The organism is Actinophytocola sp., assembly GCF_009379765.1.
GTDB lineage: Bacteria > Actinomycetota > Actinomycetes > Mycobacteriales > Pseudonocardiaceae > Actinophytocola.
The window spans coordinates 1-82,969 of record NZ_WHTD01000011.1; the positions used below are offsets into that span (position 1 = coordinate 1).

Annotated in this window: 78 protein-coding genes and 5 pseudogenes; 34 read left to right on the forward strand and 49 right to left on the reverse strand. The window is 71.5% G+C overall.

From position 1 onward, the window contains the following. From GEV28_RS04990 to GEV28_RS05010, 5 genes and pseudogenes are all read right to left on the reverse strand, one after another. Nucleotides 1-429 (reverse strand): annotated as a pseudogene (locus tag GEV28_RS04990) (hypothetical protein); the annotation flags it as partial. Between the two features lie 130 nt (nt 430-559). Beyond that, nucleotides 560-1,498 carry a Ppx/GppA phosphatase family protein gene (locus GEV28_RS04995; protein WP_291409051.1) on the reverse strand — a complete coding sequence of 313 codons (939 nt, stop codon included), beginning with the start codon at nt 1,496-1,498 and terminating at the stop codon, nt 560-562. A 44-nt stretch (nt 1,499-1,542) separates the two neighbouring features. Continuing rightward, nucleotides 1,543-2,229, reverse strand: a complete 687-nt coding sequence (locus GEV28_RS05000) for a response regulator transcription factor (RefSeq protein WP_291409053.1) — start codon at nt 2,227-2,229, stop codon at nt 1,543-1,545. Continuing rightward, complete coding sequence (locus GEV28_RS05005; RefSeq protein ID WP_291409055.1) at nt 2,226-3,392, reverse strand: ATP-binding protein; 1,167 nt, start codon at nt 3,390-3,392, stop codon at nt 2,226-2,228. The genes GEV28_RS05000 and GEV28_RS05005 overlap by 4 nt, the downstream gene beginning before the upstream one ends. Nucleotides 3,393-3,498: 106 nt before the next feature. Next, entirely contained in the window at nt 3,499-4,404 is a 906-nt protein-coding gene (locus GEV28_RS05010) for an oxidoreductase (RefSeq protein WP_291409056.1), read from the reverse strand. 94 nt (nt 4,405-4,498) lie between these two features. Here GEV28_RS05010 and GEV28_RS05015 point away from each other — a divergent pair, with 94 nt between their 5' ends. Continuing rightward, on the forward strand, nt 4,499-5,152 hold the full coding sequence (locus GEV28_RS05015; protein ID WP_291409058.1) for a DNA-binding response regulator: 654 nt from the start codon (nt 4,499-4,501) through the stop codon (nt 5,150-5,152). 168 nt (nt 5,153-5,320) lie between these two features. On the opposite strand, the gene GEV28_RS05020 is transcribed toward GEV28_RS05015, so the two are convergent. The 5 genes from GEV28_RS05020 to GEV28_RS05040 all read right to left on the reverse strand — a co-directional run bounded on the left by GEV28_RS05020 (nt 5,321) and on the right by GEV28_RS05040 (nt 10,625). Continuing rightward, nucleotides 5,321-6,094 (reverse strand): phosphoglyceromutase, encoded by a 774-nt coding sequence (locus tag GEV28_RS05020; protein WP_291409060.1) that lies wholly within the window; start codon nt 6,092-6,094, stop codon nt 5,321-5,323. Nucleotides 6,095-6,488: 394 nt separating this feature from the next. Beyond that, nucleotides 6,489-6,962, reverse strand: coding sequence for a YbjN domain-containing protein (locus GEV28_RS05025; protein WP_291409180.1), 474 nt, complete (start codon nt 6,960-6,962; stop codon nt 6,489-6,491). A 349-nt stretch (nt 6,963-7,311) separates the two neighbouring features. Continuing rightward, nucleotides 7,312-8,634 carry a D-inositol-3-phosphate glycosyltransferase gene (gene mshA, locus GEV28_RS05030; protein WP_291409062.1) on the reverse strand — a complete coding sequence of 441 codons (1,323 nt, stop codon included), beginning with the start codon at nt 8,632-8,634 and terminating at the stop codon, nt 7,312-7,314. Between the two features lie 12 nt (nt 8,635-8,646). Then, a complete protein-coding gene (locus GEV28_RS05035) occupies nt 8,647-9,381 on the reverse strand; it encodes an alpha/beta hydrolase (protein WP_291409183.1) in 735 nt (244 codons plus the stop codon). 74 nt (nt 9,382-9,455) lie between these two features. Then, nucleotides 9,456-10,625 (reverse strand): Ig-like domain-containing protein, encoded by a 1,170-nt coding sequence (locus tag GEV28_RS05040; protein ID WP_291409064.1) that lies wholly within the window; start codon nt 10,623-10,625, stop codon nt 9,456-9,458. 149 nt (nt 10,626-10,774) lie between these two features. On the opposite strand from GEV28_RS05040, the pseudogene GEV28_RS05045 reads away from it, so the two are divergent. Continuing rightward, nucleotides 10,775-11,511: pseudogene (locus GEV28_RS05045) on the forward strand (SDR family oxidoreductase). A gap of 160 nt (nt 11,512-11,671) precedes the next feature. Here the strand turns inward: GEV28_RS05045 and GEV28_RS05050 are convergent. Then, nucleotides 11,672-12,772 (reverse strand): UDP-N-acetylmuramate dehydrogenase, encoded by a 1,101-nt coding sequence (locus GEV28_RS05050; protein WP_291409066.1) that lies wholly within the window; start codon nt 12,770-12,772, stop codon nt 11,672-11,674. A gap of 25 nt (nt 12,773-12,797) precedes the next feature. Here GEV28_RS05050 and GEV28_RS05055 point away from each other — a divergent pair, with 25 nt between their 5' ends. Together GEV28_RS05055 and GEV28_RS05060 are read left to right on the forward strand one after the other, a co-directional pair. Then, nucleotides 12,798-13,298, forward strand: a complete 501-nt coding sequence (locus tag GEV28_RS05055; protein WP_291409068.1) for a DUF2505 domain-containing protein — start codon at nt 12,798-12,800, stop codon at nt 13,296-13,298. Beyond that, complete coding sequence (locus tag GEV28_RS05060) at nt 13,277-14,086, forward strand: class I SAM-dependent methyltransferase (RefSeq protein WP_291409070.1); 810 nt, start codon at nt 13,277-13,279, stop codon at nt 14,084-14,086. The genes GEV28_RS05055 and GEV28_RS05060 overlap by 22 nt, the downstream gene beginning before the upstream one ends. On the opposite strand, the pseudogene GEV28_RS05065 reads toward GEV28_RS05060, so the two are convergent. Next, nucleotides 14,087-14,958: pseudogene (locus GEV28_RS05065) on the reverse strand (ADP-ribosylglycohydrolase family protein). Nucleotides 14,959-15,062: 104 nt separating this feature from the next. Here GEV28_RS05065 and GEV28_RS05070 point away from each other — a divergent pair. The 7 genes from GEV28_RS05070 to GEV28_RS05100 all read left to right on the forward strand — a co-directional run bounded on the left by GEV28_RS05070 (nt 15,063) and on the right by GEV28_RS05100 (nt 20,518). Then, complete coding sequence (locus tag GEV28_RS05070) at nt 15,063-15,824, forward strand: MerR family transcriptional regulator (RefSeq protein WP_291409072.1); 762 nt, start codon at nt 15,063-15,065, stop codon at nt 15,822-15,824. Nucleotides 15,825-15,920: 96 nt separating this feature from the next. Then, the gene (locus GEV28_RS05075) at nt 15,921-16,667 is read left to right on the forward strand and encodes a maleylpyruvate isomerase N-terminal domain-containing protein (RefSeq protein ID WP_291409074.1); all 747 of its coding nucleotides are present in this window, start codon (nt 15,921-15,923) and stop codon (nt 16,665-16,667) included. Next, nucleotides 16,664-17,530 (forward strand): formyltetrahydrofolate deformylase, encoded by an 867-nt coding sequence (gene purU / locus GEV28_RS05080; RefSeq protein WP_291409075.1) that lies wholly within the window; start codon nt 16,664-16,666, stop codon nt 17,528-17,530. The genes GEV28_RS05075 and purU overlap by 4 nt, the downstream gene beginning before the upstream one ends. A 163-nt stretch (nt 17,531-17,693) precedes the next feature. Beyond that, nucleotides 17,694-18,629, forward strand: coding sequence for a 2-oxoglutarate and iron-dependent oxygenase domain-containing protein (locus GEV28_RS05085; protein WP_291409077.1), 936 nt, complete (start codon nt 17,694-17,696; stop codon nt 18,627-18,629). A 275-nt stretch (nt 18,630-18,904) separates the two neighbouring features. Beyond that, a complete protein-coding gene (locus GEV28_RS05090; RefSeq protein ID WP_291409079.1) occupies nt 18,905-19,054 on the forward strand; it encodes a hypothetical protein in 150 nt (49 codons plus the stop codon). 181 nt (nt 19,055-19,235) lie between these two features. Continuing rightward, complete coding sequence (locus GEV28_RS05095; RefSeq protein ID WP_291409081.1) at nt 19,236-19,994, forward strand: NucA/NucB deoxyribonuclease domain-containing protein; 759 nt, start codon at nt 19,236-19,238, stop codon at nt 19,992-19,994. Beyond that, nucleotides 19,991-20,518, forward strand: a complete 528-nt coding sequence (locus GEV28_RS05100; protein WP_291409083.1) for a hypothetical protein — start codon at nt 19,991-19,993, stop codon at nt 20,516-20,518. Before GEV28_RS05095 ends, GEV28_RS05100 begins: the two co-directional genes overlap by 4 nt. A gap of 540 nt (nt 20,519-21,058) precedes the next feature. Here GEV28_RS05100 and GEV28_RS05105 read toward each other — a convergent pair. The 6 genes from GEV28_RS05105 to GEV28_RS05130 form a co-directional block, all read right to left on the reverse strand. Then, nucleotides 21,059-21,613 (reverse strand): YbaK/EbsC family protein, encoded by a 555-nt coding sequence (locus GEV28_RS05105; protein WP_291409085.1) that lies wholly within the window; start codon nt 21,611-21,613, stop codon nt 21,059-21,061. Nucleotides 21,614-21,797: 184 nt separating this feature from the next. Further along, the gene (locus GEV28_RS05110; RefSeq protein WP_291409087.1) at nt 21,798-22,091 is read right to left on the reverse strand and encodes a DUF2516 family protein; all 294 of its coding nucleotides are present in this window, start codon (nt 22,089-22,091) and stop codon (nt 21,798-21,800) included. A 115-nt stretch (nt 22,092-22,206) separates the two neighbouring features. After that, nucleotides 22,207-22,848: a hypothetical protein gene (locus tag GEV28_RS05115; RefSeq protein ID WP_291409185.1), complete on the reverse strand. Its 642-nt coding sequence runs from the start codon at nt 22,846-22,848 to the stop codon at nt 22,207-22,209. A gap of 32 nt (nt 22,849-22,880) precedes the next feature. Next, on the reverse strand, nt 22,881-23,366 hold the full coding sequence (locus GEV28_RS05120; RefSeq protein ID WP_291409089.1) for a helix-turn-helix transcriptional regulator: 486 nt from the start codon (nt 23,364-23,366) through the stop codon (nt 22,881-22,883). An 89-nt stretch (nt 23,367-23,455) separates the two neighbouring features. Further along, the gene (locus tag GEV28_RS05125) at nt 23,456-24,085 is read right to left on the reverse strand and encodes an AAA family ATPase (protein WP_291409187.1); all 630 of its coding nucleotides are present in this window, start codon (nt 24,083-24,085) and stop codon (nt 23,456-23,458) included. 31 nt (nt 24,086-24,116) lie between these two features. After that, a complete protein-coding gene (locus GEV28_RS05130; RefSeq protein ID WP_291409091.1) occupies nt 24,117-24,494 on the reverse strand; it encodes a zf-TFIIB domain-containing protein in 378 nt (125 codons plus the stop codon). A 79-nt stretch (nt 24,495-24,573) separates the two neighbouring features. On the opposite strand from GEV28_RS05130, the gene GEV28_RS05135 reads away from it, so the two are divergent. Genes GEV28_RS05135 through GEV28_RS05145 form a run of 3 tightly spaced genes read left to right on the forward strand, consistent with a single transcriptional unit; the run spans nt 24,574 to nt 26,877 of the window. Then, nucleotides 24,574-26,433 carry a helix-turn-helix domain-containing protein gene (locus tag GEV28_RS05135; RefSeq protein WP_291409093.1) on the forward strand — a complete coding sequence of 620 codons (1,860 nt, stop codon included), beginning with the start codon at nt 24,574-24,576 and terminating at the stop codon, nt 26,431-26,433. A gap of 10 nt (nt 26,434-26,443) precedes the next feature. After that, on the forward strand, nt 26,444-26,761 hold the full coding sequence (locus GEV28_RS05140) for a hypothetical protein (RefSeq protein ID WP_291409095.1): 318 nt from the start codon (nt 26,444-26,446) through the stop codon (nt 26,759-26,761). After that, nucleotides 26,728-26,877: a hypothetical protein gene (locus tag GEV28_RS05145; protein ID WP_291409097.1), complete on the forward strand. Its 150-nt coding sequence runs from the start codon at nt 26,728-26,730 to the stop codon at nt 26,875-26,877. The genes GEV28_RS05140 and GEV28_RS05145 overlap by 34 nt, the downstream gene beginning before the upstream one ends. On the opposite strand, the gene GEV28_RS05150 is transcribed toward GEV28_RS05145, so the two are convergent. Together GEV28_RS05150 and GEV28_RS05155 are read right to left on the reverse strand one after the other, a co-directional pair. Further along, on the reverse strand, nt 26,874-27,179 hold the full coding sequence (locus GEV28_RS05150; RefSeq protein WP_291409099.1) for an antibiotic biosynthesis monooxygenase: 306 nt from the start codon (nt 27,177-27,179) through the stop codon (nt 26,874-26,876). The genes GEV28_RS05145 and GEV28_RS05150 overlap by 4 nt on opposite strands. A 12-nt stretch (nt 27,180-27,191) precedes the next feature. Further along, entirely contained in the window at nt 27,192-28,358 is a 1,167-nt protein-coding gene (locus tag GEV28_RS05155) for a tannase/feruloyl esterase family alpha/beta hydrolase (RefSeq protein WP_291409189.1), read from the reverse strand. A 311-nt stretch (nt 28,359-28,669) separates the two neighbouring features. Between GEV28_RS05155 and GEV28_RS05160 the strand changes: the two genes are divergently transcribed. Further along, complete coding sequence (locus tag GEV28_RS05160) at nt 28,670-29,632, forward strand: PHB depolymerase family esterase (protein ID WP_291409101.1); 963 nt, start codon at nt 28,670-28,672, stop codon at nt 29,630-29,632. A 48-nt stretch (nt 29,633-29,680) separates the two neighbouring features. Here GEV28_RS05160 and GEV28_RS05165 read toward each other — a convergent pair whose 3' ends face one another. From GEV28_RS05165 to GEV28_RS05175, 3 genes are all read right to left on the reverse strand, one after another. After that, on the reverse strand, nt 29,681-31,993 hold the full coding sequence (locus tag GEV28_RS05165) for an FtsX-like permease family protein (RefSeq protein WP_291409103.1): 2,313 nt from the start codon (nt 31,991-31,993) through the stop codon (nt 29,681-29,683). Between the two features lie 100 nt (nt 31,994-32,093). Next, a complete protein-coding gene (locus tag GEV28_RS05170) occupies nt 32,094-32,771 on the reverse strand; it encodes an ABC transporter ATP-binding protein (protein ID WP_291409105.1) in 678 nt (225 codons plus the stop codon). Then, nucleotides 32,764-33,291 carry a PadR family transcriptional regulator gene (locus tag GEV28_RS05175; RefSeq protein ID WP_291409108.1) on the reverse strand — a complete coding sequence of 176 codons (528 nt, stop codon included), beginning with the start codon at nt 33,289-33,291 and terminating at the stop codon, nt 32,764-32,766. The genes GEV28_RS05170 and GEV28_RS05175 overlap by 8 nt, the downstream gene beginning before the upstream one ends. A gap of 95 nt (nt 33,292-33,386) precedes the next feature. Between GEV28_RS05175 and GEV28_RS05180 the strand changes: the two genes are divergently transcribed. Further along, nucleotides 33,387-33,845: a CGNR zinc finger domain-containing protein gene (locus GEV28_RS05180; RefSeq protein WP_291409110.1), complete on the forward strand. Its 459-nt coding sequence runs from the start codon at nt 33,387-33,389 to the stop codon at nt 33,843-33,845. Between the two features lie 27 nt (nt 33,846-33,872). Here the strand turns inward: GEV28_RS05180 and GEV28_RS05185 are convergent, their stop codons facing one another. The 3 genes and pseudogenes from GEV28_RS05185 to GEV28_RS42150 form a co-directional block, all read right to left on the reverse strand. After that, nucleotides 33,873-34,067 (reverse strand): DUF397 domain-containing protein, encoded by a 195-nt coding sequence (locus tag GEV28_RS05185; RefSeq protein ID WP_291409111.1) that lies wholly within the window; start codon nt 34,065-34,067, stop codon nt 33,873-33,875. Then, nucleotides 34,064-34,714, reverse strand: coding sequence for a DUF5753 domain-containing protein (locus GEV28_RS05190; protein ID WP_291409113.1), 651 nt, complete (start codon nt 34,712-34,714; stop codon nt 34,064-34,066). The genes GEV28_RS05185 and GEV28_RS05190 overlap by 4 nt, the downstream gene beginning before the upstream one ends. Before the next feature lie 30 nt (nt 34,715-34,744). After that, nucleotides 34,745-34,990: pseudogene (locus tag GEV28_RS42150) on the reverse strand (helix-turn-helix domain-containing protein); the annotation flags it as partial. Nucleotides 34,991-35,445: 455 nt separating this feature from the next. Between GEV28_RS42150 and GEV28_RS05195 the strand changes: the two are divergent. After that, nucleotides 35,446-36,078 carry a hypothetical protein gene (locus GEV28_RS05195; RefSeq protein ID WP_291409115.1) on the forward strand — a complete coding sequence of 211 codons (633 nt, stop codon included), beginning with the start codon at nt 35,446-35,448 and terminating at the stop codon, nt 36,076-36,078. A 66-nt stretch (nt 36,079-36,144) separates the two neighbouring features. Here GEV28_RS05195 and dnaE read toward each other — a convergent pair. Together dnaE and GEV28_RS05205 are read right to left on the reverse strand one after the other, a co-directional pair. Next, nucleotides 36,145-39,722: pseudogene (gene dnaE, locus GEV28_RS05200) on the reverse strand (DNA polymerase III subunit alpha). A 154-nt stretch (nt 39,723-39,876) separates the two neighbouring features. Then, a complete protein-coding gene (locus tag GEV28_RS05205) occupies nt 39,877-41,085 on the reverse strand; it encodes a DUF445 domain-containing protein (protein ID WP_291409191.1) in 1,209 nt (402 codons plus the stop codon). Nucleotides 41,086-41,189: 104 nt separating this feature from the next. Between GEV28_RS05205 and GEV28_RS05210 the strand changes: the two genes are divergently transcribed. After that, complete coding sequence (locus GEV28_RS05210; RefSeq protein ID WP_291409117.1) at nt 41,190-42,365, forward strand: pyridoxal phosphate-dependent aminotransferase; 1,176 nt, start codon at nt 41,190-41,192, stop codon at nt 42,363-42,365. A 149-nt stretch (nt 42,366-42,514) separates the two neighbouring features. Here GEV28_RS05210 and GEV28_RS42155 read toward each other — a convergent pair whose 3' ends face one another. The 4 genes from GEV28_RS42155 to GEV28_RS05230 form a co-directional block, all read right to left on the reverse strand. Beyond that, the gene (locus GEV28_RS42155; RefSeq protein ID WP_367115035.1) at nt 42,515-42,883 is read right to left on the reverse strand and encodes a CHAT domain-containing protein; all 369 of its coding nucleotides are present in this window, start codon (nt 42,881-42,883) and stop codon (nt 42,515-42,517) included. Nucleotides 42,884-44,909: 2,026 nt separating this feature from the next. Further along, entirely contained in the window at nt 44,910-45,335 is a 426-nt protein-coding gene (locus GEV28_RS05220; RefSeq protein WP_291409121.1) for a hypothetical protein, read from the reverse strand. After that, nucleotides 45,332-45,889 carry a sigma-70 family RNA polymerase sigma factor gene (locus GEV28_RS05225; RefSeq protein ID WP_291409123.1) on the reverse strand — a complete coding sequence of 186 codons (558 nt, stop codon included), beginning with the start codon at nt 45,887-45,889 and terminating at the stop codon, nt 45,332-45,334. The genes GEV28_RS05220 and GEV28_RS05225 overlap by 4 nt, the downstream gene beginning before the upstream one ends. A 78-nt stretch (nt 45,890-45,967) precedes the next feature. Then, nucleotides 45,968-47,044 carry a S8/S53 family peptidase gene (locus tag GEV28_RS05230; RefSeq protein ID WP_291409193.1) on the reverse strand — a complete coding sequence of 359 codons (1,077 nt, stop codon included), beginning with the start codon at nt 47,042-47,044 and terminating at the stop codon, nt 45,968-45,970. Nucleotides 47,045-47,306: 262 nt separating this feature from the next. Here GEV28_RS05230 and GEV28_RS05235 point away from each other — a divergent pair, with 262 nt between their 5' ends. Beyond that, a complete protein-coding gene (locus GEV28_RS05235; RefSeq protein WP_291409125.1) occupies nt 47,307-48,359 on the forward strand; it encodes a hypothetical protein in 1,053 nt (350 codons plus the stop codon). Between the two features lie 557 nt (nt 48,360-48,916). Here the strand turns inward: GEV28_RS05235 and GEV28_RS05240 are convergent. Beyond that, the gene (locus GEV28_RS05240) at nt 48,917-50,293 is read right to left on the reverse strand and encodes a PLP-dependent aminotransferase family protein (protein ID WP_367115033.1); all 1,377 of its coding nucleotides are present in this window, start codon (nt 50,291-50,293) and stop codon (nt 48,917-48,919) included. A gap of 115 nt (nt 50,294-50,408) precedes the next feature. On the opposite strand from GEV28_RS05240, the gene GEV28_RS05245 reads away from it, so the two are divergent. Beyond that, nucleotides 50,409-51,038, forward strand: a complete 630-nt coding sequence (locus GEV28_RS05245) for a hypothetical protein (protein ID WP_291409129.1) — start codon at nt 50,409-50,411, stop codon at nt 51,036-51,038. Beyond that, nucleotides 51,035-51,439, forward strand: coding sequence for a DUF5655 domain-containing protein (locus GEV28_RS05250; RefSeq protein ID WP_291409131.1), 405 nt, complete (start codon nt 51,035-51,037; stop codon nt 51,437-51,439). The genes GEV28_RS05245 and GEV28_RS05250 overlap by 4 nt, the downstream gene beginning before the upstream one ends. Here the strand turns inward: GEV28_RS05250 and GEV28_RS05255 are convergent. Continuing rightward, nucleotides 51,400-51,600 (reverse strand): Clp protease N-terminal domain-containing protein, encoded by a 201-nt coding sequence (locus GEV28_RS05255; RefSeq protein WP_291409133.1) that lies wholly within the window; start codon nt 51,598-51,600, stop codon nt 51,400-51,402. The genes GEV28_RS05250 and GEV28_RS05255 overlap by 40 nt on opposite strands. A gap of 1 nt (nt 51,601) precedes the next feature. After that, on the reverse strand, nt 51,602-51,811 hold the full coding sequence (locus GEV28_RS05260) for a helix-turn-helix domain-containing protein (RefSeq protein WP_291409134.1): 210 nt from the start codon (nt 51,809-51,811) through the stop codon (nt 51,602-51,604). A 98-nt stretch (nt 51,812-51,909) separates the two neighbouring features. Here GEV28_RS05260 and GEV28_RS05265 point away from each other — a divergent pair, with 98 nt between their 5' ends. Next, nucleotides 51,910-52,731, forward strand: a complete 822-nt coding sequence (locus GEV28_RS05265) for a hypothetical protein (protein WP_291409136.1) — start codon at nt 51,910-51,912, stop codon at nt 52,729-52,731. A 165-nt stretch (nt 52,732-52,896) separates the two neighbouring features. Here the strand turns inward: GEV28_RS05265 and GEV28_RS05270 are convergent, their stop codons facing one another. Continuing rightward, nucleotides 52,897-54,201, reverse strand: a complete 1,305-nt coding sequence (locus tag GEV28_RS05270; RefSeq protein WP_291409138.1) for a UDP-glucose/GDP-mannose dehydrogenase family protein — start codon at nt 54,199-54,201, stop codon at nt 52,897-52,899. A 343-nt stretch (nt 54,202-54,544) separates the two neighbouring features. Here GEV28_RS05270 and GEV28_RS05275 point away from each other — a divergent pair, with 343 nt between their 5' ends. The 11 genes from GEV28_RS05275 (at nt 54,545) to GEV28_RS05325 (ending at nt 71,767) form a co-directional block, all read left to right on the forward strand. Further along, nucleotides 54,545-55,873: a nucleotide sugar dehydrogenase gene (locus GEV28_RS05275; RefSeq protein ID WP_291409140.1), complete on the forward strand. Its 1,329-nt coding sequence runs from the start codon at nt 54,545-54,547 to the stop codon at nt 55,871-55,873. Next, nucleotides 55,863-57,059 (forward strand): glycosyltransferase family 4 protein, encoded by a 1,197-nt coding sequence (locus GEV28_RS05280; protein ID WP_291409142.1) that lies wholly within the window; start codon nt 55,863-55,865, stop codon nt 57,057-57,059. The genes GEV28_RS05275 and GEV28_RS05280 overlap by 11 nt, the downstream gene beginning before the upstream one ends. Nucleotides 57,060-57,224: 165 nt before the next feature. Beyond that, nucleotides 57,225-58,577, forward strand: a complete 1,353-nt coding sequence (locus tag GEV28_RS05285; protein WP_291409144.1) for an exopolysaccharide biosynthesis protein — start codon at nt 57,225-57,227, stop codon at nt 58,575-58,577. Then, nucleotides 58,574-60,448 carry a Wzz/FepE/Etk N-terminal domain-containing protein gene (locus tag GEV28_RS05290; RefSeq protein ID WP_291409146.1) on the forward strand — a complete coding sequence of 625 codons (1,875 nt, stop codon included), beginning with the start codon at nt 58,574-58,576 and terminating at the stop codon, nt 60,446-60,448. The genes GEV28_RS05285 and GEV28_RS05290 overlap by 4 nt, the downstream gene beginning before the upstream one ends. Before the next feature lie 19 nt (nt 60,449-60,467). Further along, the gene (asnB, locus tag GEV28_RS05295; protein WP_291409148.1) at nt 60,468-62,405 is read left to right on the forward strand and encodes an asparagine synthase (glutamine-hydrolyzing); all 1,938 of its coding nucleotides are present in this window, start codon (nt 60,468-60,470) and stop codon (nt 62,403-62,405) included. An 87-nt stretch (nt 62,406-62,492) separates the two neighbouring features. Beyond that, nucleotides 62,493-64,706: a bi-domain-containing oxidoreductase gene (locus GEV28_RS05300; RefSeq protein ID WP_291409150.1), complete on the forward strand. Its 2,214-nt coding sequence runs from the start codon at nt 62,493-62,495 to the stop codon at nt 64,704-64,706. Beyond that, the gene (locus GEV28_RS05305; RefSeq protein ID WP_291409195.1) at nt 64,706-66,649 is read left to right on the forward strand and encodes an alginate lyase family protein; all 1,944 of its coding nucleotides are present in this window, start codon (nt 64,706-64,708) and stop codon (nt 66,647-66,649) included. The genes GEV28_RS05300 and GEV28_RS05305 overlap by 1 nt, the downstream gene beginning before the upstream one ends. Nucleotides 66,650-66,669: 20 nt before the next feature. Continuing rightward, complete coding sequence (locus GEV28_RS05310; RefSeq protein WP_291409152.1) at nt 66,670-68,202, forward strand: right-handed parallel beta-helix repeat-containing protein; 1,533 nt, start codon at nt 66,670-66,672, stop codon at nt 68,200-68,202. A 1-nt stretch (nt 68,203) separates the two neighbouring features. Further along, the gene (locus GEV28_RS05315) at nt 68,204-69,445 is read left to right on the forward strand and encodes an O-antigen ligase domain-containing protein (RefSeq protein ID WP_291409197.1); all 1,242 of its coding nucleotides are present in this window, start codon (nt 68,204-68,206) and stop codon (nt 69,443-69,445) included. A gap of 11 nt (nt 69,446-69,456) precedes the next feature. Further along, nucleotides 69,457-70,662 carry a glycosyltransferase gene (locus GEV28_RS05320; protein ID WP_291409199.1) on the forward strand — a complete coding sequence of 402 codons (1,206 nt, stop codon included), beginning with the start codon at nt 69,457-69,459 and terminating at the stop codon, nt 70,660-70,662. Continuing rightward, nucleotides 70,640-71,767 (forward strand): nucleotidyltransferase family protein, encoded by a 1,128-nt coding sequence (locus tag GEV28_RS05325; protein ID WP_291409155.1) that lies wholly within the window; start codon nt 70,640-70,642, stop codon nt 71,765-71,767. Before GEV28_RS05320 ends, GEV28_RS05325 begins: the two co-directional genes overlap by 23 nt. Before the next feature lie 284 nt (nt 71,768-72,051). Here the strand turns inward: GEV28_RS05325 and GEV28_RS05330 are convergent, their stop codons facing one another. From GEV28_RS05330 to GEV28_RS05360, 7 genes are all read right to left on the reverse strand, one after another. Continuing rightward, the gene (locus GEV28_RS05330; protein ID WP_291409157.1) at nt 72,052-72,177 is read right to left on the reverse strand and encodes a hypothetical protein; all 126 of its coding nucleotides are present in this window, start codon (nt 72,175-72,177) and stop codon (nt 72,052-72,054) included. A 238-nt stretch (nt 72,178-72,415) separates the two neighbouring features. Further along, on the reverse strand, nt 72,416-73,072 hold the full coding sequence (gene tmk, locus GEV28_RS05335; protein WP_291409200.1) for a dTMP kinase: 657 nt from the start codon (nt 73,070-73,072) through the stop codon (nt 72,416-72,418). Next, the gene (locus GEV28_RS05340; protein WP_291409159.1) at nt 73,053-73,628 is read right to left on the reverse strand and encodes a PolC-type DNA polymerase III; all 576 of its coding nucleotides are present in this window, start codon (nt 73,626-73,628) and stop codon (nt 73,053-73,055) included. The genes tmk and GEV28_RS05340 overlap by 20 nt, the downstream gene beginning before the upstream one ends. Continuing rightward, nucleotides 73,625-73,954 (reverse strand): hypothetical protein, encoded by a 330-nt coding sequence (locus GEV28_RS05345; RefSeq protein ID WP_291409161.1) that lies wholly within the window; start codon nt 73,952-73,954, stop codon nt 73,625-73,627. The genes GEV28_RS05340 and GEV28_RS05345 overlap by 4 nt, the downstream gene beginning before the upstream one ends. Before the next feature lie 312 nt (nt 73,955-74,266). Next, nucleotides 74,267-75,190, reverse strand: a complete 924-nt coding sequence (locus tag GEV28_RS05350; protein ID WP_291409202.1) for a hypothetical protein — start codon at nt 75,188-75,190, stop codon at nt 74,267-74,269. After that, on the reverse strand, nt 75,190-75,615 hold the full coding sequence (locus GEV28_RS05355) for a lasso peptide biosynthesis B2 protein (RefSeq protein ID WP_291409163.1): 426 nt from the start codon (nt 75,613-75,615) through the stop codon (nt 75,190-75,192). The genes GEV28_RS05350 and GEV28_RS05355 overlap by 1 nt, the downstream gene beginning before the upstream one ends. Nucleotides 75,616-75,626: 11 nt before the next feature. After that, a complete protein-coding gene (locus GEV28_RS05360) occupies nt 75,627-75,878 on the reverse strand; it encodes a PqqD family protein (RefSeq protein WP_291409165.1) in 252 nt (83 codons plus the stop codon). A gap of 137 nt (nt 75,879-76,015) precedes the next feature. Here GEV28_RS05360 and GEV28_RS05365 point away from each other — a divergent pair, with 137 nt between their 5' ends. Then, a complete protein-coding gene (locus GEV28_RS05365) occupies nt 76,016-76,684 on the forward strand; it encodes a phosphatase PAP2 family protein (RefSeq protein ID WP_291409167.1) in 669 nt (222 codons plus the stop codon). A 52-nt stretch (nt 76,685-76,736) separates the two neighbouring features. On the opposite strand, the gene GEV28_RS05370 is transcribed toward GEV28_RS05365, so the two are convergent. The 6 genes from GEV28_RS05370 to GEV28_RS05395 all read right to left on the reverse strand — a co-directional run. After that, a complete protein-coding gene (locus tag GEV28_RS05370) occupies nt 76,737-78,041 on the reverse strand; it encodes a glutamate-1-semialdehyde 2,1-aminomutase (protein ID WP_291409169.1) in 1,305 nt (434 codons plus the stop codon). A gap of 3 nt (nt 78,042-78,044) precedes the next feature. Beyond that, on the reverse strand, nt 78,045-78,602 hold the full coding sequence (locus GEV28_RS05375) for a dTDP-4-dehydrorhamnose 3,5-epimerase family protein (protein WP_291409171.1): 558 nt from the start codon (nt 78,600-78,602) through the stop codon (nt 78,045-78,047). Beyond that, complete coding sequence (locus tag GEV28_RS05380) at nt 78,599-79,792, reverse strand: polysaccharide pyruvyl transferase family protein (RefSeq protein ID WP_291409173.1); 1,194 nt, start codon at nt 79,790-79,792, stop codon at nt 78,599-78,601. Before GEV28_RS05380 ends, GEV28_RS05375 begins: the two co-directional genes overlap by 4 nt. After that, on the reverse strand, nt 79,789-80,994 hold the full coding sequence (locus GEV28_RS05385) for a polysaccharide pyruvyl transferase family protein (protein WP_291409175.1): 1,206 nt from the start codon (nt 80,992-80,994) through the stop codon (nt 79,789-79,791). The genes GEV28_RS05380 and GEV28_RS05385 overlap by 4 nt, the downstream gene beginning before the upstream one ends. After that, entirely contained in the window at nt 80,991-81,935 is a 945-nt protein-coding gene (locus GEV28_RS05390) for a glycosyltransferase family 2 protein (protein WP_291409177.1), read from the reverse strand. Before GEV28_RS05390 ends, GEV28_RS05385 begins: the two co-directional genes overlap by 4 nt. Next, a partial coding sequence (locus GEV28_RS05395; RefSeq protein ID WP_291409179.1) for a hypothetical protein occupies nt 81,932-82,969 on the reverse strand: 1,038 nt, incomplete at its 5' end. The genes GEV28_RS05395 and GEV28_RS05390, both read right to left, overlap by 4 nt.

Sequence of the window (82,969 nt, forward strand, 5' to 3'; positions counted from 1 at the left end):
CATCGACGGCGGCCCCACCGGCGGCGGCCCGCCCTGCCCGCCCGGCGGCGGGCCTACCGGGAGCCCTGGCTGAGGGCCGGACTGGCCGGACCGCGGTCCTGGCGGGGGCATCGGCGGACGCTGCTGCGTCGGCTGCCGCGGCGGGGGCGGTGGCTGCCGGCGGCGCGGCGGCGGCTCGACCGGGCGGTTGAAGTCGGTGCCGCGGCGGTGCGAGGTGCGGGTGGGCGGCGGCATGTCGTCGCGGATGACCGGCAGCTCGCCGCTCTCCGCGTTGACCCTGTCGATGATGGCCTGAGCGCCGGTGTCCTCGACCTCGTCGGCACGTCGTCGGCGACGGCGCGGTGCACGCTCTCCCGTGTCCGCGCCGTACTTGGCGAGCAACTCAGCGACCGTGCGCTGAGTCGGCTCAGGTCCGCCTTCGTGACTCATTGACTCCACCGTGCCCGGCATTGGCCAAATCGTCCAGCGCCGGTGCGCTCCTCACGCGACCCGCGGGCACGGGCCACCGATCGAACAGCTGACATTATGGATGCTCCCCCGGCGCGGCCTTCGCCAAGCATCACGAATCCTCACCATTGGTCTGGTCCAACCGCCGCAGGATGACCCCTTCGCGCAGCGCCCAGGGGCAGATCTCCAGCTCCGGCAGGGCCAACGCGCGCATCGTGGCCTGCGCCACGAGAGCCCCCGCGACCAGCTGATGTGCCCGGTTCGCGCTGACTCCCTCCAGCTCGCCGAGGTCGGCCGCGGACATCCGCGAGATGAACGCGATGACCTGGCGCAGCCCCGGCTCGGTGAGCACCCGGCGTACCCGAGGACCGGCCGAGGAGGGTGCCGCGCCGGTCAGCCTGGCGAGCGAGCGGAACGTCTTCGAGGTGGCGACCACGCGGTCCGGCTCACCCTGCTTGGCGATCTTCTTCGCGACCGAGGACAGCTCGCCGGCGAGCCACTCCGCGATCTTGGCGACCTCCGCGCGGCTCGGCGGGTCGCTGGTGAACCGCTCGCGGGTGAGCCGGCCGGCGCCCAGCGGCACCGACTTCGCGTAGTCGGGTTCCTCGTCGACGCCCATCGCGATCTCGAGCGAGCCGCCGCCGATGTCGAGCACCAGGAGCTTGCCCACCGACCAGCCGTACCAGCGGCGGGCGGCGAGGAAGGTGAGCCGGGCCTCGTTGGCGCCGGTGAGCACCTGGAGCTGCACCCCGGTCTCCTCGGCGACGCGGTGCAGCACCCCGGCGGCGTTGCTCGCGTCGCGGACAGCCGAGGTGGCGAACGCCATCAGGTCCTCGCAGTCGAGCTTGTGCGCGGCCTTCCTGGCCTCCGCGACGGCGTGCACGAGGTCGTCTGCGCCCTCCTCGGAGAGCTCGCCGTCCGGGGTGATCCGCTCCGCGAGGCGCAGCAGGGTCTTCTCCGACCTGGCCGGCATCGGGTGCGCGCCACGATGCGCATCCACGACAAGCAGGTGGACGGTGTTGGAACCGACGTCTAACACCCCTAGGCGCACGGGGGGCTAGGTTACCGGTCGGTCGCGATTCGGGAAGGCTTTCCTCACGATTCGAACTTGTACCCCAGCCCACGCACGGTCACCAGGTGGCGGGGCGATGCCGGGTCCGGTTCGATCTTGGACCGCAGCCGCTTGACGTGCACGTCCAGGGTCTTGGTGTCGCCGACGTAGTCCGCGCCCCACACCCGGTCGATCAGCTGGCCGCGGGTGAGTACCCGGCCGACGTTGCGCAGGAGGTACTCGAGCAGGTCGAACTCCTTGAGCGGCAACGGGATCTCGCCGCCGTCGACGGTCACCACGTGCCGCTCGACGTCCATCCGCACCGGGCCCGCGGCCAGGACCTGCGGCAACAGCTCGCCGGCGCCGGCCTCGCCGCCGCGCCGCAGCACCGCGCGCACCCGGGCGATCAGCTCCCGCGCGGAGTACGGCTTCGTGACGTAGTCGTCGGCCCCGATCTCCAGGCCGACGACCTTGTCGATCTCGCTGTCCCTGGCCGTCACCATGATCACCGGGACGGTGGAGCGCTGGCGCAGCGCCTTGCACACGTCGGTGCCGCTCATCCCGGGCAGCATCAGGTCGAGCAGGACGATGTCGGCGCCGTTGCGGTCGAACTCCTCGAGCGCCTGCTGGCCGGTGCTCGCGACTGCGGCGGTGAACCCCTCCTTGCGCAGTAGGAACGCGAGCGGGTCGGCGAAGGACTCCTCGTCCTCGACGATCAGCACCCTGGTCACGGCAGTCCTCCGGTGGCGTCGACGTGGTTGGAGCCGTTGCTGGAACCGTGGTGTGCGGGGATGCGCAACGTGAACGTGGAGCCGGTGCCCGGCCGGCTCCAGAGCTTGACCTCGCCGCCGTGGTTGGCGGCGACGTGCTTGACGATCGCGAGGCCGAGCCCGGTGCCGCCGGTGGCCCGCGAGCGCGCCTTGTCCAGCCGGTAGAACCGCTCGAACACGCGCTGCTGCTCGTCGTCGGGGATGCCGATGCCGCGGTCGGTGACCGCGATCTCGACGTACCCGCCGACCTGGCGCCTGCTGATCGACACGGGACTGCCGGGCGGGGAGTAGGACACGGCGTTCTCCAGGAGGTTCGCGAGCGCGGTGACCAGCAAGGTCCGGTCGCCCTCGACGAGCAGGCAGCTGTCCGGGTCGGTGGCGATGCCGATGCCGGTGGACTCGCTCGCGAGCTGCGCGCGGCCGAGCGCGTCGCGCACGACGGCGTCGACCTCGACGGCGTTCAGCTCGGGCAGCCGCTCGGCGCCTTGCAGCCGGGACAGCGCGATCAGCTCGGTCACCAGCGTGCCCAGCCGGGTGGCCTCGCGGAGGATCTTCCCGGTGAACCGGCGGACCGCGGTGGGGTCGTCGGCGGCGTCCAGGACGGCCTCGGCGAGCAGGGCCATCGCGCCGACCGGGGTCTTGAGCTCGTGGCTGACGTTGGCCACGAAGTCGCGCCTGGTGGCCTCGAGGCGGACCGCCTCGGACTCGTCGGCCGCGTCGACCGCGAGGTAGCCGTCGCCGAGCGGCCGGATCTCGCCGCGCACGGCTTCCGGGCCGCGGCCGAACTGGATCCCCCGCTCCTCGGGGGTCAGCTCGATCTCGACCGGCTCGCCCGTCTCGAGGACCAGCTCCGCGGCCCTCTTGGTCCTGGCGTCCACCCGCCGGTTGCGCACCACGCCGAGCTCGACCGCGCGGGCGTTGTACTGCACGGTGTCGCCGAACTCGTTGAGGATCACGATCGCGTTGTGCGAGGACCGCACGAGCCGCTGGACGAGTACCGAGATGCTCGGGCCGGCCGGCGACTCGGTCGGCGGCCGGCTACGAGCCCTGGCGATCCCGAAGCCGGCCGCGAGGCCGACCAGCAGGGCACCGGCTGTCGGGAGGATCCAGACCAAGTCGGTCACGCGCGAATCGTAAGCAGGTCAGGCGTGGTACGGACCAGTCCGCGCCGCCCGGAGTGACGGTCGCGACATCACATGAGATGTTGTTCTTTCCGTCGTCAGCCCTTGTTCACCCGATCGTGTCCAACCGGGCCAGTTCATCGGCGGTGAGTCGCAACGAGCCCGCGGCGACGTTCTCCACCAGGTGATCCGGGTTGCCGGTGCCCGGGATCGCGAGCATGTTCGGGCCCTTGTGCAGCGTCCAGGCCAGCCGGATCTGCGCCGGAGTCACGTCGTGGGCCTTGGCGACCGCCTCGACGGCAGTGCCGACCGCGCTGTCCGCCGCGGTCGGCTCCGCGCCGCTCGCGATCGCGAAGAACGGCACGAACGCCACGCCGTGCTCGGCGCAGAGGGCGATGAGCGCGTCGTCCTCGCGGGCGGTGGTCAGCGAGTACTGGTTCTGCACGCTCACGACGGGTGCGATGGCCAGCGCCTCGGTGAGGTGCTCGGGGCCGACGTTGGAGATGCCGAGGTGGCGGATCAGGCCCGCCTCGCGCAGCTCGGCGAGCGCGCCGAACCGCTCGGCGATCGAGCCGGTGCCGCGGTCGAGCATCTCGCCGATCCGCAGGTTCACGACGTGTAGGTGGTCGCGGCCGAGCTGGCGCAGGTTCTCCTCGATCTGGCCACGCAGCTGGTCGGGCCGGGCCGGCGGCAGCCACTCCCCGGACGGGCCGCGACCGGGGCCGACCTTGGTGGTGATCACGAGGTCGTCCGGGTACGGCGCGAGCGCGGTGTTGATCAGCTCGTTGGCCGACCGGGTCGCGGAGAAGTAGAACGCGGCGGTGTCGATGTGGTTCACGCCGAGCTCGACGGCGCGGCGCAGCACGGTGATCGCGGTGTCCCGGTCGCCGGGCGAGCCGTCGGCCCTGGACAAGAGCCGCATGGCTCCGAAGCCGAGCCGGTTGACGGTGCGGTCGCCGAGCCGCCAGGTCCCCGAGGCGGCCGCCGTGATGTCCGTGCTGGTGTCTGTGGTCATGTCTCCAGCCTTGTGCCGCCGCGTTCCGGCCGCTCGCTTTGGCAACTTGTTGCCGATCCGGGCGGTGGGGTTGCGCCGGGGACAGACTTGAGGCATGGAAACCGGCCAGGTCGCGATCGTGCGCGGCGAAGAGGAGCTGTTCGAGCGGACCGCGCACCTGTTCGCGGCCGCCGGCGAGGTCGTGTGCGCGGCCAACGACCTGCACACCTGGGCCGCCACCCGGCCGAGACCCGAGATCGCCACGGGTGTCGCGGCACACCACCGGGCCGGCGTCCGGGTGCGCAAGCTGTACCGGCCGGGCGTGTTGCTCGACCCGTCGTCGGCGCAGCACCTGGCCGAGATCAAGCGGGCGGGCGCGGACATCCGGATCACCCCGGAGGACGTCAACGAGACGATCATCCTCGACCGCCGGGTCGCGATCCTCGCGGGCGACCTGGCGGACGGGCGGCGGTCCTACAGCGTGGTCAGCCAGCCCGAGGTGGTCCAGGGCGTCTCGTCGCTCTTCGAGGCCGCGTGGCGGAGCTCGGTCGAGCTGGCCGTCTACGACGCGCAGCTGGCCGAGCTGCGGTCGCTGGCGCCTCGGGTGCTGGAGCTCCTGGCGTCGGGCGGCAAGGACGAGACGGCCGCCAGGTCGTTGGGGCTCGGGGTGCGGACCTACCGGCGCCGGGTGGCCGAGCTGATGGCCGCGCTGGGCGCGGAGTCCCGGTTCCAGGCCGGCGTCCGCGCCCGAGAGCTGGGCCTGGTCTAGCCAGGGCCTGTCCTGTGGATCATCGGGCACGGCTTGACGTGGCTTGGCCCAAGCCTCGCGCCGACCAACGCAAGCTCAGGGGACCGTGACGGCACCCAACCACCAACCACCCGAGATCCGCACCGACCGCCGGCACGCAACCAACACTTTAAATTCCGGGGAGGCGGACTAGCGGCCCTGGTTGGCCACGGCGGCGGCGGCCTTCTCGGCGGCCTCCGGGTCGAGGTAGGTGCCGCCCGGGTCGAGCGGCTGCAGGTCCTCGGACAGGTCGTAGCGCAGCGGGATCCCGGTCGGGATGTTCAGGCCCGCGATGGCGTCGTCGGAGACGCGGTCGAGGTACTTCACCAACGCGCGCAGCGAGTTGCCGTGCGCGGCGACCAGCACGGTCCGGCCGGCGCGCAGGTCCAGCACGATCGACGCGTCCCAGTACGGCAGCATCCGGTCGACGACGTCCTTGAGGCACTCGGTCAGCACGTTCTGCGCGCCCACCGAGACGTAGCGAACATCACGGTCCTGGCTGAACTCGCTGCCCGGCTCGATCGGCGGCGGCGGGGTCGCGTACGACCGGCGCCAGGTCATGAACTGCTCCTCGCCGTACTCCGCCAGGGTCTGCTTCTTGTTCTTGCCCTGCAACGCACCGTAGTGGCGCTCGTTGAGCCGCCAGTCCCGGCGCACGTCGATCCAGTGCCGGTCGGCGACGTCGAGCGTGATGTTCGCCGTGGCGATCGCGCGGCGCAGCAGCGAGGTGTGCACGACGTCGGGGAGCAGGCCGTTGTCGACCAGCAGCTCGCCGCCGCGGCGGGCCTCGGCCTCGCCCTTCTCCGACAGGCCGACGTCGACCCAGCCGGTGAACAGGTTCTCCGCGTTCCACATGCTCTCGCCGTGGCGGAGCAGGATGAGGGTTCCGATCGCCGAGCCGTTCGGGTGCATCGATCCAGCCATGCCCCGAAGCGTGCCAGATCCCACCGGCCCTTGTCTCATCACCCGTTTGGGGGACAACAGAGGGTCCAAACCACGGTTAGTTGACTTTTCAGATTGCTTCGTGACCAAATAGTTACCTACGGAGGGTTATTATCCCCGCCAGTGGTAACCGGTGGCCTTGTGTAACCGCCCGACTTCTGACAGGTTGACACCGCCCTACCGGATCAGCTCCCACGCACTCCCTGATCCGAGAGGGCAGCAGTGCGGCTCGTCTCCCCTGCCGAGCCGCACCCCGCCCGGAAACCCAGGGTGCCCCCCGCCTAAGGGCTCCGACGCGGCGGGAACCCACGCGGGGCGGCTCGAGATCGCGACTCCCCCCTCGCTCGAGCCGCCCCGCGAGCCCCGCCTCATTCCGCTACTCGCGGGGGCTCGGCGTGAGCAGGTGCTCGAACGCCTTCAGGTTCGCGAGCGACTCGCCGCGCAACACCCGCCAGTGGTACTCGCGCCGGATCGAGGACGCGAAGCCGATCTCCAGCAACGTGTTGAAGTCGCCGTCCGCGGCCTCCACGACTTGCCCGAGGATCCGGTCCAGCTCGTCGGCGGTCACCGCGTCGAGACCCGCCCGGCCGACCAGGTAGATGTCGCCGACCTGGTCGATCGTGTAGTGCACCCCGTACAGCTTCGCGTTGCGCCGCAACAGGAAGCGGTAGACCGCTTCGTGTGCTTCGTCCGGTCTGCGGCAGACGAACGCCTCCACCACCAGCGCGTGCCGGCCGACCTGCAGCCAGCAGTTGGTCTGCAGCTTCTTGGTGCCCGGCAGCGTGACGAAGAACCGCCCGGCCGACGGGTGGTCGTAGGTCAGCTCGCGCTCGTCGAGGGCGTCGGTGATGACCTTGTCGATCGCGCTGTCGGAGTCGCTCACACCGTGACACCTGCCTCGCTCCGCTCGGCGTGGACGGCATTCGCACGAAGCAAAGTGGTCGGGTTGGTCAATCTGCTCATGCCGTGACACCTGCCTCGCTCCGCTCGGCGTGGACGGCATTCGCACGAAGCAAAGTGGTCGGGTTGGTCAGTCTGCTCATGCCGTGACACCTGCCTCGCTCCGCTCGGCGTGGACGGCATTCGCACGAAGCAAGGTGGTCGGGTTGGTCAGTCTGCTCATGCCGTGACACCTGCCTCGCTCCGCTCGGCGTGGACGGCATTCGCACGAAGCAACGTGGTTGCGCTGGTCGGTCGGCTCATACCGCCACCCCGGTCTCGAACACGGCCCGGCGGAACGCGGCCCCGGCCGCGACGTACCCGGCCACCAGCGCGTCCGTGGTGCGGTCCCAGGAGAACTCGTTGGCGTGCGCCACCGCGCCGGTCGCGAGCCGCTCGCGCACCTCGGGGTACAGCGCGACCCGGCACAGCGCCTCGGCCCAGGTGCCCGGGTCGTGGCCGCGCACGAGAAAACCGGACGACCGGTCGGCTACTGCCACCGGCAGCCCGCCGACCGCGGCCGCGACCACCGGCGTGCCGCACGCCTGGGCCTCCAACGCGACCAGGCCGAATGACTCGTTGTGACTGGGCACCGCGACGACGTCGGCCGCGCGGTACACGTCGACCAGCGCGGCACCCCGGCGCGGCGGCAGGAACCGCACCACGTCCGCGATGCCGAGGGAGGCGGCCAGCTCGTGCAGCGAGGTCGGCGCGTCCAGCCCGGTGCCGGACGGGCCGCCTGCCACCACGACGGTGAGCCGCTCGCGCGGCACGGCGCCGCGGGCCAGCAGCTCCGCGGCCGCGCGGAGCAACACGTCCGGTGCCTTGAGCGGCTGGATCCGGCCGACGAACGCCAGCACGACGGCGTCCGGGCGGATGCCGAGCGCGGCGCGGGCCGCGGCCCGGTCGCCGGGGCGGAAGAGGTCGAGGTCGACACCCGGCGCGACGGTGTTGACCTTGTCCGGCGCGGCGTCGTAGAGGTCGCCGAGCTGGCCGGCCTCGACCGCGGTGTTGGCGATCAGCTGGTCGGCCTGGTCGACGACCTGCTGCTCGCCGATCTCCCGGGTACGCGGCTCCGGGGTGTCCCCGTCCGCGAGCGCGGCGTTCTTGACCTTGGCCAGCGTGTGCGCGGAGTGCACGAGCGGCACGCCCCAGCGGTCCCTGGCGAGCCAGCCGACCTGGCCGGACAGCCAGTAGTGCGAGTGCACGAGGTCGTAGTGGCCCGGCTCGTGGCGCGCCTCGGCCCGCAGCACGCCCGCGGTGAACGCGCACAGCTGCGCGGGCAGCTCGTCCTTGCCGAGGCCCTCGAACGGGCCCGCGTGCACGTGCCGGACGAGCACGCCCGGGGCGAGCTCGGCCACCGGCGGCAGGTCGGAGGACGTGGCTCTGGTGAACACCTCGACGGCGATGCCGCGGCGGGCCATCCGGGTGGCGGTCTGGGTGATGTAGACGTTCATGCCGCCCGCGTCGCCGGTGCCCGGCTGCTCGAGCGGCGAGGTGTGCACGGAGAGCACGGCGACCCGCTTCGGCGGCCGGTGCAGCTGAATGACGGCGCCCTCGTTGGCGCTGGTAGCTACCCGCACATCCACTCCCGACTAGTGGCTGGTGGTCGACCCCGCGAACGCACGCAGGATCGCGTTGAACTCCTCGACCTCTTCCGCGAACGGCATGTGCCCCACATCTGGTAGCCAACGCAGGGACGCACCGGGAATCTTCCCCGCCGCGTACTCGGCGACCCGCGGGCTGATCACCAGGTCCCGCTCGCCGTGCACGACCAGTGCCGGCACGGACACCGCGGCCAGCACCTCCGCGCTGCCGATACTTCGCCGGAACAGCGCCCTACGCACGGCGGGCGGTACCCGCAGCATGTCGGCGAGCCGTCGCTGGACCTCCGGACCGGACGCGGGCGCCACGGTCATCCGTGTGACCAAGGTCACGAGCGCGGGGACCGCGACCGCCGGATCCTCGGACAGCGCGGGCCGCATGATGCCGTCCCAGGCCGGGCCGACCTCGCCGCCGGGGTGGTCGCCGATCTCGGTGAGCGCCCCGACGAGCACGAGCCCCGTGACGTTCTTCGGCCCACGTTCTCGCAGGTAGTCGGTGATGACCAGGCCGCCGTAGGACCAGCCGACGAGTACCGCGGGCCCGGTGTGCTCGAGCACCGCGGCGATGTCGCCCGCCCAGGTCGCGGGCTCGTCGTAGCCGGCCGCCGGGGTGTCGGACTCGCCGTGCCCGCGCAGGTCGAGCGCCACGAGCCGGTGGTGGGCGGCGAGCTCGAGCTGGTTCGCCCAGGCGGCACTGCTCGCGGCCCAACCGTGGACCAGCACCATGGGCGGCCCGCTCCCCACCTCGCGGACGGCCAGCCGCGTGCCGCCGGCACCGGTCAGGTACCGCAGCGCTGGGGTCACAACGCGGACATCGTCTGCCACTGGCCCCACGGGATCAGCCAGTCGTACACGTCCGACGTGGTCGGGAACTTGGCCTTCGAGCCGGTGATCTCGACCGGGTCGCCGACCAGCGCGCTGTCGAAGTACTTCTTGGCGTCCGACTCGTACAGGTTCACGCAGCCGTGCGAGCTGTTGGTGTTGCCGATGTTGGCGTGGTTCTCCTCGTTCTCGTGGATGAACTCGCCGTGGTTGGAGATGCGAACGGCCCACTTCTTCTTGACGTTGGTGTAGCCGTAGCGCGGGTTGGAGAAGTCGCCGACCGGCTCCTTCGACATCACGATCACGGTGCCGTTGGGAGTGTTCAGGTTGGGGTCGGCGTCCCTGCCGTTGCTGGACGGGAAGCTCGCGTAGAGCGCGCCGTCGCGGTAGACGTTCATCTTGTGGTCCGGCGTGTTGATCTTGACGACCTGGTTGCGGCCCACGGTGAACTCGGTGCTCAGGTCGGACTTGCCGTACGCGCCGTCGCCGTAGCCGAGGCCGTAGAGCTTCGCGGTGACCTTGACCTGGACGTTGGCCGGCCAGTACTCCTTGGGCCGCCAGTCGACCTGGCCGTCGTTGAGCCAGCCCCAGGCGCCTTCGACGGGCTGGGAGGTCTCGACCTTGAGCGCCTTCTCGACCGCCGCGCGGTCGGTGGGGCCGCCCTCGGGGAACTTGATGCTGATCGGCATCGCGACGCCGACCGTGGCGCTGTCGCCGGGGTTGACCGTGGCGCGCGGGGTCGAGGCGGGGGCGAGCGTGGTGAAGCTGCCCTCGTGCGTGGACTCCTCGCCGTCCTCGTTCTTGGCGGTGGCCGAGTACTTGTAGGTCTTGCCGTAGCCGAGAACCTCGGCGCTGCTCCAGCTGAGCTTGTCGGCGGCGACCTTGCCGGTGACCGGTTTGCCCTCGGAGTTGGTCACGGTGGCGGCGGTGAGCTCGCCACCGGCCACGGTGATCTTGACCGGGTCGAGGACGGAGACGTCCTTGGCGCCGTCGGCGGGCGCGAAGGTGATCTTCGCGGCCAGGGACTCCTGCGCCTTCGGCCCCTTGCCGAAGGAACCACCGCCGTCGCCGGAGTCGGAGCACGCCGCGAGGAGCACGAGGCTCGCGAGCAGGGCGACGACCGAGCCGAACAACCGCTGTGATCTCACCGATCTCACCGTGACTAACCTCCGCCTGAGTCTGGCCCTCGTGATGTGAGGACGCCCGGGAGCGGGACGAGGTGCGCGTAGAAGAGTGTGACAGTCGTCATACTCGCCATCGCACGCGGCCGGATACCCCCGGGGGAAGGATCTTTAACCTGAACAACCGCGGTACGGCGACCATTACCGGAGCGAGCTCGGGAATCGGCGCGGCCACCGCGCGTCAACTGGCCGCCGAGGGCTTCGAGGTCGTGCTGGGTGCACGCCGGACGGACCGCCTTTCCGCTCTCGCCGAGGAGATCGGCGGCGTTGCCCTTCCACTGGATGTGACATCCCCCTCGTCGGTGGACTCCTTCGTCGCCTCGGTCCCGACCTGCCGGGTGCTGGTCAACAGCGCGGGCGGCGCGCGCGGGCTCGACCCGATCGCCACCGCGGACGAGGACCACTGGCGCTGGATGTGGGAGACGAACGTCCTCGGCACCCTACGCGTGACGAAGGCCCTGCTGCCCCGGCTGGTCGCGTCCGGCGACGGCCACGTGGTGACCGTCACGTCGATCGCGGGGTGGAGGTCTACGACGGCGGCGGCGGGTACGCGAGCGCGAAACACGCCCAATCCGCCCTGCACAGGACATTGCGGGGCGAACACCTCGGCCGGCCCATCCGGTTCACGGAGATCCTTCCGGGCATGGTGGACACGGAGCTCTCGCTGGCCCGCTTCGACGGCGACGCCTCGCGGGCCGGCGGCGTGTACACGGGCCTGACCCCGCTCACCGCGGACGACGTCGCCGAGACGATCACCTTCGCGGTGACCCGGCCGGCCAACGTCAACATCGACCAGATCGTGCTCAAGCCCCGCGCCCAGGCCTCCGCGACCCGCGCCCACCGGGAGAGCTAATGTCCCGCGCCGGGAGTCTGTTGCGTGAGTCGGCGAGTCCAGGTTTCTGCTGGCAAGGCGCCGGTTCGTCCTCGTACCGGGTTGTACTCGGGCGGACCGGCAACGCCGCCAGCAGGAAGCTGGGCCGGCGAATCACGTGACGAACTCCCGGCGGGGGACACTAGAGCTCGCAGCCCACCAGCACCGGCTCCGGGTGCAGGTCCACGCCGAACGCCGCTCGGACGCCGTCGCGGACCTCGCGGGCCAGCGAGACCAGGTCGTCGGTCGTGGCCTCGCCGCGGTTGGTCAGCGCGAGGGTGTGCTTGCCCGACAGCATGACCCGACCGCCGGGGCCGGCGTAGCCCTTCGCGAAGCCGGCGCGCTCGATGAGCCACGCGGCCGACAGCTTGGACGCGCCGACGCCCGCCGGGTACTGCGGCACGGGCACGTCCGCGCCCAGGCGCGCCGCGATCCGGGACAGCACCCCGCAGAGATCACGCTTGAGCACGATCGGGTTCGTGAAGAACGAGCCGACGCTCCACGTGTCGTGGTCGGCCTCGTCGAGCACCATCCCCTTGCCGCGCCGCAGCTCCAGCACCGCCTGCCGGGCGGCCTCCACCGGGACCTGGCGGCCCTGGCGGACACCCAGGACGCGGGCCAGCTCGGTGTAGCGGACCGGCGCGGACTCGCCGCCGTCGGCGAGCTCGAAGCGGACCCGCAGCACCACCGCCCGCTCGGTGCCCTTCAGCACGCTCGTGCGGTAGCCGAGGCCCAGCTCGTCGGCGCCGAGGGTGCGCACCTCGCCCGCGGCGCGGTCCAGCAGGTCGACCGAGATCAGCAGCTGGGCGACCTCGACGCCGTACGCGCCGACGTTCTGCACCGGCGTCGCGCCCACCGAGCCCGGGATGCCCGACAGGCACTCGAGCCCGCCGAGGCCGGCCTCGACGGTCCGGCAGACGACGGCGTCCCAGTCCTCGCCGGCCTCGACGGTCAGCGCGACCCGGCCGTCGCCGAGGGAGTCGATCTTGCTGCCGTGGTTGGCGACCCGCACGACCGTGCCGTCGAAGCCCTCGTCGGCGATCACCAGGTTGGACCCGCCGCCGAGCACCAGCACCGGCTCACCTCTGCAGTCCGCCGCTCTCACCGCGGCGGCCACGTCCTCGGCGGTTCGGGCGGCCACGAACCGGGCGGCGGGGCCGCCGAGCCGCAGCGTGGTGTACCCGGACAGGGGGACCGCGGAACGGGCCACGACCCCGTCCGCACCGAGGGGGAGGCTGGTCATGGGCTCCAACGGTAACCTCCGTCGCATGGCAAGCAGCCTGGAGCACCGGTCCACCTACCCCGCACCGGCCACAGTGGTCTACTCGACCCTGGTTGACGAGGCGTTCCTCACCGAACGCCTCCGGGCCGTCGGCGGCAAGGGCGCGTCGCTGCTCGATCACTCGCTCGACGGCTCCCGGGCCACGTTCCGCATGCGGCAGGGCGTCGACGCCTCCCGGCTGCCCGGCGCCGTGCGGTCGATCCTGAACGGCGATCTCGTGGTCGAGCGGCACGAGCGCTGGGAGTCCGCGGGCGAGTCCTACGCGGGGACCAGCCGGGTGACGATCTCGGGCGTGCCGGGCGAGATCCACGGCCGGTCACGCATCGCCGCGACCGGGACCGGCTCGGCGCTGGTGGTCACCGCGCAGGTGGCGGTGAACATCCCGCTGATCGGCGGCAAGCTGGAGAAGGTCGTCGCCGAGCAGGTCGGCAAGCTGCTGGCCACCGAGGCCGAGTTCGCCGAGAAGTGGCTGGCCGAGCACGCCTGACCGGTGGCCCGCTGGGGTCGCCGACGAGAGGCACGACGAACCCGAACCGGCTGCGCCGGGTGGACCGGTGGACGGTCGGCTCGCGCCTGGTCCGCACCGCCTTGCGGGACGCGACCGACCCGCTCGTCGCCGACCTCGGGTACGGCGCGTCGCCGGTGACCGCGGTCGAGCTGGCTTCCCGGCTCGCGTCGGTCCGGCCGGACGTCCGGGTGCTGGGCCTGGAGCTGGATCCGGAGCGCGTCTCGGCCGCCTCGCCCGCCGCCGATCCGCCGCGGTTGGACTTCCGCCGCGGCGGGTTCGAGCTGGCCGGCACCCGGCCGGTGCTGGTGCGGGCGTTCAACGTGCTGCGCCAGTACACCGAGGCCGAGGTCGCCGCGGCCTGGCGGACCATGCTCGACCGGCTCGCGCCGCGCGGGCTGCTGGTCGAGGGCACGTGCGACGAGCTGGGCCGGCGGTGCTGCTGGGTGACCCTGTCGGCGACCGGGCCGCTGCTGTTCACCCTGGCCTGCCGCCCGGCGGACCTGGACCGGCCGTCCGACCTGGCGGAGCGGCTGCCGAAGTCGCTGATCCACCGCAACGTGCCCGGCGAGCCGGTGCACGCGCTGTTCGAGGCGCTGGACCGCTGCTGGGCGACGGCCGCCCCGTTCACGACGTTCGGCCCGAGGGCGCGCTGGGTGGAGGCGGCGCGCCTGCTGGCCGCCGACGGCTGGCCGGTGCGCGACGACCGCAAGCGCTGGCGCCTCGGCGAGCTGACCATGGACTGGACCGCCGTCACCCCCGCCGGCTGATCAGCGGGGCGGGAGCACCCAGGACGGGAGCGGCTCGCACGCCTCGCGCCATTCCTTCGGGATTCCCGCCGAACCGACCCGGCCGGCCACGATCCCGCCGACGATCGCGCACACCGTGTCCACGTCCTCGGCCACCGGCGCGGCCGTCCACACCGCCTCGGGATAGTCGTCCAGGTGGCGGACCACGAGCCACAGCGCCAGCGGCACCGTGTCCGGGGCGCTGACCTCCCGGCCGTTGCCGAGCGCCGCCGCGGCGTCCGCCGGGTCGGCGTCCGGGATCGTCGTCGCGAGGCAGATGCCGTCGTGGACCTTGCCGGGCGGGGTGTGCGCCAGGACGGCGTCGAACAGCTCGCCCGCCGGTGCGCCGCTCGCCGCGAGCGCCGCCGCGGCCGCCGTGGCGATCGCGCCGGCCACGCCTTCCGGGTGGGTGTGCGTCACCCGCGCGGCCACGGCCGCCTCGCGGGCCGCCGTCGCCGGGTCGCCGGCGAACCAGGCACCGAGCGGCGCGATCCGCATTGCACCGCCGTTGCCCCAGGAGCCCGCGCCGCCGAAGGTCTCCGTCGCGAGCACCCGCAGCGACACGCCGCGGCGGCCGGTCTCGCGCATCATCGCGTCGACGCCCGGGCCGTAGCCCCGGCCACGTCGTAGTGGGCGACGAAGCTCGCGGCGAGCGCGTCGGCGTCGATGCGGCCGCGGCCGGCGAGGACGTGCAGCACCGAGCAGGCCATCTCGGTGTCGTCGGTCCACCGCCACGGCGCCGCGGGCAGCCTGCGCCCTGTCGCGCGCGCCGGCAGCGCGAGCTGGTCGCCGAGTGCGTCACCGACCGCGGTGCCCAGGAGGCTCGCCCGCGCCCGGCGGAGTCTGTCGCTCATGGTCGTGGTTGTTACCACATTCGGTTTGACCTTGACGTTACGTCAACTTCTATCGTGGGGGTTCTCCGGCCGGAAGGACCGGCCAGGAACACGGGAGAACGGTCATGGCGTGGTCGATCGCGCAGGTCGCGCGGATGTCCAAGGTGACGTCCCGGACGCTGCGGCACTACGACGAGATCGGCCTGCTGCCGCCGGCGCGGGTCGGCGCGAACGGGTACCGCTACTACGAGCAGGAGCAGCTGCTGCGGCTCCAGCAGATCCTCGTCATGCGTGAGCTGGGGGTCGGTCTGGACGCGATCCGCGAGATCGTGCACCAGGGCCGGGACCGCATCGAGGTGCTGAGGCTGCACCGGAAGTGGCTGCTCGCCGAGCGCGACCGGTTCGGGCGGCTGGCCGACACCGTGTCCCGGACGATCGAGGAGCTGAAAGGAGGTGACAACGTGAATGCCAAGTCGATGGACCACTGGTTCGAAGGCTTCGACCAGGCCAAGCAGGGCGAGCTCCAGCAGGAGGCCCGGGAGCGCTGGGGTGCCGAGCACGTGGACGCCGCCAACGCGAAGGTCGGGGGCGACTCGCGGCAGTGGCGCCAGGAGCAGGCCGCGCGGTGGAAGGCCCAGCTCGGCGCGCTGGTCGAGCTGATCGACGCGGGCACCGACCCGACCGACGCGCCGGTGCAGGACGTGATCGCCGGCCACTACCGGTGGATCAGCGGGATGTGGACGCCGAACCGCGAGTCCTACTCGGGTCTGGGCGACCTGTACGCCGACGACCCGAGGTTCCGGGCGAACTTCGACAGGACGGACCCCCGGCTGGCGGAGTTCCTGCGCGCGGCCATGGCCGAGTACGCGCGGACCCGGCTCGACTAGCCGCCCGGTCGGGAGAGCCGCGGATCTCCCGGCCGGCGGCGGCGGTTCCCCGTCGATGGGGCTGGGGATGGCCGCGGGCGCACTATCCTTGCTCGCGTGGACTTCGCGAGCTATCTCCGGCAGGTGGAGCGCCAGGCGGGCGCGCTGCGGGCGGCGGTGGTCGCCGCGGGGCCCGACGCGACCGTGCCGACGTGTCCCGAGTGGACTGTTCGGGCCCTCGTCCGGCACATCGCGAGGGTGCACGACTGGGCCCTCCAGGCCCTGCGCGCCGACCCGGCCGGCGAACGTCCGGAGCGGGCGCGGCCGCCGGAGGACTGGGCGGACCTGCTCGCCTGGTGGGACCACCGGGTCGCCACTCTGCTCGACACGCTCAAGTCCGGCGGTCCCGATGCCCCTGCCTGGGTGTTCCACTCCGGCACCGCTTCCACGGCCGCCTTCTGGGCCCGCCGGCAGGCGCACGAGACCGCCATCCACCGCCTCGACGCCGAACACGCCCGCGCCGGCTCGGACGGCGCGGCCGCGGTTCCGTCGCTGGTCTTCGAGCCCGAGCTCGCCGCCGACGGGATCGACGAGCTGCTCGTCCTGATGATCCCCCGCAAGCTCGCGCGCGAGCGGCCGGACGTCGAGGGCACCGTCCTCTTCCACGCCGCCGACGCGGGCCGCGCCTGGACCGTTCGGCTCGAACCAGGCCGGGTTCCCCAGGTCACCGCGTCGGCGGAGGTCGAGTCGGACGCCTCCGTGGTCGGCACCGCGGACGCGGTCTACCGCGCCGCCTGGCGCCGGCCCAGCACCGCCGTCACCACCGGCGACCGGACCCTCGTCGACGCCCTCCGCACGCCATGAGCCGCCGCTACGTGATCACCTTCGGGTGCCCGGACCGCATCGGCATCGTCGCCAGGATCGCGACGTTCCTGGCCGACCTCGGCGGCCTGATCGTCGAGGCCGCATACCACACCGACCAGGACACGGGCTGGTTCTTCACCCGCCAGGAGATCAGCGCCGACACCGTGCCGGTCGACATCGACGAGCTGCGCCGACGGTTCGGCGCGGTGGCCGGCCAGCTCGCCGAACGCAGCGACTGGCACATCATGGACACCGCCGAGCGCCGCCGCGTCGTGATCCTGGTGTCGAAGGAAGGCCACTGCCTCTACGACATCCTCGGCCGCGTCGCGTCCGGCGAGCTGGACATCGACGTGCCCGCGGTGATCGGCAACCACCCGGACCTCGCGTCGATCACCGAGGCGCACGGCATCCCGTTCCACCACGTGCCGTTCCCCGCGGGCGACCCGGACGGCAAGTCGGCGGCGTTCGCGCGGCTGATCGGGCTGGTCGAGGAGAGCGACCCGCACGCGATCGTGCTGGCCCGGTTCATGCAGATCGTGCCGGCGGAGGTGTGCGCCGCGTGGGCCGGTCGCGCGATCAACATCCACCACAGCTTCCTGCCGTCGTTCGTCGGCGCGAAGCCCTACCACCAGGCGCACCGCCGGGGCGTGAAGCTGATCGGCGCGACCTGCCACTACGTCACCGCCGAGCTCGACGCGGGCCCGATCATCGACCAGGACGTGATCCGGGTGGGGCACGCCGACTCGATCACCGACATGGTCCGCCGCGGCCGCGACATCGAGAAGGTCGTCCTCGCACGGAGCCTGCGCTGGCACCTGGAGAACCGGGTTCTCGTGCGCGGCAACAAGACCGTGGTCTTCTAGTGTCCCGCGCCGGAAGTTCATCACTTGTCTCGCCGGCCCAGCTTCCCGCTGGCGGCGTTGCCGGTCCGCCCGAGTACAACCCGGTACGAGGACGAACCGGCGCCTTGCCAGCAGAAACCTGGATCCGCCGAGATAAGCAACAGACTTCCGGCGCGGGACACTAGTGCTGCCGGTCATCGACGTCTCCGACCCGACCGCCGCGGCCGGCGAGATCGAGCGGGCCTGCCGGGACACCGGGTTCTTCTATGTCACCGGCCACGGCGTGCCCGCGTCGCTGCGCAGCCGGCTCGACGCGGAGAGCCGGGCGTTCTTCGCGCTGCCGGAGCAGGAGAAGCTCGAGATCGAGATGTCCCGGGGCGGCCGCGCGTGGCGCGGGTACTTCCCGGTGGGCGCCGAGCTGACCTCCGGCGAGCCGGACCTCAAGGAGGGCCTGTACTTCGGCACCGAGCTGCCGCCGTCGCCACTGCCGCTGCACGGACCGAACCTGTTCCCCAGCCAGGTTCCCGGGCTACGGGAGACCGTCCTGTCCTATGTGGAGGCATTGACCGCGGTGGGACAGCGGGTGCTGTGCGGCATCGCGGTGAGCCTCGGCCTGGCGCGGGACTACTTCGCGGCCGGCTACACCGCGACGCCGACGGTGCTGTTCCGGATCTTCCACTACCCGCCCGCGCCGTCGGGAGACCCGGGCTGGGGCGTCGGCGAGCACACCGACTACGGCCTGCTCACCCTGCTGGCCCAGGACGACAACGGCGGGCTGCAGGTGCACACGCCCGGCGGGTGGGTCGACGCGCCGCCGCTGCCGGACACCTTCGTCTGCAACATCGGCGACATGCTGGAACGGCTGACCGGCGGCTGGTATCGCTCGACGCCGCACCGGGTGCGGAACACCAGTGGCCGCAACAGGTTGTCGTTCCCGTTCTTCCTCGACCCCGACTTCGCCGCGGAGGTGCCGCCACTGCCGGACCGCGCGGCGACCGGTGCCGGCGGCCGGCGACGCTGGGACGGGGCGAGCCCGCTGGCGTTCACCGGGACCTACGGCGACTACCTCACCGCGAAGGTGGCGAAGGTTTTCCCCCAGCTGCGCGACGAGGTGGGGTAGGGGCTGTTTCCGGCTTGGGCTGTGGTCCGGGCTTGGGCTGCGGCCCCCGGGCACGACCTCCGGTGTGAACGCTACCGGCCGCAGCCTCGCGACGGCCACCGAGCGGTTCACCGCCGACCAACGGGCGCTCGACGCTGCCCGCTCCGCGTTCGGCCGAGCCCTGTCTACCCGGGTCTACTGGCAGCACCTCGAGGCGGGCACCGACCCCGGTGACTACGGCCCCGGCGAGTTGATCCCTCCCCGGTCCAGCGAGGACACCCTCACCGGCCCCGGCCGTGGCCGTGGCCGACCACGACGGCCACGCCACGCGTGCGGTCGCCGGAGTCGAGCACGCATTCCGCACGCGGTTCGGCGCCGACCCCTACACCGAGCAACCCGAACTGCAGGAGGAGCAGGAGCAAGCTGCCGAGCAGCGCCAGACCTAATCCTGGGACCGGCCATAGTCCCGATGTGATCCAATGAACCCGATCACGGCATCAGACCATTGTGGACACCATTTCTGTCCACAATGGTCTGATCACGAATCAGAGTAGTTTGCCAGAAACGCGAAATCGTCCACCTACCCCCCAAAGCCGGAGCCCGGTGCCCCGTCACACCGGTGGGTAGGTGCTGCGGCTGTCGCCGGCTCCAGGTCTGGGCGGCTCCGACCTGCACCAATACCGGCATCCGTGTTCGGCGGTGGCGCTCACCCTGTTGGCGGTAGTCACAGTGCGTGATAGACCGCAAGATCGGCTGGTGGCAACGAAAACCAAGAGTGGCGGTCTGCTGCTTGTCGCGGTGGCTGTCGTCGCCTTCGTCGCGATCCCGGAACTACGGGCCAAGATCACCAATCTGTTCAGCAGCGTGACCGGCGGAACCGAACTGGTGGGTGAAGGTGCGACACAGTTCATGGTCGCCGCCTCCGCTGCGTCGGAGGTGCACAAGTGCACCCCGCCGAAGGGTCTGGCCGACCAGGAATGCGACGACCTCAAGTTCGTGATCATCGACGCGGCGAAGATGCCGTTCATCGCGCGGAACATCTCAACGGCGTGGGGATCGGGCAAGCCCGGTGTGCTGACCAAGGACTCGACGAGGACGGCCGCTAACCGGAAGGTGGTGTGCCTGCCCAACTTCCCCAAGCCGCATGGCGGGCAGTGCGATGAGTTCCCGTTCGCCTCTACCCGGCAGGGTGGGAGCGGCGCTCAGGAACACGAGGTCCCGCCACGGGAAAACCAGTGTCAGGGTGGCACCTTGGAGCGCCGGTACACTCTGGGCGGGATCAAGGACGGTGACGACTACCTGGTCGTCATCACACATCCCAGCAAGATCGCGCAAGGCCCGTATCAGGGCGTTGACATAGCGGTGGATCAGGGTTGGTGCGGATGATGGGCGAGCCGAGTCTCACCGTGGCCATGGAAGTGGAGATCGATCATGGCCAGGTGTACATCTACTCGGAGTCACCCTACGAAAAGGATCCTGAGAGTGACGCGGTGCTGCGTGCGTTGGACGATGCCTGGAAATCCCGACGGTTCGTCGGTGTCGCGGACGGTCTGATCGATCTCGTGACCCCGGTTCAGTGGAATTTCCACGCGCCCATGAGGATCGAGGTCTGGTCGGCACAGCCACCGTCCGATGAGGACAACTGGGATCACGTGGTCGATGTCGACTTCGACGTCAGCAACAATCAAGTGATCTTCCAAGGCTCCGGCGGACTGATGCCCGTCCGGTGTGGCGAGCCGGTGCCGTCCGGGGCCTACCGCGCCAGGGTAGCCGGTCGTGGATATACGGAGGTATCCAGCGGCGCTGAGGGCCTGGACTCCTACCGGCTGCAGCTGTGGCCCCGGGAGGCTCGCTCCGCGCCCGCACTGCGCAGAGCGTGGCCCGGGTTCCAGGCCAAGGCATGGACTTAGCCGACCGGCCCTGACCGGGCAACGGCATCACAGGGGGCCGCCGGCCCGGTACACACCCGTAGCTCCCGACCAACAGCCCACGGCCTGCTCACCCTGCTGGCCAAGGACGACAACGGCGGTTTCGGGCGTGTTGGCCTACATGCCCACCTGCGTCCCTGCGCGTCGTTCGTGCAGGTAATCGGGGGGAAGGGCAGGGAGCACCAGGGAGAACTCCCCGGCATCGCTGCCGCCTCCCCATCTGGCTCCCCGTGCCGAACGGATGGAAACGCTGGGTACATCAGTCCTCCATCTCTCCCACAGCACCGCACCCAGAAGCAGCTACATCAATGCCTCCTTCAGCGTTCATGGCACGCGACGGCACCACACGACAGTGGTGTTGGCAAGTAAGACCTTGCCTACCGGCGGGCACCGACAGTCCCGGTCCCCGCCGGAACCGCCTGTGGACAACTCGGGACTCGCGGGGGCCCCCCGCTTTCCAGCGTATTCGGGGGTACCGACGGTTTCGGGTGCGCGGGCGCGCGGTGTGGACAACTCGGGCGGTCAGCGACCCAGGCCGGCCAGCACCTCGGCGCCGGGCAGTGCCGCGAGGGTGGGGCCGGGGATGAGGATCTTGCTGCCCCGGACGCCGCTGCCGATCACCAGCTCAGGTGCGGCGGCCACGGCCGGGTCGAGCAGCAGCGGCCACTGCGCCGGCAGCCCGACGGGGGTGATGCCGCCGTAGGCCATCCCGGTGAGCTCGACCGCCGTGTCCATCGCCGCGAAGGACGCCTTCCGCACGTCGAGCCGCTTGCGCACGACGTTGTTGACGTCCGCGCGGGTGGTGGCGAGCACGAGGCAGGCGGCGAACCGCTCCTCGCCCGCGCGCTTGCCGGCGACGACCACGCAGTTGGCGGACGCGTCCAGCGGCGAACCGTAGGCCGCGCAGAAGGCGGCGGTGTCTGCGAGGTCCGGGTCGATGGCGGCGACGCCGAGCCGTTCGGCATGCTCGGCCGGCAACGCGGCGAGCGCCTTGGCCACCGGGTCGGCGAGCAGGTCGGGTCGGTCGAGTGCGCGCTCGACCCGCAGCGTTCCGGCGATGGTCCAGCTGGTGGTCACGCGACCAACCTAGTGCCCGGATCATCGCGTACGAGTTGACCTGGCTTGGCACAAACCTCCCACCGACCAAACGCAACCTCAGGGGACCGTGACGCCACCCAACCACCAACCACCAACGATCCGCACCATCCCCCGGAACGCAACCAACACTTTTAAGTCCGGGGAGGCGGGCTGGGCGGACTAGTCACCAGCGCTGGCCGCGCTGCACCTCGATGAGCCTGGGCCGGATGTCCACGATGTAGACCAGCGCGGCGACGAGGCCGGCGATCCAGAAGATCCAGCCGATGCCGGCGAAGCTGAAGAGCAGCAGCGCCGCGGTGGCGCCTCCGGTGATGCCGACCCAGGCCGGCTTGGTGAATCGGTCGATGGCCGCGTAAGCGTCGGGGCGCTGCATCAAGGCGTGGATGAATGCGAAGACACCGACCGGGACGGCGGCCCAGTCGATGACCCGCAGGATCAGCAGCGCTTCGTACGGCACCTCACCAGACTACGTGCGGACCGGCGGCGGTGACCAGCGGACCGGTGCCACGTCACCGAACACCCATGCGAAAGGCCCCGGCACGCTGGGTGCCGGGGCCTTTGTCGACGGTGCCCTACTTCTTGGTGGCGCCGTTGGTCTTGCGCGTGGTCGTGCTGGTCCGCGGGGTCGCTGCCTTGCGCGGCGCGGTCCGGTTGGCGACCTTGCGGGAGGTGCTGCGCACCTCGTGCGCGACGTCCTCGCCGAGCTCCTCGGCGGTCGCCGCGGCCTCGGTACCCAGCTTCTCCGCGGTACGCGCGGTCTTCTCGCCGACCGAGCGGGTCCGGCGGGTGACCTTGGTCAGCACCTCGTCGGCCAGCTCGCGAGCGTCACCCGCGACGTCGCCGACCCGCTCCTGCAGGGTGGCGATGGCCTCCTCGACCTGGTCGAGGGCCTTGCGGACCTGGGGCTGGGTGCGCAGCTTGGTCAGCGCCTCCTCGCCCTGGTCGGCCAGCTTCTGGTAGAGCTTCTGCGCGGCGTCGGTGTACTCGTCGACGAGCTTGCGCAGCTCCGCCGGGTCGAGCTTCTCGCGCAGGCCGGCCAGGTCGGCCGGCAGCTCGTCCACCGCGCCCTTGGCGGCGTCGGCGCCCTCGTTGACCCGGGTACGGGTCTTGTTGACGGCGTCGCGCACGGCCTGGGTGGCCAGGTCGCCCGCGCCGAGCGCGGCCAGCAGCGGCGTGCGGAGCACCTCGACGGCGTGCTCGCCGGCCTTGCGCATGTTGTCGGTCTTCGGCTTCGTAGCCAACTCACTCACTCCTCCGGTGGGGTCCGGGTTGCGACTCCCTTACCGTCCACATCGGACCCCTCCACTGTGGACCGTGTTGCTGAGTTCTCGCGGCGGAACGACTCGTACACGTCGAGCAGGATCTGCTTCTGACGTTCGGTGAGCGTGTCGTCGGCACGCACCGCGTCGACCACCGGGCCGCCGTGCGCGACATCGAGGATGCCGGCCTGCACGTACAGCGCCTCGGCCGAGATCCGCAGACCCTTGGCGATCTGCTGGAGGATCTCCGCACTCGGCTTCCGCAGGCCCCGCTCGATCTGGCTGAGGTAGGGGTTGGACACCCCGGCGAGCTTCGAGAGCTGGCGCAACGAGATCTTGGCGGTGTTGCGCTGCTGCTTGATGTACTCGCCGATGTCCCGCCCGAGGTCGGCTACCTTGTCGGCAACCTGATCGGCGACCTGGTTGATGGCGCGACCGTGCCCGTCCTGGCCTGGCTGCTCCGGCTCACCCATCCTGGTCACCTCCTCGCGACACCACCGACGGTACGCGCGAGTGCTAGCAGTTGCAAGCACCCTGCTTGCGCAGGTGAGGATGGGTCCCGTCACACCCGATCGAGCAGTCCGCGGACCCAGATGGCCACCCGGGCGGCGGTGTCGGCGGGGGTGGCGCCGGTCGTGTCGAGGAGGGTCATCGGGGGTTTCGTGTGCGCGGCCTCGGCCCGCACCCAGTCGTTGAACCCGAGCATCTCCGCGATCCGCTCCTCGTCCCACGAGCGCCACGCCGGGCGGGACCGCAGCCGTTCCGCCAGCACGTCGGGAGCGCAGGTCAACGCCAGGTAGTGGATGCCGGCGAACAGGGCGCGCTCGGGCCACGGCGCGAACTGGGGTGGCGCGACGGTGCCGCACAGCACGACGGGCCGGCCGCTCTGCTGCACGCTCGCCGCGAGCCGCAGCCACATCCGGCGGAACGCGGCCGAGTCGCCGGTGGGATCGCGCAACGCGCCCACCCACAGCAGGTCCTGCTCCAGCACGACGGCGACATCGCCCAGGAGACCGGTGAGCAGCCGGCCGACGGTGGTCTTGCCGGTGCCGGACGGGCCGGTGAGGGCGAACAGCGGGAGGCGCCGGTACGGCTCGCGGTGTCCACATGAGACACAGACGAGGACCGCACCGGCGCCGCCGGTCAGTACGTGTGGTTCGTCGGTCCACCCCCCGCAGCTCGCGCAGATCATCGGGTTCATGCGCGCGACCAGGGGTGCCGGGTCAGTCGAACAGCTGCTCCAGGAAGCTCTTGCGGCGGCGATGCCCCCCGTGCCCGCCGTGGCCCCCATGGCCGTAGCCACGCGGGGAGTCCGGGTACCCGCCGTGGCCGTAGCCCTTCGGCGAGTCCGGGTAGCTCCCGCGGCCGTAGCCACGCGGCGAGTCGGGGTAGTACCCGCCCCCCGCCGGCGGCGGCGCGCGTCGGGTGTCCCCCTGGTAAGGCGGCGGCGCGGCGGCGGCCGCGTACTGCTGCTCGGCGTTGAGAATCGACTCGAGCTCACCACGATCCAGGAAGATCCCGCGACAACCGTCGCACTGGTCGATGTGGATGCCTTGGCGGTCCACGGTACGCATCGTGTTCTGACACTTCGGGCAAATCACACATGCAACATTACCCAGATCCCGCCGCGTACGGCCACACGGTGGTCGCCGAGGAGGCCCGAGTGACACCATGACCGGCGTGGACAGCGAGGTTGACAGCGAGGTGGACGCCGGCTCGGACGCGGTGCGCCTGCTGCTCGGCCTGCTCGCCGACGACGCGAGCGGCGAGCAGCTGGCGCACGTCGCCGTCGAGACCCGCGCCCAGCTCGACCCGGCCGGCATGGCCCGGTTGGAGCAGGCCACCGAGCTCGCGCTGCGGATCCGGCACACGCTCACCGAGCACCGCCGCCGCGAGGCGGAGCTGACCGCGCTGTTCGACACCGCGCGTGACCTGTCGAAGCTGCGCGACCTCGACGAGGTCCTGCACTCGATCGTGCGGCGGGCCCGGATGCTGCTGGGGGTCGACCTGTCGTACCTGAGCCTGAACGACGAGGCCGCGGGGACGACCTACATGCGGGTGACCGACGGCTCGGTGTCCTCGCTCCTGCCGAAGCTGCGGATCGGGCACGGCGAGGGCCTCGGCGGGCTGGTCGCGCAGACCGCGCACCCGTACGCGAGTGCGGACTACCTGCACGACCCGCGGTTCAGCCACACGACCTCGATCGACGACGCGGTCAGCGCGGAGCGCATGGTCGGCATCCTCGGGGTGCCGTTGTCCTTGGGCAGCAAGGTGATCGGGGTGCTGTTCGCGGCCGACCGGGCCCGGCGCGAGTTCACCGCCGAGGAGGTCGCGCTGCTGTCGTCGCTGGCCGACCACGCGGCGATCGCGATCGACAACGCGCAGCTGCTCGCCGAGACCCGGCGCGCGAACGAGACGATCAGCGGGCACAACCTGGAGATGCGCCGCGGCGAGGACGCGCACGACCGGCTGATGGAGCTGGTGCTGCGCGGTGAGGACCTCGTAGGGGTGGCCACCGAGGTCGCGTCGGTGCTCGGCGGCGGGCTCGTGCTGTTCGACGACTCCGGTGCGGAGCTGGCCCGGGTCGACACCGAGCCGCTCACCACGCCCGCCACGGCCATCGCGGCGTCCAGGTCGTCCGGCCGGGCCGTGCGGTCCGGGGACGAGTGGGTGTGCTCGGTGGTCGCCGGGCCGGAGCTGCTGGGCAGCCTCGTGCTGACCGGCCACGCGTCGCTGGGCGAGGCGGACCGGCGGCTGTTCGAGCGGGCCAGCGTGGTGGCAGCGCTGCTGTTGCTGCTGCGCCGGTCGGTGGCCGCGGCGGAGGACGAGGTGCGCGGCGAGCTGCTCACCGACCTGCTGACCGCGCCGTCCCGCAACCAGGCGGCGCTGCTCGCGCGCGGCCGGCGGCTGGGCATCGACCTGGCCGCCCCGCACACCGTGCTGATCGCCCACTGCGACGGGGTGACCCGCCGCAGGCTGGCGATGGCGTGCGGCCGGTACGCGACGCTGGTCGGCCTGCACGCGGAGCAGGTCGTGCTGCTGGTGTCGGACGCCTCACCACGGCTGGCCGCCAAGCTCGCCGTCGAACTCGGGTCCACAGTGGACGTTCTGGTGACGGTCGGCGCGTCCGGCCCGGCCCGCGGCCCGGTGCTGCTGGCCGCGGCGGCGGCGGAGGCGGCCCGGTGCGTGCGGGCGCTGCTGGCACTGGGCCGGGCCGGGGAGGGCGCCGCCCTGGCGGACCTGGGTTTCGTGGGCCAGCTGATCGGCGACCGCACCGACCTCGACGGCTACGTCCGCTCGACGCTGGGCCCGGTCCTGGACTACGACGCCCGCCGCGGCACCGGCCTGGTGGCGACGATGCGCGCGTACTTCGACTGCGGGACCAACCTCACCCGCGCGAAGGAACAGCTGCACGTCCACGTGAACACGGTCGTCCAACGGCTGGAACGAGTCTCCTCCCTCCTGGGCGACGACTGGCAGAGTCCGGACCGGGCCCTGGAGATCCAGATCGCCTTGCGCCTGCACCAACTCCACGAGTAGGGGGACGGCCGTGGCCTCGCCGGGGCAGCTCGAGGTGTGGGACGACCCGGAGCGCGATCCGCTGCGGGCCGAGCTCGCGGCCGTCACCGAGGAGCTGGCCGGTGCGCGGCTCGAGCTCGCCGACCTGACCACTCGGCTCGCCGGGTTCACCCGCTTCCACGACCGGCTGATGGCCCAGCTCTACGCCGAGCTGCTCGACCACGCACCCGGAGCGGAGCGCTCCGCCGACCACGCGTGCGACTTCGGGGGCATCCGCTACGAGGTGTGGCGCAGCCCCGAGATCAACCGGGAGCCGTGGACTTCCATCTCCCGTGGAACGTCATCCTGACGCCGCTGGCCTCGCTTCCCTACCGCGAGCAGCTCGACAGGGCCGAGCTGCTGCGCGAGCACTTCGGGGCGGTGGGCCTCGACGCCGAGATCGCCGCCAACCGCGACGATTCCTAGAGGTCGACCGCCACGTCGTGGTGGGTGACCTCGTCGTCCCAGTGCGACAAGGCCTCCCTGGCCGCGTCCTCGACCACCGCGCGGTTCGGATGGTCCCCCGCGAAGCCCCGCACCGCCTGCATGCTCGTGAAGAACGTGATCGACGTGAAGGCGACCTCGTCGCCCTCGACCCGGCGCAGCAGCCGGGCCCCTCGGAACCCGTGCACGCCCGTGAGGTGCACGGACACCTCGTCCTCGTAGTGCCGCTGGTACTCGTCCGCTCGGTCGAGCGGCGCCCAGCCCCGCCACAATCGTGCTATCACAACCGAGTCATATCACCGCCGCAGCCACGACTCCAGCTCGTCGAACGCGGAACGGAAGTGCGGGGCGATCGGCTCCAGCCGGTCCGGGTAGACGTCGACGAGCCCGTCGACGTGGTTGCCGTTCTCGATGCGGTGGTAGCGGTGCAGCCCGGCACGACCCTCGCCCTTGATCATCTTGGCGTAGACGTCGGAGTCCTGGCTGATCGGCAGCAGCGTGTCCAGCGTGCCGTGCAGGGTGATCAGCGGCTTGCCGATGCGCCCGGTGAGCCCGATCCGGTCGACCGCCCGGTGCGCCGCGCGTGGCCGGGAGGCGTAGTCGTAGTCGGCGTCGCAGGTGGGCGTTCCGCTTGCGCAGTACGGGATCCCGGCGTCGAGGTCACCGTCGAAGGCCGGGTCGAACTCCTCGCGGTAGGTGCGCTGGGTGAAGTCCCAGTAGACCTGGTTGTGGTACGCCCACAGGAACTCCGAGCCGGGCGCGAAGCCGGCGTCGAGCATCGCCTGGTGCGCCGTGGGGTCCCCGGCGGCGTAGGCCGGGTAGGCACGCATGGCGGCCGGGAGGAAGTCGAACAGGTTCGGCCCGGACGTGCGCCAGAGCGTGCCCTCCCAGTCCACACCGCCGTCGAACAGCCCCGGGTTGTTCTCCAGCTGCCAGCGCACGAGGTAGCCGCCGTTGGAGATGCCGGCCGCGATGGTCCGCGCTGGGAAGCGGCCGTACCGTTGCGCGACAACGGCTTTCGCCGCGACGGTGAGCTGGGTGACCCGGGTGTTCCACTCGGCGACGGCGTCGCCGGGGCGGCGGCCGTCGTGGTAGAAGGCGAGCCCGGTGTTGCCCTTGTCGGTCGAGGCGAACGCGTATCCCTTGGCCAGCACCGAGTCCGCGATCGCGCGGTCGTTGGCGTACTGGCGCCGGTTGCCCGGGGAGCCGGTGACCACCAGCCCGCCGTTCCACCGGTCGGGCAGCCGCAGCACGAACTGGGCGTCGTGGTTCCAGCCGTTGTTCGCGTTCGTGGTCGAGGTGTCCGGGAAGTAGCCGTCGAGCTGGATGCCCGGCACCCCGCTGGGCCGGGACAGCCCGACCTGGGTGAGCCCGGCCCAGTCGGCCTCCACGGTGTGTCCTGACGCGACGGTGCCGGCGGTGGTCAGCTCGTCGAGGCACGCCGCCTGCTGGCGCTGGGCCATCGGGACGTGCAACCGGTCGATCCGGCCGCAATGGCCGCCGGTACCACCGTGTCCACTATGGATGGTGTCGGCGGTGGCGACCGTGCCGGACATGGCGAGAACGGCGGCGGCCAGTACGGCAACCCGGGCGATCATGGCGAACCTCCCTGCGCGACGCTGCGAGCGCAACGCTAGGAGCCACCCGAGCCGGGACATATACCTGCCACCACCACAATCCGGTCGCCGAATGTGGTGGCCGGCCCCCTGCTCGGCGGGCCCCCGAGCACCTAACGTCGAAGCGGAAAGTGATGCCGATCACAGCGAGGTGCGGCATGAAATCCCTGCTCACCGCGGCAACGGTCGCGGCAACCCTCATCGCCGGTCTGCTGACCGGCGCCACCCCCGCCACGGCGGCGAGCATCGTCGAGGTGACCGGGTTCGGCGCCAACCCTGGCAACCTCAAGATGTTCCGCTACACCCCGGACGGCCTGCCCGCGGGCCGGCCGGTCGTCGTCGCACTGCACGGCTGCACGCAGAACGCGGCCGGCTACGGCACCGGCGCCGGCTGGGTCCAGCTCGCCGACCGGTGGGGCTTCTCCGTCGTCCTGCCCGAGCAGCAGCCGGGCAACAACTTCAGCCGGTGCTTCAACTGGTTCCAGCCCGCCGACACCACCCGCGGCCAGGGCGAGGCCGAGTCGATCGCGCAGATGGTGCGCCGCACGATCACCGACAACGGCGCGGACCCCGCCAGGGTGCACGTGACCGGCCTGTCCGCGGGCGGTGCGATGACCGCGGTGATGCTCGCGACCTACCCGGACATGTTCGCCGGCGGCGGGGTGGTCGCGGGCCTGGCCTACCGGTGCGCGGCGAGCATGATCGACGCGTTCTCCTGCATGTACCCCGGCAAGAACCGCACCCCGGCCCAGCTCGGCGACGCCGTCCGCGGCGCGAGCCAGCACCCCGGCCCGAGGCCGACGGTGAGCATCTGGCAGGGCAGCGCCGACTACACGGTGGCGCCGATGAACGCCACCGAGCTGATGGAGCAGTGGACGAACGTGCACGGCATCCCGGCGACGCCGACGAGCACGGACACCGTGGCCGGCTACCCGCACGCGGTCTACGCGAGCGGCGGCCGCACCCTGGTGGAGACGTACACGATCACCGGCATGGGGCACGGCCAGCCGCTCGACCCGGGCACCGCCGACGGCCAGTGCGGCCAGGCCGGCGCCTACCTGCTGGACGTCAACATCTGCGCCGCATGGCACCTGTCCGGCAGCTGGCACCTGGCCGGCTGAGCGCACCGAAACGGCGCCGTCGCACCCCCCGCGACGGCGCCGTTCGCGTCACTCGGTGCGCAACGACGTGAGCCGGGTGGCGCTGCGCAGGAACGGCAGCGTCATCGCGGTCACCAGCACCGACAGCAACGCGGCGCCGGCGGCAAGCAGCCCGACCCCGACCCAGTCGATGGCCAGCGTCTGCTCGGCCAACCGCACGATCAGCGACGCGAGGCCCACCCCGGTGAGCACCGCGACGGCCACGCCCAGCGCGATCGGCAGCGCCACCTGCCACAGCAGCGACCGGGCCAGCACCCCGCGCTGCACCCCGCTCGCGGCGAGCACGGCCAGCGGCCGGCGCCGCTCCCGGATGTGCTCCAACGCGAGGACCAGCAGGCTCACTCCGGCCAGCATGAGGGTGAAGATCGAGCCGACGTAGAGCCCGTTGCGGACGGAGACGAACGTCCGCTGGCTGGCGGTCAGGTCCTCGTTCGTGCTGTAGGAGTAGACGTAGACGCTCGGGCCGAACGCGGCCACCGCGTTGCGGACCCGTTCCATGTCGTCGGCGCTGATGTCGTCGTCCACGGAGGCCAGGACCGACGCGTAGTCGCCGGGCAGCGTCAGGTCACCGAGCGCGGCGGGGGTGAGGACGAGCGTCGAGTAGATCCGCGAGTGCTCCGCCAGGTCGAACGAGCGCAGCCGGGTCGGCGCGGTCCAGGTGGCGACGACGTCGTAGTCGCTCATGTCGGGGTCGGCCGTCTTGAACTGGCGGAACTCGAGCTTGTCACCCGGCTTGACCACGGGACCCCTGTCGGACACGGTGAAGGCCTGCCCGTCGGCGCAGTCGCTGACGCCGGCGAGGTCGCGGAGCGCCGGGCAGTCCATGATGCTCAGGTACTGGTTGTTGCCGCTGTCGGGCGCCGCGCCCGGCACGTAGCCGGTGGCGAACCGCACGACGTGCGTGTCGCGTACCGCCGCCACGGTGCCCAGGTCCGCGGCGACCTCGTCCACGATCGACGAGTCGGTGGACGCCTCGACCGTCGGCCGCTCACCCAACGCGGTCCCCGGCAGGCCGACCTCGGCCTCGACGGTCATCAGCACCGTCTGCAGCGCGATCGCCCCGGCCAGCACGACCGCGACGCCGCCGACGACCCGCGCCGACGTGCCGCTGTCCAGCTGCAGCCGGCGGATCGCGAGCTGCCAGGACGACGGCCCGCCCTCGATCCGGCCGGCCACCCGCTCGACCAGCCACGGCAGGAGCACCGGCACCCCGATCAGCAACAGCGCCGCACCGGCGGACACCGCGACCGCCCAGGTGTCCGAGGCCTCGCTCGCGCCGCCGCCGGTGAACAGCAGCGCCACCCCGGCCACGATCAGCAGCAGCCGCCACCACACCCGGCGGCGCACCGGCTTGACCTGCCGGACCACGCCGAGTGGCTCGATGATCGTGCGGCGCAACGCGAACAGCGCGGTGAGCACGGCAAGCGCCGGGATGGCGAGCACGATCAGCACGACCTGCACCGGGTCCGGCACGACGTCGCTGCGGTACACGCGCAGGCCGAACAGCTCCACGTGCTCCGCGTACTGCCGGAGCAGCAGGAACACCGCGGCGCCGAGCACGAGCCCCGCGACCGCGCTGACGAGCGACTCGGCCGCGGCGATCCGGCGCACCTGCCGGGAGCCGGAACCGACGAGGCGCAGGGCCGACAGCCGCCGGTCGCGTTCGGCGCCGGCGATCCGGCTGGCCGAGCTGACGAAGATGAACACCGGCAGCAGCAGCACGACCGCCCCGATCAGCACCACCAGCAGCACGTCGGCGGGGAGCGAGCGGTCCTCGCCCGAGCCGCCGAACCGGTACACCGGGAACGCGTCCTGCACGTCGGCGAAGCTCGCGTCCATCCCGACGAACACGGACAGGTCACCGGGCTCGGCGACCATCTCCTGGCCCATGACGCCGACGATGTCGGCCGGGAACCGGGGCCGCAGCAGCTCGCCGTCCGGCGAGCGCAGCAGTTCGGCCAGCTCCGGCGAGACCACGACCTCGCCCGGCCCGGGCAGCGCCGTCATCCCGGCCGGCACCGGCGGGTTGTCGCCGTCGGCGTAGACGTAGGCCACGTCGATCGACTCGCCACGGAACTCGGTGGGGTTCTGCTTGTAGTACACCGGGTCCACGCCGGGGATCTTCGCGTCCGTGGTGACCGCGTCCGCCGAGCTCCGCTGCTGGTGCTGGGCGACCATGTTCCCCACCGACGCGCCGACCAGCAGCACGGTCACCGCGATCGCGATGCCGATCGCGCTGAGCACGAACCTCGCCAAGGAGGTCCGGCCACCCCCGACAGCCAGCCGGACCCCCAGGGCGAGGTCGCTCACCCACCCCCTCATGCTGCCCCCTCCTCCGCTCCGTGACGCCGGAACGCTCCGCAAGCTCCGCACGCTCCGCTCACGCCGCATGAGTGCTGATGGTTCGCTCCGCAAGCTCCGCTCACGCGAACTCCACCTGCCGGGTGTGGCCGTCGCGGACGATGACCTCGCGGTCGGCGTAGGCGGCCACCCGCGCCTCGTGGGTGACCAGGATGATCGCGGCGCCCGTCTCCCGGGACGTGTCGGTGAGCAGCCGCATGACGTGCTCGCCGTTGAGGGAGTCCAGCGCGCCGGTCGGCTCGTCGGCGAAGATCACCCGCGGGCCGGTGACGAGCGCGCGGGCCACCGCGACCCGTTGGCCCTGGCCGCCGGAGACCTCGCCGGGCCGCTTGGCCGCGACGTCGTCGACCTCGAGGCGGGCGAGCCACTCGCGGGCCTGGCGCTCGGCGTCCTTGCGCTTGCGGCCGCCGAGGCGAAGCGGCAGCGCGACGTTCTCGATGCAGGTGAGCTCGGGCACGAGCTGGCCGAACTGGAAGACGAAGCCGAACTCCGTGCGGCGAAGGGCCGAGCGCGGCACGTCCGGCATGGCGCCCAGGTCCTTGCCGGCGTAGCTGACCGTGCCGCCGTCGGGCTGGATGATGCCGGCCAAGCAGTGCAGCATCGTCGACTTGCCGGAGCCGGACGGCCCCATGACCGCGACGACCTCACCGGCCCGCACGGATATCGAGGCGCCGTCGAGGGCCTTGGTCGGCCCGAACGACTTGACGATCGCGTCGGCCTTGAGCAGCGGCTCAGTCATGCCGCACCTGCCTTCCGAGGTCGGCGAGGCGCGCCGCGGTGAGCTCCAGCCAGCGCAGGTCGGCCTCGAGGTGGAACAGGGCGTGGTCGCAGATGAGCTGGTCTGCGAGGTCGCCGCCGCGCTTGCGGTTGGTGAGCTCGCGCATGGCGCGCAGGTGGGCGGCGCGCTGCGTGTCGAGCACGTCCTCGGCGCTCCGCGCGGACAGGAGCGCGATGACGACCTTGGTGTAGAGCGTGCTCTGCATGTAGAGCTCGGGCTTCTCGGGCGTGGCGAGCCAGTGCTCGACGTCGGTGACGCCCTCGGCGGTGACCGCGTAGCGCTTGCGGTCCGGGCCGCCGCCCTGCTCGACGCCCGACTCCTCGATGAGGCCGTGCTTCAGCAGCCGGGACAGGGTGGCGTAGACCTGGCCGTAGTGCAGCGGCCGGTCGTGGCCGAAGTGCTCGTCGTAGGCGCGCTTGAGGTCGTAGCCGTACCGTGGCCCGTGTTCCAGAAGGCCCAGCAACGTGTGCCCGATTGACATGCCGGCCACAGTACACAGGGTGTATAGCTGCGACCTATACACCCCGTGTTTAGCATGTTGAACTGCGGTTTTGCCTAGCGCTTTACAGTGGTGTCGTGACCACCACGGACGTGGACCTGGTGCTCGACTTCCTCAACACGGTCGACGTCGGGAAGGGCACCGACGTGCTGGCCGACGAGGTCGCGTGGCCCGCGTGGCTGGCCGCGCACGACCTGACCGCCGCGACCGGCGTCCTGGCCGCCCGCGTGGCCCTGCGGTCGGCGGTCGGCGACTCCCCACCCGCGCCCTCGGACCTGTCGACGCAGGTCACGGTGTCCCTGTCGGCGGACGGGCCGCACCTGGTCGCCGGCGACGTCGTCGGCGCGGTGCTGGCCGCGGCGACCCGGCTCGTCGTCCGCGGTGAGTGGGACCGGATCAAGATCTGCCCGGCCGCCGACTGCCGGTGGGCGTTCTACGACCGGTCCCGCAACCACTCGCGGACCTGGTGCTCGATGCGCGTGTGCGGCAACCGGGAGAAGGCCCGCGCCTGGCGAGAGCGGGCCCGCGCGGAGTAGGGCCCGCTCCCGACTCGTCGCCGTGCGTCAGTCGGTCGTCGACTTGATCATGTCCAGGAATAACGCTGCCGCGTCCGTGCCGAAAACCAGCGTCGGCCGCTCGGCGCGGGGCAGCGCATCCTGCTTGGTGTCGCGGTAGCCGACCGCGCTGTCGCTCCACCCGGTCTCGACACACGCGGAGTTGTCGGCACTGCGCGTGGACTTGCGCCAGTTGTTGATCACTGGAGGTCCTTTCTCACCCTGGCGATGAACGCCCGCGACCGCTTCGGGTTGAGCGTCAGGTGGCGGAGATGGTTCACCACCATCCCATAGTCCTCCACGGCCTCGGGATTGTCGTAGTAGTAGGCGGCTCGTCGCGTCTCCTCGTACGCGACCCGCCAATCATCGTCGAAACGGAGCAGGAAGAACGCACCCTTGAGCGCCGGATGCACGCCCACCTCGCGCGGGATGACCTGGAAGTTGATGTTCGGGCGTTCGGTCATCGCTAGCAGGTGGTCGAGCTGGCCGGCCATCACCTCCGGGCCCCCAACCGGCCGGCGCAGCGCCTGCTCCTCGATGACACACCACAGCTCCGCCGGGTTGGCGTCGCGGGTAATCACGGACTGCCGTCGCAGACGCAACGCCAGGCTCTCCACGATGTTCACGCCCGGCGTGATGGAGGCGTGGTAGGCGATGAGCTCGCGGGCGTATGCCTCGGTCTGCAACAGGCCGGTGACCAACATGGGCTCGAAGACTTCGATGCTTGTCGCGACCGCCTCCAGGCCGAGGAACAACTCGAAATCGTTCATCGAAGAGGTGGCCTCGACCTCCTGCTGGACGGTGCCCTGCTGGTTCGGCTTGAGCTTCGCGACAGCGAGCAGGTCGAGCATCACCGGCACCCGGTCTCTTCGCCCGAAGAAGTCCAACAAGACCTCCAACGCCGGCCGCGACGGGAGGTTCTTCCCGCTCACGAGGTGGGTGAACCCGACCCGGGACATCCCGAGCCGCTCACCGGCCTGAGCGTGTGTCTTGCCGGCTTGTTCGCACAGCCGGTCCAACTCGTAGCGAAGCACTCGCCGGGCCACCTTGGGGCCGAAGGTCACCTGCACGTCGCAATCCTCCTCGTAGCACACACACCGTAGCCGTAACGGGAATACCCCAGGCACAGCAGGCCATCGTTACCCGTTCCGAGTGAACATTCCAGAGATGGTGTTATCAGCTATTGCGGAACATGTTACTGATCACCACTATGTTCCCTAGGGCACCAATAAGCCCGACGACTGCCAGGAGGTCCGCATGAGCACTCCCGTATGCACCCGCGCCGGTCCAGGCTCCAGCGGTCTGGTCGCTGCCGGGTCGCTGCATGTGCGCCACCCACTCCTAGTGGTCACCACCGGAAGTACGCCGAGGGTCTCGACGGCCCAGCTTCCCGCTGGCCGCGTTGTCGGAAGGCCCAAATACAACCCGGTATGAGGACCTTCCTCCGCCTTGCCAGCGGAAACCTGGATCCGCCGATACCCCCGACGAACTTCCGGTGGCAACCACTAGCTCTGCGGCCCTGCCATGGTGCCCGGCCTGCCGTCCAGAACTGCGACCCACCAGAGAGATTGCGATCTACCGAATGACCGACAGAATTCAGGAAATCACCGCGGCCGGCCGCAGGATCGTCGCGCCTTACATCACGCCGTGGACCGGCGAGGAGGAACCCTCGCGAACGGTGGTGGAACACCGGCTCGGCATCGGATACTCGGACGAGGTGTTGGGTGACCGGGACAGCAGAGGCGTGCTCTGGCACACCCACGCATCCTTCCCAGGCCGCGGTCGGCCGAAGTTCGGTGAGATGCACCCGCAGCGGCAGCGGCGCGTCATGCGCAAGCTCCTGTGTCAGGTGTGCGCAGGCCCAGCCGACCAGAGCGACGAAGGTGTGCTGTGGCTACTCCCGGACTTCCGCGACGACTGGCCGGGCTGGCCGACGAGGATGGGGCTCGACGAGCCGCCGGTGTGCCGTCCGTGTCTGCGGCTGTCGGTTCGGGTTTGCCCGGCGCTGCGCCGTGGTGCGGTGGCCATTCGGGCGCGCGGCTACCCGCTGTGCGGCGTGTACGGCGCGGTGTACTCCCGCGGCCCGAACTCGCTGGTTTCCCGCGACGTTCGAACGGTCGCGTACGAGGACCCGGCAATCCGATGGACGCGCGCCGGACGCCTGCTACGCGAGCTGCTCGACTGCGAGATCGTGCCGTTCGACGAGGTGATCTAGCCGCATGCCATATCTCAACCGAAGGCTGATCCGTACCTGGCTGGAGGGCCACGATGTCCTGGCCGCTCACTGGTCCTGCCGGACGACCGAGACACCGCTGATGCCCTTCAGCTCACCCACGAGCGCCGAGGTCACCGCGACCGGGTACTCGTCGAGCGCGAGCGTCGTCTCTTTGCCAGGCGTGCACAGGACCAGGCGGACCGGTGTCCGGCCCTTGTGGGCAGTAAGCGTTCCCCTCAGCTCCGTGGCAACATCGTCATTGAGCTTGTCCGCCTGGACATGCATGATGAACGCCAGATCATCGACCGGATTGCTCTCCGCCTCGCTGATGTCGAGCGGGATCACCCCGGACCCGAATACCGACATGCGGTCCTCGCGCCAGTTCACCCGGCCCTGAACGGCTACCGCGCTGTCCGGTACGAGGTCGGTGTGGAGCACCGAGTAGGACTTCGCGAAGAAGAGCACCTCGATCGATGCGTCGAGGTCTTCGAGGGTGACGATCGCCCAAGGCTCACCTTGCTTGTTGACCCGCCGGTCGACGGACGCGATCATCCCCGACACGACGATCTCACCCTCCTTCGGCGCCTCGTCGAGGACCGCCGCGATCGGCTTGGGGGCGTGCTTACGAAGTATGCGCTGCGCGCCGTCCAGCGGATGCGCGGACACGTAGAGGCCGAGCATCTCTCGCTCGTTGGCCAGCAGTTGCTTTCGGGCCCACTCCTCGACGCCGAGCTTGAGGTGCGCGAGCGGCGACGCGTCGGACGATGGGGCCTCGTCACCGGCGCCGAAGAGGTCGAACTGCCCCATCGCCTCCTGGCGCTTCAAGCCGGTGACCGCTTCCACAGCCTCCTCGTGCACCTGAACCAGCGACAACCGAGTGTGCCCGAACGAGTCGAACGCCCCGGCCTTGATCAAGGACTCGATGGTGCGCTTGTTGCAGCACACCAGCTCGGCCTTCTCCAGGAAGTCGGTGAACGAGGTGAAACTGCTCTTCTCCTCCCGCGTGCGGATGACCGAGTGCACCACGTTCGCGCCGACGTTGCGGACGGCGCCGAGGCCGAACCTGATGTCACCCCCCGCGGCGGCGAAGTACAGGCCGGACTGGTTGATGTCCGGCGGCAGCACCTTGATGCCCATGCGGCGGCATTCGGCGAGGTAGATCGCGGATTTGTCTTTGTTGTCACCGATCGAGGTGAGCTGCGCGGCCATGAACTCGGCCGGGAAGTTGGCCTTGAGGTAGGCCGTCCAATAGGACACCAGGCCGTAGCCGGCGGTGTGCGACTTGTTGAACGCGTACCCGGCGAACGGAAGCATCACGTCCCACAGGGTTTGGGTCGCCGCCGCGGAGAAGCCGTTGCCCGTCATCCCGGCGCGGAAGCCCTCGAACTCCTTCTCGATGATCTCCTTCTTCTTCTTGCCCATCGCGCGGCGAAGGAGGTCCGCGCCACCGAGGCTGTACCCGGCAAGCTGCTGGGCGATCGCCATGACCTGCTCCTGGTACACGAGCAGGTGGTAGGTCTCCCCGAGGATCGGATCCAGCGCGTCGTTCAGCTCGGGATGGATGGGCTTGATCTTCTGCCGCCCGTTCGAGCGCTCGGCGTAGTCGATGTGTGCGTTGGCGGCCATCGGACCTGGCCGGTACAGGGCGAGAACGGCGGCGATGTCGCCGAACTTCTTCGGCTGCATCCTGCGCAGCAGGTCGCGCATGGCGCCGCCGTCGAGCTGGAACACGCCGAGGGTGTCGCCCTTGCCCAGCAGCTCATAGGTTTTCGGGTCGTCCAGCGTGAGCGTGGCGAGATCGATGTCGATGTCGTGGTTGGCCTTGACTTCCTTGATCGTGTCGTCGACCACCGTCAACGTGCGCAAACCGAGGAAGTCCATCTTCAGCAGACCGATGTCCTCGCAGGACGGGAAGTCCCAGCCAGTGATGATCGATCCGTCGTCGCGCTTCCACAGCGGGATGACGTCGAGGAGCGGCTGCGCGGAGAGAATGACCGCGCAGGCATGCACACCGGCGTTTCGCGTCAGACCTTCCAGGCCGCGCGCGGTGTCCATGATCTTCGCCACCTGCGTGTCGGACTCGACCAGGTTGCGAACCTCGGTGGCTTCGACATAGCGCTCGTGCTGCGGGTCGAAGATGCCCGACAGCGGGATGTCCTTGGCCGCCACCGGCGGTGGCAAGGCCTTGGAGATCCGGTCAGCGATGGAGAACCCCGGCTGGCCGTGCAACACCCGAGCGGCGTCCTTCAAGGCCGCCTTGGTCTTGATGGTGCCGAAGGTGATGACCTGGGCGACGTTCTCCGCGCCCCACTTGTCGACCGTGTACTCCATGACCTCGCCGCGCCGACGCTCGTCGAAGTCGAAGTCGAGGTCGATGTCTGGCGGGCTGACCCGTTCCGGGTTCAGGAACCGCTCGAAGATCAGGCTGTGTTCGATCGGGTCGAGGTCGGTGATCTGCAGGATGTAGGCCACCAACGACCCGGTAGCCGAACCTCGGCCGGGCCCGACCGCGATCTTTCTCGACTTGGCCCACCGCACCAGGTCGCCGACCACCAGGAAGTAGCCGGGAAAGCCCATCTGTGAGATCACGCCGAGCTCGAAGTCGATGCGCTCCTGGTAGCCCGGGGGCAACCCGTCCTTGAACCGGTCCGGCGTGTACTGCTCCACCTCGCGGCGAAGCAGCAGATCCTCGGTCTCGCCCTCGGCCAGCGGAAACCGCGGCATCCGGTCTACCTCGGCGAACACCTCACCGTAGGACTGGACGCGTTCGGCGATGAGCAGCGTGCTGTCCGCCGCGCCGGGCACCTGCTGATCCCAGTACGCGCGCATGTCCGCGGCCGACTTGAGGTAGTACCCGTCGCCGTCGAACTTGAACCGGTTGGGGTCGTCCAGCGTCTTGCCGGACTGGACACACAGCAGTGCGGCGTGCGCTTCGGCCTGGTCCTGCGTGACGTAGTGGCTGTCGTTGGTGGCCAGCGGCCGCAGGTCGAGCTTGCGCCCGATCTCCAGCAGGCCGTCCCGGACGGACTGTTCGATCCGCAGCCCGTGATCCATCAGCTCGAGGAAGAAGTTCTCGTGGCCGAACATGTCGCGGTAGTCGGCAGCCGCTTGCAGGGCCTCGGCGGACTGGCCCAGCCGAAGGCGCGTCTGCACCTCGCCAGAGGGACATCCGGTGGTGGCGATGATCCCCGTCGCGTGCGCACTGATCAGGTCTCGGTCCATCCGAGGCTTGCGGTAGTAGCCCTCGAACGAAGCCAGGCTGGACAGCCTGAACAGGTTGCGCAGGCCCGTGGCGTCGGCCGCCAACATCGTCATGTGGGTGTAGGCGCCGCTGCCGGAGACATCGCCGCCCTCGCCGAACTCGTCAGTGCCGCGCTGGTTGGCCTGCCCCCAGAAGATCGGCTTCTTGTGATACCGGCTGGCTGGGGCGATGTACGCCTCGATACCGATGATCGGCTTGACGCCGCTGTTGCGCGACTGTCGGTAGAACTCGGCGGACCCGTACATGTTGCCGTGGTCGGTCATCGCGACGGCCGGCATACCCAAGCGTTGCGCCTCGGCGAACAGCGGAGCAACCTTGGCCGCACCGTCCAGCATCGAGTACTCGGTGTGAACATGCAGGTGACGAACGAGTCCCCGGACACCGACTGCAACCTCCCAAACACCTGGTCGACGAGCTGTCACGGCATCGCCTGCCGGGTCGCGACCACCTACCCTAGCCATCCCGAGGGCTAGGACGTCGGCGCAACACCGGGGCCGGTTCAACCTAGGTCGGACCACCGACAAGACCTCGGCGGCTCAGAGGATGAGCTGGGCCACCGTGTAGATCAGCAGACCCGCGAGCGCGCCGACGACCGTGCCGTTGATCCGGATGAACTGCAGGTCGCGGCCGACCTGGAGCTCGATCTTGCGGGAGGTCTCCGCCGCGTCCCAGCGCTGGACCGTGTCGGTGATCAGCGTGGTGATCTCGTCGCGGTAGTTGAGCACGACGTACGAGGCCGCGCCCTCGACCCAGCTGTCGACCTTGTCCCGGAGCGAGTCGTCGTCGGTGAGGCGGGTGCCGAGGGAGATCAGGCCCTCGCGGACCCGCTTGCGCAGCTCGCTGGACGGGTCCTCGGCCGCGTCGAGCAGCATGGCCTTGGCGGCGGACCAGGCCGAGCCGATGACGTTCTGCACCTCGGGGTGGTCCAGCACCTGCTGCTTGACCGCCTCGGCCCGCTGCATGGTGGCCTCGTCGGTCTGCAGGTCCTGGGCGAACTCGGCGAGGAACTTGTCGATCGCGAGCCGCATCGGGTGGTTCGGGTCGGTCTTGACCAGCCACGCGAACGACAGCACCTCGCCGTAGACCTTGTCCGCCACCATCGAGTCGACGAACTTCGGCGACCAGGTCGGCGCCCGGTCCGACACGACCCGCAACACGGCGGTGTGGTTGCCCTTGACCCACTCGTAGGCCCGGTCGCACATCAGGTCGACGAGCTTGTGGTGCGCGCCGTCGGCGAACACGCCGGACAGCAGCTTGCCCAGCGGCGGCCCCCACGGCACGGCCACCGCCCGGCGCACGACGGCCTGCTCCATGACGGCCTGCACGTCCTCGTCCCGGAGCACCGCGACCACGCCGCGCACGACGGTCGACAGCTCCGCGGTGACCCGGTCGGCGTTGGCGGGGTGGGCGAGCCACCCGCCGAGCCGCCCGGTCACGCCGACCCGGCGCAGCCGCTCACGGACCACCCGCTCGGACAGGAAGTTGGTGCCGACGAACTCGCCGAGGCTGTCGCCGAGCGCGTCCTTGCGGGTGGGGATGATCGCGGTGTGCGGGATCTTGATGCCCAGCGGGTGGCGGAAGAGCGCGGTGACCGCGAACCAGTCGGCGAGCGCGCCGACCATGCCCGCCTCGGCGGCGGCCTTGAGGTAGCCGACCCACGCCGGGGCGCCCGCCGACTGCCAGAACGACGTCGCGAGGAAGATCACCGTGGCGCCGAGCAGGAACGACAGCGCCACCAGCTTCATCTTCCGCAGGCCGCGCTGCTTCTCCGCCTCACCCGGTACCGGGGCGCTGTTCACCGGGGCTGTCAGTTGCCGCACACGACCATTGTCCGTGAGGATGCGTAACCGTGCGCCGGAATGCCTTGGTCCCCCGTCTCGAGCCGTTCACCTCGACGATCTTCGCGGAGATGACCGCGTTGGCCGCCCGGACCGGGGCGGTGAACCTGGGCCAGGGCTTCCCCGACACCGACGGGCCGCCGTCGATGCTCGCCGAGGCGCAACGGGCGATCGCGACCGGGGTGAACCAGTACCCGCCCGGCCCCGGCCGGCCCGAGCTGCGGGCGGCCATCGCCGCCCAGCGCGCCGCGGTCTACGGCACGTCGTTCGACCCGGGCTGCGAGATCCTGGTGACGGTCGGCGCGACCGAGGCGATCGCCGCGGCGATGCTCGCGCTGGTCCAGCCGGGCGACGAGGTCGTGCTGTTCGAGCCCTACTACGACTCGTACGCGGCGTCGGTGGCGCTGGCCGGCGCGACGCGGCGGGTCGTGTCGCTGGTGGAGGAGCCCTCGGGTCGGTTCGGCGTCGACCTCGAGGCGCTGCGTGCGGCGATCACGCCCCGCACCCGGGTCCTGCTGATGAACTCACCGCACAACCCGACCGGCACCGTCTTCACCGCCGCCGAGCTCGCGGGCATCGCCGAGCTGTGCGTGGAACACGACCTGATCGCGGTCACCGACGAGGTCTACGAGTGCCTCACCTACGACGGCGTGGCCCACATCCCGCTCTGCACGCTGCCCGGGATGGCCTCCCGCACCGTGACCATCTCCAGCGCGGGGAAGATGTTCAACTGCACGGGATGGAAGATCGGCTGGGCGTGCGGTCCCGCCGAGCTGGTGTCGGCGGTGCGGGCGGCCAAGCAGTTCCTGACCTTCGTCGGCGGCGCACCGTTCCAACCGGCCGTCGCGCACGCCCTGGCGCACGAGTCCGCGTGGGTCTCGGCCCTGCGCGACGACCTCGCGGCGAAGCGGGACCGGCTGGCGGCGGGCCTGACCGAGGCGGGCTTCGAGGTCCGCCCCAGCGCCGGGACCTACTTCGTGTGCGCCGACGTGCGACCGCTCGGTTTCGCGGACGGGTCGGAGCTGTGCTGGCAGCTGCCGGAGCGCATCGGCGTGGCCGCGGTCCCGGTCCAGGTGTTCACCGACAACCCGGCACGGTGGCGGCACATCGTGCGGTTCGCGTTCTGCAAGCGCGACGAGGTCCTCGACGAGGCGATCGAGCGGCTAGCCCGCCTCCCCGGAATTTAATGTGTTCCTTGCGTTCCGGCGGATGGTGCCGGTTGGCGGGGTGGTTGGTGGTTGCGTGGCGTCACGGTCCCCTGAGGTTGCGTTTTGGCGGTGGGGGGTTTGTGCCAAGCCACGTCAAGTTGCGTACGCGACGATCCACGGGGCATCCGCTAACCGAGGCACCCGAACCCGAGGTGCCCGTGCGCCCGCTGCGCCTCGGCGAGGGCGGCCGCCACGCCGAGGCCCGCCGCGAGCCGCTCGTACAACCCGGCCATGAGTCGGGTGGCGGCGGCGTCGGGGACGGGAGTCGTGCTGGCCACCAGGGCGGTGCCGCGCCGGAGCAGGACGGCCGCGAGCCCGATGAGCCCACCGCGTGCTCCCTCACAGGCGGAGAGGACGAGCAGCCGGGGCGGCTCGGCGAGCCGGTCGAGGTCGTAGGCGTAGAGCGGACCGTCGGCGAGCTCGACACCCGAGAACATCGGGCTGTCCTCCCTGAACCGGCAATGTGCCGCGATGTGCACCAGCTCCGCCCCGTCCATGGCGGCGAGCACCGGGTCCACCCTCGATCGTCGCTGCCCACCCCAGCGCCGGTGCAGCTGACGGATCTCCCGGTCGGCGTGCTCCAGGTTCGGCCCGGCCACCCAGACCCGCCGTCCCGTGCCCGGTGTCCTCGGTTCCCACGCGCCGGCGGACGGCACGACCGACACCGGCCTCCCGACACAGCTGGGCAGCGCCGCCCACGGCAGGTCCCGCAGCTCCCCGGCGGGCACGACGACCAGTGCCCGATCGCCGAGGAGCGGCCGCACCGGCGCGAGGAGGGTGCGATCGAGCCGCTCGGCGGCCAGCCGCTCGGCCGAACCACGCACCCCGGCCGCGAACCGCAGGGCATCGACGTGGTCGGCCAACCGCCGGCCTTCCCGAGCCGGTGCAGCCGCGCCCTCCGGTCGACGACCGAGACGACCCCCAGCTCCCCGTCAGCTACCCAGTAGCTGAGCAACGCCGTCGCGCCGAGCCGGTCGAGCCCGTCGAGCCGCGACTCGGCGCGACTCGGCGTGGACCCCTTGGCGCCGAAGGACAGTCGCCGAACCGCCTCCTCCAGCGCGGCAACCCGTCGAGGTGCCCCGCCGCGCGCGTCCCGCAGCTCGACCAGCGCCGCCCGCAGCGCCGGATCCTCCGGCGGCCGCACCGGCGCGATCCGCGACGCGGCGATCCGGCCCCGCTCGACCCAGGCCAGCACGGTCCGCGGGTCGCCGGCCCGCACCGCCGCGCCGAGCCCGGTCCTGGCCAGCTCCGCGGCAAGCCCGGCTACCCCGGCCCGCAACTCCGGCGCCCCCATGCCGGCGGCGTACCGATCGACGACGCCGAGCCCGGCTCGGCACGCCGGCAGGACCGACCGCCCGTCCAAGGCGGCAAGCCGGGCCCGGGCCAGCCACCCGGCAGCCCGCAAGGCGGCCGGCCCACGCACCCGCTCCCGCTCGACCGCGCGAAGCAGCCGCCGAGCGACCCGAGGCTCCGCGACCTCGGCAGCGGCGACCCGCAACCAGGCCGCCTCCAACCGAAACCCGTACCGCTCGGCTCGCGCGGCAACGAGCCCGGCCTCGGCCGCGGACGCGCCGGCTCGCTCGGCGAGGTGGATGCGGAGCTCCAGCGCGCGGGCGGCGGTCACCCAAGCGGCCCTGCGCTGCCCGCGAAACAGCGCCGACGCGCGGCGGGCGGCGTGCCGGGCCATCGGGAGGTCGCCCGCGCGAAGGGCACATTCCCCCAGCGCCAGGCATGCCTCGGCCAGCCGCAACCCACGACCGGCGTCATCGAGCAGCGCCGATGCCCGCGAGAGGGCCTCACCCGCGTCCGCGACGAGGCCACCGGCCAGCAACGTGTTCGCGCGGTCCACCATGGCCTCTGGCGCGCGCACGCCGGCCCGCTCGGCCTCGTCGAACAGCGACAGAGCCCGAGGGATGTCACCGGCCTGCGCGGCGACGAACCCGCGGTTGTGCAGGCAGGAGGCGGCCCGGTCCGACTCCCCGCGAGCCGCGCAAAGCCGTTGCGCCGCGGCGAGATCCGCCTCGGCGGCGGCCAGCCGGAGCTGCAACGACCGCACCACGCCCCGGCCGACCAGCCCGTTGGCCTCCCACCGGATGTCACCGCGCCGGCGGCTGGCGACGATCGCCGAGGTGAGCACCGGAACCGCCCGGTCGTAGTCCCCGCCGACGCACAGGTTCAGCCCCCGGACGCACCGCGCCCGCGCCGCCAACGCACCCGGCAACCGGGCCGGCAGCGCCGCCAGGTACCGCTCGCTGGCGTCCAGATCCCCGCGGTTGTGCTCGATCCACGCCAGCAGCAGCCCCAACTCCGCCCGATGCCCGACCGCGGCGCCGAACGCACGCAGCGCCACCCGCCGAGCGGTGGTGAACTCACCCAGCTCCACCCACGCACTCGCGGCGGCGTGCCGCGCGGCCACCCGGGTGGCCGCGTCCGCCCGCCGGCCCGCCAGCACCGCACCGGCCCGCCGCAGAGCGAGCTCCGGATCCACCAGCGCGAGGTCGACCAGCTCTCTCCCGGGCGCGGTCACGGGGTGAACCACCGAGTCGCGCGTGGGCTCCCGGCCGGTTCCACCAGGACCAGGCGGAGCGGGCCGGCCGGAACGCCGGTGAACCTGAAGTAGCCCACCTCGTCCGGCTCCGCCGTGGCCCGGCCGTCGGGCCAGTGCAGGTCCACCCGGGTCGACGGCGGGGCGAGGCCGGTCACCGCCAGCAGCGCGCGGTGCCGGCGCAGCTCCAGGTGCACCGCCGCCGGTTCGGCGGGGCGGCCGAAGCTCATTCGGCGGGTGCCCTCGGACCGGAGCAGTGGCTCGGGGAGCGAGACCAGCCAGTCGATGTTCACCAGGGCGCCTGCCGCCTCGGCGGCGGCCAGCACGGAGGCCGGGACCGGGTCGGCCTCGCGGAGGAGCCCGGCCAGGTCGGCCAGCAGGGCGCGGTCGGAGAGCCAGGTCATCCCGCGGACTCCTCACGGATGTCGTGAACCGCCAGGCGGCGGCGCAGGACATCCAGGCACCGCGTGCGGGTCTGGCCGACGCTGTTCACCTTGATCCCCAGTGCCCGGCCCAGCTGGGCGTACGTCAGGCCCGGTGCGTGCGCCAGCAAGCTCAGCAGGGCGCGGCAGCGCTCGGGCAGCGACTCGAACGCCTGCCACAAGACGCGGTCCCGGGCCGAGCGCAGGACGACCGGCTCCGGGCCGAGCTCCGGGGTCTCGGGAGCGTCGAACCAGTCCGCCGGGATCTCCCGGCGGTGGTGGGCCAGGACGTTCAGGCACTCGCGCCGGGCGGTCGTCGCGATCCATCCGGCCAGCCGATCGGGGTTGCGCAGCTTTCCCAGGTTCTCGGCTGTCGCCATCCAGGTGTTCTGGGCCGCGTCCGCCGCATCGGCCGACGTCAGGCGGTGTCGTCTCGCCACCGACCACACCAGCGGCGCGTACTCGCGGACCAGCTCGGACCAGGCCGCCTCGTCCCCGGACAGGACGGCGAGCACCAGCTCGCGTTCGGTAGTCATGCCATCTCCCTCCGTGTCCGGAGGGTCGGACGAAGCCGGGCTCGTCCAGGAGCCCGGCAACCGCCGAAATGAGTAGGACTACCCGGCCACCTTCAGCTTCGCCTCGGCCGCGGTCAGGCCGGCGCGCATCAGGCGGGCCACGTCGGCGGCCGTCCGGGGCGCGGCGAAGGACGTGCCGCTCCAGCGGGCGGCGCCGTAGACGCGGGGCTCGGTGTCCGGCGCGAGGCCCGGGCCGGTACGGAGCCGGACGTGGCTGCTCACCACGTCGACCCCGGGCGCGATCGTGTCCACCCACGGGCCGTGGTTCGAGAACGGGGCCCTGACGCCGACCGCGACCACGTCCGGCGACGCCGCGGGCCAGAACGGGCGGGAGGTCCCGCCGTTGCCGGCCGCGGCCACCACGACCGCGTCCTCGAACAGTGCGAGCTCGCGGGCGAGCACCGGCGGGCAGCGGTCGTCGGCCGTGTGGCAGCCGGCCGACAGCAACAGGATGTCGACGTGCTCACGGGTGCGCATCGCGCGGTGCCGGATCGCGCGCAGGGCCTCTGCCACGGTCCGGTCGTCGGTCAGGCCCTGGGACGACAGGACGCGGCGGTGCCGGACGGTCACGCCGGGCGCGTTGCGGAGCAGCACGCCGGTGACGAAGGTGCCGTGGCCCGCCTGGTAGTCGGCCACGCCGTCGTCGTCGGCATCCAGGACCTCCGGCTGCAGCCCCCACTCGGACAGCCAGCGGCGGCCGGCGAACCACGGGTGCGGGTCGAGCCCGCTGTCGAGCACGGCCACGGTCACCGGCGGGTCCCACAGCTCCTCCGGCGGCGCGGGCGGCAGGGTGGCCGGCTCGGGGACGGCACCCGTGCCCAGCAGGATCGGCGAGCCGACATGCACGTGGTTGACCGACACCGGCAGCCGCTCGCCCAGCTCCTCGGCCAGCGACACGCACTCGACCCCGGACCGCAGCCGCAGGGTCGCCGCCGACTCGGCCGGCTCGACGCGGTCCACCCAGCGATCGAGGGTGGACATCGCCGAGTCCACCGCGTCGGCGGGCAGCAGCAGCTCGCCCGGCCGGACCAGGCACTCCCGCGGCCCACCCGGATCGTGCACCAGCAGGTCGGGCTCGTCGCGCTGCCAGCGCCGCGCCCACTCGGTCAGCGACATCCTCACGTGAACACGGTGCGCGGACCCCGCGCCGTCCGCTCGGGGGAACGGCGATGATCACCCTATGAGGTCAGCGGCCACTAGCCTCACGGCAAGTGATCAACATTGGCCCATACGGCCGATAAGGTGCGCTTTTACCGTCTTTCCGGGTGGATTCGACGCCGCTAGGGTGCACATTGTCGGTGCGTTGCTAGATAGTGTGCACTGTCGAACGGCATCCGTTGGGCACGTGGCGTGAGCGAAGTGAACGGTGGTGGTCGCTGTGGACGGCGCGAGTCCGGCGCCCGCCGCCGGCAGCCGGCTACGTCGACTTCTGCGCCGCGGACTGCTGATAGCCACCGTCACCGCGGCCGGCTGGTTGCTCAGCGCGACGTTCGCCAACTCGGCTTCCGCCGACGAGCCGCTGCCCGACACGCCACCGGCCCAGGAAGAGGTGCCGGTCTCCGACGAACCGGCCGACACACCGACCGACCTCCCCGCCGACGAACCGGTCGACGCACCCGCGAACACCCCCGCGGACGAACCGGCCGACGAGCCCGTCGAGCCGCCGGTCGACGAGGTACCGGCGCCGCCGGCCACCGAACCGGTCACGGAACCCGTCACCGAGCCGATCACCGAGCCGATCGGCGAGCCCGACCAAACGCCGGTGACCGACCCCGCCACCGAGCCGGCCGCCGAGCCGGTCCAGCAGCAGAGCCAAGCGCCGCAGCCGAGCGGCCTCATCGGTGGCCTCACCAACACGCTCGGCGGGATCACCCACGCGGTCGCGGACGTCGCCGCCGCCGTGCTGGACAACACCGGTCACGCCCTCGCGCCGATCGTCACGCCGCCCGCCAATGGCTCGATGCTCCCGCTGCCCTACCTGCTGCCCGACCTCGGGCTTCCCGGCCTCGGCGGCCCGCTCGACCCGGACGGCACCTCGCGTGCCGAGGTCGTGCCGGTCCCGGCCGCCCCGCCAGCGCTGCCGGCAACCCCGGCATTACCCCCGACCATCGTCATCGCGCCGGAGCACACTCCGCGCGCGGCGGTGGCCGTCGGGACTCCACAGAGCACGTCCAGCCAGCCCGGCAGTGCCGCCGAGCATGCCGACGAGTCCGGCCCTGGTCGGCCGGTCAAGGCCCCCGCCGCGCCGGTCGCGCCGGGCGGAACCGCCGTGTCCACCGCACACGACAACGCCGGCGGCGCGCGCGGCCCCCACGGGATGCTCGCCGCGCAGACCTCGCTCCAGCTTTCGGCTTCCGGGTTCACCACCCGCAGCCGGGCGGCGGACGTCACGGGTCGGGTCGTCGGGCTGCCCGCCATCTCGCCTGATTGATCGACCTGGGCCCGCTGGACCCGTCTGCCCTGATCAGCCCGGACCTACCAGTCGCGTAGGCCACCCGGACCTACTCACTGGCCCGATCGCGTCCCGGCACATCCGCTGCCCGACGGATCACGCTCACACCTACACAGACTTCTGAGCCACCCGACCTGCCGACCGCGCCCGGTCAGGTCGGGACCTGGCCCCGGCGCCGCGATGCCCCCGCGGCGCCGGGGCTCCCCCCTCTGGCAGCTCGACCGGTCGGCACAACGAGGGGCTGTGCCGGCCCGACCCTGCCGAGCAAACCAGAGGCGAACAGTGCGCTGGATGGCCGCGTTGGACTAGGCCATCCAGCGCACTGCTTTCTACCCTGTATACCGTCTGCCGCGCTAGTGTCCCGCGCCGGAAGTCTGTTGCTTATACCGGCGGATCCAGGTTTCTGCTGGCAAGGCGCCGGTTCGTCCTCGTACCGGGTTGTACTCGGGCGGACCGGCTACGCCGCCAGCAGGAAGCTGGGCCGGCGAGATACGTGATGAACTGTGGTCAGGTGACCGGAATCAGCCCGTTGTCCGCTATCGGGGCACGACTTTCAGCCACCGAGGCCGCGCGAGCGCCAGCCGGCGGGCCGCCTCCCGCAACGTGTCAGCCGGTTGGGTGTAGGGCAGCCGCAGCCACCGCTCCAGCCCTCCGTGCGCGGCGAAGAACGACCCGGGCACCACCCGCACGCCGAAGTTCTGCGCCACCGCCGCGATCCGGGTGCTCACCGGCGCGGGCAGCCGGCACCACAGCGAGAGCCCGCCGTCCGGCACCCGGAACGACCAGTCCGGGCACTGCGCCCGCACCGCGTCGACGAGCACGTCTCGCTGCGCGGCGAGCAGCGCCCGACGGTCGGCGAGCGCCGCGGGCGGGGCGCCGAGCAGTTCGGCCAGTACCAACTGCTCGAACACCGGCGAGCCGAGGTCCAGCCCGCGCCGGGCCGCGACCAGCCGGTTGACCAGCTCGGCGGACGCCCGCACCCAGCCGATCCGCAGGCCACCCCAGTGCGACTTGCCGGCCGAGCCGGTGGCGAGCACGAGGTCCCCGGCGAACGCGGCGAGCGGGCCGGGCGCGGGCGAGCCGCCGGTCAGGTCCAGCTCGACCTGCGTCTCGTCGACGACCACCGGCGTCCGCGCCCGGCGCAGGGCCGCGCCGAGCCGCGCGCGGCCGGCCTCGTCGAGCCGGAAGCCGGTCGGGTTGTGGAAGTCGACGACCAGGTAGGCGAGCCGGGGCGCGGCCTGGCGCAGGGTGGCCTCGACGCCGTCGAGGTCCCAGCCGCCGTCGGTCATCACGACCGGTACCGGGATGGCGTGCGCGGCGCGGACCGCCTCGATCGCGTTCGGGTAGGTCGGCTGTTCGATCATCACCCGGTCGCCCGGTCCGACCAGCAGGCGCAGCGCCATCGCGAACCCGTGGTGCGCGCCGTTGGTCACCAACACCTCGTCCGGCGAGGTCGGCAGGCCGCGCTCGGTGTACCGCTCGGCGATGCGTTCGCGCAGCTCGGGCAGGCCCTGCTCGTAGTAGCCGTGGCCGGTGAGCTCGCCGGCGAGCCGAGGGAGCACGGCCTCGGCCGCCGCGGCCACACCCGGGATCGAGGCCGGCACCGCCCTGGCGAAGTCGATGACCTCGCTCAGCCGGCCGCCGTCGGTGATGACCCCGCCGCCCGACGCGCCGCGCGGCATCGCGGTCCACGAGCCGGCGCCGCGCCTGCTGACCACCAGGCCGTCGGCCCGCAGCCGGTCCCACGCCGAGGCCACCATCGTCCGGCTGACGTCGAGCGCCGTGGCCAGCTCGCGCTCGGGTGGCAGGCCGGTGCCGGCCGGCAGCCTGCCGTCGAGCACGAGCATCCGGATGCCCGCGGCCAGGTCGGCGGCGCCGTGCCGGGAGCCGTGTCGCCGCCACGTGCCGAGCAACTGAGCCAATCTGCGGGCATTTACCCGTCCACCTGGTGGGACAGTGGCGTTCATGTGGCCAATTCTTTCAGATTGGTCATTGATAAGCGAGACTCTGCGGCCTGAGTATGGCCAGGTGGCACAGATTGACCTGCAACCGATCCCCGTGACGACCCGACCGCTGCGCCGGCTGCCTCAGCTCGCCTGCGGGCTCGTGCTCTACGGCGCGAGCATGGGCCTGATGATCCGCGGCGGGCTCGGCCTCGACCCGTGGGACGTGCTGCACGAGGCATTGTCGAGGCGGACCGGGCTGACGTTCGGCACGGTGACCGCGCTGGTCGGCGCATTGGTGCTGCTGTGCTGGATCCCGATAAGGCAGCGGCCGGGGGTCGGCACGGTGGCGAACATCCTGGTCATCGCGGTCGCCGTGGACCTCACGCTGGCGCTGGTCGACCCGCAGTCGATGCTCGCCGTGCGGATCGCCTTCATGGTCGCCGGCGTGGTGCTGAACGGCCTGGCCACCGCCGCGTACATCGGCGTGCGGCTCGGTCCCGGGCCGCGCGACGGCCTCATGACCGGCTTCGGCGCCCGCACGGGCGTGTCCATCCGGGTGGTGCGCACGGCGATCGAGCTGACCGTGCTGGCCACCGGGTGGCTCCTCGGCGGCACGGCCGGCGTCGGCACCGTGGTCTACGCGCTCGCGATCGGCCCGCTCACGCAGGCGTTCCTGCCACTGGTGACCTGGCGGGGCACAATCGAGCGGTGACGGCGTGGACGTGTCCGAACTGCGACCGGCGGTTCGGCCGACGCAACCAGTCGCACGAGTGCGCGCCCGCGATGCCGCTCGAGGAGTACTTCGCCACCGGCCCGCCGTTCGAGCGACCGATCTTCGAGGCGGTGCACGCGCACCTGACGTCGCTCGGTCCACTGCACCTGGAGCCGGTGTCGGTCGGGCTGTTTTTCAAGCGGTCGCGGACGTTCGCCCGGCTGCGGCCCATGACGCGCTGGGTGGTGCTGTCGTTCATCCTGAGCCGCACGGTCACCGACCAGCGGATCACCCGCCGCGTCACGGTCTCCGGCAACCGCGAGCGTTGGACTCGCGGGTCCCGAGCGTTGGACTCGCGGGGTCAGCTTGCCTTCGCGAGCTTCGCGCGGGCCTCCGCGTAGGTCAGGCCGTGGTCGGCCAGCACCTGCGCGGTGATCCCGTCGCCCGCGGCCATCGCCAGCAGCAGGTGCTCGTCGGTGACCCGCGGCGCCCGCTCGCGTTCGGCCTCGCGCACCGCCTCGAGCACCACGAGGCGGGTGGTCGTCGTGAACCGTTCGAACATGTCATGCCCTCCCGTGCTTCTTGTGCACCGCCTGCCGGCTGACGCCGAGCTCCGCCGCGATCTCCTGCCACGACCAGCCCTTCGCCCGCGCGTTGCGGACCTGCACCGACTCCAGTCGTTCGAGCAGCGTGCGCAGTGCCGCGACCGCCCGCAGGCCCACCCGCGGATCCCGGTCGCCGGCCGCGCTCGCCAGCTGCGTCGCCTCACTCATCCCGTCAACCTACGTTGACATCTCGAAAAATGTCAACTCAGGTTGACATGATCTCTGGGTACCCTGGAGATCATGATCAAGGACTGGCCGGGGGCCTGATGCCGACCGTCGAGGTGGCCGAGCGCCCTGGCGTCGGGCTGGACGGAAAGGTCCGGCCGAGCGAGGACGTCGTCGCGGTGCTGCCCAACGCCGTCGTGCTGCTGGACGGCGCCACGTCGCTGCGGCCCGAGCTGCCGAGCGGTGGCTGGTACGCGAGCCGGCTGGTCGGCCAGCTCACCGGCCGGCTCACCGGCTACCCGGACGCGGACCTGGCCGACCTGCTCGCCGCGTCCATCCGCGCGCTGGCAAGGGAGACGGGACTGGTGCCGGGCGAGTCGCCGTCGAGCACGGTCGCGGTGGTGCGGTGGAACGCGTCGACGGTCGAGGGCCTGGTGCTGGCGGACAGCCCGATCGTCGCGGTCACCGCCGGCGGCCCGCAGGTCCTCGCCGACGACCGGATCGCGAGCCTGCCCCGCCCGGGCGGCTACCGGGAACGGCTGCGGGACGGCGCGGGCTACGGCGACGAGCACCTGGCCGCACTGCGCACGTCGGGCAGCGCGGTCGGCCGGCTGCGCAACACCGAAGGCGGCTTCTGGGTGGCCGAGGCCGACCCGGACGCCGCATACGAGGCCCGCCGCGCGAGCTGGCCGCGCGCCGAGGTCCGCCAGGTCCTGCTGGCGAGCGACGGCGTGTCCTGCGGCGTCGACGACTACCGGATCTTCCCGGACTGGTCGGCCGTGCTGGACCTGGCCGGTGCGAAAGGCGCCAACGCGGTGCTGGACGCCGTCCGCGCCGCCGAGCAGGACGACCCGCACGGCACCCGCTGGCCCCGCCCCAAACCCCACGACGACCAGGCCCTGGCCATCGTGGACTTCGACTAGTCCGCCTCCCCGGGATTCAAAGTGTTGGTTGCGTTCCGGCGGATGGTGCGGATCTCGGGTGGTTGGTGGCTGGGTGGCGTCACGGTCCCCTGAGGTTGCGTTGGTCGGCGCGAGGCTTGTGCCAAGCCACGTCCAACCCGTACGCGATGATCCATGGGGCATGCCTTAATTCCGGCCGAGGCCCTCCCACTGGAAGCCGGCGCGGCGGACCACGTCCGGGTCGAGCAGGTTGCGGGTGTCGACGACCACCGGGGCGCCGACCACGTCCGCCAGCTTCGTCCAGTCCAGGCCGCGGAAGTCCGGCCACTCGGTCAGCACGACCAGCGCCTCGACGCCCTCCGCGGCGACGTACGGGTCGTCGACCAGCGTGATGCCGTCCAAGTCCTCGCGGCCCTGGCCCGAGCGCAGCGCCGGGTCGTAGGCCACCAGCGTCGCGCCGGCCTGGCGCAGCAGGGCCGCGACCGCGAGGGCCGGGGAGTCACGCAGGTCGTCGGTGCCCGCCTTGAACGCGAGGCCCAGCAGGCCGAGCTTCACCTTCGACAGCGAGCCGCCGCGCTTGCCGGTGACGGCCGTGCGCACCTTCTCCACCATGCGCTGGCGCTGCCGGTTGTTCGTGTCGATGGTCGCGCGGATGAGGCGGAACTCGAAGTCCGCCGCGTCGGCCAGCTGCAGCATCGCCGAGGTGTCCTTGGGCAGGCACGACCCGCCCCAGCCCGGGCCCGGCTGCAGGAACGCCTGGCCGATGCGCTTGTCGTAGCCCATGCCCTCGGTGACGTCGGAGATGTCCGCGCCGAGCCGGTCGCACAGCTCGGCGATCGCGTTGACGTAGGACAGCTTCATCGCGAGGAAGCAGTTCGCCGCGTACTTCACCAGCTCGGCGCTCGCGGCGTCGGTGAGCACGGTGGGCGCGCCGAGCCGGGCGTACAGCGCGGCGACGCGCTCGGCGGCGTCCTGCTGGTCGCAGCCGACCACGATGCGGTCCGGGTTCAGGAAGTCGTGCACCGCGGAGCCCTCGCGCAGGAACTCCGGGTTCGACACGATCGCGACGTCCGCGCGGTCGAGCAGCTCGGCGGTGCGCTGCGCGGTGCCGACCGGCACGGTCGACTTGTTGACCACCACGCTGTTCGCCGGCAGCAGCGCGCCGACCTCCTCGATGACCGACTCGACCACGGAAAGGTCGGCCACCCCACCGACGCCCATGGGGGTCTGCACGCAGAGGAACACGACCTCGCAGCCCTCGACCGCCGCCGACGCGCCCAGCACGAACGACAGGCGACCGGCCGCGATGCCCTCGTGGACCAGCTCGGCGAGCCCCGGCTCCAGGATGTCGACCTCACCCTCGCAGAGCCGCTTGACCTTCTCCGCGTCCACGTCCGCGCAGACGACGTGGTGGCCGAGCGAGGCAAGGCAGGCGCCGGTGGTGAGTCCGACATAACCCGTGCCGATCACGGCGATCCGTCGTACGAACACCGGGCACTCCCCTCTGTGCGTCCAAGTCCTGACGAAACTACAGGGCGGATCGACACGCACCTCGCCGCGGCCCGACGGTCGTCACCGCTGGTCGTCACTGTTCGTGATCACCAGAGCGGCCCGTACCCGCACTCTCAACTTTCCGGCCACTCCTCGTAACAGCTCGCCGCGGTAGGCCGACCTACTGAACGAGTCAGGTGCGGAGTGGGTGTCACCGCACGACGTGTCCGGTTCGGGGACCGGTCAGGTTCCAAGATCGTCAGGTTCCAAGATCAGAGTCCGACGGAGGATGCAGCGTGGTGCCGTCACGCCTGTTTCGTGCTGCCCGGAAACCGGTGAGCGCATGAAGATCAGTGTCTTTGGTCTCGGGTACGTCGGGTGCGTGTCCGCGGCCTGCCTCGCCGCGCGGGGCAACGAGGTCGTCGGCGTCGACGTGAACCCCACGAAGATCGACCTCATCACGAGCGGGCACGCCCCGGTGGTCGAGGAGCGTATCGGCGAGCTGACCGCGGAGGTCGTCGCCTCGGGCGCGCTGCGCGCGACGACCGACGTGGCGGAGGCGGTCGCGGCCAGCGAGGTGTCGCTGGTCTGCGTGGGCACCCCGTCCGCGCCCAACGGGAGCCTCTCCACCGCATACCTGGAGCGGGTGGCCCAGCAGATCGGCGCCTCGCTCGCCGGGACGAGCCACCGGCACACGGTCGTCTTCCGCAGCACGATGCTGCCGGGCACCTGCCTTGAGCTGCTCGTGCCGATCCTCGAGAAGGCGTCCGGCAGGACCGCGGGCGTCGACTTCGGCGTCGCGGTGAACCCGGAGTTCCTCCGCGAGGGCACCAGCGTCAAGGACTTCTTCGAACCGCCGAAGACCGTCATCGGCGAGCTGGACACCGCGAGCGGCGACGTCGTGGCGGCGCTGTACGAGGGTCTGCCCGGTGACGTGTTCCGGGTGCCGATCCCGGTCGCCGAGATCACCAAGTACGCGGACAACTCCTTCCACGCGCTCAAGGTCGGCTTCGCCAACGAGCTGGGCTCGGTCTGCGCCGCGCTCGGGCTGGACTCGCACAAGGTGATGGACGTCTTCCTCGCCGACCGCAAGCTCAACGTCAGCCCCGCCTACCTGCGCCCCGGGTTCGCGTTCGGCGGCTCGTGCCTGCCCAAGGACGTGCGCGGCCTCGTGCACGCGGCGCACCGCGCGGATGTCTCGGTGCCGATCCTGTCCCACGTGCTGCCCTCCAACGAGGAGCACCTGCGCCGGGCCTTCGAGCTGGTCGCGCGCACCGGCAGGCGCAAGGTGGGCCTGTTCGGCCTGTCCTTCAAGCCGGGCACCGACGACCTGCGCGAGAGCCCGCTGGTCGAGCTCGCCGAGCGACTCCTCGGCAAGGGCTACGACCTGCGCATCTACGACGCCAACGTGAGCCTGTCCCGGTTGCTCGGCGCGAACCGGGAGTTCATCGAGGGCAAGCTGCCGCACCTCGGTCAGCTGCTCAGCTCCTCGGTCGAGGAGGTCCTCGAGCACGCCGAGGTGGTCCTGGTCGGCTGCAAGGACCCCGCGGTACTCGCCGCGCTGCCGCACGGCACCGGCGAACCAGGCGACAAGGTCGTCGTCGATCTCGTCCGCATCCCCGACGCCGAGGCGCGCCGGGCCGAACCGGGGTACGTGGGCCTTGCCTGGTAGAGCGCTGATCCTCGTCGAGAACCTGTCCGTCCCGTTCGACCGCAGGGTGTGGCAGGAGTCCACCACCCTGCGCGACGCGGGGTGGGAGGTGCACGTCATCTGTCCACAAGGGACCAAGCGGGACACCGAGCCGTACGTCGAGCTCGACGGGGTGCGCATCCACCGCTACCCGATGTACGAGGCGTCCGGCGGGCCGGCCGGCTACCTCAAGGAGTACGGCTCGGCGGTGTGGCACCAGCTGCGGATCGCCCGCCGGATCGCGAAGGCGGGCAAGGTCGACGTCGTGCACGCGTGCAACCCGCCGGACCTGCTGTTCCTGGTGGCCCGCATGCTCAAGCGGCGGGGCGCGAAGTTCGTCTTCGACCAGCACGACCTGGTGCCCGAGCTATACCTCTCCCGGTTCGACCGCGGCGAGGACCTCCTCTACCGCGCGGTGTGCCGGCTCGAGCGCGCCACCTACCGGGCCGCGGACGTCGTGATCGCCACGAACGAGAGCTACCGCGAGGTCGCGCGGACCCGTGGCGGCATGTCCCCGGACACGGTCTTCGTGGTCCGCAGCGCGCCCGCGGTCGAGCGCTTCCGGCCGGTCCCGCCCGAGCCGGAGCTCAAGCGCGGCAAGCCGCACATGCTCTGCTACCTCGGCGTGATGGGGCCGCAGGACGGCGTCGACTACGCGCTGCACTCGCTCGCGGCACTGCGCGACGAGCAGGGCCGGACCGACTGGCACGCGGTGTTCGTCGGCGCGGGCGACACGTTCGACGAGATGGTCGCGCTGGCCGCCGAGCTGGGTCTGGCCGACCAGGTCGAGTTCACCGGCCGGATCCCGGACGCCGACCTGGTGCGTTACCTGTCCACCGCGGACGTGTGCCTCTCGCCGGACCCGAAGAACCCGCTCAACGACGTGTCGACCATGAACAAGGTCATGGAGTACATGGCGATGAGCAGGCCGATCGTGTCGTTCGAGCTGCGCGAGGCGCGGGTCTCCGCGGGCCCGGCGGCGGTCTACGCGCAGGCCGACGACGTGTCCGAGTTCGCGAAGCTCACGGCCCAGCTGCTCGACGACCCGGAGGGCCGGGCCCGCATGGGTGAGCTGGGCAGATCCCGGGTCGAGGGCGAGCTCTCGTGGGCCCGTTCCAGCGAAGCGTTACTGGCCGCCTACGCAGCGGCATTCAATGACCGAGTGTGAAAGTTTCCGCCCCAATTTGACTAAGAGTCACCTTAGAGATGTAACCAAAGCCGCTATCACGGCGACGAGATTCGTGAGTACCGGACCGATGTCACGCGCCGACACGGACCGAAGTACATCGAAAGGGGGCCCCACGCGGTGAACGAGGACACAGTACGACTGACCATGATCGGGCTTGTCCTGCGCAAGCGGTGGCGGTTACTGCTGGTGTTCGCTGTGGCGGGTGCGGTTCTCGGTGCCGCCGTCTCACTGCTGTTCTCCCCCGGGTACCGAACATCGGCCAACGTCCTGCTGCAGGGCCCGCGTGAACCGGGTGAGCTGGTGACCGAAGCGCAGGTGGCGATGAGCTCGACCGTGCTCGACCGGGTCGCGGCGGGCCTGCGCTGGGGTGAGTCCGGGGCCGACCTGCACGACTCGGTCGAGGCTTCGGTGGCCGAGGGCAACATCATCCAGATCACCGGTACGGCCGACACCCCGCAGCGCGCCCAGCAGCTCGCCGACCGGGTGGCCAACGAGTACGTGAACTTCTCCACCCAGCTGCTCGCCGACACCACCGATGCCGCGGCCCAGGTGTCCCTGGAACAGCGCCAGGCGCTGCGCCAGCAGGTCACCGACACCAACCAGCGGATCTCCGACCTGCACGCGTCCGCCGGCAAGGGCGACACGATCGACAGCGTCGGCGTGCGCACCGAGCTGGAGCGGCTGCGCACCGGGCTCGCCCAGGCGGTGACCAAGCTCGACGAGCTCGACGCCGCGGCGAGCCAGGCGAAGATGGTCGTGATGGGACCGGCGGAACGGCCGACCGGACCGGCCGCGCCCACCATGACCCACTTCGTCGCCGGCGGCGCCGCCCTGTTCTTCCTGCTCGGCCTGTTCGGCCACCTGTTCCTCGCGCGCGCCGACCGGCGGGTGCGGGACGAGAACGGGATCGTCTCGGCGCTCGGCTCGACGATCCTCGGCGGCGTGGAGGTTCCGGACGAGCCGCCGACCGCCGAGCCGAGCGGCAGCCTGCCGGCGAGGCTTCACCGGCTCGTCCTGGACGAGTGGCCGTGGTACCTGCCCGAGCTGCCGGCCGCGGGGGACGAGGACAGCCTGGACATCCGCTACCGGCGGGTGCTCATCCGGCTGCGGGAGCACATGCCGGCGAACCCGTCCGGCGGGGTGCCCCGGGTACTCGTGGTGACCGCCGACGACGACCGGACCGCCGGCCGCGCGGCGGCCCGGCTCGGCAACACCGCAGGAGGCGGTCCGGTACGCACGGCACTGCGCACGGTCGAGGTGTCCGCACAGCGGCCGACCGTGCCGGACGACGGCACCGCGGCCGGTGTGCTCGTGGTCGTCACCGCCGGCACCCGAACGGCGTGGGAGCTCGTCGGCATCGCCGAGGCCTGCGCCGACGCCGGGCACGAGGTGCTCGGCGTCCTGGTCACCCACCGCACCCGGCCGGCCGGCGGCGCCTCGCCGGCCGCGGCACCTCCGGAGGTCTCGGTCGACAGCGCGATGGCAGGTTCGTCATGACAAACCCGACCACCGCCCCCGCGGCGAAGCCGACCCCGGACGCGTCCTCGACCACGCCAGGGCCGCAGCCGCTGCTCGACCTGACCCGGTTGGTGCTGGCGATCCGCCGCAGGCGGCGGCTGTGGGTCACCCTCGCGCTGCTCGGGCTGATCGTCGGCGGGGCGGTGGCGGTCGTGCTGCCGACCTCGCCCACCGCGGTCACCCGGATCTACGTCGTGCACGAGGACGACCAGCCCTCCGACAGCGGCAACCTGGTCCGCACCGACGTCACGCTGATGGACACGGCGCGGATCGCCGCCGCCGCGCTGGAGCGGGTCGGGTCGCGTCAACGACCGGAGAACTTCCTCCAGGACTACGACGTCGTCGGCGTCACCAACAACGTGCTCGAGGTGACCGTCCGGGCCAACACGAACGCCGACGCGATCCGCCGGGCCAAGGCACTCGCCGACGTGTTCATCGCCGACCACATCGCCCGCATCAAGATCGGCGCGGACGCCGAGGCCAAGGCGCTGATCGACCAGCGCGACCGGGTGCAGAAGGAGCTCAACCAGGTCAACGGCCAGATCTCCGGCGCGGAGGCGGCCGCGTCGGCCCAGGACGAGAACAACGGCGGGGACGACACGGCCCAGCCCAACGCCGCCGGGCTGGACTCGCTCTACGCCCGCCGGGCCGAGCTCACGTCGCGGGTGTCGGACCTCAGCCAGCAGGCCGAGGAGGCCTCGATCGGCGCGCCGCGGGTCACCGCCGGCACCCAGATCATCGACGCGCCGCGGGTGGTGCCGCACTCCGCGATCGCCACCGCCGCCGCGAACTGCGCGATCGGCCTGCTGCTCGGGCTGGTCGCCGGCTGGGCCCTGGCCGCGGTCACCGGAGTGGTCAAGGACCGGCCGGTGCTGCGCAAGGACATCGCCGCGAACCTGGGTGCCTCGGTGATCGCGCAGCTGCCGGCGCCGCAGCGCGGCCTGGCCAGGCTCTGGCGCCGGGGCAGCGTCACCCGGGAGCGCATCCGGGTCGCCGCGACGCTCACCCGGCTGGTGCGCGACGGCACCGGTCCGGTGTCGTTGCTGGAGCTCGGCGCCCGCCGCATCGCGGCCGCGCTCGCGCTGGACGTCGCCACCGAGCTGGCCCACGACCGGGACGTGGTGATCATCGAGGATCCCGCGGGCCGCGTGATCGCCGACGACCTGCCGGGCCGCCGGCTCGACGAGCTGACCGGGCGGACGGACCGGCGGATCCGGATCATCGGCGCCGAGGACACCTCGCCGACCACCCCGGGCGAGGCCCGCGTCGGCATCGGCTCGGCGGCCCCGGGCACCGCGTGGACCGACCTCACCCACCTGGGTGAGGAGACGCTGCTCGTGGTGCGCACGGGGTTCGCCAACACCGCGTGGCTGCACACGGTCGCCCGCCAGCTCGCCGACGCCCGGATCCCGATCCTCGGCATCGTGCTCGTCGCCCCCGACCCGCGCGACCGCTCCGACGGCACCCTGTGGGACGGGCTGCACACCGCGTTGCGCGGCCGCACCGGCCGCGTGCCCGTGCCTGTGCCCGCCAAGGCGGCGTCGAACGGGACGAAGCAGGACGTGGTGGCCGCCAACGGCACCAACGGGACCAACGGCACCGCGGACCTGCCGACGAGGCGGTTCGCCCCGGTCCAGCCACACCTGAGGAACGGCCACGGCACCCCCGCGCCGGCCGCGGTTCCCCCGCCGGTCGCGGCACCCACCGCCGGCCCCACTGCCGGCCCTACCCCGGCCGCCGACCCCGGCCCGGTCGGCGAGAAGTCCGTGCACGACCTGCCCACCAAGCGGTTCGCGCCGGTCCGGGCCGAGGACGTCGAAGACCTCCTGCGCCGCAGGAACAAGGGCTGAGAGGGGCCGAAGTACAACCATGTGCGGCATCGCAGGCACCTATCTCCGGCCGGACGGCGGTCCACTGACCGACCGGCTCACCGACACGCTGGCGCACCGCGGCCCCGACGGGTCCGGCCGCTACACGCACCGGGCGGGGGCGGGAGAGGTCCATCTGGGGCACCGGCGGCTCTCGATCATCGACCTGTCCGAGACCGGGGCCCAGCCGATGGTGTCGAACGGGCTCGCCATCACCTACAACGGCGAGCTGTACAACGCGCCCGAGCTGCGCCGCGAGCTGGCGTCGGCCGGCGTCACGTTCCGCGGCACGTCCGACACCGAGGTCGTCCTGGAGGCCTGGCGCCGCTGGGGCACCGGCTCGCTCCCGCGGCTGCGCGGCATGTTCGCCTTCGGCGTGTTCGACGAGCGCACCGGCGAGCTGACCCTGGTCCGCGACCAGCTCGGCATCAAGCCGCTGTTCCTGGTGCGCCGGGGCGACTCCGTGGTGTTCGCCTCCGAGCTCAAGGCGCTTGCCGCGGAGCTCGGCGACGCGCTGACCGTCGACGACGGCGCGCTGGTGGCGTCGCTGCTCTACTACTGGGTCCCCGACCAGCGCTGCGCCTACCGCGAGGCGGCGAAGCTCCCGCCGGGCACGTGGCTTCGGTTGCGGCCGGACGGCACCAGCGAGCGCGGCACCTACTGGGACATCAGGGAGGTCGCCGCCGAGGCGCAGCACCTGCCGCCGCTGGACCTCGACGAGGTGATCGCCGAGTCGACCCGCAAGCACCTGCTGGCCGACGTCCCGGTCGCCACGTTCCTCTCCGGCGGTCTCGACTCCAGCTACCTCACCGCGCTGGCCGCCCGCTACCAGCCCGGGATCTCCGCGTACACCATCGGTTTCCGCGCCGAGGACGCCAAGTTCGAGGCGATGCCGGACGACCTGCGCTACGCCAGGGTGGTGGCCGAGAAGTTCGGCGTGGACCTGCACGAGATCGAGATCGCGCCGCAGGTGCTGGACCTCCTGCCGAAGATGACCTACCACCTGGACGAGCCGATCGGCGACCCCGCGGCCATCAACACCTACCTGATCTGCACGGCCGCCCGCGAGGCCGGGGTGAAGGTGATGCTGTCCGGGATGGGTGCCGACGAGCTGTTCGCGGGCTACCGCAAGCACTTCGCGAACCTGCTCGCGCTGCGCTACCAGCAGGTGCCCGGCCTGGTGCGCCGGCCGATCGAGGCGGTGGTGGACCGGCTGCCGGTAGCCACCGCGCGCCGCGGCTACCGGTCGGTGCGCTTCGCCAAGCGGTTCCTGTCCTTCGCCGAGCTGCCCGAGGAGACCGCGTTCCGGCGCAGCTACACCATGTACGACCGCACCGAGCTGCTCGACCTGGTGAGCCCCGACCTCGCGTCCACTGTGGACGACGTGCTCACCGAGCACGCGGACACATACCACGACAACGCGCTTGCCGACCACGTCAACCGGATGTGCCTCGCCGACGCGCGGCTGTTCCTGCCCGGCCTGAACCTCGCCTACACCGACCGGTCGAGCATGGCCGCGTCCACCGAGGTACGCGTCCCGTTCGTGGACGTCGAGGTGGTCAAGGCCGCGTTCCGCATCCCGGGCAAGGGCAAGATCGCCGGCCGGCAGGGGAAGGCCGCGCTCAAGCAGGCCGCCACGGCGATCCTGCCGAAGGAGATCGTCTACCGGCCCAAGGGTCTGTTCAGCGCGCCGCTGCGCGCGTGGATGAGCCGCGACCTGGCACCTCTCGTCCGCGAGGTCGTCGAGGAGGGCCTGCTCGTGCGGTCCGGGCTGCTTCAGCGGGATGCGTTGCGGCGCCTCGTCGAGGAGGACGCCGCAGGCCAGCAGGACCGGTCCAAGCACCTGTGGCACGTGCTGACGTTGGAGTACTGGTACCGCGGCGCGACCGAGGGAGCCGGAAACCGAGTGCTCGCCGAACCGCACCTCAGGGGACCGTGACGCAACCCAGCCACAAGTACGTGACCAAAAGAACGATCACTACAAGACGCGACCAACAGTGTGAAATTCCGGGGAGGCGGGCCGGCCATGCGCCAGGTTGTGCAGAACTACAAGAGCGGGGAGCTGACCCTGCTGGACGTGCCGGTGCCCGCGTGCAAGCCGGGCGGTGTGCTCGTGCGCACCGCGTTCTCGCTGATCTCCACCGGCACCGAGCTGATGAAGGTCTCCGAGGCCGGCAAGTCGTTGGTGGGCAAGGCGAAGGCCCGCCCGGACCAGGTGGCGAAGGTGATGCAGAGCGTGGCCACCAACGGCCTCGCCGCCACCTACCGCAAGGTCACCAGCAAGCTCGACTCCTACACCCCGCTCGGCTACTCGCTGTGCGGGGTCGTCGAGGAGGTCGGCGCCGGCATCGACGACGTGGCGGTCGGCGAACTCGTGGCGTGCGCGGGCAACGAGCACGCCCTGCACGCCGAGCTGAACTGGGTGCCGAAGAACCTCTACAGCCGGGTGCCCGACGGCGTCGACCCGCGGCACGCGGCGTTCGCGACCGTCGGCTCGATCGCGATGCAGGGGGTGCGGCGCGGTGCGCCGCAGCTCGGCGACGTCGCGCTCGTCATCGGCCTCGGCCTCATCGGCCAGCTGGTGGTGCAGCTGCTCGTCGCGTCGGGCGTGCGGGTCGTCGGCGTCGACCCCGACCCTGGCCGGTGCGAGCTGGCCGAGCGGCTCGGCGCGCTGGTGTGCGCGCACCCCGACTCGGGCGTCGTGGACGCCGCGGTCGGCGAGATCACCGGCGGGCACGGCGTGGACCAGGTCTTCCTCGCGGCCGGCGGCGGCTCGAACGGTCCGGTGGAGCTGGCGGCGAAGCTGGCCCGCGACCGCGGCACGGTCGTCGACATCGGCAAGTGCTCGCTGAACCTGCCGTGGAACGCCTACTACGAGAAGGAGCTGGACGTCCGGTTCTCCCGCTCCTACGGCCCTGGCCGCTACGACCCGTCCTACGAGCTGGAGGGCCGCGACTACCCGATCGGCTACGTGCGCTGGACCGAGCGGCGCAACCTCGAGTGCTTCCTCGACCTCGCCGCCCGCGGCCGGGTCGACGTCGAGCCGCTGATCTCGCACGTGGCCGACTTCGCCGACGCAGCGGACACCTACCAGTCGCTGAACGCGGGCGAGCTGAAGGCCGTCGCGGTGCTGTTCCGCTACCCCGACACCGAGACCGATCCGGACCCGGTGGTGCTCACGGTTCCGGTGCCCGCCACCGGTTCCCGACCGGGCGGCACCCGGTGGCGGCATCGGGTCGGGCCGGTGCGGATCGGGTTCGTCGGCGCCGGCAACTACGCCTCCTCGATGCTGCTGCCGCACCTGGTGGCGCGCGAGGACGTGCAGCTGCGGCACGTCGTCACGACCTCGGCGCTGTCCGGGGCGAACGCACGGCGCAAGTTCGACTTCGCCGCGGCGTCCACCGACCTGGCCGACGTGCTGGAGAACGACGACATCGACGCGGTGTTCGTCGTGACCAGGCACAGCACGCACGCCGAGCTCACCGCCCGCGCGCTGCGGGCGGGCAAGGCCGTGTTCGTGGAGAAGCCGCTGGCGCTGTCCGAGGACGAGCTGCGCGTCGTGCTCGACGCGATCGCCGAGTCCGGCAACGACCGGCTGCAGGTCGGCTTCAACCGGCGGTTCGCGCCGCTGCTGCGCCAGGCCAAGCACGAGTTCGGCCACCGGGTCGGCCCGGCGTCGGTGCGCTACCTGGTCAACGCGGGCACGCTCGACCACAGCTCCTGGTACAATCAGGCCGACCGCGAGGGCACCCGGTTCGCCGGCGAGGGCGGGCACTTCGTCGACACGGTCAGCTGGCTGCTCGGCGCCGATCCGACCTCCGTGTACGCCGCCGCCACCGCCGGTCAGGACGACCTGCAGATCATGCTGGGCTACCCGGACGGCTCGACGGCCACGATCACCTACGCGACCACCGGTGCGCCCGGCTTCCCGAAGGAGACCCTCGACCTCGTCGCGGACCGGAAGGTGCTGCGGCTGGACGACTTCCTGCGGGCGTCGGTGTTCGCCCGCAAGCGCTGGGCCACCCCGCGGCTGCCGCGTGGCCGGGACAAGGGCCAGCGCGCCGAGCTCGCCGCGTTCCTCGACGCGGTGGCGAACGGGACGCCGATGCCGGTGCCGGTCGACTCGCTCGTCGCGACCACCCTCGCGACGCTGGCCGTGCGGACGAGCCTGACCACCGGCGCGCCGGTGCGCCTGGCGCTGCCGAGCGCCGCGCCGGTCCCGAACGGCGCGCCGCGATGATGTCGCCCGGCTGGTACCTGCGTCGGCTGTCCCGGATGGGGCCGCGCGAGGTCGCCGGCCGCGCGGGGGACGTGCTGCGCAAACGCCGGTGGCGCAAGGAGTTCACCACGCCCGCGGCGGCGACCTGGCTGCCGCGCCGCGGGTTCGCGCCGGTTCCCGCGCTGCCCGAGGTGCCGGCGGACGCGGTGAAGCGGCTGGTCGAGACCGCCGACGAGCTGATGGCCGGCCGTGGCGAGTACTTCGGCGTGCCGCGCGAGGACCTGGTCGCGCCGGACTGGTCGGCCGACCCGAAGACCGGCCGGCGCGCGCCCGAGGACGTTTACACCTTCGACATCGCCTACCGCAGCGAGGACGTGGTCGGCGACATCAAGCAGCTCTGGGAGCCGTCGCGCCACCAGCACCTGACCGTGCTGGCGGCGGCGTACGCGCTGACCGGGGACGAGCGCTACGCCACCAGGGTCGCCGAGCACCTGCGGTCGTGGTGGGCGGCGAACCCGCCGCTGCACGGGGTGCACTGGGTGAGCGGGATCGAGCTCGGCGTCCGGCTGCTGTCCTGGGTGTGGGTGCGCAGGCTGCTCGACGGCTGGGCCGGTGCGCCCGCCCTGTTCGAGGACAACCCCGGCGCGCTGGCGCAGATCTGGCACCACCAGCGGTGGCTGGCCGCGTTCCGCAGCCGCGGCTCGTCGGCGAACAACCACGTGATCGCCGAGACCGCGGGCCAGCTCGCGGCCGCGTCGGCGTTCGCCTGGTTCCCGCAGTCGGTCGGCTGGCGGGCCGAGGCCATGCGGGCACTCGACGAGCACCTGCGGGCCAACACGTTCGACTCCGGGCTCAACCGCGAGCTGGCCACCGAGTACCACGGGCTGGTCCTGGAGCTGGGTCTCGCCGGCGCGCTCGAGGCGCGGGCCGCCGGGGTCGCGGTGCCGGAGTCGACCTGGCTGGTGCTGGCGCGGATGTGCGACGCACTGGCCGCGGTCGTGGACGCCGCGCTGCACCCGCCGCGCCAGGGCGACGCCGACGACGGCCACGGGCTGGTGGTCGACGGGGCCGGCACGCACCGCTGGGGATCGCTGCTCGCCACCGGCGACGTGCTGTTCGGCCGCCGCGACTGGTGGCCCACGGTCGAGGGCACCGATGTCCGCACGCCCCTGCTGGCGGCGCTGGCCGACGACCTGGCCGACGACCTGGAGGTGACCGCGGCCCGGCCGGCGGAGCGGCCGACGCACTTCGCCGACGCCGGCCTCACGGTCCTGCGCACCGCCCGCGGGACCGGCGAGATCTGGTGCCGCTGCGACGGCGGCCCGCACGGCTTCCTGTCGATCGCCGCGCACGCGCACGCCGACGCGCTGTCCGTGGAGGTCCGGCACGACGGTGTGGACGTCCTCGCCGACCCCGGCACCTACTGCTACCACGGGCAGCCGGGGTGGCGGTCGTACTTCCGCTCCACGCTCGGGCACAACACGCTCGAGCTGGACGGCAGGGACCAGTCCACGAGCGGCGGGCCGTTCCTGTGGACCCGGCACGCGCGGACCACGGTGCTCCGCGTGGACGACTCGCGGTGGAGCGCCGAGCACGACGGCTACGCGACCGGCGGCAAGCCCGCGACGCACCGCCGCACGGTGACCCTGGACCGCGGTGAGCTCCACATCACCGACGACGTGCACGGTCGGAGCGAGCACGCCTGCCGGCTCTCCTACCACCTCGGCCCCGCGATCGAGGTCGAGCTCGACGGCACCACCGCACGGCTGACCTGGCCCGGCCACACGGCCGAGCTCCACCTTCCCGCGGGCCTCGACTGGTCCGCACACCGTGGCGAGACCAACCCCCCGCTGGGCTGGTACTCACCCGGCTTCGGCCGCCGCGAGCCCGCCTGGACGGTGCTCGGGAGCGGCCGCGTTCGTGGCGGCGACACCCTGCTCACCCTGCTTCGCTTCGACGTTTAGCCGTATCTGGAGGTCCTACTGTGCACAATCGGCCGTGGTCCCGCGCACGCCGAACGGTGCTGCTGGGTGCACTGTCGTCGCTTCTGTTCGCCTGCAGCCCGTCTCCGGCACAGGACGACGCCACCAGCCCCGGCCACGCCACCGCGCCCGCACAGGGCGGCTCGCCGGTCGCCGTGTGCGGGCACACCGAGCCCGGCCCGACGTCCGCGCCGGTCGGGGCAGTCACGGTGGATCCCGAGGTCCGGAGCGACCTGACCGCCAAGACCGACGACAACCCGCCCGGCACCACGTTCTGGCTCGCCCCGGGCACCCACCGGCTCGGTGACGGCGAGTTCGACCAGGTCATGCCGAAGGACGGCAACGTCTACCTCGGCGCGCCGGGCGCCGTGCTCGACGGCCGCGGCGCCAACAAGTACGCGTTCTCCGGGCAGGCCGAGAACGTCTCCATCCAGCACCTGACCGTGCAGGGATTCGTGCCCCCGCGTGACGAGGGTGTGGTCAACCACGACTCCGGCGACGGCTGGAAGATCGAGTTCAGCACGATCCAGAAGAACGGCGGCGCTGGCATGATGGCCGGCGCTCGCCAGCAGGTGCGCGGGAACTGCCTGCGGGACAACGGCCAGTACGGCATGAACGCCTACCAGTCGGCGAACGGCGTCACCGGTCTGGTCGTCGAGGGCAACGAGATCGTCGGCAACAACACCGAGGACTGGGAGTCCCAAGTAGACGGATGCGGGTGCACCGGCGGCATCAAGTTCTGGGCGGTGAACGGCGCCGACATCCGCGACAACTGGGTGCACGACAACCGAGGCGCCGGGCTGTGGGCGGACACCAACAACAACGACTTCCTCATCGAGCACAACGTGATCGAGGACAACGACGGCCCGGCGATCATGTACGAGATCAGCTACAACGCGATCATCCGGGACAACACCATCCGGCGCAACAACATGGTCGAGGGCAAGGGGTTCGTGGACCGCGGGGACAACTTCCCGGCCGCGACCATCTACCTCTCCGAGGCGGGCGGCGAGCCGCGCGTCAAGGCCCGCACGAGCAAGATCGACATCTATCGCAACGTGCTGACCGACAACTGGTCCGGGATCACGCTCTGGGAGAACGCGGACCGGTTCTGCAACAGCGAGGCCAACACCTCGGGTGGGTGCACGCTGCTCGTCGCGGACCGGGAGCGGTGCTCGCCGCCGGACATCGAGAGCGACCCGCTGCGGGCGGACTGCCGGTGGAAGACGCAGAACGTGGACATCCACGACAACCGGTTCTCGGTCGACGCCGCGGCGATGGGCTGCGGCTCGATGTGCGCGCGGATGGCCATCCTCTCGAACTACGGAACGTTCCCCGAGTGGTCACCGTACAAGGCGGACGCCGTGCAGGACGCCATCACGTTCGACCAGCACAACACCTGGCGGGACAACCACTACGTCGGGCCGTGGACCTTCACCGCCCACGACACCAGCAAGACCATCCACTTCGGACAGTGGCAGTCCACGCCCTTTCAGCAGGACCAGAACAGCACGTTGGAACGGTCCGGTGGCTGAGATGGACCTGACCACGTACCGCGCCCCGGCACCCGACCCGGCCCATGCCGAGCCGCGGCGGGCTCCCCGGCTGGTCGGCGCGGCCTGGACGCTGCTGGTGATCAACACCCTCGGTTCCCAGGGGGCGATCACGGTCGTGCAGATCCCCCGCTCGGTGACGCAGATCGTCACCATGGGGGCGCTCCTGGCGGCGTTCGGGCTGGCGCTGCTGCTGAACCTGCGAGTCCAGCTCCGGCCGAGCACGTACCTGCTCCTGCTGACCCTGCTCGTGGTCGTCAGCATCGCGTCGAGCGCCCAGCTCGAGTCGGGCTTCGGCGCCTTCTTCCGGTGCGCGCGCTTCGCGGTGTTCGTGGCCACGCTGTGGCTGCTCACCCGCTGGTGGCACGACGGCCTCTCGTTGGTGCGGCACCACATCAGAGCCATCGGCGCGGTGCTGCTCACGGTGGCCGCGGGGCTGATGATCGCCCCGGGCAAGGCGTTGCCCGAGTCCTACGGCGGCCGCCTGGTCGGTGCGATCTGGCCGATGACGCCGCCGCAGGTCGGCCAGTACGCGGCCACGGTCATCGGGTTGACGATCCTGCTCTGGCTCGGGAACCGCACCACCCGGTCGAGCCTGCTGTTCGTCGCGGCTCCCGCGCTCGCGCTGCTGCTGTTGAGCCACACCCGGACCGCCGCGATCGCGCTCGTCGGCGGGCTCGTGGTCGCGCTCCTGTCGCTGACGTCGAACTCCGCGCGGGCGCGCAAGGTCTTCACCCGGGCGGCCATGGTCGCCGGCCTGGCGGCGGTGTTCCTCGGTCCCGTCGTGCAGGCCTGGCTGCGCAGGGGGCAGGACGACGAGTCCCTCAGCGACCTCACCGGGCGGCAGAAGGTGTGGGACGCCCTGTTGGCCGCGCCTCGCACGACGAGCGAGCAGCTGTTCGGCGTCGGGCTCACCAACAAGTCCTACGGCGGGCTGCCGATCGACTCGAGCTGGCTGGCCGTCTACCACGAGCAGGGGTTCGTCGGTCTCGCGATCGTCGTGGCGTTCCTGGCCACGCTGCTGGTCGTCGCGGCGCTGCGCCCGCCGTCGCTGGCCAGGGCGGCCGCCCTCTTCCTCATCGTGTACTGCGTGGTCGCGTCCTACACCGAGGCCGGCCTCGGCGACGCGTCGCCGTACCTGCTGAACCTGGCCGTCGCCGCGGCGCTGCTGTCCACCGGGGCACCGGCGCCCGAGCCGGCGACCCGACCGGAGGTGACGGCATGACCGAGGACGCACTGCGGGTGTTGGTGGTGCACAACCGGTACCGGTCGGCGCAGCCCAGCGGGGAGGACCGCGTCGTCGACCAGGAGCTCGCCCTGCTCCGCGACGCCGGCCACCACGCCGACCTGTTCGAACGGCGCAGCGACGACATCGCGGCGATGTCGTTGCCGCGCAAGGCGGTCGTGCCGCTGCGGGTGCCGTGGAACCCGGCGGCGCGGGCGGACCTCGCCGAGCGGCTGCGCGCCGAGCGCCCGGACGTGGTGCACGTGCACAACACGTTCCCGCTGCTGTCGCCGTCGGTGCTCTCCGCGTGCGCGCGGGCGGGCGTCGCGGTGGTGGCGACGCTGCACAACTACACCCAGGTCTGCCCGACCGGAACCCTCTACCGGGACGGCGCGGAGTGCCGGGCGTGCGTCGACCGGCTCCCGGTGCCCGCGGTGCGGCACGGCTGCTACCGGGACTCGCGGCTGGCCACCGTCCCACTCGCGGTCAACCTCGCCGTCAACCGCCGCCGCTGGTGGTCGGCGGTGACCCGGTTCTTCTGCATCTCCGCCGCGCAACGCACGATCCTGATCGAGTCGGGCATGCCCGCCGAGCGGCTGACCGTCAAGCACAACTTCGTTCCCGACCCCGGCGTCCACCGCACCGGGGCCCCCGACCACCTGCTCTTCCTCGGAAGGTTGACCGAGGAGAAGGGCGTTCGCCTGCTGATGACCGCGTGGGACCGGATCGCCGAACGCGGCGGCGTCGGGATACCGCTGGCGCTGGCCGGGGCGGGGCCGTTGCGGGACGAGGTGGCGGCGTGGGCGCGCGACCGGGACGACGTGCAGTACCTGGGCCTGCAGGACAGGGCCGGCTGCCGCGAGCTCGTCGCGCGGGCGGCCGCCGTCGTCGTGCCGTCGACCTGGCTGGAGACCTTCGGGCTCGTGGTCGTCGAGGCCATGGCCGCCGGCGTGCCGTCGGTGGTGGCCGGCCACGGTTCCCTCGACGAGCTGGTCACCGACGGGGTGACCGGGCTGACCCACCGCCCGGGGGACGCGTCGTCGCTGGCCGACGCGTTGCGCCGGGTCGTCGCCGCACCCCCGTCGCTCGGGGTCGCCGCGCGGCAGCGGTACGAGGAGGAGTTCACCCCCGCGGTCGGCCTCACGAACCTGCTGGCCGGCTACCGGGCCGCGATGTCCGAAGTGGAGGGTCGACGTGGCACGCAGACTGTGCGGTGAGGAGCACTACTCCCCGCCGCTGCTGGCCGTGGCGGGCTTCGGCCTGGCCGCCGACCGGCCGTTCCCGCCGGCGCCGCTGTCCACCGACGCCTGGCCGACGCTGCTGGCCGCGGCCCGCAAGCACCGGCTGCTCGGCCAGCTCCGCGCGGCGGTCGACGCCGGCGCGATGCCGGCCACCGAGATGCAGACCGAGCAGGCACGGGCGGTGCACCGCTCGGTCCTGCTGCGGGTGCTGTCGCTGGAACGCGAGCTGGTGACGGTGGCCGACGTGCTGGCCGACGCGGGGATCGAGACCCGGGTGCTGAAGGGCAGCGCGTACGCGCACCTGGACTACCTGAAGCCGGCGCTGCGCTCGTTCATCGACCTGGACCTGCTGTTCCGCCCGCTGGACTTCGACCAGGCCGTGACGGTGTTGGTGGAGACCGGTTTCACCCGCACCCTGGCCGAGCCGCGCCCGGGCTTCGACCGCCGCTTCGACAAGGGCACCACGCTGCGCGACACCGCCGCGGGCTTCGAGCTGGACCTGCACCGGACGTTCGTGCTGGGCCCGTGGGGCGTGCTGGTCGACATCGACGCGCTGTGGTCGCACGCCGACCCGTTCGACGTCGGCGGCCGGTCCCTGCGCGCGTTGTCCGCCCAGCATCGCCTCCTGCACGCGTGTTACCACGCCGCCCTCGGCGACTGGCCACTGCGCCTCGGCTCGCTGCGCGACGTCGCCCAACTGCTGCCCCGGGTGCCGGCGGCGGCACTGATCGACCAGGCGACGGACTGGGGCGTCCAGGCGGTCGTGGCGGCGGCGGTGGCCGACTCGACCCGCTTGCTGGGCCTCGCACCCGACGGCGAGCTGCGCACGTGGGCCGCGTCGTACGTGCCCACGAGGCGCGAGGAGTCGTGGCTGGGGCTGCACACCCACGAGGGCAAGACCTTCGCCGCGCAGGCGATCGCCACCCTGCCGGTACTGCCCGGCCTACGCGACAAGGCGGCGTACCTACGCGCCCTGGTGCTGCCGGACGACCGCTACACGGCGGGCCGGCACACCTCGGCCCTGTCCCGGTTCCGCTTCGGCCTGCGGGAGGCGTTGCGTGGCCGAGGCGCCCGGGACTGAGCACTCGGCTGACCTTTCGTTGCGCCCGGCGCGGAACTGGAGCTACGTCGACAGCCCGGTGCTGGCTTTACCCATGTCCCGCGCGCGGTAAACCCAACGAACACCAACGAGGGGGAGATCTCAGGAAGAGGGCTCACTGTCTCGGCGCTCCTCACTTCCACGACGCTGCCGATCAGGGTCTCCAGTTGATCTGTGATGTCGCGGATGTCTGCTGAGTCACGTTCGTCGACATCCGGTCCAGTTGTGGTCTTCGAGCCAGCGGAATGGAATTCTTGGGAGACCCGTCAGATGGCCGGGGCGTGGAGCCTCGGCAGGTCGGCCTTCGGGTCGTCCGGGACGGGGACAGCCAGCAGTTCGGTGGCGAGCTGGACGAACCGTTCCAGCGCCGGACGCTCGAACAGCACGTCCACGCCGTCGCTGGGTCGCCGAACATGACGTGGATGTCGTCGTCGCCGGTGAACTCGCCCCGCATGTGACAGGTGTCTGGGATGTCGAGCCAGACAGACTTCTCAGGCCGGTTGGCAATCATGCAGTGTGCTCCGCGGCCCGCTCACGGGCGTCCCACTCGGCCTCTTCCTTGGCGGCGATCGCGGCCATCTCGGCCAGCGCCTCGCTGCCGTCGACGCTGTACTTACGCATGATGGTGGTTCAACTCCCCTTCTTTCGTTGATGTGCCGCCTCGCTCGGCACGAGCAGCGTCATGAGACGGTCGCGGATGAGCGCCGCGGACTGCTCTGGTGGCCGGCTACTACAGTCCACCCGCAGCACGTCAAAGCCTGCCGCTTCCAGCGTTTCAGTTGCGTGCCGGTAGTACTCGACTTCCTTGTGACTGCTGCCGGAAGAGAGCTGGAAGCGGTTATGCGGTCCGCGCGCTTCCAGCCGCTCAGCGATCACGTCAGGATCGGCGTCCAGGATGACGGCGAGGTCAGGATGCGCAACCTCGTCGTTGATCTGCCACAAGTACTCGGGGTCTACGCCGTCGAAGCGCTGGATCACCAGGCCCGAGGCCGCGTAGCGGTCGGAGATGACGATGTGCCCGGTCTTCAGCAGCGGCTTGATCTCGGTCTCGACGTGGTGGTAGCGGTCGGCCGCGTACAAGCAGGCGAGCGCGTGTCCGGTGACGGTCTCGGTCAACTCCGAGGCGAGCGTGCCGATTGGTCCTGACGACGGCTCGGCCGTGACGTGGACGCATTTGCTTTGCGCCACAAGCATTTGTGCCAAATGGCGGACGATGGTCGTCTTCCCTGCACCGCTTGGCCCGTCCACGCTGACGAACAGGCCGCCATTAGAAGAGAGCAGGTTCATCACGATCACCCCCTGCCGGTTGATCGCGGAGCTCCTCGAGCGAGCGGCGGGCGGCCAGGAGCACGAACAACCTGGCCGCCACGATCGCGTCGTAGGTAGCGCGGTGCGGCTGGTCCTCGCCTTCAAGGCCGCTGGCGAGCTCGAACTCATCGACCAGTGCGCCGAGCCGGTACGTCTTTCGTCCCGGCAACAGCCGGCGGGCGAGTTTGAGCGTGTCGAACACCTCGGGGCACACCCAGTCCCCGAGCTTGCGCCGAAGAACGCCGACATCAACGTGGGCGTTGTGAGCGATGAGCGCCGAAGCCTCCAGCGCCTTCAGCACGTCGGCCTCGACGTCGGCGAACACCGGGGCGTCCACCACCTGGTCGTTGCCAATGCCGTGGACCTTCTTGGCGACGTGCGTGATCGGTCGATCGGGCTTCACCAACCAGCTCTTCGGCTCCCCGATTACCCCGCCCACGATGGGCACCGCGGCCAGCTCCACCAAATCGGGCGGCTGCTGGCCGTTGCCCTCGACGTCTACGACGACGTAGTTCAGCGTGGTCCAGTCCGTCATGCCGGTGTTCCCTTCCATCCAATGTCCGCGCGGCCATGCCGACGCTCGTGGTGCGGGTGGCGCTCATCGTGAACCTGGAAGCCGAGCGCGTGTTGCAGGAAGTAACGCGGTTGCTCGGAGGCCAGGCCGGACACGACGGCCGCCCGTTCACTGATGTCTACGACCTGAAGCTTGTCCGCCTCGGGCAACACGCGGGCCACCTGACGGACGTCTTCGGCGGTCGGCACGCGATGCGCCGCCGCGCAGAGTTCGAGCTGGCTCATGGGGCAGATATCGCAGAGTTCCCGTACCCCGTAGTGGCCGTTGTAGTCCGGCAGGCTATGCACGTATGACACGGCACATTAGGACGAACGGCTCATGCGAAGGTCATGAGGATCATCCTACTGGCGGGCCATTTGTAGCCGTCTCGTCTGCCGAAGCCCGCGCTCTCGGACCCTGCGTGTTTCGGGAGGGACCGACAGCGTGGCGGTGATCGCCGAGAAGATCGCCGAAGCCGTCTCGACGCCCGACGCAGCGTGGTGCTCTTCTCATTGCCCCTTGGGGTGATCGTCCCACCGTTCGGCAAGGGTTCGAAACCTCCTCGCAGGTCCACAGCCCCACACGACGACGAGAAGTGGCGCGGCGGCCGGATGCGGACGTCAGTGGTCCGTCACGGCTGACAGCAGGCCGGGGAGCACGTCGTCGGCGAAGGGTGGACCCCAGGGGATGGTCGCCTCGTAGACCGGGACGCGCTCCACCAGGTCGCCAAGGGACTGGAAGGCCTTGCTCATCGACTCCCGGTCGGTCCACCCGAGCACCCTCGGGTAGCGGCTCAGCCGGACCAGTGCCTCCGACAGGCCCAGCCTGCGGGCCACCACCGACTCGACCTCGCGGCTCGGGCGCGGGACGACGCAGGCCAGGAGCGGCAGCGGCTCGTCCGTCCACGTGCGGGGGCGCAGCGCCAGCCTGCCGTCGGCGGTCTCCCGCACCGCGGAAGGTGGGGCGGCGTCGGCGAGGTCGCGGGCGCTCGGCCGCAGCCGGTTCTCGGTGCCGCCCGGGTAGGCGATCATGCCGCCGGGCGCGACGTCCACCCGCAGCAGGTCGTCCGAGACCAGGCCGCAGCCCAGGTCGCACAGCGCGGCCGCCAGGGTCGACTTGCCCATCCCCGACGAGCCGACGAACGCCAACGCGCGGCCGTCGACCTGGACGGCGCTCGCGTGCAGGACGAGCTCGTGGCGCAGCATCAGGTGCACGGCAAGCAGCGTCCCGGAGATCATCACCGGCAGCAGGCCCGCGTCGCCGTCGGGATCCAGGTGCACGGTGATGTCGGCGAAGCGGGAGTCGCCGGCGAAGTCGCACAGGCCGGGATAGCGCAGCACCACCCCGTCGGCGGACCGGGCCAGGCTGTAGAACACCGTCCGGTCGGGCCGGCACACCTCCGCCAGCCGCTCTCCGGCCGGACGCGCCGCGGGCACCGGACGGTCCGGACCGCGACGCAGCACCAGGTCCGGCTGGCCCGAGCCGGCCGGCAGGGGCAGTGCGATGTCGCTCGCGACGACGAGGCCGTAGGCGGCGTAGCCCATCACGAGCGCCCGAGGGTCGCGAAGTCGGCCGCCGACGGGTCGAGCGTCCTGCCGTCGATCTCGAGCCAGGAGTGGGCCAGGAAGCCGGCGTCGTCCCGCCGCACGCCGATCCGCAGGACCGGCGACAGGTCACGCAGCCGGTGCCCGATCAGCAGGCAGCGCCGCAGGCAGGTGTTCCCGGCCGGCCACGACGCGACCATGAACCGGGAGGCGGACACCGCGGGCTTCGTCCTGCGCGGCAGCACGGCCTGCTCGGTGGCGGGCGGCGCCGCGCTGTCCAGGTCGTGGGCGATGCCCAGCCGGCGGCAGGTCGTGGCCAGGTCGCGGCGACGCAGCGACACCTCGATGCGGACCATCCACCACAGCGCGTACCCGACCTCGAGCACGACCCGGATCCGCCGGCGCAGTGACATCGGAGCAGACATCCCGGCCGACATCAGTGCAGCAGCTCCGCTTCGCGCAGCCGGCCGACGAACGCCTCGACGTCGCGGCGCGCGGTGGCGGCGTCGACCTCGTACTCGCCGACGATCACCTCGACGAGGTCGTCCAGCGACCGGTCCTCGCCGAGAAACTCGAAGACCCTCGTCCCGATGCCGGTCACCGAGAAGTACCGGGAGTTCGGCAGACTCAGAATGATGGTCTCGGCACCGATCGTGCGGGCCGAGATGTCGGTCGATCGCAGGCGCATGATGGATTTCCTCCCGGCTCCATATTGGATTCGGGTCGGCACCATCCACTGTTACCGCGCTCACCCGCACGCGAAACAAACGTGACCATTTCGACGATGATCCCGATGTGCGGGTCGGTTCGGAGCCAAGCGGCGACGTGCGTGCTCCGTCGGCCCTGCCGGCGCCGGTGCGCCGGCCACTCGCCGTCGTCGCGGCGGTCTCGGCGGTCGTGGTCGTCGTGCTTGGTGTGCTGTTCGCCAACTCCAGCACGGGCACGCCGTTCGACGTCTCGGTCCGGTCCGCCCTGCTGGATGTCGGCGCGCCATGGCGGCAGTTCTCCCTGATCGTGGACTGGACCGCGGAACCCGTCGGTGGCGCGGTCGTGTTCGCCACGCTGGTCGTCGTCTGCCTGAGACTGGGCCACCGCAGGGCCGCCGTGCTCGCCGTGGCCGGGCCCGCGGTGACCGTGGCCGTCACCACCGCGCTGAAACCGTTGGTGGGCCGCGAGATCAACGACGGCTTCCTCGCCTATCCCAGCGGCCACACGGCTACCGCGACGGCCGTCACGCTCATCGCCGCGCTCGTATTCGTGGAACGCCGCAAGATCGGCGCAGGGAAAGGCGTGCTGCTGATCGCCGTACCCACGATGGTCGCCGCGTTCGTGATGGCCTGGGCGCAGGTGCTGCTGAACGCGCACTACCCCACCGACACCATCGGCGGCTTCTTCGCCGCTTTCGCGGTCGTGCCGCCCACCGCATGGGTGATCGACCGGATCGCCGACCACCACGCGGCGAACCGGTCCTCCCGCGACTCCCGGATGCCCTGAACGCGTCGTTCTGGACGTTGGACGCCCCGAGCGCGTCGTTCAGGGCACGAGGCTAGGCGAACCTGCGGAACACCGGCTGCACCGGCCGGCCACCGGTCCACGCCAGGGGATCGTCGGCGTCGAGTGCCTGCCGGTACACCGCGCACGCGGCCGCCACGACCTCGACCGTGCGGTCGACATCGGCGTCCGACAGCGCACTGCTGACCACGAAGGACGGACCGATCACACCGCCGGTGACCAGCCGGCGCAGGAACAGCGTCCGGTACTCCTGGGACGGCTTGCCGGACGGGTCCAGGGTGGCGAACACCAGGTTGCACTCGCGCCCGCGCACGACGACGTGCTCGCCCACACCGGCGTCGGCGGCGACGGCACGCACACCCGCGGCGAGGCGCGTGCCGATCGCGTGCAGCCGGTCGGCGATGCCCTCCTCCACGTAGGTGTCCATCACCGCCATGGCGGTCGCGAGCGAGTGCGTCTCCGCGCCGTGCGTGGTGGACAGCAGGAACACCCGCTCGCGCGAGTCACGCAGCCCGCCGAGCTCCATCAGGTCGCGGCGGCCGGCGAGCGCGGACACGGCGAACCCGTTGCCCAGCGCCTTGCCGAACGTCGACAGGTCCGGGGTGACCCCGTACATGCCCTGCGCGCCGGCCTCGGACCAGCGGAACCCGGTGATCATCTCGTCGAACACCAGCACGACTCCGTGCTTCGTGCACAGCTCGCGCAGCCCTTCGAGGTAGCCGGCGGGCGGGTCCGTCTGGGTGGCCGCCTCCAGGATCACACAGGCGACCTCGCCGCTCGAGAGCAGCGACTCCAGCGCGGGAAGGTCCCCGTACGGGAACGCGACCGTGAGCCCGGTGGTCGCGGCCGGGATCCCGGCCGGCATGCCGGTGGTGCCGATGAACCAGTCGTCGGTGGAGAAGAACGGCTGGTCCCGGCAGATCGCCACCAGCGGGCGACCGGTGGCGGCCCTGGCGAGCCGGACCGCGGCGGTCGTGACGTCCGAGCCGTTCTTCGCGAACTTGACCATCTCCGCGGTCGGCACGGTGGCCAGGAACTTGGCCGCCGCCTCGATCTCGACCGCGCTGGGCCGCACGAAGTTGCTGCCCCGCTCCAACTGCCCGCGGACCGCCTCGACGACCCGCGGGTGCGCGTGCCCGAGGCTGACCGAGCGCAGGCCGGAGCCGTACTCGATGAACTCGTTGCCGTCCACGTCCCACACGTGCGCGCCCCGCCCGTGCGAGATCACCGGGGCCATGGCCTCGGGGTACTGGTCCTCGCCCTTGGCGTAGGTGTGCGCCCCGCCCGGGACCATGTCGTGCAGCCGCTTGTTCGCCTCGCGCGACTGGGTGAAGTCCATGGCTCAGGTCCTTTCCGGTTCTCGCGCCAGTGCCGCGGCGAGCGACGGGGCTCGTCTGTCCCGTTCGGACATCAGCCCGACCGGCAGCGGCCACGGGATGGCGAGCTCCGGGTCGTCGAACGCGATCGCCACGTCCTCGGCCGGGTCGTGGGCCCGGTCGATCCGGTACGACACGTCGGCCGGGTCGGTCAGCGCCTGGAAGCCGTGCGCGCAGCCGGCCGGCACGTACAGCGTGACCTGGGTCTGCCCGGACAGCCGGAAGTGCGCCTGGTTGCGGTAGGTCGGCGAGTCCGGCCGCAGGTCGACGACGACGTCGAACACGATGCCGTACGAGCAGCGCACGAGCTTGGCCTCGCCCGCGCCGGAGCGCAGGTGCAGGCCCCGCAGCACGCCGAGGCCCGAGCGGGACAGGGAGTCCTGGAGGAACCCGTCCGGGTCGATGCCGACCGACGCCACCACGTCCCGGTCGAACGTGCGGCAGAAGAAGCCGCGCTCGTCGGGGTGCGGGGTCGGCTCGAAGAGGTGGGCGCCGTCGATCTCGGGCACCGGAACGGCTCTCATCCGACCCCCTGGGGCTCTTCGGCACCGGCCGGCCGCAGGAGCGCGGACAGCTCGGCGAACTGCTGCTCGACCCGCCGGGCGACACGACGGTTGCGCTCGGCGAGCGTGGCCCGCAGCTCCGCGGCCCGGTCCTCGAGCGCGGTGAACCGCTCGACCAGCGCCTCGACGTCGACGGCCCGGGCGGACTGGCAGAACTCGCCGAGCCCGAAGTCCGCCATCATCACGTCGTTCTTGGCGGCGTAGCCGATCGAGATGGTCGGCTTCGACAGCTTCAGCGCGCACAGCACGTTGTGGTAGCGGGTGGCCACCACGGTGTCGACCGCCGCCATCTCCGCCATCAGCTCGTCCAATGTGGACACCTCGACCATCGAGACCGAGGGACCGACCGCCGCGATGATCTCCGCGGCCACGGACTCGTCGACCTGGTCGCCGGTGAACAGCCGCACGGTGCGGCCCCCGTCGACCAGCCGGCGCACGAACCGGGTCATGGCGGTCACGTAGGCGCGGTAGATCTCCTCGCCACGCTCGCGGTCGGAGTTGTTGCCGCGGTACGCCATGACCCCGACGCCCACGATCCCGGTCCCGGCCACCGGCTCCGGGGCGGGCACGCCGAACACGAGGTCCGGGTAGACCTTGTCCCGGGCGGTGTCCAGGCCCATGGCCCGCATCGCGTCCCTGGACAGCTCGTCGCGGTAGGAGCGGTAGGTGGCCAGCCGCGCCGCGCGGAGGATCATCGTCCGGATGGCCCGGCTCTCGATCCGCTCGGCGCCGACGCTCAGCAGCACGACCTTGGTCCGGAACAGCTTGCCGGACAAGCACATCAGCAGCAGCGAGTACGGCCAGCCCCACGGCCGGGTGGGCAGCGTGGTCTCCAGCACGCCCATGCCCGGCACGATCACCACGTCCTGCCGGCGCACCCAGGCGGCCGTGCGGAACGCGTCGACGAGCTTGCCGAACGCCTTGCCCGCCACCAGTCGCGGCCCCGACGCGGTCCGGTACTCCGCGCGGTTCCAGTTCAACCGGGTGGCCGGCACGTCGTACCGCTCGGTGACCTCCTCCGGCCCGCCGCAGAACGCGTGCAGCGTCGCGGAAGGGTGCTCGGCCCGCAGGTACCCCAGGACGGCGGCCAGCGAGCCGTCGTTGCCGAGGTTGCCGGTGCCCAGCAGGCCGAACAGGCCGACGGCCGTCACGACGCCCGCCTCAGGTCCGGTGGGAACAGGGCCGCCGACAGCACCGTGTACTGGTGCTCGAGGCCGGCCGCCCGCTCGGCCGACCGCTCGGCCAGCATCGGCCGGATCTGCCCCGCGCGGCGCTCGACGGCGGTGAACTGCTCGATCAGCCCGTCCACGTCGATGGTGCGGGCGTCCTGGCAGAACTCCTCGAGCCCCATCTTCGCCATGATGCGGTCGCTCTTGGCCGAGTAGCTGATCGAGACGGTCGGCTTCGCCAGCTTCAGCGCGCACACCACGTTGTGGTACCGGGTGGCGACGACCACGTCGACCGCCGCCATCTGCCGCATCAGCTCGCCGAGCGTGACGGTTGGTTCGTTCACCACCGTGGACGGATCGAGACCGGGGCGGTGTGCCCGCACGTCGTCCATGATCTCCCGCACGACCGTCTGGTCCGCCTCGTCGCCGGTGAACAGCCGTACCCGCCGACCCTCGTCCACCAGCCAGCGGACGAACCGCCGCACACTGTCTACATAGGAGCGATGGATCTCCTCGGCCCGGCCCCGGTCGTCGGTACTGCCGTGGAAGTCCATGACGCCCACGCCCACCGTTCCCCCGTCGACCGACCCTGGCGGCACCGGCAACGCGAACACCAGGTCGGGGTGAACGCCGTCGGCCGAGGTGTCCACGCCCATCTCCCGCATCGCGTCCCGGGACATGGCGTCGCGGAACGAGCGGTAGTGCGCGAGTCTCGCCGCCGCGCGATACAGGAACCGGAGCACCGGCTGGCGGATCACGTTGGCGCCGATGTTGACCAGGGCGACCTTCGTCCCGGTGATCCTGCCGAACAGGCACAGCTGGAACATGGAGAACGGGAAACCCCACGCGCGTATCGGAAGCGTGCTTTCCAGCACGCCGGTGCCGGGAACGATCACGACATCCTGGCGGCGGACCCAGCGCAGCACACCGACGGAGTCGCGGAACTTGCCGACGGTCTTCAGCACCACCCGGGCGGGCAGGCTCGGCCGGCGGTCCCTGGCGTAGTACCAGTACAGCTGGACGGCCGGGACGCCATAGCGCGCCGCGACCACCTCCGGACCCGAGCACAGGCAGCTGAGCTCCGCGTCGGGATGATCGGCCCGCAGGTAGGCGAGCACCGCCTCCAGCGAGCCGTCGTTGCCCGAGTTGCCCGCGCCGAGCAGGCCGAAGAGTCCGACCTTCACCGCGGCACCCTTCGCTCGCGACCCGGCACGATCCCGTCGATCGACACCAGCGCGACCTCGGGCGCCGTGCCCATGTCCTCGGTCGACGCGCCCACGCCCGCGCGGGCGCGGCTGGTCAGCCAGTCCTTGAGGTGGCGGTAGCACTGCCGCTTGTCCGCCGCGCTGATCGGCGCCCGCCGGATGAGCCCCGCCCAGCCGAACACGTACTCGGCGAGCAGCCGCGGCGCGGGGTTGAGGAACCGGTTGCGGCGCCTCGGGTCCAGGTTGACGCACCGGCTGTGCACGGTCGGGTTGGCGCGCTCGGCGCGGGTCGGGTGGTCGCGGCGGAAGTACAGCAGCTCGGGCACCTGGTGGAACGGCCCGTGCATGGCGATCTCCGCGACGAACGTGCGGTCCGCGTGGTGGTAGCTGTCGAGCGGGCGGACCTTGCGCAGCATGTCGGCGCGCATGACGCCGTAGAAGTCGTCGCCGCCGGGTGCGAACAGCAGCGCGCGGAAGCGTTCCGGCGCGGACGGGGAGTCGGTGGCGAGCCGGTAGTCGAACGGCTCGATCACCTTGCCGTGGCTGTCGATGGTCGCGTTCCAGGAGTGCGCGAGGATCGTCTCAGGGTGCTCGTCGAGCGCCTCGACGCACACCTTCAGCAGGTCGCGGCCGTACAGGTCGTCGTGCGAGGCCCACTTGAACAGCTCGCCGCGGGTCAGCGAGAACACGTACATGTGGTTGGGCGCGGCGCCGATGTTCCTGCCGAGCCGCTCGTAGCGGATCCGTGAGTCCTTCGCCGCGTACCCGCGGCAGATCGCCTCGGTGCCGTCCGTGGAGGCGTTGTCCGTGATGATCAGCTCGAAGTCCTCGTAGGACTGGCCGAGCAGCGCCTCGAGCGACTCCGCGAGGTACTCGTCGCCGTTGTACACGGGTAACCCGATGCTGAGTCGGGGAGTCATGGCGTCCTCATTTCCGTCAACTGCTGGTCGGGGTGGGTGGTGGCGGCGTGCTCCCGCAGGGCCGCCCGCAGCTGAAGCAGCCACATCGCGGCTCCGCACCACATGGCGATCGTGGATCCCCAGCTCGCCCCCACCGCGCCGGCCATTGCCGCACCGGCGAGGCCGCCGCCGAGGTAGCCCGCGGACGCGAACAGCTGGGTGCGCAGGCTGCGACGCGCGGCACCGAGCGCCCGCAGCCCGGCGGCGAGGCCGGCGATGAGACCGGCGGCGGTCACCGACATGGTGACGGGCAGGATCAGCGGCGACGCCGCCGCCCACACGTCGTCGAGCACGGCCTCGCCGACCGAGCTCGGCACCAGGAACAGCAGCACGAGACCCCACGCCGCGGCGGCGACCGCCTGCGCGCCGCCGAGCAGCAGGCAGAACCGCTCCAGCCGGTGCGGGGCGCGGCGCAGCACCCGCGCGGCCTCGGGCACGGCGACGAGGTTCACGCCCATGAGCAACGCGAGGAACGGCCCCAGCAGCAGCTCCGCGCCACGGATCGCGCCGACGCTCGACAGGCCGGCGATCGCGCCGACGCCGTACATCCGCAGCTGCGAGGCACCGCTGTTGCTGACGTTCTCCACGAGGTAGCGCGAGCCGAGGTCCCGGTGCCGGCGCAGCCACCCGCGCACGTCGCGGGGGCCGGGCAGGATCCCGCTCTGCAGCCAGCCGAACCCGGCCGCGACGAACGCCGACCCGCCCCAGGCGAGCACGAAGGCGGCGACGCCACCTCCCGCGGCCCCGGCGAGCACGAGCAGCGGGATCATCGCCGCGCCCCACACGAGGTCGTTGGCCAGCGCCTTGCGGCCCTGCCCCGCCGCGAAGAACGCGAACCGCCAGCTGTCCTGCAGCAGCAGGCCTGGGGTGACGACGCCGAGCGCGACGAACGCGCCGCCGAGCGTGCCGCCGATGGCGAGCCCCGCGGCCACACTGACCACGCCGAACGCCACCCCGACCACGATCGCGGTGCCGCTGGCGCGCGCCGTCGCGGC

Coding starts and splice junctions, on each gene's coding strand:
- GEV28_RS05360 (WP_291409165.1), bottom strand. CDS start 75,878: ATGCGCCTGCGATCGACCGACATCTCGGCCCGCACGATCGGTGCCGAG.
- GEV28_RS05390 (WP_291409177.1), bottom strand. CDS start 81,935: ATGACTCCCCGACTCAGCATCGGGTTACCCGTGTACAACGGCGACGAG.
- GEV28_RS05275 (WP_291409140.1), top strand. CDS start 54,545: ATGAAGATCAGTGTCTTTGGTCTCGGGTACGTCGGGTGCGTGTCCGCG.
- tmk (WP_291409200.1), bottom strand. CDS start 73,072: ATGAACCTGCTCTCTTCTAATGGCGGCCTGTTCGTCAGCGTGGACGGG.
- GEV28_RS05170 (WP_291409105.1), bottom strand. CDS start 32,771: ATGACTGAGCCGCTGCTCAAGGCCGACGCGATCGTCAAGTCGTTCGGG.
- GEV28_RS05225 (WP_291409123.1), bottom strand. CDS start 45,889: ATGACTACCGAACGCGAGCTGGTGCTCGCCGTCCTGTCCGGGGACGAG.
- GEV28_RS05175 (WP_291409108.1), bottom strand. CDS start 33,291: ATGTCAATCGGGCACACGTTGCTGGGCCTTCTGGAACACGGGCCACGG.
- purU (WP_291409075.1), top strand. CDS start 16,664: ATGAGCCGCCGCTACGTGATCACCTTCGGGTGCCCGGACCGCATCGGC.
- GEV28_RS05285 (WP_291409144.1), top strand. CDS start 57,225: ATGATCGGGCTTGTCCTGCGCAAGCGGTGGCGGTTACTGCTGGTGTTC.
- GEV28_RS05265 (WP_291409136.1), top strand. CDS start 51,910: ATGCCGACCGTCGAGGTGGCCGAGCGCCCTGGCGTCGGGCTGGACGGA.
- GEV28_RS05370 (WP_291409169.1), bottom strand. CDS start 78,041: ATGGACTTCACCCAGTCGCGCGAGGCGAACAAGCGGCTGCACGACATG.
- GEV28_RS05305 (WP_291409195.1), top strand. CDS start 64,706: ATGTCGCCCGGCTGGTACCTGCGTCGGCTGTCCCGGATGGGGCCGCGC.
- GEV28_RS05125 (WP_291409187.1), bottom strand. CDS start 24,085: ATGATCTGCGCGAGCTGCGGGGGGTGGACCGACGAACCACACGTACTG.
- GEV28_RS05115 (WP_291409185.1), bottom strand. CDS start 22,848: ATGCGCAAGGCCGGCGAGCACGCCGTCGAGGTGCTCCGCACGCCGCTG.
- GEV28_RS05155 (WP_291409189.1), bottom strand. CDS start 28,358: ATGGCCCAGCGCCAGCAGGCGGCGTGCCTCGACGAGCTGACCACCGCC.
- GEV28_RS05205 (WP_291409191.1), bottom strand. CDS start 41,085: ATGAAGCTGGTGGCGCTGTCGTTCCTGCTCGGCGCCACGGTGATCTTC.
- GEV28_RS05190 (WP_291409113.1), bottom strand. CDS start 34,714: ATGCTCGACCTGCTCGCTGTCGCGAAGCTCAAGCCGAACCAGCAGGGC.
- GEV28_RS05255 (WP_291409133.1), bottom strand. CDS start 51,600: ATGTTCGAACGGTTCACGACGACCACCCGCCTCGTGGTGCTCGAGGCG.
- GEV28_RS05355 (WP_291409163.1), bottom strand. CDS start 75,615: ATGTCTGCTCCGATGTCACTGCGCCGGCGGATCCGGGTCGTGCTCGAG.
- GEV28_RS05100 (WP_291409083.1), top strand. CDS start 19,991: ATGATGGGCGAGCCGAGTCTCACCGTGGCCATGGAAGTGGAGATCGAT.
- asnB (WP_291409148.1), top strand. CDS start 60,468: ATGTGCGGCATCGCAGGCACCTATCTCCGGCCGGACGGCGGTCCACTG.
- GEV28_RS05260 (WP_291409134.1), bottom strand. CDS start 51,811: ATGAGTGAGGCGACGCAGCTGGCGAGCGCGGCCGGCGACCGGGATCCG.
- GEV28_RS05220 (WP_291409121.1), bottom strand. CDS start 45,335: ATGACCTGGCTCTCCGACCGCGCCCTGCTGGCCGACCTGGCCGGGCTC.
- GEV28_RS05035 (WP_291409183.1), bottom strand. CDS start 9,381: ATGGTGCTGGTCCACGGTTGGGCCGCGAGCAGTGCCGCCTGGGCGAAC.
- GEV28_RS05290 (WP_291409146.1), top strand. CDS start 58,574: ATGACAAACCCGACCACCGCCCCCGCGGCGAAGCCGACCCCGGACGCG.
- GEV28_RS05375 (WP_291409171.1), bottom strand. CDS start 78,602: ATGAGAGCCGTTCCGGTGCCCGAGATCGACGGCGCCCACCTCTTCGAG.
- GEV28_RS05315 (WP_291409197.1), top strand. CDS start 68,204: ATGGACCTGACCACGTACCGCGCCCCGGCACCCGACCCGGCCCATGCC.
- GEV28_RS05010 (WP_291409056.1), bottom strand. CDS start 4,404: ATGACCACAGACACCAGCACGGACATCACGGCGGCCGCCTCGGGGACC.
- GEV28_RS05070 (WP_291409072.1), top strand. CDS start 15,063: ATGGCGTGGTCGATCGCGCAGGTCGCGCGGATGTCCAAGGTGACGTCC.
- GEV28_RS05160 (WP_291409101.1), top strand. CDS start 28,670: ATGAAATCCCTGCTCACCGCGGCAACGGTCGCGGCAACCCTCATCGCC.
- GEV28_RS05050 (WP_291409066.1), bottom strand. CDS start 12,772: ATGACCAGCCTCCCCCTCGGTGCGGACGGGGTCGTGGCCCGTTCCGCG.
- GEV28_RS05340 (WP_291409159.1), bottom strand. CDS start 73,628: ATGACGGACTGGACCACGCTGAACTACGTCGTCGTAGACGTCGAGGGC.
- GEV28_RS05020 (WP_291409060.1), bottom strand. CDS start 6,094: ATGGCTGGATCGATGCACCCGAACGGCTCGGCGATCGGAACCCTCATC.
- GEV28_RS05165 (WP_291409103.1), bottom strand. CDS start 31,993: ATGAGGGGGTGGGTGAGCGACCTCGCCCTGGGGGTCCGGCTGGCTGTC.
- GEV28_RS42155 (WP_367115035.1), bottom strand. CDS start 42,883: ATGGACGGGGCGGAGCTGGTGCACATCGCGGCACATTGCCGGTTCAGG.
- GEV28_RS05015 (WP_291409058.1), top strand. CDS start 4,499: ATGGAAACCGGCCAGGTCGCGATCGTGCGCGGCGAAGAGGAGCTGTTC.
- GEV28_RS05230 (WP_291409193.1), bottom strand. CDS start 47,044: ATGTCGCTGACCGAGTGGGCGCGGCGCTGGCAGCGCGACGAGCCCGAC.
- GEV28_RS05300 (WP_291409150.1), top strand. CDS start 62,493: ATGCGCCAGGTTGTGCAGAACTACAAGAGCGGGGAGCTGACCCTGCTG.
- GEV28_RS05120 (WP_291409089.1), bottom strand. CDS start 23,366: ATGGGTGAGCCGGAGCAGCCAGGCCAGGACGGGCACGGTCGCGCCATC.
- GEV28_RS05195 (WP_291409115.1), top strand. CDS start 35,446: ATGACCGACAGAATTCAGGAAATCACCGCGGCCGGCCGCAGGATCGTC.
- GEV28_RS05350 (WP_291409202.1), bottom strand. CDS start 75,190: ATGGGCTACGCCGCCTACGGCCTCGTCGTCGCGAGCGACATCGCACTG.
- GEV28_RS05055 (WP_291409068.1), top strand. CDS start 12,798: ATGGCAAGCAGCCTGGAGCACCGGTCCACCTACCCCGCACCGGCCACA.